The sequence below is a fragment of the Streptomyces maremycinicus genome (assembly GCF_001184025.1).
Classification (GTDB): Bacteria; Actinomycetota; Actinomycetes; order Streptomycetales; family Streptomycetaceae; genus Streptomyces; species Streptomyces maremycinicus.
Genome location: NZ_BBYG01000016.1, coordinates 228,044 through 342,643 on the forward strand (window position 1 = coordinate 228,044; position 114,600 = coordinate 342,643).

101 protein-coding genes (1 of these 101 running past the window's edge) are annotated in these 114,600 nt (G+C 71.9%); 37 read left to right on the plus strand and 64 right to left on the minus strand.

Features of this window, described 5'->3' with window-relative positions:
* Both AOQ37_RS24300 and AOQ37_RS24305 read right to left on the minus strand, forming a co-directional pair.
* A protein-coding gene (locus tag AOQ37_RS24300; RefSeq protein ID WP_062647224.1) for a GNAT family N-acetyltransferase crosses the window boundary here: on the minus strand, positions 1-301 show its 5' portion. Its footprint begins 152 nt before the window's first position; only the first 301 of its 453 coding nucleotides appear in the window; its start codon is at positions 299-301; its stop codon lies beyond the left edge, outside the window.
* Positions 302-346: 45 nt separating this feature from the next.
* Entirely contained in the window at positions 347-1,801 is a 1,455-nt protein-coding gene (locus tag AOQ37_RS24305) for an aminotransferase-like domain-containing protein (RefSeq protein WP_062646821.1), read from the minus strand.
* Here AOQ37_RS24305 and AOQ37_RS24310 point away from each other — a divergent pair.
* Both AOQ37_RS24310 and AOQ37_RS24315 read left to right on the plus strand, forming a co-directional pair.
* Positions 1,800-2,810 carry a DMT family transporter gene (locus AOQ37_RS24310; protein WP_062646823.1) on the plus strand — a complete coding sequence of 337 codons (1,011 nt, stop codon included), beginning with the start codon at positions 1,800-1,802 and terminating at the stop codon, positions 2,808-2,810. The genes AOQ37_RS24305 and AOQ37_RS24310 overlap by 2 nt on opposite strands.
* A 44-nt stretch (positions 2,811-2,854) precedes the next feature.
* Positions 2,855-3,055 carry a DUF1918 domain-containing protein gene (locus tag AOQ37_RS24315; protein ID WP_062646825.1) on the plus strand — a complete coding sequence of 67 codons (201 nt, stop codon included), beginning with the start codon at positions 2,855-2,857 and terminating at the stop codon, positions 3,053-3,055.
* A gap of 1 nt (position 3,056) precedes the next feature.
* Here AOQ37_RS24315 and AOQ37_RS24320 read toward each other — a convergent pair whose 3' ends face one another.
* Complete coding sequence (locus tag AOQ37_RS24320; protein WP_062646827.1) at positions 3,057-4,277, minus strand: glycoside hydrolase family 10-like protein; 1,221 nt, start codon at positions 4,275-4,277, stop codon at positions 3,057-3,059.
* 183 nt (positions 4,278-4,460) lie between these two features.
* On the opposite strand from AOQ37_RS24320, the gene AOQ37_RS24325 reads away from it, so the two are divergent.
* Together AOQ37_RS24325 and AOQ37_RS24330 are read left to right on the plus strand one after the other, a co-directional pair.
* Positions 4,461-5,333 carry a 3-hydroxybutyryl-CoA dehydrogenase gene (locus AOQ37_RS24325; RefSeq protein WP_078890331.1) on the plus strand — a complete coding sequence of 291 codons (873 nt, stop codon included), beginning with the start codon at positions 4,461-4,463 and terminating at the stop codon, positions 5,331-5,333.
* 184 nt (positions 5,334-5,517) lie between these two features.
* On the plus strand, positions 5,518-5,775 hold the full coding sequence (locus AOQ37_RS24330) for a hypothetical protein (RefSeq protein WP_062646829.1): 258 nt from the start codon (positions 5,518-5,520) through the stop codon (positions 5,773-5,775).
* Positions 5,776-5,793: 18 nt separating this feature from the next.
* Here AOQ37_RS24330 and AOQ37_RS24335 read toward each other — a convergent pair whose 3' ends face one another.
* The 10 genes from AOQ37_RS24335 to infC all read right to left on the minus strand — a co-directional run bounded on the left by AOQ37_RS24335 (position 5,794) and on the right by infC (position 16,944).
* Positions 5,794-6,330: an NUDIX hydrolase gene (locus AOQ37_RS24335; protein WP_078890332.1), complete on the minus strand. Its 537-nt coding sequence runs from the start codon at positions 6,328-6,330 to the stop codon at positions 5,794-5,796.
* Positions 6,331-6,496: 166 nt separating this feature from the next.
* Entirely contained in the window at positions 6,497-7,837 is a 1,341-nt protein-coding gene (locus AOQ37_RS24340; protein ID WP_062646833.1) for an NsdA family TPR-like regulatory protein, read from the minus strand.
* Positions 7,838-8,230: 393 nt separating this feature from the next.
* Positions 8,231-9,271 (minus strand): PP2C family protein-serine/threonine phosphatase, encoded by a 1,041-nt coding sequence (locus tag AOQ37_RS24345; RefSeq protein WP_062646834.1) that lies wholly within the window; start codon positions 9,269-9,271, stop codon positions 8,231-8,233.
* A 144-nt stretch (positions 9,272-9,415) separates the two neighbouring features.
* The gene (pheT, locus tag AOQ37_RS24350) at positions 9,416-11,938 is read right to left on the minus strand and encodes a phenylalanine--tRNA ligase subunit beta (protein WP_062646836.1); all 2,523 of its coding nucleotides are present in this window, start codon (positions 11,936-11,938) and stop codon (positions 9,416-9,418) included.
* The gene (gene pheS / locus AOQ37_RS24355) at positions 11,938-13,059 is read right to left on the minus strand and encodes a phenylalanine--tRNA ligase subunit alpha (RefSeq protein WP_062646838.1); all 1,122 of its coding nucleotides are present in this window, start codon (positions 13,057-13,059) and stop codon (positions 11,938-11,940) included. The genes pheT and pheS overlap by 1 nt, the downstream gene beginning before the upstream one ends.
* Positions 13,060-13,210: 151 nt before the next feature.
* Positions 13,211-14,350 carry a sensor histidine kinase gene (locus AOQ37_RS24360; RefSeq protein WP_062646839.1) on the minus strand — a complete coding sequence of 380 codons (1,140 nt, stop codon included), beginning with the start codon at positions 14,348-14,350 and terminating at the stop codon, positions 13,211-13,213.
* A gap of 53 nt (positions 14,351-14,403) precedes the next feature.
* Positions 14,404-15,264, minus strand: a complete 861-nt coding sequence (locus AOQ37_RS24365) for a TrmH family RNA methyltransferase (RefSeq protein ID WP_062646841.1) — start codon at positions 15,262-15,264, stop codon at positions 14,404-14,406.
* Positions 15,265-15,467: 203 nt separating this feature from the next.
* A complete protein-coding gene (rplT, locus tag AOQ37_RS24370; protein WP_020132316.1) occupies positions 15,468-15,851 on the minus strand; it encodes a 50S ribosomal protein L20 in 384 nt (127 codons plus the stop codon).
* Positions 15,852-15,949: 98 nt separating this feature from the next.
* Positions 15,950-16,144 carry a 50S ribosomal protein L35 gene (gene rpmI, locus AOQ37_RS24375; protein WP_003977225.1) on the minus strand — a complete coding sequence of 65 codons (195 nt, stop codon included), beginning with the start codon at positions 16,142-16,144 and terminating at the stop codon, positions 15,950-15,952.
* Between the two features lie 107 nt (positions 16,145-16,251).
* Positions 16,252-16,944: a translation initiation factor IF-3 gene (gene infC / locus AOQ37_RS24380; RefSeq protein ID WP_078890353.1), complete on the minus strand. Its 693-nt coding sequence runs from the start codon at positions 16,942-16,944 to the stop codon at positions 16,252-16,254.
* 394 nt (positions 16,945-17,338) lie between these two features.
* Here infC and AOQ37_RS24385 point away from each other — a divergent pair, with 394 nt between their 5' ends.
* Positions 17,339-17,716, plus strand: a complete 378-nt coding sequence (locus AOQ37_RS24385) for a DUF1844 domain-containing protein (RefSeq protein WP_062646845.1) — start codon at positions 17,339-17,341, stop codon at positions 17,714-17,716.
* 41 nt (positions 17,717-17,757) lie between these two features.
* Here AOQ37_RS24385 and AOQ37_RS24390 read toward each other — a convergent pair whose 3' ends face one another.
* Positions 17,758-18,489 (minus strand): SseB family protein, encoded by a 732-nt coding sequence (locus AOQ37_RS24390; protein WP_062646847.1) that lies wholly within the window; start codon positions 18,487-18,489, stop codon positions 17,758-17,760.
* A 151-nt stretch (positions 18,490-18,640) separates the two neighbouring features.
* Between AOQ37_RS24390 and AOQ37_RS24395 the strand changes: the two genes are divergently transcribed.
* Entirely contained in the window at positions 18,641-19,675 is a 1,035-nt protein-coding gene (locus AOQ37_RS24395; RefSeq protein ID WP_062646850.1) for a serine hydrolase, read from the plus strand.
* Positions 19,676-19,755: 80 nt separating this feature from the next.
* Here the strand turns inward: AOQ37_RS24395 and mycP are convergent, their stop codons facing one another.
* Together mycP and AOQ37_RS41465 are read right to left on the minus strand one after the other, a co-directional pair.
* Positions 19,756-20,949 (minus strand): type VII secretion-associated serine protease mycosin, encoded by a 1,194-nt coding sequence (gene mycP, locus AOQ37_RS24400; protein WP_062646852.1) that lies wholly within the window; start codon positions 20,947-20,949, stop codon positions 19,756-19,758.
* On the minus strand, positions 20,946-23,087 hold the full coding sequence (locus AOQ37_RS41465) for a hypothetical protein (protein ID WP_234436992.1): 2,142 nt from the start codon (positions 23,085-23,087) through the stop codon (positions 20,946-20,948). Before AOQ37_RS41465 ends, mycP begins: the two co-directional genes overlap by 4 nt.
* A 282-nt stretch (positions 23,088-23,369) precedes the next feature.
* Here AOQ37_RS41465 and AOQ37_RS24410 point away from each other — a divergent pair, with 282 nt between their 5' ends.
* Positions 23,370-24,572 carry an amino acid deaminase/aldolase gene (locus AOQ37_RS24410; protein ID WP_062646854.1) on the plus strand — a complete coding sequence of 401 codons (1,203 nt, stop codon included), beginning with the start codon at positions 23,370-23,372 and terminating at the stop codon, positions 24,570-24,572.
* 19 nt (positions 24,573-24,591) lie between these two features.
* Here AOQ37_RS24410 and AOQ37_RS24415 read toward each other — a convergent pair whose 3' ends face one another.
* The 3 genes from AOQ37_RS24415 to AOQ37_RS24425 all read right to left on the minus strand — a co-directional run bounded on the left by AOQ37_RS24415 (position 24,592) and on the right by AOQ37_RS24425 (position 28,257).
* Positions 24,592-25,383 (minus strand): 3-oxoacyl-ACP reductase, encoded by a 792-nt coding sequence (locus AOQ37_RS24415; RefSeq protein WP_062646856.1) that lies wholly within the window; start codon positions 25,381-25,383, stop codon positions 24,592-24,594.
* Positions 25,380-26,747, minus strand: coding sequence for an aldehyde dehydrogenase family protein (locus AOQ37_RS24420; RefSeq protein ID WP_062647229.1), 1,368 nt, complete (start codon positions 26,745-26,747; stop codon positions 25,380-25,382). The genes AOQ37_RS24415 and AOQ37_RS24420 overlap by 4 nt, the downstream gene beginning before the upstream one ends.
* A gap of 145 nt (positions 26,748-26,892) precedes the next feature.
* Positions 26,893-28,257 (minus strand): glutamine synthetase family protein, encoded by a 1,365-nt coding sequence (locus AOQ37_RS24425; protein ID WP_062646858.1) that lies wholly within the window; start codon positions 28,255-28,257, stop codon positions 26,893-26,895.
* A gap of 105 nt (positions 28,258-28,362) precedes the next feature.
* Between AOQ37_RS24425 and AOQ37_RS24430 the strand changes: the two genes are divergently transcribed.
* Together AOQ37_RS24430 and AOQ37_RS24435 are read left to right on the plus strand one after the other, a co-directional pair.
* Positions 28,363-29,100 carry a FadR/GntR family transcriptional regulator gene (locus tag AOQ37_RS24430; protein ID WP_062646860.1) on the plus strand — a complete coding sequence of 246 codons (738 nt, stop codon included), beginning with the start codon at positions 28,363-28,365 and terminating at the stop codon, positions 29,098-29,100.
* 52 nt (positions 29,101-29,152) lie between these two features.
* On the plus strand, positions 29,153-29,860 hold the full coding sequence (locus tag AOQ37_RS24435; RefSeq protein ID WP_062646862.1) for a gamma-glutamyl-gamma-aminobutyrate hydrolase family protein: 708 nt from the start codon (positions 29,153-29,155) through the stop codon (positions 29,858-29,860).
* Positions 29,861-30,136: 276 nt separating this feature from the next.
* Here the strand turns inward: AOQ37_RS24435 and AOQ37_RS24440 are convergent, their stop codons facing one another.
* Positions 30,137-31,066 (minus strand): LysR family transcriptional regulator, encoded by a 930-nt coding sequence (locus AOQ37_RS24440; protein ID WP_062646864.1) that lies wholly within the window; start codon positions 31,064-31,066, stop codon positions 30,137-30,139.
* Positions 31,067-31,136: 70 nt separating this feature from the next.
* Between AOQ37_RS24440 and AOQ37_RS24445 the strand changes: the two genes are divergently transcribed.
* Complete coding sequence (locus tag AOQ37_RS24445) at positions 31,137-32,303, plus strand: TDT family transporter (protein WP_062646866.1); 1,167 nt, start codon at positions 31,137-31,139, stop codon at positions 32,301-32,303.
* Here the strand turns inward: AOQ37_RS24445 and AOQ37_RS24450 are convergent.
* The 4 genes from AOQ37_RS24450 to AOQ37_RS24465 form a co-directional block, all read right to left on the minus strand.
* Positions 32,215-32,934 carry a helical backbone metal receptor gene (locus AOQ37_RS24450; RefSeq protein ID WP_062646868.1) on the minus strand — a complete coding sequence of 240 codons (720 nt, stop codon included), beginning with the start codon at positions 32,932-32,934 and terminating at the stop codon, positions 32,215-32,217. The genes AOQ37_RS24445 and AOQ37_RS24450 overlap by 89 nt on opposite strands.
* On the minus strand, positions 32,934-33,506 hold the full coding sequence (locus tag AOQ37_RS24455) for a helix-turn-helix domain-containing protein (RefSeq protein ID WP_062646870.1): 573 nt from the start codon (positions 33,504-33,506) through the stop codon (positions 32,934-32,936). Before AOQ37_RS24455 ends, AOQ37_RS24450 begins: the two co-directional genes overlap by 1 nt.
* Before the next feature lie 492 nt (positions 33,507-33,998).
* Positions 33,999-35,795: an ABC transporter permease/substrate binding protein gene (locus AOQ37_RS24460; protein ID WP_062646872.1), complete on the minus strand. Its 1,797-nt coding sequence runs from the start codon at positions 35,793-35,795 to the stop codon at positions 33,999-34,001.
* Positions 35,788-36,873 carry a quaternary amine ABC transporter ATP-binding protein gene (locus AOQ37_RS24465; RefSeq protein ID WP_062646874.1) on the minus strand — a complete coding sequence of 362 codons (1,086 nt, stop codon included), beginning with the start codon at positions 36,871-36,873 and terminating at the stop codon, positions 35,788-35,790. Before AOQ37_RS24465 ends, AOQ37_RS24460 begins: the two co-directional genes overlap by 8 nt.
* A 207-nt stretch (positions 36,874-37,080) precedes the next feature.
* Between AOQ37_RS24465 and AOQ37_RS24470 the strand changes: the two genes are divergently transcribed.
* Together AOQ37_RS24470 and AOQ37_RS24475 are read left to right on the plus strand one after the other, a co-directional pair.
* Positions 37,081-38,019 carry a 5'-3' exonuclease gene (locus AOQ37_RS24470; protein WP_234437001.1) on the plus strand — a complete coding sequence of 313 codons (939 nt, stop codon included), beginning with the start codon at positions 37,081-37,083 and terminating at the stop codon, positions 38,017-38,019.
* Between the two features lie 161 nt (positions 38,020-38,180).
* Positions 38,181-39,026, plus strand: coding sequence for a siderophore-interacting protein (locus AOQ37_RS24475; RefSeq protein ID WP_062646884.1), 846 nt, complete (start codon positions 38,181-38,183; stop codon positions 39,024-39,026).
* A 70-nt stretch (positions 39,027-39,096) separates the two neighbouring features.
* On the opposite strand, the gene AOQ37_RS24480 is transcribed toward AOQ37_RS24475, so the two are convergent.
* The 3 genes from AOQ37_RS24480 to AOQ37_RS24490 all read right to left on the minus strand — a co-directional run bounded on the left by AOQ37_RS24480 (position 39,097) and on the right by AOQ37_RS24490 (position 41,689).
* Positions 39,097-39,873 (minus strand): ABC transporter permease, encoded by a 777-nt coding sequence (locus tag AOQ37_RS24480; RefSeq protein ID WP_062646886.1) that lies wholly within the window; start codon positions 39,871-39,873, stop codon positions 39,097-39,099.
* Complete coding sequence (locus tag AOQ37_RS24485) at positions 39,870-40,901, minus strand: ATP-binding cassette domain-containing protein (protein ID WP_062646887.1); 1,032 nt, start codon at positions 40,899-40,901, stop codon at positions 39,870-39,872. Before AOQ37_RS24485 ends, AOQ37_RS24480 begins: the two co-directional genes overlap by 4 nt.
* A gap of 164 nt (positions 40,902-41,065) precedes the next feature.
* A complete protein-coding gene (locus AOQ37_RS24490) occupies positions 41,066-41,689 on the minus strand; it encodes a PadR family transcriptional regulator (protein ID WP_062647231.1) in 624 nt (207 codons plus the stop codon).
* Positions 41,690-42,014: 325 nt separating this feature from the next.
* On the opposite strand from AOQ37_RS24490, the gene AOQ37_RS24495 reads away from it, so the two are divergent.
* A complete protein-coding gene (locus AOQ37_RS24495; RefSeq protein WP_062646889.1) occupies positions 42,015-43,571 on the plus strand; it encodes an amino acid permease in 1,557 nt (518 codons plus the stop codon).
* Positions 43,572-43,639: 68 nt separating this feature from the next.
* Here the strand turns inward: AOQ37_RS24495 and AOQ37_RS24500 are convergent, their stop codons facing one another.
* Complete coding sequence (locus tag AOQ37_RS24500; protein WP_062646891.1) at positions 43,640-44,221, minus strand: GNAT family N-acetyltransferase; 582 nt, start codon at positions 44,219-44,221, stop codon at positions 43,640-43,642.
* Between the two features lie 65 nt (positions 44,222-44,286).
* Between AOQ37_RS24500 and AOQ37_RS24505 the strand changes: the two genes are divergently transcribed.
* Positions 44,287-45,258, plus strand: coding sequence for an RluA family pseudouridine synthase (locus AOQ37_RS24505; protein WP_062646893.1), 972 nt, complete (start codon positions 44,287-44,289; stop codon positions 45,256-45,258).
* On the opposite strand, the gene AOQ37_RS24510 is transcribed toward AOQ37_RS24505, so the two are convergent.
* The 6 genes from AOQ37_RS24510 to AOQ37_RS24535 all read right to left on the minus strand — a co-directional run bounded on the left by AOQ37_RS24510 (position 45,252) and on the right by AOQ37_RS24535 (position 50,854).
* Positions 45,252-46,772, minus strand: a complete 1,521-nt coding sequence (locus AOQ37_RS24510; RefSeq protein ID WP_062646895.1) for a cytochrome P450 — start codon at positions 46,770-46,772, stop codon at positions 45,252-45,254. The genes AOQ37_RS24505 and AOQ37_RS24510 overlap by 7 nt on opposite strands.
* Before the next feature lie 113 nt (positions 46,773-46,885).
* Positions 46,886-47,506 (minus strand): GTP-binding protein, encoded by a 621-nt coding sequence (locus AOQ37_RS24515; RefSeq protein ID WP_020128348.1) that lies wholly within the window; start codon positions 47,504-47,506, stop codon positions 46,886-46,888.
* Positions 47,487-47,918, minus strand: coding sequence for a DUF742 domain-containing protein (locus AOQ37_RS24520; protein WP_062646897.1), 432 nt, complete (start codon positions 47,916-47,918; stop codon positions 47,487-47,489). Before AOQ37_RS24520 ends, AOQ37_RS24515 begins: the two co-directional genes overlap by 20 nt.
* The gene (locus AOQ37_RS24525) at positions 47,915-48,322 is read right to left on the minus strand and encodes a roadblock/LC7 domain-containing protein (RefSeq protein WP_062646899.1); all 408 of its coding nucleotides are present in this window, start codon (positions 48,320-48,322) and stop codon (positions 47,915-47,917) included. The genes AOQ37_RS24520 and AOQ37_RS24525 overlap by 4 nt, the downstream gene beginning before the upstream one ends.
* Positions 48,319-49,947, minus strand: a complete 1,629-nt coding sequence (locus tag AOQ37_RS24530; RefSeq protein ID WP_234436993.1) for a sensor histidine kinase — start codon at positions 49,945-49,947, stop codon at positions 48,319-48,321. The genes AOQ37_RS24525 and AOQ37_RS24530 overlap by 4 nt, the downstream gene beginning before the upstream one ends.
* 280 nt (positions 49,948-50,227) lie before the next feature.
* Positions 50,228-50,854, minus strand: coding sequence for a TetR/AcrR family transcriptional regulator (locus AOQ37_RS24535; RefSeq protein WP_062646905.1), 627 nt, complete (start codon positions 50,852-50,854; stop codon positions 50,228-50,230).
* Positions 50,855-51,038: 184 nt separating this feature from the next.
* Here AOQ37_RS24535 and AOQ37_RS24540 point away from each other — a divergent pair, with 184 nt between their 5' ends.
* The 4 genes from AOQ37_RS24540 to atzF are packed head-to-tail and all read left to right on the plus strand — an operon-like array spanning position 51,039 to position 57,731.
* Complete coding sequence (locus tag AOQ37_RS24540; protein ID WP_062646908.1) at positions 51,039-51,866, plus strand: urea amidolyase associated protein UAAP1; 828 nt, start codon at positions 51,039-51,041, stop codon at positions 51,864-51,866.
* The gene (locus AOQ37_RS24545) at positions 51,863-52,507 is read left to right on the plus strand and encodes an urea amidolyase associated protein UAAP2 (RefSeq protein ID WP_062646910.1); all 645 of its coding nucleotides are present in this window, start codon (positions 51,863-51,865) and stop codon (positions 52,505-52,507) included. Before AOQ37_RS24540 ends, AOQ37_RS24545 begins: the two co-directional genes overlap by 4 nt.
* Positions 52,504-56,016, plus strand: coding sequence for a 5-oxoprolinase/urea amidolyase family protein (locus AOQ37_RS24550; RefSeq protein ID WP_062646912.1), 3,513 nt, complete (start codon positions 52,504-52,506; stop codon positions 56,014-56,016). Before AOQ37_RS24545 ends, AOQ37_RS24550 begins: the two co-directional genes overlap by 4 nt.
* A gap of 59 nt (positions 56,017-56,075) precedes the next feature.
* On the plus strand, positions 56,076-57,731 hold the full coding sequence (gene atzF, locus AOQ37_RS24555; RefSeq protein ID WP_062646914.1) for an allophanate hydrolase: 1,656 nt from the start codon (positions 56,076-56,078) through the stop codon (positions 57,729-57,731).
* Positions 57,732-57,785: 54 nt separating this feature from the next.
* On the opposite strand, the gene AOQ37_RS24560 is transcribed toward atzF, so the two are convergent.
* From AOQ37_RS24560 to AOQ37_RS24615, 12 genes are all read right to left on the minus strand, one after another.
* A complete protein-coding gene (locus tag AOQ37_RS24560) occupies positions 57,786-60,644 on the minus strand; it encodes a DEAD/DEAH box helicase (RefSeq protein ID WP_062646916.1) in 2,859 nt (952 codons plus the stop codon).
* A gap of 63 nt (positions 60,645-60,707) precedes the next feature.
* Positions 60,708-61,598, minus strand: a complete 891-nt coding sequence (locus AOQ37_RS24565) for a diacylglycerol kinase (protein ID WP_062646918.1) — start codon at positions 61,596-61,598, stop codon at positions 60,708-60,710.
* Between the two features lie 31 nt (positions 61,599-61,629).
* A complete protein-coding gene (gene tatC, locus AOQ37_RS24570) occupies positions 61,630-62,589 on the minus strand; it encodes a twin-arginine translocase subunit TatC (protein WP_078890334.1) in 960 nt (319 codons plus the stop codon).
* Positions 62,590-62,636: 47 nt separating this feature from the next.
* Entirely contained in the window at positions 62,637-62,924 is a 288-nt protein-coding gene (gene tatA / locus AOQ37_RS24575; RefSeq protein WP_062646921.1) for a Sec-independent protein translocase subunit TatA, read from the minus strand.
* Between the two features lie 283 nt (positions 62,925-63,207).
* Positions 63,208-63,402: a hypothetical protein gene (locus tag AOQ37_RS24580; RefSeq protein WP_062646922.1), complete on the minus strand. Its 195-nt coding sequence runs from the start codon at positions 63,400-63,402 to the stop codon at positions 63,208-63,210.
* A 20-nt stretch (positions 63,403-63,422) separates the two neighbouring features.
* The gene (locus AOQ37_RS24585) at positions 63,423-63,713 is read right to left on the minus strand and encodes a hypothetical protein (protein ID WP_062646924.1); all 291 of its coding nucleotides are present in this window, start codon (positions 63,711-63,713) and stop codon (positions 63,423-63,425) included.
* Complete coding sequence (locus AOQ37_RS24590) at positions 63,710-64,789, minus strand: helix-turn-helix transcriptional regulator (RefSeq protein ID WP_062646926.1); 1,080 nt, start codon at positions 64,787-64,789, stop codon at positions 63,710-63,712. Before AOQ37_RS24590 ends, AOQ37_RS24585 begins: the two co-directional genes overlap by 4 nt.
* 18 nt (positions 64,790-64,807) lie before the next feature.
* Complete coding sequence (locus AOQ37_RS24595; protein ID WP_062646928.1) at positions 64,808-65,785, minus strand: helix-turn-helix transcriptional regulator; 978 nt, start codon at positions 65,783-65,785, stop codon at positions 64,808-64,810.
* Between the two features lie 130 nt (positions 65,786-65,915).
* Positions 65,916-66,287: an FKBP-type peptidyl-prolyl cis-trans isomerase gene (locus AOQ37_RS24600; RefSeq protein ID WP_062646930.1), complete on the minus strand. Its 372-nt coding sequence runs from the start codon at positions 66,285-66,287 to the stop codon at positions 65,916-65,918.
* Positions 66,288-66,349: 62 nt separating this feature from the next.
* Complete coding sequence (locus AOQ37_RS24605) at positions 66,350-67,345, minus strand: FKBP-type peptidyl-prolyl cis-trans isomerase (RefSeq protein WP_062646932.1); 996 nt, start codon at positions 67,343-67,345, stop codon at positions 66,350-66,352.
* Positions 67,346-67,480: 135 nt separating this feature from the next.
* Positions 67,481-68,842, minus strand: coding sequence for a Pup--protein ligase (pafA, locus tag AOQ37_RS24610; RefSeq protein WP_057607036.1), 1,362 nt, complete (start codon positions 68,840-68,842; stop codon positions 67,481-67,483).
* Between the two features lie 9 nt (positions 68,843-68,851).
* On the minus strand, positions 68,852-70,102 hold the full coding sequence (locus AOQ37_RS24615; RefSeq protein ID WP_062646934.1) for an MFS transporter: 1,251 nt from the start codon (positions 70,100-70,102) through the stop codon (positions 68,852-68,854).
* Between the two features lie 120 nt (positions 70,103-70,222).
* On the opposite strand from AOQ37_RS24615, the gene AOQ37_RS24620 reads away from it, so the two are divergent.
* Positions 70,223-71,239, plus strand: coding sequence for a LacI family DNA-binding transcriptional regulator (locus AOQ37_RS24620; RefSeq protein ID WP_062646936.1), 1,017 nt, complete (start codon positions 70,223-70,225; stop codon positions 71,237-71,239).
* Between the two features lie 69 nt (positions 71,240-71,308).
* Here AOQ37_RS24620 and prcA read toward each other — a convergent pair whose 3' ends face one another.
* The 6 genes from prcA to arc form a co-directional block, all read right to left on the minus strand.
* A complete protein-coding gene (gene prcA / locus AOQ37_RS24625) occupies positions 71,309-72,046 on the minus strand; it encodes a proteasome subunit alpha (RefSeq protein ID WP_062646938.1) in 738 nt (245 codons plus the stop codon).
* Positions 72,047-72,108: 62 nt separating this feature from the next.
* Complete coding sequence (gene prcB, locus AOQ37_RS24630) at positions 72,109-72,954, minus strand: proteasome subunit beta (protein WP_062646940.1); 846 nt, start codon at positions 72,952-72,954, stop codon at positions 72,109-72,111.
* Positions 72,906-73,490 (minus strand): endonuclease VII domain-containing protein, encoded by a 585-nt coding sequence (locus AOQ37_RS38980; protein WP_078890335.1) that lies wholly within the window; start codon positions 73,488-73,490, stop codon positions 72,906-72,908. Before AOQ37_RS38980 ends, prcB begins: the two co-directional genes overlap by 49 nt.
* 8 nt (positions 73,491-73,498) lie before the next feature.
* A complete protein-coding gene (locus tag AOQ37_RS24635; RefSeq protein WP_062646942.1) occupies positions 73,499-73,717 on the minus strand; it encodes a ubiquitin-like protein Pup in 219 nt (72 codons plus the stop codon).
* A 188-nt stretch (positions 73,718-73,905) separates the two neighbouring features.
* Positions 73,906-75,417, minus strand: coding sequence for a depupylase/deamidase Dop (gene dop, locus AOQ37_RS24640; RefSeq protein WP_374701539.1), 1,512 nt, complete (start codon positions 75,415-75,417; stop codon positions 73,906-73,908).
* Positions 75,418-75,650: 233 nt separating this feature from the next.
* Positions 75,651-77,417, minus strand: a complete 1,767-nt coding sequence (gene arc / locus AOQ37_RS24645) for a proteasome ATPase (RefSeq protein ID WP_062646946.1) — start codon at positions 77,415-77,417, stop codon at positions 75,651-75,653.
* Between the two features lie 243 nt (positions 77,418-77,660).
* Here arc and AOQ37_RS24650 point away from each other — a divergent pair, with 243 nt between their 5' ends.
* Positions 77,661-77,966, plus strand: a complete 306-nt coding sequence (locus AOQ37_RS24650) for a ferredoxin (RefSeq protein WP_062646947.1) — start codon at positions 77,661-77,663, stop codon at positions 77,964-77,966.
* A 71-nt stretch (positions 77,967-78,037) separates the two neighbouring features.
* On the opposite strand, the gene AOQ37_RS24655 is transcribed toward AOQ37_RS24650, so the two are convergent.
* From AOQ37_RS24655 to AOQ37_RS24665, 3 genes are all read right to left on the minus strand, one after another.
* Positions 78,038-78,613, minus strand: coding sequence for a hypothetical protein (locus AOQ37_RS24655; protein WP_062646949.1), 576 nt, complete (start codon positions 78,611-78,613; stop codon positions 78,038-78,040).
* Positions 78,614-78,873: 260 nt separating this feature from the next.
* Positions 78,874-79,776 carry a tRNA (adenine-N1)-methyltransferase gene (locus AOQ37_RS24660; RefSeq protein WP_046261810.1) on the minus strand — a complete coding sequence of 301 codons (903 nt, stop codon included), beginning with the start codon at positions 79,774-79,776 and terminating at the stop codon, positions 78,874-78,876.
* A gap of 52 nt (positions 79,777-79,828) precedes the next feature.
* Positions 79,829-81,472 (minus strand): site-2 protease family protein, encoded by a 1,644-nt coding sequence (locus AOQ37_RS24665; RefSeq protein ID WP_062646951.1) that lies wholly within the window; start codon positions 81,470-81,472, stop codon positions 79,829-79,831.
* 185 nt (positions 81,473-81,657) lie between these two features.
* On the opposite strand from AOQ37_RS24665, the gene AOQ37_RS24670 reads away from it, so the two are divergent.
* Complete coding sequence (locus AOQ37_RS24670; RefSeq protein ID WP_062646952.1) at positions 81,658-82,719, plus strand: RecB family exonuclease; 1,062 nt, start codon at positions 81,658-81,660, stop codon at positions 82,717-82,719.
* Between the two features lie 14 nt (positions 82,720-82,733).
* The gene (locus AOQ37_RS24675) at positions 82,734-83,405 is read left to right on the plus strand and encodes a response regulator (protein WP_020128315.1); all 672 of its coding nucleotides are present in this window, start codon (positions 82,734-82,736) and stop codon (positions 83,403-83,405) included.
* Between the two features lie 98 nt (positions 83,406-83,503).
* Here the strand turns inward: AOQ37_RS24675 and AOQ37_RS24680 are convergent, their stop codons facing one another.
* The 4 genes from AOQ37_RS24680 to metH all read right to left on the minus strand — a co-directional run bounded on the left by AOQ37_RS24680 (position 83,504) and on the right by metH (position 91,569).
* Positions 83,504-85,087 (minus strand): ABC transporter substrate-binding protein, encoded by a 1,584-nt coding sequence (locus AOQ37_RS24680; protein WP_062646954.1) that lies wholly within the window; start codon positions 85,085-85,087, stop codon positions 83,504-83,506.
* Positions 85,088-85,152: 65 nt separating this feature from the next.
* Complete coding sequence (locus AOQ37_RS24685) at positions 85,153-86,760, minus strand: ABC transporter substrate-binding protein (RefSeq protein ID WP_062646956.1); 1,608 nt, start codon at positions 86,758-86,760, stop codon at positions 85,153-85,155.
* Positions 86,761-87,239: 479 nt separating this feature from the next.
* Positions 87,240-87,938, minus strand: a complete 699-nt coding sequence (locus tag AOQ37_RS24690; protein ID WP_062646958.1) for an HAD family hydrolase — start codon at positions 87,936-87,938, stop codon at positions 87,240-87,242.
* 112 nt (positions 87,939-88,050) lie between these two features.
* Positions 88,051-91,569: a methionine synthase gene (gene metH / locus AOQ37_RS24695; protein ID WP_062646960.1), complete on the minus strand. Its 3,519-nt coding sequence runs from the start codon at positions 91,567-91,569 to the stop codon at positions 88,051-88,053.
* 362 nt (positions 91,570-91,931) lie between these two features.
* On the opposite strand from metH, the gene AOQ37_RS24700 reads away from it, so the two are divergent.
* The 5 genes from AOQ37_RS24700 (at position 91,932) to AOQ37_RS38120 (ending at position 97,847) form a co-directional block, all read left to right on the plus strand.
* Positions 91,932-92,696 carry an IclR family transcriptional regulator gene (locus AOQ37_RS24700; protein ID WP_057602149.1) on the plus strand — a complete coding sequence of 255 codons (765 nt, stop codon included), beginning with the start codon at positions 91,932-91,934 and terminating at the stop codon, positions 92,694-92,696.
* Between the two features lie 485 nt (positions 92,697-93,181).
* A complete protein-coding gene (locus AOQ37_RS24705; protein ID WP_062646961.1) occupies positions 93,182-93,976 on the plus strand; it encodes an MIP/aquaporin family protein in 795 nt (264 codons plus the stop codon).
* A 74-nt stretch (positions 93,977-94,050) separates the two neighbouring features.
* On the plus strand, positions 94,051-95,589 hold the full coding sequence (gene glpK, locus AOQ37_RS24710; protein ID WP_062646963.1) for a glycerol kinase GlpK: 1,539 nt from the start codon (positions 94,051-94,053) through the stop codon (positions 95,587-95,589).
* Between the two features lie 9 nt (positions 95,590-95,598).
* Positions 95,599-97,215 (plus strand): glycerol-3-phosphate dehydrogenase/oxidase, encoded by a 1,617-nt coding sequence (locus AOQ37_RS24715; protein WP_062646965.1) that lies wholly within the window; start codon positions 95,599-95,601, stop codon positions 97,213-97,215.
* Positions 97,216-97,679: 464 nt separating this feature from the next.
* Entirely contained in the window at positions 97,680-97,847 is a 168-nt protein-coding gene (locus AOQ37_RS38120) for a hypothetical protein (RefSeq protein WP_199825082.1), read from the plus strand.
* Between the two features lie 22 nt (positions 97,848-97,869).
* On the opposite strand, the gene mtnK is transcribed toward AOQ37_RS38120, so the two are convergent.
* The 4 genes from mtnK to AOQ37_RS24740 form a co-directional block, all read right to left on the minus strand.
* Entirely contained in the window at positions 97,870-99,057 is a 1,188-nt protein-coding gene (gene mtnK, locus AOQ37_RS24725) for an S-methyl-5-thioribose kinase (protein WP_062646967.1), read from the minus strand.
* Between the two features lie 14 nt (positions 99,058-99,071).
* On the minus strand, positions 99,072-100,118 hold the full coding sequence (locus AOQ37_RS24730) for an ABC transporter permease (RefSeq protein WP_062646968.1): 1,047 nt from the start codon (positions 100,116-100,118) through the stop codon (positions 99,072-99,074).
* Between the two features lie 67 nt (positions 100,119-100,185).
* Positions 100,186-101,739 carry a sugar ABC transporter ATP-binding protein gene (locus tag AOQ37_RS24735; protein ID WP_062646970.1) on the minus strand — a complete coding sequence of 518 codons (1,554 nt, stop codon included), beginning with the start codon at positions 101,737-101,739 and terminating at the stop codon, positions 100,186-100,188.
* Positions 101,726-102,823, minus strand: coding sequence for a substrate-binding domain-containing protein (locus AOQ37_RS24740; protein WP_062646972.1), 1,098 nt, complete (start codon positions 102,821-102,823; stop codon positions 101,726-101,728). The genes AOQ37_RS24735 and AOQ37_RS24740 overlap by 14 nt, the downstream gene beginning before the upstream one ends.
* Before the next feature lie 553 nt (positions 102,824-103,376).
* Between AOQ37_RS24740 and AOQ37_RS24745 the strand changes: the two genes are divergently transcribed.
* Genes AOQ37_RS24745 through mtnB form a run of 3 tightly spaced genes read left to right on the plus strand, consistent with a single transcriptional unit; the run spans position 103,377 to position 105,312 of the window.
* Positions 103,377-103,976, plus strand: a complete 600-nt coding sequence (locus AOQ37_RS24745; RefSeq protein ID WP_062646974.1) for a 1,2-dihydroxy-3-keto-5-methylthiopentene dioxygenase — start codon at positions 103,377-103,379, stop codon at positions 103,974-103,976.
* Positions 103,973-104,707 (plus strand): acireductone synthase, encoded by a 735-nt coding sequence (gene mtnC, locus AOQ37_RS24750; protein WP_078890337.1) that lies wholly within the window; start codon positions 103,973-103,975, stop codon positions 104,705-104,707. Before AOQ37_RS24745 ends, mtnC begins: the two co-directional genes overlap by 4 nt.
* Positions 104,704-105,312, plus strand: a complete 609-nt coding sequence (gene mtnB / locus AOQ37_RS24755) for a methylthioribulose 1-phosphate dehydratase (RefSeq protein WP_062646976.1) — start codon at positions 104,704-104,706, stop codon at positions 105,310-105,312. Before mtnC ends, mtnB begins: the two co-directional genes overlap by 4 nt.
* Before the next feature lie 305 nt (positions 105,313-105,617).
* On the opposite strand, the gene mtnA is transcribed toward mtnB, so the two are convergent.
* Positions 105,618-106,649 carry an S-methyl-5-thioribose-1-phosphate isomerase gene (gene mtnA, locus AOQ37_RS24760; protein WP_062646977.1) on the minus strand — a complete coding sequence of 344 codons (1,032 nt, stop codon included), beginning with the start codon at positions 106,647-106,649 and terminating at the stop codon, positions 105,618-105,620.
* 380 nt (positions 106,650-107,029) lie between these two features.
* Here mtnA and AOQ37_RS24765 point away from each other — a divergent pair, with 380 nt between their 5' ends.
* From AOQ37_RS24765 to AOQ37_RS24795, 7 genes are all read left to right on the plus strand, one after another.
* Complete coding sequence (locus tag AOQ37_RS24765) at positions 107,030-108,085, plus strand: BMP family ABC transporter substrate-binding protein (protein WP_062646979.1); 1,056 nt, start codon at positions 107,030-107,032, stop codon at positions 108,083-108,085.
* Positions 108,066-109,616, plus strand: coding sequence for an ABC transporter ATP-binding protein (locus AOQ37_RS24770; protein ID WP_062646983.1), 1,551 nt, complete (start codon positions 108,066-108,068; stop codon positions 109,614-109,616). Before AOQ37_RS24765 ends, AOQ37_RS24770 begins: the two co-directional genes overlap by 20 nt.
* A 96-nt stretch (positions 109,617-109,712) precedes the next feature.
* The gene (locus tag AOQ37_RS24775) at positions 109,713-110,765 is read left to right on the plus strand and encodes an ABC transporter permease (protein WP_062646985.1); all 1,053 of its coding nucleotides are present in this window, start codon (positions 109,713-109,715) and stop codon (positions 110,763-110,765) included.
* A complete protein-coding gene (locus AOQ37_RS24780) occupies positions 110,765-111,631 on the plus strand; it encodes an ABC transporter permease (RefSeq protein WP_078890338.1) in 867 nt (288 codons plus the stop codon). Before AOQ37_RS24775 ends, AOQ37_RS24780 begins: the two co-directional genes overlap by 1 nt.
* Complete coding sequence (locus AOQ37_RS24785; RefSeq protein ID WP_062646987.1) at positions 111,628-112,386, plus strand: nucleoside phosphorylase; 759 nt, start codon at positions 111,628-111,630, stop codon at positions 112,384-112,386. Before AOQ37_RS24780 ends, AOQ37_RS24785 begins: the two co-directional genes overlap by 4 nt.
* Positions 112,383-113,678: an amidohydrolase gene (locus AOQ37_RS24790; RefSeq protein WP_062646988.1), complete on the plus strand. Its 1,296-nt coding sequence runs from the start codon at positions 112,383-112,385 to the stop codon at positions 113,676-113,678. The genes AOQ37_RS24785 and AOQ37_RS24790 overlap by 4 nt, the downstream gene beginning before the upstream one ends.
* A 138-nt stretch (positions 113,679-113,816) precedes the next feature.
* Complete coding sequence (locus AOQ37_RS24795; RefSeq protein ID WP_062646990.1) at positions 113,817-114,488, plus strand: FadR/GntR family transcriptional regulator; 672 nt, start codon at positions 113,817-113,819, stop codon at positions 114,486-114,488.
* Positions 114,489-114,600: the final 112 nt, after the last annotated feature.

A 114,600-nucleotide genomic window follows, 5' to 3' on the forward strand; every position in this document is an offset into this window, starting at 1 on the left:
CGGCGACGAGAGCCGTCCCGAGACCCTTGCCGCGCGCCGCCCGGTCCACGTAGACGTCGCACAGCCACGCGAACTCGGCGAGGTCGGTCACCACCCGCGCGTAGGCGACCTGCTCCCCCGACGCGGTGTCGTAGACGCCGAAGTTCAGCGAACCGGCGATCGCCTTCTCCTGCCGCTCCCGCTCGCGCCCGAGGGCCCAGTAGGCGTCCGTGGACAGCCAGTGGTGCACGCGGTCGACGTCGATGCGGGCGGAGTCGGCGGAGATCTCGTAGCCCTCGGCGAGAGGTGGAACGGCGTTCATGGCATCCGTGACAGTCATGGCCGGATCCTCACAGGGCGGCGATCGTCATGTCGAACCTTTTCCGGCGAAGACCTCGTCGCACGCCGCCCGCAGCCGCCGTACCCCCTCCGTGATCTCAGCTGTCCCGGCGACGGCCGCGAAGCTCAACCGCACGTGGGCGGCCGGTGGTTCGGCGCTGAAGTAGGGGCGGCCGGGGGTGAGCGCGACGCCCGCGCGCAGGGCGGCGGCCGTGAACGCGGCCTCGTCGCCGCCGTCGGGCAGCCGCAGCCACAGGTGGTAACCGCCGGACGGGACGTGCGGGAGGGTCAGTTCGGGCAGCGTCACCCGCAGCGCGGCGGTCATCGCCTCCCGTCGAGCCCTCAACTCGGCGGCGATGGACCGCAGATGGCGGGGCCAGGCGGGCGAGCCGACGAGTTCGAGGGCCGCCTCCTGGAGCGGGCGGGGCACGAAGAAGGTGTCGACGACCTGGATGGCGCGCAGCCGCTCCAGGACCGGGCCGCGGGCGGCCAGCGCGCTGACCCGGAAGCTCGGTGAGGTCGCCTTGGTCAGCGAGCCGACGTGCACGACGACACCGTCGGGGTCGTCGGCGGCGAGCGGGCGCGGCAGTTGCCCGGCGTCCTCGTGCGCGAGCCGCCGCACGAAGTCGTCCTCGACGACGAACGCGCCCGCCTCCCGTGCGATGCGCAGCACCTGCGCGCGCCGGTCCGGGGCGAGGACGGCGCCGGTCGGGTTCTGGAACAGCGGCTGGCAGACGAAGACCCGGGCGCCGGTCGCCCTGAACGCGTCGGCGAGCAGCCCGGGCCTGACCCCGTCCGGGTCGACCGGGACCGGTACGGGGCGCAGTCCCGCCGCCCTGGCGATCGCGAGCATGCCCGGGTAGGTGGGCGACTCCACGAGCACCGGCGCCCCGGGCGGGGCGAGGGCGCGCAGGGCGGTGGTGAGTGAGGTCTGGCCCCCCGCGCTGACCAGCACCTCGGCCGCGGTCACGGAGCCTCCGATGGTCCGCGCGAACCACTCGCGCAGCTCCGGCAGGCCCTCCATGGGCGGCCGTCCCCAGGCGCCCGGCCGACGCCCGGCCCGGGCCAGGGCCGCGGCCATCGCCCGCTCCGGCTGGAGCGAGGGATGCAGATAGCCGCCGTTGAACTCGATCACGCCGGGTGGCGGGGCGGCCAGCGACACGGTGACGCCGGAGGCGTCCACCGAGCGCGGGACGAGATCGGCGGCGCCGTCCGCGCTCAGCGTGACCTCCTGCCAGGAGGTGTCTCCCGCGGGAGCGTTCACCGCGCGCGCCGGACGGGCCCGGAAGGCGCCCGCGCCGGGCCGGGTGACCACCAGCCCCTCGGCGGCCAGCTGCGCCAGGGCCCGCGAGACGGTCACCGGGCTCACCCTGAACCGTTCGACCAGGGCCCTGCTCGACGGAAGCTTTCCACCAGGAGAGTAGCGGTCGAGCTCACCTCGCAGCCGTTCCACCAGTTCACCCACACTGCTACGCTCGTGCATGAGGACACAGAGTAGCGCTACCGAGAGCCCCGCGATAGCGGTCAGCACCCCGGCCGGGCCCCCGAGCGGCACCCGGGACCACCCGCCCGCCGACGCCCCCGCGAGCGCATCCGCCGACGCCCCCGCCGGCCCGTCCGCCGGCGGCCCGCAGGCGAGCGGCCTCGGCACGGTCCTGGCCGGGCTCGGTGTCGTCGCCTTCTCCCTGACGTTCCCCGCGACCGCCTGGGGACTGGAGGGGTTCGGTCCCTGGTCGCTGGTCGCCGTGCGCAGCGTCCTGGCCGCGCTGATCGCGGGCGGATGCCTGCTGGCCCTCCGCGTGCCGCTGCCCGCCCGGCGGCACACCGCCGGACTCGCCGTCGTGGCCGCCGGGGTCGTCGTCGGCTTCCCGCTGCTCACCACGCTCGCGCTGCGGACGTCCACCACCGCGCACGCCGCCGTCGTCGTCGGCCTGCTGCCGCTGACGACCGCGTCGCTGTCCGCCCTGCGGATCGGGACCCGCCCCTCCCGCACCTTCTGGGCTGCCGCGCTGGCCGGTGCCGCCGCGGTGGTCGCCTTCACCGTGCAGCAGAGCGGCGGGGCCCTGACCACCGCCGATCTGTATCTGTTCGGGGCGCTGCTGGTGTGCGCGGCCGGCTACACCGAGGGCGGACGGCTGGCCCGGGTCATGCCGGGCTGGCAGGTGATCGGCTGGGCGCTGGTGTTCTGCCTGCCGCTCACGGTGCCCGGCGCCGCGCTCGCCCTGGCCCGGGAGCCCGTCCACCTGACCGCGCACGGCGTGGCGGGGCTGCTGTGGGTCGCGGCGGGCTCGCAGTTCCTCGGCCTGGTCGTCTGGTACCGGGGTATGGCGCTCATCGGCGTTCCGAAGGCCAGCCAGTTGCAGTTGGGCCAACCCCTGCTCACACTGGTGTGGTCGGTGCTGCTGCTGGGCGAGCACCTCACGCCCGCCGCTCCGCTGACGGCCGCCGCCGTACTCGTCTGCATCGCCGTCACGCAGCGGGCGCGCGGCTAGGGCACGGCAGACGTACCGCGGCACCCGGTGAGGAGGCCCAGCAGATGCGCGCAACCAAGGGCGACCAGTTCGTCCAGCACGGCAGGGTGGTCGGCCAGCACGACAAGGTCGGCGAGATCGTCGAGGTCATGGGCCGGGAAGGAAACCCCCCGTACCGCGTCCGCTTCACGGACGGGCACGAGGGCGTGTGCTCGCCCGGTCCCGACACCGAGATCCGGCACAGGACGACCGAGGAACGACGGTAGATCAGCGCGGGGGCTTCGCCGGCAGCCGGTAGTGGTCGGCGACCACCCGCGCCATCGCCCCGATCCGGTCCGTCCGCACGTCCTTGGCGGCGAAGAAGACATGACCGCGGACCTGGGGGTGCGCGGCGGCCAGCTCGAGGTGGTCCGACAGTTCGGCCGGGTCCTGCCAGGCCGCGGGCTGGGCCGGGTCACCCGCCCGGTACAGGGCCTCGCCGAGGTACAGGCGGGTGCGGCTGCCCTTCGCCACCTCCGCCCACCAGGGCACGAGCTTGGCGTAGTCGGCGACCGACAGCCCGATGTTCCAGTACAGCTGCGGGACGACGTAGTCGATCCAGCCCTCCCGCACCCACTTCCGGGTGTCCGCGTGGATGTCGTCGTACGACTGGAGCGCCCGGGTGTCCGAGCCGCGCGAGTCGGTGGAGGCGTTGCGCCACACACCGAAGGGGCTGATCCCGAACTGGGTGCCGGGCCGCACCGCCTTGATCCGGGCGGCCGTCTCCAGCACCAGCTTGTCGACGTTGTCGCGCCGCCAGGCCGCCCGGCTGGAGAAGGCTCCGCCGTAGGTGTCGTACGCGTCCTCGTCGTCGAAGGTCTGCCCGGCCACCGGATACGGATAGAAGTAGTCGTCGAAGTGCACGGCGTCCACGGGGTACCTCTTCACCGCGTCGAGGATCGCGTCCTGCACGAAGGCGCGGACCTCGGGCAGGCCCGGGTTGTAGTAGAGCTTCCCGCCGAACGGGATCACCCACCGAGGATGCCTGCGGGCGGGGTGGGAGGCGACGAGCCTCGTGGGGTCGTCATGGGTCGCGACCCGGTAGGGGTTGAACCAGGCGTGCAGCTCCAGTCCGCGCGCGTGCGCCTCGGTGACGGCCGTGCCCAGCGGGTCCCACCCCGGCGACCTGCCCTGGGTGCCGGTCAGGACCTGCGACCAGGGCTCGTACGGGGAGGGCCACAGCGCGTCGGCCGTGGGCCGCACCTGGAAGATCACCGTGTTGAGCCGCCTGCTCACCGCCAGGTCGAGCATGGCGATCAGTTCGGCGCGCTGCGCCGCGGCGGTCAGGCCGGAGCGGGACGGCCAGTCACGGTTGGAGACGGTCGCCAGCCACATCCCCCGCATCTCGGTGGCCGCCCGCGGTTCCCTCGCGGGAGCGGCCGCCGCGCCCGTCGTGGTGAACGCCGACAGCGCTGCCAGCGCGAACGCCCGCCGGGTCAGTCGCCCCATCGCACACATCCCCACACACTCTGCGGATCCGCTCGGTCACGGATCGTTTCGCGCTCCAGCATGCCTCCACCCCGACGATCGATCATCGATACTTGCTAGTAACGTGCACGATCGGAGCAGGGCGCCCGAAAACCCGGGAGACCTGCCCCGGCCATCTGAGTCAGCGCGGCGAAAGGGACTGATGTGACGGGCACCCCAGCGGGAGATCTCTCACGCGTCGGAGTGGTGGGCTGCGGCCAGATGGGAGCGGGCATCGCGGAGGTCTGCGCCCGCGCCGGCCTCGACGTCAAGGTCGCCGAGACCACCGGCGAGGCCCTGGAGATCGGCCGGACCCGGCTGTTGAACTCCCTGGCCAAGGCCGCCGAGCGCGGCAAGATCTCCGAGGAGGAGCGGGACGACACCCTCGCCCGCCTCAGCTTCACCACCGACCTCGGCGAGTTCGCCGACCGGGACCTGGTCGTCGAGGCCGTGGTCGAGAACGAGCAGGTCAAGACCGAGATCTTCCAGGTCCTCGACCAGGTGGTGACCCGGCCGGACGCGATCCTCGCCTCCAACACCTCCTCCATCCCGCTGGTGAAGCTGGCGGTCTCCACCTCGCGGCCCGACCACGTCGTCGGCATCCACTTCTTCAACCCGGCCCCGGTGCAGCAGCTCGTCGAGCTGATCCCGGCGCTCACCACCTCCGAGGGCACGCTCAGCCGGGCCCAGCTGTTCGCCGAGAAGGTGCTGGGCAAGCACGCGATCCGCGCCCAGGACCGGTCCGGCTTCGTCGTCAACGCGCTGCTGATCCCCTACCTGCTCTCCGCGATCCGGATGTTCGAGACGGGCATCGCCAGCCGCGAGGACATCGACAACGGCATGGAGATGGGCTGCGCCCACCCGATGGGTCCGCTGAAGCTGTCCGACCTGATCGGCCTGGACACCGTCGCCTCGGTGGCGCAGAGCATGTACGACGAGTACAAGGAGCCGCTGTACGCCGCTCCCCCGCTGCTCCAGCGCATGGTGGACGCGGGCCGGCTGGGCCGCAAGACCGGTTCGGGCTTCTACGCGTACTGATCACCCACCGTGTTCCCCCACGGGCCCGGCGCTCCTCGGAGTGCCGGGCCCGCGGCATTCACACGCCGTGTGCGCCACGGGTCCGCATATGCCGCGCGCACACTCTCCCCACCGGCCCGCCCGGCGGGTTCACTCGTCATGCGCATGCAAGGGATGTGAGAAGACCACGGAAAGGAGCGGACACGTGACCGCCGACCCCGAGCATCCCGTCGTTCATGGAGAACTCGCGGAGTTACGTCGCCGGCTCGATGTGGCCTACGCCCGCGTCGAGGGCGGACTGGCCCTGCTGTCCCACCGCACCGAGGAGACCGCCAAGGAACTGGACGAGCTGAACTCCCGCATGGTCTCGCTGGAACACGCGCGCTGGCCGCTGCCCTCGCTCGCGGCGCTCACGGCCCTGGGGGCACTGGTCGCGACGGTCTGGCAGGCCCTGGCCCACTGAACCCCGGCCGGTCCACGGCTACCCCTCGCCGAGCCTGAGGTGGTGCAGCAGCATCAGCGCGGCCGCCATGTTGGCGGCCGGGACCTCCCCCCGGGCGACGAGGTCGGGAACGACCTTGAGGGGGACCCACTCCCGGCGGTCCGACTCGAAGTCGTCCACCGGGTGCCCCAGGTACTCGCCGTGGTCCGACCAGTAGATGTGATGGACGGCGTCGGTGAGCCCGTTGGACGGTTCCACGCTCATCAGGTGGCGCAGCGGTCCCGGCCGCCAGCCGGTCTCCTCCTCGAGCTCCCTGGCGGCCGCGCGGGCGATGTCCTCGCCGTCCTCCACCACTCCCGCCGCGAGCTCCCATCCCCAGCTGTCGGTGATGAAGCGGTGGCGCCACAGCAGGAGCACCTCGTTGGCCCGGTTCACGACCGTCGCCACCGCGACCGGCCTCAGCCGTATGAGGAAGTGGTCGAGATGCCGGCCGTCCGGCAGCTCCACGTCCGCCAGGTTGACGCTGAACCAGCGGTTTTCATACACAGTTTGTTCGTTCTGTTTCGTCCACTGCACGGTTCTGCCACCTTCCGTCGAGTGAGTGGCAATATCGCAGCAGGAACTGTGCAGCGTCGGCGTCGCGGACGGGGTCCGGCGCCTGTGGAGGTGTCGTGTCGGTATCGGTGGCGGTACCGCTGTCGGGGGTGTCGGTACCGGTGTCGGACACCCCGCCGTGTCCCGCCTAGAGCGGTACGCGCAGTGCCCCGTCGATGAGTTCGGCCGCCTCGGCCGTGCCCGCGCAGTCGCTGCGCACCAGGTGTTCGCGTACCGCCCGGAGTCTGTCGCGCACCCGCTGGGACTCCATCCCCCGGGCCTGTTCGGCCATCTGCACCGCGGTGACCACCGCCTTGTCGGTGTTGCCCTGGCGCAGTTCGATCGTGCTGAGCATGGCGAGCCGGTGCACCCGGCCCCGGTCGTGCGCCGGGGTGTCGACGGCGGCCGCGGCATGCTCGGCCGCGGCGGTGAGGTCGCCGAGGCTGAGCAGCGCCTCCGCCACCTGGACGTTGACCAGGCCCGGTTGGACATAGCCGGTCTCGTCGGGCTCGTGTCCGCGCCGGATGTGATCGGCGGCGGTCTCGGCACGCCGGATGCAGGACAGGGCACTCGTACCGTCGCCGAGGTGCGCGTACGCCTTGGCCTGCATCGCGTACAGGTCGGAGGCGAGGGCGGGCGTGATGTGCCGGCCCGCCGCCCGCAGCGCGGCCTCCGCGAAGGCCACCGCCTGCCGGTACTCCCGCATGTACAGCGACTGGTTGACGAGGAGGGCGATGACATACGCCCCGAGTCCCCGGTCCCCACTGGCCTTTGCCAGGCGCAGCGCCTGGTGGAAGTAACGCTGGGCCAGGCCGTGCGCGTCCGCGTCGTACGCGCAGATCCCGGCGACGGCGACCAATCCGCCGGTGGCACGGTGCAGTTGACGGCCCGTCTCGTCGGTGTAGCCGCCGCGCAGCAGGGGCGCCGTCTCCGCGTTGAGGAAGCCGACGATACGGCTGCGGGTCGCGATGCCGCCCGCCTTGCGGTACATCTGCTCGTAGTGGGCGCGGGCGGCCCGCAGCATCTCGATGTCGGCCGGGGTGACCCGGTGCCGGCCGCCCCGGGAGACGTCGACGTCCTCCGGCGGGTTCTCCCACTCCCACACCGGCATCACGGCCGGCGTGCCGGTGACGGCGGGCGCCCCCAGCAGGTGCGGGCGCTGCTGCTCGTCGGAGCGCCACAGGGCGGTGGCCCGCTCGACGAAACCGGAGAGCGAGGTGCCGTGCGGGCCTGCCGGTTCGCCCGGCACGCCGAGGCCGATGTCGTCGAGGGTGACCGGCCGGTGCAGCCGCCCGGCGAGCACCTCGCAGATCAGGTCGGGCACCTGGCCGCGCGGCCGCTGGCCCTTCAGCCACCGTGCCACCGCCGTGTGCTCGTACCGCAGCGCGAGTCCGCGGGCCCGGCCGGCCTGGTTGACGTGGGCGGCGAGGCCCGCGTGCGAGACGCCCGCCTCGTCCAGGATCGCGTCGAGCAGAGTGTTGGGCTGCATGGGTGCCCCCCGGTACCTCGGTGCCGTCAGAGTAGTGGCTCCGTCCTCACACGGGGTGTGAACGGAGTACGCGCATTCGCAGGGTGCGCGCACTGTCGCGGAGCGTCTCCGGTCGGTTGACTGGAATGCCTCGCAAGAGGTTCGCCGGGCCGTCGGCTCCCCCCTCAAACAGCGACGGCCCGGCGGTGCGGCGCGCGCCGCCGGGCGGGGTCGGGTCCGGGACCCCGGCCCAGGGGGTGTCTGACGCACGGGCGCGGGTGGAGGAGCGGCGTCCGGTGCGTGCGATCGCAAGGCGCCGGAGCGCCCTCGTGGCGGAGCCACGTGGGTGTTTCGGCAACGCGGCGAGCGTGCGTGCCAGGCGTCGCGACGCGGCGGGCATGTGTCAGACACCCCCTAGCGGCCCGTCGTCGGCTGCGGGTGCGTCGTGGCCGGCCGTACGGTGCCGCGTGCCCCCGGCGGGCCGGACCCGCGGTCGTTCTCCAGCACCAGCAGGGCGATGTCGTCCGTGGGTCTGCCGGCCGTGTGACGCACCAGTGCGGCCAGGACCGTGCGCAGGATCTGCTGGGGTGAGACGGGACGGTCGTGCGCCGCCTCGGTGAGCGACTCCGGCAGCGAGAAGAACCGGCCCCGGGTGTCCCGCGCGTCCTCGGCGCCGTCCGTGAACAGCACCACGGACTCACCCCTGAGCAAGTGACCGCAAGGCACGGGCGAGAGGTCGACCGGCAGCGGGAACGGTCCCAGCGGAGGCAGCGGATCCGCCCGCGCCAGCGGCCGCACGCCCGCGCCGCCCAGCAGATACGGCCACGGATGCCCGCAGTTCAGGACGTACAGCTCGCCGTCCTCGCGGATCTCGAGCACCAGCACGGTGACGAACTCCTCCGCCACCGTGGCGTCGGGGGTGTCCCGGGCCCTCTCGCACAGATGCCGGTGAAGGGCACGCTCCAGGCGGCGCAGTACCCGGCCGAGGTCGGGCTCGTCATGGGCGGCCTCGCGGAAACTGCCGAGCAGGGCGGCGACGGTACCCAGCGCGGGAAGCCCGTGCCCGCGGACGTCGCCCATCACGACCCGCACGCCGTGCTCGGTGGCGATCACCTCGTACAGGTCGCCGCCCACGCTCGCGCCGCGGTCCGCGGAGAGCTGGGCGGCGGCCGCGTTCAGCCCCTCGACGCGGGACGGCGGCGGCCGCAGCAGCACGCTCTGCGCGGCCCCGGCGACCCGCCGCGCCTGCTTCAGCTCACGCACCAGGGCCTGCCGCATATGGAGTACCAGCCCGGTGCCGACGGCGAAGAAGACGGCACTGGTGACGATCCGGGCCGGGAGCGCGTCCTGGCGGGCCAGCGGACAGAACAGCTTGTAGGTGATCGCCAGTGCGCCCCAGGCCGTGGGCAGCCCCGGCGCGAGGACCCGGCGCAGCGGCCGTCTGATGCCGAACATGTCGTTGGTCCCCCGTCCAGGCCCCGACAACGCAGATCGGACCGGCCCCGAAAGGCCGGTCCGATTCTGTCGAGGTCATGGCCCGTACCTACGGGTTCACCTCTGTTGTCACCCGGATGAGTGAAGTGACCCGGGGTGCCGGCATCAGGCCCGCAACACCGCTCCCGTCCGCTCACCCGCCAGGGCGACCGCCGCGTCCCGAGCCGCCGACGCCTCGTCGACGGTCAGCGTCCGGTCGTCCGCGCGGAAACGCAGCGCGTACGCGAGCGACTTGCGTCCCTCACCGAGCTGATCGGCGTTCTCGTACACGTCGAACAGCCGGATTCCCTCCAGCAGTGGACCGGCGCCCTCGCGCAGCGCGGCCTCCACCTCGGCGTGCGGGACGAACCTGTCGACGACGAGGGCGACGTCCTGCGTGGCCACCGGGAACACCGAGATGCTCGGCGCCTGGGGCGTGTCGTCCCCGACCTGCTCCAGGACGTCCAGGTCCAGCTCCATCGCGGAGGTCCGCGAGGGCAGCCCCAGCGCCTTCAGCACCCGCGGGTGCAGCTCACCGGCGTGGCCCACGACGCGCTCGGCACCGTCGACGACGACCAGCAGTTCGGCGCACCGGCCCGGGTGCCACGGCCCGTACTGCCCGGCGCGGACGATCAGTTCGGCCCCGGCCTCACGGGCGACGGCGCGCGCCGCCTCGACGGCGTCGGCCCAGTCCGCCGGACGGCCCTTGCCCCACCAGCCGGCCTGCTCGCGGGCGCCCGCGAGGGCGACGGCGACATGGCGCGGCTGCGCGGGCAGCACGGCGTCCAGCGCCGCGAGTTCCTCGTCGGTGGGACGGCGGTCGACGGGCAGATGCCCGGCCACGCGCTGCTCCTCCTGCGGGAGGAACACCAGCCCGGTCTCGAAGAGCGCCAAGTCGTGCGAGCCCCTGCCGTCGTTGCGGCGCAGGGCGGCCAGCAGGCCCGGCAGCAGCGACGTGCGGAGCGCGGGCTCCTCGTCGTTGAGCGGGTTCGTCAGCCGGACGACACGGCGGGCCGGGTCGTCGGCGTCCAGGCCGAGCTGGTCGAAGACGTGCTCGCTGACGAACGGGTAGTTCGGCGCCTCGACATAGCCGGAGCCGGCCAGGGCACGGCCGACGCGGCGGTGCAGGCGCTGGCGGTGGGTGAGACCGCGGCCGGAGGGCGGCTTGGGCAGCGTGGAGGGCAGGTTCTCGTAGCCCTCCAGCCGGATGACCTCCTCCGCCAGGTCGTTGGCCTCGGCGAGGTCGGGCCGCCAGGACGGGACGGTGACGATCAGCTCGTCCTGCCCGTACACGTCGCAGCCGATCTCCTGGAGACGGCGGACGACGCTCTCCCGGCCGTACTCCACGCCCGCGACCCTGTCCGGGTGGTTCGCCGGGACGCTGATCGTGTGCGGGGCGGACGGCGCGATGATCTCCGTGACGCCCGCGTCGGCCGTGCCGCCCGCGAGCAGGACCAGCAGGTCGACCGTGCGCTGCGCGGCGGCCGCCGCGGCCTGCGGGTCGACACCGCGCTCGAAGCGCCGGGACGCCTCGGAGGACAGCTTGTGCCGGCGGGCCGTACGCGCGATGGACACCGCGTCGAAGTGGGCGGCCTCGATGACCACGTCGGTCGTCGAGGCGCCGCCGTTCTCGGCGGCGTCGTGATCGGCGATCTCCGTGTCGGCGCCGCCCATGACACCGGCGAGGCCGATGGGACCGCGGTCGTCGGTGATCACCAGGTCCTCGGCGTGCAGCTCGCGGGTCACGCCGTCGAGGGTGACGATCCGCTCGCCCTCCCCGGCCCGGCGCACGCCGATGGTGCCCTGGACCAGCGAACGGTCGTAGGCGTGCAGCGGCTGGCCGATCTCCATCATCACGTAGTTGGTGATGTCGACGGCGAGCGAGATCGGGCGCATGCCGACCTTCTGGAGCCGGCGCTTCAGCCAGATCGGGGAGCGCGCCTCGGGGCTCAGACCGGTGACGGTGCGGGCGGTGAAGCGGTCGCAGCCCATCGGCTCGGAGACCTGCACCGGGTAGCCGAAGGCGTTCGGCGCCGGTACGTCGATCAGGGCCGGGTCGCGCAGCGGCAGACCGTAGGCGATGGCGGCCTCGCGGGCGACACCCCGGATGGACAGGCAGTCGCCGCGGTTGGCGGTGACGGCGATGTCCAGGACCTCGTCGACCAGCTCGAGCAGCTCAATGGCGTCCTTGCCGACCTCGGTCTCCGGCGGCAGCACGATGATGCCGTGGCTGCCGTCGTCGCCCATGCCCAGCTCGTCGCCGGAGCAGATCATGCCGTGGGAGGTCTTGCCGTACGTCTTGCGCGCGGCGATCGCGAAGTTGCCGGGCAGGACGGCGCCCGGGAGGACCACGACGACCTTGTCGCCGACGGCGAAGTTGCGGGCGCCGCAGACGATCTCCTGGGGCTCACCGGTGCCGTTGGCGGTGCCGACGTCGACGGTGCAGAAGCGGATCGGCTTCTTGAAGCCCTCGAGCTCCTCGATGGTGAGCACCTGGCCCACGACGAGGGGACCCTTGAGGTCGGCGCCGAGGGGCTCGACGGTCTCGACCTCGAGGCCCGCCGAGACGAGCTTGGCCTGCACGTCACGGCCGGTCTCGGTGGCCGGCAGGTCGACGTACTCCCGCAGCCAGGAAAGCGGGACCCGCATCAGATCTCCATCCCGAACGGCCGGGTGAACCGGACGTCACCCTCGACCATGTCTCGCATGTCTTCGACGTTGTGGCGGAACATCAGCATCCGCTCGATCCCGAACCCGAAGGCGAACCCGCTGTACTTCTCCGGGTCGACGCCGCAGGCGGCCAGCACCTTGGGGTTGACCATGCCGCAGCCGCCCAGCTCGATCCAGCCCTCGCTGGAGCAGGTGCGGCAGGGGCGGTCGGGGTTGCCGACGGACTCGCCGCGGCAGACGTAGCACACCATGTCCATCTCGGCGGACGGCTCGGTGAACGGGAAGAAGTTCGGCCGCAGCCGGGTCTTCATTCCCTCGCCGAACAGCGACTGGACCATGTGGTCCAGGGTGCCCTTGAGGTCGGCCATGGTCAGGCCCTCGTCCACGGCGAGCAGCTCGACCTGGTGGAAGACCGGGGTGTGCGTCGCGTCCAGCTCGTCGGTGCGGTACACGCGGCCGGGGCAGATGACGTACACCGGCAGGTCACGGCCGAGCAGCGAGCGGATCTGCACCGGCGAGGTGTGCGTGCGCAGCACGACACCGGACTCGGTGCCGCCCTGCGGGCCCTGCACGAAGAACGTGTCGGCCTCGCCGCGGGCCGGGTGGTCCGGACCGATGTTGAGCGCGTCGAAGTTGAACCACTCGGCCTCGACCTCCGGGCCCTCGGCGACCTCGTAGCCCATGGCCACGAAGACGTCCTCGATGCGCTCCGACAGTGTGGTGAGCGGGTGGCGGGCGCCGGCCGGCTCGCGGTCGTACGGCAGTGTGACGTCCACCGCCTCCTCGACCAGCACCCGCTGGTCGCGCTCGGCCTCGAGCTCCTCCTGGCGGGCGGCGAGGGCCTTGTTCACGGCGCCTCGGGCCTGGCCGACCAGCTTGCCGGCGGCCGCCTTGGCGTGCGGCGGCAGGGCGCCGATCTCGCGGTTGGCCAGGGCCAGCGGGGAGGTGCCGCCGGTGTGCGCGACCTTGGCCTCCTGGAGCGCGTCGAGCGAGTCCGCGGCGGCGAAGGCGGCGAGCGCCTCGTCCCGCATGCGCTCGATCTCTTCCGGTTTCAAGGCCTCGACCTCTACCGGGTCGTACGACTTATTCGGTGCCGACATCTCTTCCCGTGCTTCCGATTGGCTGGCTGAAGGTCCCCGTCACCGACTCACGCTGAGGTCAGAGGGCCGTCCATGGGACACAAAGGTGCCAAAGGCCGAGTCTAACGGGGTGGAGGTATACGGATGCGCCCGCGGGCTGCCCGGCCGGTTCTCAGGTGAGATACGCCGGGGCGCTCACGGGCAACGTAAATCGGAACCGGGCGCCGCCGCCGGGGGCGCGGCCGACCGTGATGACTCCGCCGTGGGCTTCGACGATGCCCTTGACGATGTACAGCCCGAGGCCCGTGCCGCCGCGCTTGCTGCCCCGCCAGAAGCGGGTGAAGACGCGGTTCATGGACTCCTCCGGGATGCCTGCGCCCTCGTCGCTCACGGTGACCGACGTACCGGTGTCCTCCCCTTCGCGGGGGGACGCCGAGGGCGTGACATCGATGGTGACGGTTCCCTCGCCGTGGCGCACCGCATTTTCCAGGAGGTTGCTGAGCACCTGGTCGACCTTGTCGGGGTCGGCCCACAGGGCGGGCAGCGGCTGTTCGAGGCGCAGCAGGAACCGGTCGGCGGGCTGGCCCGCGGCGACGTAGGCCTGGATGTGCCGTCCCACGGCCGCGCCTATGTCGACGGGCTGGCGGCGCAGCTCCAGCCGCCCGGAGTCGATGCGCGAGATGTCGAGCAGCTCGGCGATGAGGCGGGTGACCCGGTCCGCGTCGGCGTCGACGGTCTCCAGCATCAGCCGCTTCTGGTCGTCGGTGAACCGCGACCACTTGGCGAGCAGGGTGGCGGTGAAGCCCTTGACCGAGGTGAGGGGGGAGCGCAGCTCATGGGCGACGGTGGCGATCAGCTCGGCGTGGCTGCGTTCGGTACGGCGGCGGGCCTCGGTGTCGCGGATCGAGACGACGACCCGGCGGACCGGTCCGGTGGGCTCGGCGCGGACGTACCGCACCGTGACGAGCACCTCGCGACCGCCCGGCAGCAGGAGGTTGCGCTCGGGCTGTCCGACCCGGATGGCGAGACCGCCGTAGGGGTCGGTCAGCTGCCACCAGCGGCGGCCTTCGAGGTCCTCCAGCGGCAGCGCCTTCTCCAGCCGCCGGCCGAGGGCGTCCGCGGCGGAGACGGCGGTGATGCGCTGGGCGGCGGCGTTGAAGCAGACGACGTGTCCGTGTTCGTCGGCGACCACGAGCCCGTCGGGCAGGTCGTCGGGATCGATGCCGAGACCGGCGAGGTCACCGGCCGGCCGGGGTGCGGAGGCATCGGGACCGGCCTGCGCATCCCGTGTACCGCTCATGCCGACGCTCATTCCCCGTACCCCACCTCTCAGACGACTGAGGGGCCCCCGAGCTGGTCACCCTACTAGCTCTCGGTGACGGAGCGGCACCCTCCGGAGGCGCGCTGTGCACGGGCCGATGCGTAGAGACATACGGCGGCGGCGGTCGCGAGGTTCAGACTCTCGGCCTTCCCGTGGATCGGAACCCGCACGACGGCGTCCGCGAGGTCCCGGGTCTCCTCGGGGAGCCCCCAGGCCTCGTTGCCGAACACCCAGGCCGTGGGCCCGCCCATCGTCCGCCGGTCCAGCTCGTCGTCGAGGTCGTCGTCCCCCGCGCCGTCGGCGGCGAGGATCCGCACCCCGGCGTCCTTCAGCCCGGCCACGGCCTGTTCGACGGGGACCCCGACGGCCACGGGGAGATGGAAGAGGGAGCCCACGGAGGCGCGGACGGCCTTGGGGTTGTAGAGGTCGACGGAGGCGTCGGTCAGGACGACGGCGTCGGCGCCCGCGGCGTCCGCGCAGCGCAGGACGGTGCCGGCGTTGCCGGGGTCGCGCACATGGGCCAGTACGGCGACCAGCCTCGGCCGGGCGGCGAGGATCCGCGCGAAGGGCGTGTCCAGGAACCGGCAGATCCCGACGAGGCCCTGCGGGGTGACGGTGGTGGAGACGTCCTCGATGACCTGCTCGTCGGCGAGGTGCACCCGGGCGCCGACGGCGCGGGCCTCGCCGATGATGTCCGCGTACCGCTCCGCCGCCTCGACGGTGGCGAACAGCTCCACCAGGGTCGCCTCGCCGCCTGACCGGTGCGCGGCCGCCTCCCGCACGGCCTGCGGCCCCTCCGCGAGGAACAGCCGCTCCTTGCCCCGGAAGTTCCGCCGAGCGAGCCGCCGAGCGGCGGAGACGCGGGGGGACCGCGGGGAGATCGGCTCAGGACTGGCGGAGGACATGGTGTTCACCTTCGGTATCAGTGCGACCGGCTTGGCGGCGAGGGCGACCGCGGCCCCTGGGGGCGCGGGGAACTGCGCGACCGGCCACCGACGGCCCGGCCCGTACCCCGACGACGGCCGAACCGGGACGGGCAGAAGCGAAGGACCCGCAGGCGGCGAGCCTGCGGGTCCTCAAGTCACGTCGGCTCGAAGCCGGCGCGGCGTCACGCAGCCTTGGGCGCGTTCACGTCCGCCGGGAGGGCCTTCTGCGCGACCTCGACCAGCGCGGCGAACGCGGTGGCGTCGTTCACGGCCAGCTCGGCCAGGATCTTGCGGTCCACCTCGATGTTGGCGGCGTTCAGACCCTGGATGAAGCGGTTGTACGTGATGCCGTTGGCGCGGGCCGCGGCGTTGATGCGCTGGATCCACAGCCGACGGAAGTCGCCCTTGCGCTTCTTGCGGTCGTTGTAGTTGTAGACCAGCGAGTGGGTGACCTGCTCCTTGGCCTTGCGGTACAGGCGCGAACGCTGACCGCGGTAGCCGGAGGCCGCCTCGAGGATCGCCCGGCGCTTCTTGTGGGCGTTGACTGCCCGCTTGACGCGTGCCACTTGTTTAACTCCTTGTAGCGGGGCCGTGGTTGGACTCACACGACCCGGAATCGATTGGGTCCCGGTCTGAGATCAGGCGCGTGTGCACGCGCCCGACGTCACTTGCCGAGAAGCTTCTTGATCTTCGCGGCGTCGCCCGGGGCCATCTCGGCGTTGCCGGTGAGGCGACGCGTCACGCGGGACGACTTGTGCTCGAGCAGGTGGCGCTTGCCGGCGCGCTCACGGAGCACCTTGCCGGAGCCGGTGATCTTGAAGCGCTTGCTGGCACCGCTGTGCGACTTGTTCTTCGGCATAGCGCCGTTCTCTCCTCGTCGGTGGCGTTCCGGTGCCCGGTCGTGAAACCGGGCACGGTGGAACGTCTCTTGTATCGGTTATGTCCTCGGGACTCGCGTCCCGCGGATCACGCCTCGGCGGGAGCCTCGGCAGGGGCCTCGACGTCAGCCTCGGCGGCGACGACATCGGCGTCACCCTCGGCGTTGACGGCGTCGGCGTCCGCGGCGTTCTGCGAGCGACCCGGGTTGGCCTTCGCCTCGGCCTTGCGGGCCTCCTGCGCCTGACGGGCCTCGGCCATCGCCTCGGTCTTCTTCTTGTGCGGACCGAGAACCATGATCATGTTTCGGCCGTCCTGCTTCGGGTTCGACTCGATGAACCCGAGGTCCTGGACGTCCTCCGCGAGACGCTGGAGCAGTCGGTAGCCCAGCTCGGGCCGGGACTGCTCACGACCGCGGAACATGATCGTGATCTTGACCTTGTCGCCCTGCTTGAGGAACCGAACGACGTGACCCTTCTTGGTGTCATAGTCGTGCGGGTCGATCTTCGGCCGGAGCTTCATCTCCTTGATGACCGTGTGCGCCTGGTTCTTGCGCGCCTCACGGGCCTTCATGGCCGACTCGTACTTGAACTTCCCGTAGTCCATGAGCTTGCAGACCGGCGGACGGGCGTTCGCCGCGACCTCGACCAGGTCCAGGTCGTACTCCTGGGCAAGCTCCAGTGCCTTGGCCAGGGGGACGATGCCCACCTGCTCGCCACTGGGACCGACAAGTCGCACCTCTGGAACGCGAATCCGGTCGTTGATGCGGGGCTCGGCGCTGATGGATCCTCCTTGGTAGCACCACGCGGCGGTCTGGCGGACGGCCGCGTAACGTCTTTTTTCGTTAGACCTATAACCACGCCGAAGCACAAAAAATGCCCCGAACGATCACATGCGGGGCTCCAAGCACTACCGGAGCACCGCCGCGTGAACGCGGGGCGCACTACGGGCGACTCCATCGTCCGTACGGAACGATGGTGGCCGCCTGACCGGGGTGACCCGCCGTCCGTGAGGACAGTCGGGTGGGAGTTCGGAGCCTCCACTTGTGGGCCGGATCCGCCTGCCGAGGGGCACGCGTGTCCGACCGGTCGTTACACGAGATTAGCAGCCCGCGCCAGGAACGGCCAATCGAGCCTCGGTACGAGGACCGGTCCGGCCTGCGCCTATCGTGTGGGGCATGAGTGACTCCTCCCCCGCCGGCTCCGCCGAGACCCCCGGCAACCCCGACTTCGACGAGATGACCCGCGACATCGCCGAGGTCCCCGCCGTCGAGGTGATCGTGACGGTCGCCGTCAACCTGATGAGCGCCGCCGCCGTGAAGCTGGGGCTCACCGAGGAGGGCGACAAGTACAAGGACCTCGACGAGGCCCGCAAGCTGATCCACGCCCTCGCCGGCCTGCTGGACGGGAGCGCGACCGAGATCAGCTCCTTCCACGCGGCGCCGCTGCGGGACGGTCTGAAGTCGCTCCAGCTGGCGTTCCGCGAGGCGTCCCTCGTCCCGGACGAGCCGGGCCAGGGCCCGGGCGAGAAGTACACGGGCCCGATCTACGGCTGATCCCGCTCCCCCGTCGGGCCGGCGTCAGCCGCCGGTCCGGTTCAGCTCTTCACGTACAGGGGCTCGCCCGGAGGCGCCGTCCCGGCCGGCAGCAGTGCCAGGTCGAGGCCGCGCACCAGGCGGGCCCTCAGTGTTTCGTCGGCGGCGAGCCGTCCGGCGACCGCCCGGGCGGCCTCGGCGGGGACGGCGGCCGGGTCGAGGACGAGGGCCAGGGTGCCGTCCGCCCGTCCCGGCCCGAGGTGGGCGCTGAGGACCGACGGTTCGGCGGCCACCGCGGCCCGCACCGCCGCCCGCACGGCCGGGTCGGCCAGCGGGTCGGCCGAGGTACGACCCTCGGCGAGCGCCAGCAGCGCCGGTCCGCTCAGTTCGAAGGCCACGGGTCCCGCCAGGTCGAGGACGACCGTGTCCGCCTTCTCATGGGCGGCGGCCCGAAGCGCCTGGTGCAGGGGTACGGCGACCGGGCGGGCCTCGGGGTCCCAGCGGGCGAGGGAGTCCGTGGAGGTGAAGGCGGGCAGCGCGGTGCGGGCGCCGGCCTTCAGCGTGGGCACGGCCATGTCGCTGGTCTTCTCGCGGCGCAGTCCGTTCTCGTCCTCCTCCACCTCGCCGAGCACGGCCACCACGGGCACGAGGAGCCGGGCGTCCTTCAGGGCCGCCAGGACCGGGCCCACGGCGGTGCGGTCCTCGGCCCAGGCGGCGAGCGCGGCGCTCAGCCGGGGGTCGGCCGAGCCGTCGTCGTCGGAGAAGCCGGAGTCGGGAATGTTCTTGTTCGCCACGGTCGTCGACCCTATCGGGGGGATGCTGCTGGGCTTGTGCGGGGCCCGAAACACCGCGGTGACGTCTTTCACCGGATTCTCAGACATCCCTGACGTGCCTCTAACCTCCGTCTAACGGCGCGCACAGTCGCCGCGCCCAGCATCGTCGCTCATGGAGTCCTCCGGAGCACGACGCAGCCGCCGCGCTCACCCCACCCGGCGCCGGCCGCTCCTGCACAGCGCGCTCGCCGTGGTCGCCGTCCTCGGCGCGACGGCGGCCGGGACCGTGTACGTGAAGGCACAGGCGCACTCGGGAGCGGGCGCCGTATCGTCGTCCTCCGCGACGCCGTCGGCGTCGGCGCCGGCCTCCGGGTCCGGGTCAGGGAGCGGAGAGGTGTCGGTGGAGACGGTCGCGGCGCCCGAGAAGGACCACGACGCGCTGCTGGCGTCGGCGATGAGGTCGGTGACCGTGCCGGGGGACGCGGCCGTGTCCGTGGCCGTGCTCGACCTCGACTCCGGCGCGGACGCCACGTACGGCGAGAACGCCTTCGACACGGCGAGCATCGTCAAGGTGGACATCCTGGCGACGCTGCTGCTCCAGGCCCAGGACGCGGACCGGCGTCTCACGGCCGCCGAGAAGACGTACGCCACCGCGATGATCGAGAACAGCGACAACGACTCGGCTTCGGCGCTGTGGCGGATCATCGGCAAGGCGCAGGGGCTCGACGCCGCCAACGAGCGGTTCGGGCTGACGGGCACCACCGGCGGCGACGACATGCTGTGGGGCCTGACGCAGACCACCGCCGCCGATCAGCTCACCCTGCTCCGGCAGGTCTTCGGGGACGCGTCGGAGCTGAGCGAGGCCTCGCGGACGTATCTGCGAGGCCTGATGGGGCAGATCGCCGCCGACCAGCGCTGGGGCGTCTCGGCGGCGGCCGACGGGTCCTCGTGGGCGCTGAAGAACGGCTGGCTCGCGCGCAGCACGACCGGGCTGTGGGACGTCAACAGCATCGGCCGGGTGACCGTCGGCGGCCACGACTGTCTGGTGGCCGTGCTGTCGAACGGCAACGCCACGCAGGCGGCCGGGATCTCGCTGGTCGAGCGGGTGGCACGGACGGCGGTGTCGGCCCTGCGGGACGACGGCGCGTCGGCATCCGCGTCGGTGTCGGCGTCCGGCTCGGCGTCCGCATCGCCCTCCGCCTCCTAGGCGGACAGGCCCAACAGGCCCAACGGGTTCGACAAGCCCGACAGGCTGAACAAGCCGAACATGCCGGACGGGCCCACCAGCTAGAACGCCTCGTAGGCCTCGGGCTGCTCCCGCTCGCGGCGGCCGCGCCACAGGACGACCGCCGTCACCAGCAGCACCCCGCCGGCCCCGCCCGCGAGCAGACCCGCCCAGCCCGCCGGGTCGTCGTCCGCCTTCGGCTTGTCCGGACCGGAGCCGAAGTACCGCTCACCGTAGGCCGCCGATCGCAGCCCCTCCGGCTGGAGCCCGGCGGCGGCCTTGATCGCGGCGGCCGGGTCGATGAAACCGTAGCCGCGGGAGTCGTCGCGGCCCCCGGTGGGGGCGTTGCGGGCGGTGTCCTCCAGGAGCTTCTTGATCTGGGCCGGGGTGAGGCCCGGGTGGGCGCCCTTGATGAGGGCCACGGCCCCCGAGACGAAGGCGGAGGCCGCGCTGGTCCCCCACCCCTCGTAGTACTTGTGGTCCGGGTCGGCGATCACGACGTCGACGCCGGGCGCGCTGACCGTGGCGTACCAGCGGCGGGTGGAGAAGGAGGCGCGGGTGCCGTAGCGGTCGACGGCGGTCGCGGCGATGACGCCCGGATAGGCGGCCGGGTAGGAGATGTGGTCGCCCTTCTCGCCGCCGTTGCCGGCCGAGGCGACCACGACGGATCCCTTGTCCAGCGCGTACTGGACGGCCTCGTCCTCGGCGGGCTCGGGGTGGGCGGAGGCGGAGTCGTCGCCGAGCGAGAGGTTGATGACGTCGGCACCCTGGTCGGCGGCCCAGCGGATGCCCTCGGCGAGGGCGTTGCCGCGGGTGTTGCGGGCCTTGGTGCGCTGCGGGTCGCCGTCCTCCAGGATGACCCGGACGGGCAGGATCTTCGCCTCGGGGGCGACGCCGAGCACGCCGTCGCCGTTGCCGCTGCCATGGCCGTGACCGGCGATGATGCCGGCCATCGCGGTGCCGTGGCGGGCCCACGCGCGGTCGCCGGGACCGGCTCCGAAGCCGACCATGTCCTTGCCGGTGAGCACGTTGCCGGTGAGGTCGGGGTGGTCGGCCTCGACACCGGTGTCCAGGACGGCGACGGTGATGCCCGCGCCCTTCGTGGTCTGCCAGGCCTCCTGGGTGTGCAGGGCCTCCAGCGCCCACTGCTTGGCGCGGATGCCGTCGGCGTAGGCGGTGGAGGGCGGCACGAGGGCGACGGTGGCGGCGAGCAGACAGCACAGGATCCCGGCCCTGCGGGTCGTACGGGTGCTCATGAGGGCTGCTCCGAGGACGTGACGGCGGTCTTGCGCAGGCCGCGCTCGACGCGGTCGGCGAGGCCCTGCGCCTCGTTGCCGAGGCCGGCCTGGGCGGGGGCCGTGGTGGCGCCCGCCGCGGTGGCCGCCGCGGCCGGCTGCGGGGTGTCCACCACGCGGCCGTCGGCCCAGCCGGAGACGGAGTAGACGACGACCGGCGCGTCGGTGAGGACGGACACCGTCCACGCGGCGCGCTGCTTGTCGCCGAAGGCGGCGGCGACGGTGCCCTTCGCGGCGTACGGCCGGGGCATGAGATCGGTCCGCTCCGCCAGCTTCTCCCTGGTGAAGCGGGTGTCGAGCGATCGCATGGCGGCCTCGTCGGCCGTGGTGAACAGCAGTCCCACGGTGGTCACGTAGCTCTGGGTGGCGTCGGTGTAGGTGGCCCGCAGGAGCCGCTCGCAGCCGACCGGCGCGAGCACCTTGAGCAGCAGCGGGTCGAGGGCGCCTGCGCAGTCGCCGTCCGGGGCGACGGCGATCCGTGTCCAGGTGCGGTCGGCGCCACCGGGACCGGCGCCCTGGCCGTCGACCGTCGGCGGGAACAGCCGGTCGACCGGCACGTTGTGCCACAGGCCGCCGGCGGTGGCGTAGGCGCTGTGCTCGGCGGCGTCCGCCGAGTCTCCGACCAGCCAACTGCCCGTGACCGCACCGCCGATGAGTCCCATACCGAGGACGACACAGGCGGCGGCCGCGGCCACGCGTCCGCGGCGACCGAAGAGGCGGAGCGTGTCCCGGTACCCCTCGGGGCGCGCGAACGTCACCACGGGCCGGGTGGAGCCGAGGGTGCCGCCCGGGGTCATGGGGGCGCTCCAGGAGAGCGACGGGTCGGGACCGCTCGCCGCGCCCTCGGTCCGCTGCGGGTTCTCCGGTACGGGAGGCGCGGCGGGGACGGGCGGTACGGCGAACCCGGGCTGCCGTACGGTCGCGCCGGGGCTCCAGGCGGGTCCGTCGTCGACGACGGACCGGGACTCCCCGCGCGGACCGCCCCCGGCGCCGTCCGGCTCCGTCTCCCGTCGGCTCCGGCCGGGCGCGGGCACCCAGCCACGGGGCAACGGCGACCAGCCACGCTCGGACCCGGGCGCGTCCACCGGGCCGGCGGGACGGGAGGGCGGCGACGGGACGTCGGGGCGGGAGGGCGGTGGCGGCGCGACGGGGCGGGTGCCCGCACCGGTGCGCGCGCCCGCACCGGCGGAGAAGAAGCCGTCGGCGGCAGGCCGCTCGTCAGCCGCGTCGGCACCGTACGCACCCGGACCCGCGGGACGGGAGCCCTCCGGGTCGGCGGGGCGAGCGCCGGCCGGGCCCGTGGGGCGGGTGCTCTCGGGGCCCGCGGAACGGGGAGCGGCCGCACCTGTGGGAGGGGGGTTCTCGGGGGCGAAGGCGCCGGTGGTGCGGGGCGCGGGCGGGGCCGGAGGCGGCGTGGTGCCACCCGGGGCCGTGGGGCGAGAGGGCTCCGCGGCGGCGGGGCGGGGGGCCGGCCCGGTGGGACGGGGGGCGCGGCGGAAGTCGTGGGGCGGTGCGGGACGGGGGGCCGGACGCTCCTCGGCTCGCGCGGGCGTGCCGGTGTCCTCGCCACGGGGGGACCGGGCGGGGCGGGCGGGCTGCGGCGGGATGTCGGGGAAGCGGGCCGACGCGGGCGGCGGGGGCGGGGTCATGGCGTCCGAGTGCTGGGCCCGCGGGCCGCCGAAGCGGGGGGCGGTGCGGGAAAGGGGGGAACCCGGGTCCGGGGCGGGAGAGCCGTCCCCGGCCGTTCCCGGGTCGCGGGAGGCCGTCCGCGCTCCGGCCGCTCCGGCGGAACCGGTGGGACGCCCGACCCGCGGCTCGGCCGCGCCGGAAGTCATCTCACGCGCGTCCCGCCGATCGGGCCGCGACGGCTGCGCGCCGGGGGTCGCCCGGTGCGCGGGTTCGCGCTCCGGGGGCTCCGCGGGGGCCTGGCGGGTGCTCGCGCCGTACGTCGGGTCCGCCGGGTCCGTCGGCTTCGGGTCCACGGGGTCCGCCGGGGGCCGGGACGGGCGGGGCGGGGTCGCCGGGCGGGGCGGGACGGCGGGCTGCGGCGGCACGTCCGGGCGCGGGGGGACCGAGGCGCGGCGTGCTTCCGTGCTCATGCACCCCCCGTTTCCTCGTCCCCGGGCCGTCGTTCTGGTACGCGGGCGGACGGTCTCGTGCCCGGGCGGGCCCGGCGCGGACGTGGCAGTCCGCTCTGGGCACGCATACCCATACGGACGAACCGGCATCCCGGCACGGTTGCCCGGCCGGAGCCGTCCTCCGTGCGTGCGCGTCACTCTACGGCCAGTCGCCGGGCGAACGGGAACCAGTCCACGAGGCCCGGGGCTTCTGCCCGGAACGTCCCCCTACCCTGCGGTAATCCCGTCTGGCAGGCTTCGTTCATGACTGCGCGCGCCGCCGACCGGGCCCGTTACGACCGGGCCACCGCCCATCTCGACGCCCCCCTCGCCCTCGTGGACCTGGACGCCTTCGACGCGAACGCCGAGGATCTGGTCCGCCGGGCCGGCGGCAAGCCGATCCGTGTCGCCAGCAAATCCGTACGCTGCCGGACGCTCCTGGAACGCGTCCTGGCGAAGGACGGCTTCGCCGGCATCATGTCGTTCACCCTCGCCGAGTCCCTGTGGCTGGCCCGGTCCGGATTCGAGGACATCCTCCTCGCCTACCCGTCCGCCGACCGCACCGCCTTCGCCGAGCTGGCCGCCGACCCCAAGCTGGCCGCGGCCGTCACCGTCATGGTCGACGACGTCTCCCAGCTCGACCTCATCGACGGCGCGCGCGGCGAAGGGCGTGAAGTCATCCGGGTCTGCCTGGAGTTGGACACCGCGCTGAAGCTGTTCGGCGGCCGGGTCCGGGTCGGCGCCCTGCGCTCGCCGCTGCACTCCCCCGCCCAGGTCGCCGACGTGGCGAGGGCGATCGCCCGGCGGCCCGGTTTCAGACTCGTGGGGATCATGGCCTACGAGGGGCACATCGCCGGGGTCGGCGACGCGGTCGCCGGGCGGCCGTTCCGGTCCCGGGCCATCCGCCTGATGCAGGCCACCGCCCGGCGCGAGCTCGCCGAGCGTCGCGCCGCGGTGGTGCGTGCCGTACGGGCCGTCGTACCGGATCTGGAGTACGTCAACGGCGGCGGCACCGGCAGTGTGCAGCACACCGCGGCCGAGGACGCGGTCACCGAGATCGCGGCCGGCTCGGGACTGTACGTGCCGCGTCTGTTCGACAACTACACGTCCTTCAGCGGCCGTCCGGCGGCCCTGTTCGCCCAGCCCGTCGTCCGGCGTCCGGGGGTGGGGATCGTGACCGTGCTCGGGGGCGGGTATCCCGCGTCCGGTGCCGCCGGGCCCGACCGGCTGCCCGTGCCGTATCTGCCGGAGGGGCTGCGCTACGACCCCCAGGAGGGCCCGGGCGAGGTGCAGACGCCGCTGCTCGGCTCCCCGGCCGACGATCTGCTGATCGGCGACAAGGTGTGGTTCCGGCACGCGAAGGCCGGTGAGCTGTGCGAGCGGTTCGACGTGCTGCACCTCGTCGAGGGGGACGCGGTGACGGCGACCGTGCCGACCTACCGGGGTGAGGGGCGGACCTTCCTCTAGCGGCGGGCCGCGGGGCGTCCTAGAGCGGGGTCACGTAGGCCCCGGAGATACCGCCGTCCACCAGGAAGTCGGAGGCGTTGACGAAGGAGGAGTCGTCGCTGGCCAGGAAGGCGACGGCGGCGGCGATCTCCACGGCCTCGGCGAACCGGCCGACGGGGATGTGGACCAGCCGGCGGGCGGCGCGCTCCGGGTCCGTGGCGAACAGCTCCTGGAGCAGCGGGGTGTTGACGGGCCCCGGGCAGAGGGCGTTCACGCGGATGCCCTCGCGGGCGAACTGCACGCCCAGCTCGCGGGACATGGCGAGGACCCCGCCCTTGGACGCGGTGTACGAGATCTGCGAGGTGGCCGCTCCCATCCGGGCCACGAAGGACGCCGTGTTGATGATGGAGCCCCGGCGCTGGCGCCGCATGTAGGGGATCGCGGCCTTGCAGCAGAGGTAGACGGAGGTCAGGTTGACCTCCTGGACGCGTTTCCAGGCCTCGAGGCCGGTCTCCAGGATGGAGTCGTCGTCGGGCGGCGAGATCCCGGCGTTGTTGAAGGCGATGTCGACGCTGCCGTAGGTGTCGTAGGCCGTCCTGAACAGCGCCTCGACCTGCTCGGGGTCGGTGACGTCGACCCGCACGAAGGTGCCGCCGACCTCCTCGGCGGCCGCCTTGCCGCGGGCCTCGTCGACGTCGCCGCAGACGACGTGCGCGCCCTCGGAGGCGAGCCGGCGCGCGGTGGCGAGGCCGATGCCGCTGCCGGCCCCGGTGATGACGGCGGTGCGGCCGACCAGCCGGCGGCAGATGATCTCGTCAGGCGATGCGGTCACTGTGCGGGGCCCTCCGTGCTGATGAAGACGTTCTTGGTTTCGGTGAAGGCGGTCAGGGCGTCCGGGCCCAGCTCGCGCCCGACGCCGGACTGCTTGTAGCCGCCGAAGGGGGTCCAGTAGCGGACGCTGGAGTGGGAGTTGACGGACAGGTTGCCGGCGCGCACGGCCTGCGCGACACGCAGCGCGCGGCCGACGTCCCGGGTCCAGACGGAGCCGGAGAGTCCGTAGGGGGTGTCGTCGGCGAGCCGGATGGCGTCCGCCTCATCGGTGAAGGGCAGCAGGACGGCGACGGGGCCGAAGATCTCCTCGCGGGCCGCGGGCGAGTCGGGCGCGCAGCCGGTGAGGACGGTCGGCGGGAACCAGAAGCCGGGTCCTTCGGGAGCGGTGCCGCGCAGCGCCCGGGCGTCGTCCGGCACGAACGACCGTACGCGGTCGACCTGTTGACGGGAGATCAGCGGACCCATCCGGGTCTTCTCGTCGGCCGGGTCGCCGACCGTCACGGCGGCCAGTTCCCGCGCCAGGTGGTCGGCCACCTCGTCGTAGACCGATTCCTGGACGAGGACGCGGGTGCGGGCGCAGCAGTCCTGGCCGGAGTTGTCGAGGAAGGAGAACGGGTCGGCCGCGGCCTTGAGATCGGCGTCCGCGAAGACGATGTTGGGGCTCTTGCCGCCGAGTTCCAGGGTGACCGGCTTGACCTGACGGGCGCAGCGTTCCATGACCTCGCGGCCGGTGCGGGTGGAGCCCGTGAACACGATCTTCGCCACGCCCGGGTGGTCGACGAGCGCGCGGCCGGCGACGGCTCCATGGCCGGGCAGTACCTGGAAGAGGTGCTCCGGCAGGCCCGCCTCCAGGGCCAGTTCGGCCAGGCGCAGGGCGGTGAGCGGGGTGGTCTCGGCGGGCTTGAGGACGACGGCGTTGCCCGCCGCGAGGGCGGGGAAGGAACCCCAGGCGGCGATGGGCATCGGGAAGTTCCAGGGGGCGATCACCCCGACCACGCCGAGCGGTTCCCGGAAGGTGACGTTCCAGCCGCCCGGTACGGGGATCTGGCTGCCCAGGAGCCGTTCGACACCGCCGGCCGCGTACAGGAGCAGGTCGCGGGCGTTGCCGGCCTCCCAGCGGGCGTTGCCCAGGAGGTGACCGGCCTCGCGGACCTCCAGGAGCGCCAGTTCCTCGACCTGCGTGTCGACGACGTCGGCGAAACGGCGCAGCAGCCGGGCCCGGTCGGCCGGGGCGGCGGCCGCCCAGGCGCGTTGGGCGGCACTCGCGCGGGCGACCGCCCGGTCCACGTCGGCCGCGTCGGCGGCCGGGACGGTGGCGACGACCTCCTCGGTGGCCGGGTTGAGAACGATCAGCTCGTGCGACAGCGGCTCCGGATCCGGCCGCGACGGCGGCCGCGGATCGGGCGAGGGGGGACCGGACGGGGAGGGACCGGACACGGAGGGTCCTTTCACGGGCGGGTGCACGGCGGGTGCGCGGGCGGGTGCGCGGGCGGGTGCGCGGGCGGGTGCGTCACAGACGTTCGAAGGAGCGGCGCAGCTCCCAGTCGGTGACCGCCGCGTCGAAGGCCGCCAGCTCGACGCGTGCCATGTTGCGGTAGTGCGCGACGACCTCCTCGCCGAACGCGGCCAGCGCGATCGGGCTGTCCGCCCAGAGCTCGGCGGCCTCGCGCAGGGTGGTCGGAACGTGGGCGTACTCGGCCGCGTAGGCGTTGCCGGGGCAGGCCTCGGGCAGCTCCAGTTTCTGTTCGATGCCGTACAGACCGGCCGCGACCAGGCCGGCGACCGCGAGGTGCGGGTTGACGTCACCGCCGGGGAGCCGGTTCTCGAAGCGCATCGAGCGGCCGTGGCCGACGACGCGGAGGGAACAGGTGCGGTTGTCGTAGCCCCAGGCGACGGCGGTCGGGGCGAAGGAGCCCGGCTGGAACCGCTTGTAGGAGTTGATGTTCGGGGCGTAGAGGAGGGAGAAGTCGCGCAGCGCGGCGAGCTGTCCGGCGAGGAAGTGCCGCATGACGTCGGACATGCCCCCTTCCCCGTCGCCGGCCATGACGTTGGTGCCGTCGGCGTCGGTGAGCGAGAGGTGGATGTGGCAGGAGTTGCCCTCGCGCTCGTTGTACTTGGCCATGAAGGTCAGCGAGACGCCCTCCTGGGCGGCGATCTCCTTGGCGCCGGTCTTGTAGATCGCGTGCTGGTCGCAGGTGACCAGGGCTTCGTCGTAGCGGAAGGCGATCTCGTGCTGGCCGGGGTTGCACTCGCCCTTGGCGGACTCGACGGTGAGTCCGGCGCCGGCCATCTCGTTGCGGATGCGGCGCAGCAGCGGCTCGACCCGGCCGGTGCCGAGCACCGAGTAGTCGACGTTGTACTGGTTGACCGGGGTGAGGCCGCGGTAGTTCGCGTCCCAGGCGGCCTCGTAGCTGTCCTTGAAGACGATGAACTCCAGCTCGGTGCCGACCTGGGCGGTGAAGCCGTGCCCGGCGAGGCGCTCCAGCTGGCGGCGCAGGATCTGGCGCGGGGCGGCGACCACGGGCGAGCCGTCGTTCCAGGCCAGGTCGGCGATGAGCAGGGCGGTTCCGACGTTCCACGGCACGCGGCGCAGGGTCGTCAGGTCGGGGCGCATGGCGAAGTCGCCGTAGCCGCGGTCCCAGGAGGACATGGTGTACCCGTCGACGGTGTTCATCTCCGTGTCGACGGCGAGGAGGTAGTTGCAGCCTTCGGTGCCGTGCTGGAGCACCTCGTCGAGGAAGAATCCGGCGGCGAACCGCTTGCCCTGGAGACGGCCCTGCATGTCGGGGAAGGCCAGGACGACAGTGTCGATCTCACCGCTCGCGACGTGGGCGTGCAGCTCCTCGACGCTGAGCGGGGGTGTGCGGTCTGCCACGGGAAGGTCCTCCTTCGGCTTTCCCGGCTCCCTCGTCTTCTTCGGGCGGGCCGGGAGCCATAAGGTATTGCCGAGAACCATTGCTTGGGAAGGGGGCGCGGCGGGATGCCGGTGGACGCTGACGGCGGACCGGACGACGACCGGCTGACGCCGGTGCTGCGTCCGGTGCGGGCCGGGAACGGCTTCGAGGAGGCGCTGGAGCAGATCCTCCAGGTGGTACGGCTGGGTCTGGTGCCGGGGGGCGAACGGCTGCCGGCCGAGCGGGACCTGGCGGAGCGGCTCGGGATCAGCCGGGTGACGCTGCGCGAGGTGCTGAAGGTCCTCCAGGAGCAGGGGCTGGTCGAGTCCCGCCGGGGCCGCTACGGCGGGACCTTCGTGCTCCCGCGCACGGACATCGGCGGCGAGGTCGAGCTGCGGCGGCGGATCGCCGAGGTGGACGTCGAGGACGTGCTGCGCTTCCGCGAGGTGCTGGAGGTGGGTGCGGCGGGCCTGTGCGCGACCCACGGGCTGACGGGCGAACAGGCGGAGCGCCTGCGCGAGGCGCTGGCCCGCACGGCGGACGCGCCGCTGGCCGACTACCGCCGACGGGACACGATGCTCCACCTCACCCTGGCCGAGCTGTGCGGCTCGCCCTCGCTGACCGCGCGGTACGCGGCGGTCCGGGCCACGGTGAACGATCTGCTCGACTGCATCCCGCTCCTCGTCCGCAACCTGGAGCACTCGCAGCGCCAGCACCTCGCGCTGGTGGAGGCGGTGCTGGACGGGGACGCGGACGGGGCGCGGGAGATGATGCGGGAGCACTGCGCGGGGACGGCGGCCCTGCTCAGGGGCTTCCTCGCGTGACATGCTGCACGAAATGGTATGACTGCGATCCATTGCGGGAGCGGGAGGACACATGGCAGAGGGCGCACGGCCGCTGATCGGCGTCAGCACCTATCTGGAGTCCGCGACGCGCTGGGGTGTGTGGGCGCTGGACGCCGTGCTGCTGCCCGTCGGGTACCCGCGGCTGGTGCAGCGGGCCGGCGGGCTGGCCGTGATGCTCCCGCCGGACGCTCCCGAGCACGCGGCGGCGGCCGTGGCACGCCTCGACGGTCTGGTGATCGCGGGCGGCCCCGACGTCGAACCGGTCCGCTACGGCGCCGAGCGGGACCCGCGTACCGGTCCGCCGGCCCGGGAGCGGGACACCTGGGAGCTGGCCCTGATCGAGGCGGCGCTGGCGGCGGATCTCCCGCTGCTCGGCATCTGCCGGGGCATGCAACTGCTGAACGTCGCGCTCGGCGGCACCCTGACCCAGCACATCGAGGGGCACGCCGAGGTCGTCGGCGTCTTCGGCACGCACCCGGTCAAACCGGTCCCCGGCACGCGGTACGCGGCGGCCGTCGAGGAGGAGACCTCCGTTCCGGCCTACCACCACCAGGCCGTGGACCGTCTCGGCAGCGGCCTGATCCCGTCGGCGCACGCGGCGGACGGCACCGTGGAGGCGGTGGAACTGCCGTCGGCCGCCTGGGTACTGGGCGTCCAGTGGCACCCGGAGATGGACGAGGACGTCCGGGTCGTGCGCGCCCTGGTGGAGGCGGCCGGACTCGGCCCGTCCGGCGCTTGAGGACGAGGCCGTCCAGGCCGAAGGGGGTCCGGGCCGAAGGGGGTCCGGGCCGAAGGGGGTCCGGGCCGGAGGGGGGTCCGGGCCGGAGGGGGCTCCGGGCCGGAGGGGGCTCCGGGCCGGAGGGGGGTCCGGGCCGAAGGGGGCTCCGGGCCGAAGGGGGCTCCGGGCCGAAGGGGGCTCCGGGCCGAAGGGGGGTCCGGGGGCACAGCCCCCGGGGGACGGGGAGGGAAGGGACGGCGGGGCGGCAGCGGTGGCAGCGGTGGCAGCGGCGGCAACCTACCCGCGCGTCAGTGACAACAGCTCCCGGGCCGGCCCCGCGGGCCGATGCCCGGTCGGCCACACCGCCCGCAGGTCCCGCGCCAGCGCGACCCCGTCCACCGGCACCTCCACGAGCCGCCGCAGCCCCAGCTCCTCACCGACCGCCAGCTCGCTCAGCACCGCGGGCCCCGCGCCGCTGACCGCCGCCGCCTTGACCGCCGTCGTCGAGGACAGCTCGATCAACGGCCGGGCCAGCCCGCCCAGCGCCGTGTCCAGCACCTGCCGCGTCCCCGAGCCCTTCTCGCGCAGGATGAGCGGCGTCGAGGCCAGCTCCGCCGCGGGCAGGGGCCGCCGCCGGCGCGCCCAGGGGTGGGCGGGAGCGACGACGACGATCAGCCGGTCGTGGGCTATCACGGCCGAGTCGAGGCCGGGCGGCACCGTGAGGCCCTCCACGAAGCCGAGGTCCGCCTCCCCGGCGAGCAGCCGCTCGGCGACGGCCGCCGAGTTGCCGGCGAGCAGCGACACCGCGGTGTCCGGCCGCCCGGCACGCAGCGCGAGCAGCCAGCCGGGCAGCAGGTACTCGGCGATCGTCATGCTCGCCGCCACCCGCAGCCGTGAGTCACGGCGGACCCGCAGCGCCTGCGCCCCCGCGTCGAACGCCCGTGCCGCCTCGACGACCCGCCCCGCCCAGTCCGTCACCAGCGCGCCGGCGTCCGTGAGCCGGGAGCCGCGCGGCGACCGGTCCACCAGGGCCACGCCCAGCTGGCGTTCCATGGAACGGATCCGGCTGCTCGCGGCCGGCTGGGTGATGCCGAGCTCCCGCGCGGCCGCGCCCAGGCTGCCCAGCCGTGCCACCGCCAGCAGCAGTTCCAGCGCGCCCAGGTCCGGGACGCGGTGCGCGATCGATCCGTGCGCGGTGTCCGCGGGCTGTTCCTCGACGCTCCCCATAAGCCCAGCTTATGCCCCCATAGAGGCATCCTCCCTGGTCGCGGACGGACGGCCGGGCGACCGTGGAGTCATGGTCACCGCCGCCCAGCCTCTGTACGCCCTCCCCCGTGCGCGAGCCGGCGCCGTCCGTCACCTCGGACCGAACTGGTACGCCACGGTCATGGGGACCGCGATCCTCGCCACGGGGGGAGCCGCGCTCCCCGTCCACCCGCCGGGGCTGCGGCCGCTCCTCACCGTCTGCTGGGCCCTTTCCGTCGTCCTGCTGACGGCCCTGCTCGGCGCCCGTGCCCTGCACTGGCGCCATCACCGCGACCAGGCCCGTGCCCATCTGCTGGATCCGGGGGCCGCGCCGTTCTACGGCTGTCTCGCGATGGCGCTGCTCGCGGTCGGCGGCGGCGCCCTCACCGTCGGCCGGGACCTGATCGGGGTCCGGGCCGCGGTCGCGCTCGACGCCGTGCTGTTCGGCGTCGGGACGGCCGTCGCCCTGACGGCCGCCGTCGCCGTCCCGTATCTGATGGCCGTCCGTCACCGGGTGCGGGCGTCCGAGGCCACGCCCGTGTGGCTGCTGCCGCTGGTCGCGCCCATGGTGTCCGCCGCGCTCGGGCCGGCGCTGGTGCCGTATCTGCCGGCCGGGCAGCCGCGGCAGACGCTGCTCCTGGCGTGCTTCACGCTGTTCGGACTGAGCCTGCTCGCCACGCTCGCCATGCTGCCGCTCGTGTTCGCGCGGCTGCTGACCGGCGGGCCGCTGCCCCTGTCCCTCACCCCGACCCTGTTCCTCGTCCTCGGCCCGCTAGGGCAGTCCACCACCGCCGTCGGGAAGTTCGCGGAGGTCGCTCCGGGGGTCCTGCCCGGCCCGGACAGCCGCGGTCTCGCCGTGCTCGCCGTGCTGTACGGGGTGCCCGTCATGGGGTTCGCGCTGCTCTGGCTGTGCCTGGCCACCGCGCACGTGGTGCGGGCCCGCCGGCTCGGGATGGGCTTCGCGATGACCTGGTGGGCGTTCACCTTCCCGGTCGGCACCTGTGTGACGGGGGCGGCGGCACTGGCCCGGCACACCGGGCTGGTCGCCTACGACGTGCTCGCCTGCGCGCTGTACGCCGTCCTCCTCACCGCCTGGGGCGTGGCAGCCGCGCACACCGTCCGCGGGCTGCTCAGCGGTGAGCTGCTCGCAGCGCCTCGCCCAGCACCCGCGGCGCCTCGGCGAGCGACGGGCCGTACCACGTCAGGTGCCGTCCGCTGAGCAGCGCGCAGGGCAGACCGGGGAAGGCCTCCGGGCCGTCGTCGGCGGTGAAGCGGTAGGGCTCGTCCGGCAGCACCACCAGGTCCGGCGTGGCGGCGAGCAGTTCCCCGACCGGGATCCGCGGATAGCGTTCGGGGTGCCCGGCGTACAGCTGGTCGACGCCGAGGCGGGCCAGCACGTCCCCGGCGAAGGTGTCGCGGCCCAGAACCATCCACGGGCGGCGCCAGACCGGTACCACGGCCGTCCGGCGGCGGGCGGGCGCCGGCGGCGCCGCCCACGCCTCCTCCGCCGCGTCGAGCCAGTGCGGCCGCGCGGGCGCCCCGCACGCCCGGAGCACCCGCGCCAGCTCGGCGAAGGCCTGCGGGACGTCCCGGACCTTCGTCACCAGGACCTCGACACCGGCCGCGCGCAGGGCGGCCAGGTCCGGTTCCCGGTTCTCCTCCTCGTTGGCGATCACCAGGTCGGGGGCGAGCGCGACGATGTCGTCGCCCCGGGGGTTCTTGGTCCCGCCGATCCGGGTGACGTCGAGGTCCGCCGGGTGATCGCACCAGTCGGTGGCGCCGACCAGGGCGCCGGGCACAGAGGTGGCGACCGCCTCCGTGAGCGACGGCACCAGCGAGACGATCCGCACTACCGCTTCCGGCCCCGGTCCCGTACCGCCTCGATGTGCTCCGCCACGGCGACCACGACCACCCGGGTGTCCGGCACGGTCGCCCGCCAGCGGTGGCGGACCCCGCCGGTGAGGTACAGGGTGTCGCCGCGGCCCAGGCGGTAGGCGCGGCCCTCCGCCTCGATCTCCACGGCACCGTCGGCCACGAACATCAGCTGGTCGTTGCGGTACTGGAATTCACGGCCGGCCTCGTGGTCGCCGGTGAACTCCGAGGCGTGCATCTGGTGGTGGCCGCGGACCAGGGAACGGGAACGCGGCTCCGGCCCGGGCTCGCTCACCTCGGCGCGCACGACGTCCACGCTGCACGCGGGGTCGGCGGCGGCGAGGAGCTCGACGGCCGTGGTGCGCAGGGCGTCGGCGACCTTCTCCAGGGAGCTGGTGCTGGGCCGCGCGCGCTCGTTCTCGATCTGGCTGAGGAACGGGACCGACAGACCGCTGCGCTCGGCCACGACGGCGAGGGTGAGCTCCAGGGACCGGCGCCGGCGCCGCACGGCCGCGCCCACCCGCAGGGGCTGTTCTTTGTGGTCGCCCATCGCTTCGGCTCCCTCCTTAGCTCGTCGCTGCCATGACGTCCTCCACGCCCTCTGAGGAGTTGTCTGCACCCTACGCATGTTCGGCAAACCGTTTCATGCGCCCGTCACATCGAGGACACCTGGCGTAACAGCGGACCTCACAGTTCGCGCCAGCCGATCGGCCCCCGGACGCCCCGGGTACGGACCAGCACCCCGGTTCTCCGGTTCAATGCGCGAACGGCCACGCATGTTCCCGCTCGTCCCCGGCTTCCGCAAGACCTCGGCTCGGGCATGGGCATGGCTCTCCGTACTTGGCCGGATCCTTACCGTGGCGGAGGCGGCGGGGAGCCGGACGACGCGCCCGGGAACGCCGGTGAACGGCGGGCGGGCCGGGCTGGGAACGGACGCGGACGACACGAGGGGCGGGCTCCGACACGGCCCGGAAGGCCTTGCGTCGGTGCCCGCCCCTCGTCAGGCGGTCACGGTGCTGTCAGGTCACCGGGCCGCCCGGCTTTACTGCCCCGAATCGGCGACCGGTACCCACTTCTCGACCAGAGCTGGATTCTCCTTCAGCCAGCTCCGGACCGCTTGCTGCTCCTTGCCCTTGCCGGCCTTCTGGATCCGCGCCTCCAGACCGGTGAGCTGGGCCTCGGTCATCCGGAAGTCCTTCAGCCACTTGCCGATCTCGGGGTTGTCGGCGGCGAAGCCCTTGCGGGCGACGGTGTGCACACCGTCTCCATTGCCCCAGGCGCCCTCGGGGTCGTCGAGCTTCTTCAGGTCGTAGTCGCTGTACGCCCAGTGCGGCGACCAGAGCGTGACGACGATCGGCTTCTTCGCGGCGTAGGCGCGCTTGAGTTCGGCGAGCATCGCGGGAGTGGATCCGTCGACGACGGTGTAGGCGCCGTCGAGGCCGTACTCCCCGAGGACCTTGTCCTTGAGCAGGCCCATCATCCCGGCGCTGGGCTCGATGCCGGTGATCTTGCCGTCGAACTCGGCGGCGTGGCTCTTCAGGTCCGCAAGGGAACCGACGTCCTTCACGTACGAGGGGACGGCGAGCTCCAGGGAGGTGGGGCCGTACCAGGAGCCGAGATCGTCGAGCTCGTCGCCGTACTTCTTCCAGTACTCGTCGTGCGTGGTGGGCAGCCAGGCGTCGGTCTGGAAGTCGATCTGCCCGGTGGCGACGCCGGTGTACAGGGGGCCGGCGGCGTACTGGGTGGTGGTGACGTCGAAGCCGCGCTCCTCCAGGAGTTCCTTCCAGAGGTAGGTGGAGGCGATGCCCTCGTCCCACGGGATGTAGCCGATCTTGACCTCCTTGCCCTTGCCGATGTCCGAGGCGGAGGCCTCGGCGGTACCGGAGGAGGGGCCGAAGACGTTCGTGCCGCCCGCGACCAGGGCGAGCACGACCACGCCGACCACGGCCACGGCCGGGCGCGGACGGTACGTCCACACGGTGCCGCGGGCCTTCGCGGCGGCGCGGCGGCCGAGCGGGGAGATCCGGGTGCCGAGGGCGCCGGTCATCCGGTCCAGGTAGATGGCGAGGACCACGATGGCGAGGCCCGCCTCGAAGCCGAGCCCGATGTCGAGCTGGCCGATGGCCTCGTTGACGGCGCCGCCGAGGCCGCCGGTGCCGACCATGCCGGCGATGACGACCATCGACAGGCCCAGCATGATGACCTGGTTGACGCCCGCCATGATCGTCGGCAGGGCGAGCGGAAGCTGCACGCGCAGCAGGGTGTCACGGGGCGTCGTGCCGAACGCCTCGGCGGCCTCGACGAGTTCGGCGTCGACCTGGCGGATGCCGAGTTCGGTCATCCGGACGCCCGGCGCGAGCGCGAAGATCAGGGTGGCGACGACGCCCGCGGGGACGCCCATGCCGAAGAACAGGATGGCCGGGATCAGCAGGACCATCGACGGCATCGTCTGGAGCAGGTCCAGGACCGGGCGCAGGGTGGCGCCGACGGCCTTGGAGCGGGCGGCCCAGATGCCCAGCGGGAGGGAGACCACCAGGGCGATCACCGTGGCCACGAGCACCAGGGAGAGCGTCGACATCGCCTCGTCCCACAGGGCGAGGGAGTCGATCAGGGCGAACCCGGCGAAGGCCAGGACCCCCGCGACGAGACCGCGCAGCCACCAGGCGAGCACGGCGAGGATGCCCGCGAGGAGCAGCGGCTCGGGGGCGGTGAGGACGGCGTCGAGACCGTCGTACATGCCCTCGACGACCGTCTTGATCGCGTCGAAGAGCCAGGACATGTGGGTGACGAGCCAGTCGACGCCGGAGTCGACCCGATCGCCGAGGTGGAGCCTAGGCACGGGCCGTCACCTTCTTCCCGCCGTCGCGCGGACTGTCGCAGGCCGTCGCCCCGCCCCGCTCGTCGCCGAGGAAGCCGACGAGGCGCTGTCCGGGGACGACGCCGACGAGTTCCCGTTTCCCGTCGAGGACGGCGACCGGGTGGGTCAGGCGGGCGCTGAGCGCGCACAGGGCGGTGAACGGGGTGTCGGGGGTGGCGGTCTCGCAGCCGCAGTCGGCCTCGTCGCCGCGCACGACGGTGTCCATGACGGCGGAGGCGGTCAGCACGCGCGAGCGGTCGACGTCCTGGATGAAGGAGGCGACGTAGTCGTTCGCGGGGCGGAGCAGGATGTCCTGTGCCGTGCCGGTCTGCACGATGCGGCCGTCGCGCATGACGGCGATCCGGTCACCCAGGCGCATGGCCTCGTTGAGGTCGTGGGTGATGAAGACGATGGTCTTCTTCAGCGTCTGCTGGAGCGTGAGGAGCTGGTCCTGCATGTCGCGGCGGATCAGGGGGTCCAGCGCGCTGAAGGACTCGTCCATCAGGAGCAGGTCGGCGTCGGTGGCGAGGGCGCGGGCCAGGCCGACGCGCTGCTGCATGCCGCCGGACAGCTCGTCCGGCCAGGACTTCTCCCAGCCGGCCAGACCGCACAGGCGCAGCGCCTCGGCGGCGCGCTCCTCGCGTTCGCGGCGGGGGACCCCCTGGACGGCGAGGCCGTAGGCGGCGTTGTCGAGGACGCTGCGGTGCGGGAAGAGCGCGAAGTGCTGGAAGACCATGCTGATCTTGTTCGCGCGGACCTCGCGCAGGTCGCGGTCGGCGAGGGCGGTGAGGTCCTGGCCGTCGAAGAGGACGCGCCCGGCGGTCGGCTCCAGCAGGCCGTTGAGCATCCGCAGCAGGGTGGACTTGCCCGAGCCGGACAGGCCCATCACGACGAAGATCTCGCCCGGTTCCACCGTGAAGGAGGCGTCGATGACGGCGGCCGTGGTGCCGTCGGCGCGCAGCTCCTCCCGGTCGGCTCCCTCCCGGAGCCGCTCGACTGCCTGCTGCGGTCGTCTGCCGAACACCTTGTGCAGGTGTTCGGCCTCAAGCCTGGAGGACACGCGTACCTCTCGTCGGGAACAGGAATCGGAGCACTCGGCGACAGCAAACAGTTGAAAACGCAACCGGGTATCACTCCGAGGCCGCCCCTGCCCAGGTCCGATGGGGGCAAACGGACGAGTGGTTCAGTTCACAGCGGGTCCCGCCAGAGGTTCACTCCTGCCACGGGAGTGAATTCACGCCGGAGGCCGGGGCCGTCGTGCGGCATGATGCGAGGCGTGACCGGACGACTGATGCTCCTCGACACCGCCTCGCTCTACTTCCGCGCCTACTTCGGCGTCCCGGACTCCGTGAAGGCACCGGACGGCACTCCGGTCAACGCCGTGCGCGGGCTGCTGGACTTCATCGACCGGCTGGTGAAGGACCACCGCCCGGACGAGCTGGTCGCGTGCATGGACGCCGACTGGCGCCCTCAGTGGCGCGTCGACCTCATCCCCTCCTACAAGGCGCACCGCGTCGCCGAGGAGCGCGAGGCGGGGCCGGACGAGGAGGAGGTGCCCGACACGCTCGCGCCGCAGGTGCCGATCATCGAGGCGGTCCTGGACGCGCTCGGCATCGCGCGGGTGGGCGTCGCGGGCTACGAGGCGGACGACGTGATCGGCACGTTCACCGGGCGGGCGAAGGGCCCGGTGGACATCGTCACCGGCGACCGCGACCTCTACCAGCTGGTGGACGACGCGCGCGGGGTCCGCGTGCTGTACCCGCTGAAGGGCGTCGGCACGCTCCAGCTCACCGACGAGGCGTGGCTGCGCGGGAAGTACGGCGTCGACGGGAGCGGCTACGCGGATCTGGCGCTGCTGCGCGGCGACCCGAGCGACGGCCTGCCGGGCGTGCCGGGCATCGGCGAGAAGACCGCGGCCAAGCTGCTGGCCGAGTTCGGCGACCTGGCCGGGATCGTGGCGGCGGTCGACGACCCGAAGGCGAAACTGACGCCGTCGCAGCGGCTGCGCCTGGACGAGGCGCGGCCGTACCTCGCCGTCGCGCCGAAGGTGGTCCAGGTCGCCGGCGATGTGCCGCTGCCGGACGTGGACACCGCCCTGCCGCACGCGCCGCGGGACGGAGCGACACTGGAGGCACTGGCGGGTCGCTGGGGGCTCGGCGGATCGCTCCAGCGGCTGCTGACGACGCTGGGCGCGCCACCCGCGTAACCATTGATCCCGTGTCGGGGACTGACAATCGTGGAACCCGGGGGTCATCCTCGGCATGAGATCCGGATGAGAGATCGGCAGACCTCTCGAACGGGCGGGCATCACCGGGGGGAGAGATGCTAACTTAGGTAAACCTAACCATACCCACATGGGAGGCCGTCATGGCAGAACGTCCGGCACGGAAGCCGCGGAAGCCTCATTCCGCGCAGGTCGTCCGCACCGAACGGCTCACCCCCCATATGCAGCGTGTCGTCCTCGGCGGCGAGGGCCTGGCCGAGTTCACCGCCGGCACCTGCACCGACCACTACGTCAAACTGCTCTTCGGCCCCGAGGGCGTGACCTACCCCGAGCCCTTCGACCTGGAGCGCATCAGGGCCGAGTTCCCCCGTGAGCAGTGGCCCGTCACCCGCACGTACACCGTGCGCAACTGGGACGCCGAACTGCGCGAACTGACCCTGGACTTCGTGGTCCACGGCGACGAGGGCCTGGCCGGGCCGTGGGCCGCGCGAGTCCAGCCGGGCGAGACCGTCCGCTTCATGGGCCCCGGCGGCGCCTACGCCCCCGACACCGACGCCGACTGGCATCTGCTGGCCGGTGACGAGAGCGCTCTGCCGGCCATCGCGGCCGCCCTGGAATCGCTGCCCGCCGGCAGCGTCGCCCACGCCTTCGTCGAGGTGTCGGGCCCCGAGGAGGAGCAGAAGGTCGACTCCGACGTGGAGGTCGTCTGGCTGCACCGCGGCGACCGCCCGGTCGGCGAGTTGCTCGTCGAGGCCGTACGGACGCTGGAGTTCCCCGAGGGCCGGCTGCACGCCTTCGTGCACGGCGAGGCCGCCTGCGTGAAGGAACTGCGCAAACTGCTGCGCGTCGAGCTCCAGATCCCGCGCGAGGACCTCTCGATCTCCGGTTACTGGCGCCTCGGCCACAACGAGGACGGCTGGCAGGCCTCCAAGCGGGACTGGAACGCACGGGTGGAAGCGGAGCAGGAGGGCGCGGCACCGGCCGCGTGACCCGACGGAAGCGGCCCGCACTCTGACGCGGGCCGCCCCTGCGCCCCCTCGGGGACGCGTCCGCCTGCGCCTACACGGACCGCTGGTACGACCGGAACGTCCTGATCGAGAGCCATACGGCCGCCGTCGCGAGCGCGAGGAGCGCCCCGCCGCGCAGGAGCACCGCCCCCGGGTCGGGATCGGCGGACAAGGCCGAACGTCCCGCGACCATCGCCCAGTCCAGCGGGTTGAAGCGGGCCACCTGCCGTATCCAGCCCGGCATCCGGTCCGGTGCCATGAAGGCGCTGGAGAGGAAGGTCAGCGGCAGCAGCAGGAACGTGTTGACGCCGATGATCGACTCCCGCTCCCGGACCAGCATGCCCAGGGCGTTGGACAGCGCCCCGAAGACCGTGCCCAGCAGCACCGAGGCGACGACCAGGACGACGACGCCCACGATCCCGCCCGGGTACTCCGCGCCGCCCGCCAGGCCCAGCAGCACGATGACCGCCGACTGGAGCGCGGTGACGATGCCGTTGTGGACGACATTGCCGTTCATCAGCGCGGCCCGGCTGGCCGGGGTGGTCAGGAAGCGGTCGAGGGTGCCGCGCTGGATCTCCTCCAACGTGCCCATGCCCGCCCACAGGTTGGAGCCGAGCGCGCTTATCACGACCACGCCGGGGACCAGGTAGTCGAGGTAGGAGGCCGTACCGAAGCCGCCCAGCGCCACGACGTTCTTGAAGAGGCTGCCGAACAGGAACAGCCAGATCACCGGCTGGATCAGCGTGATCACGGCGTACGCGGGCTGGCGGGCGAACACCATCAGCTGGCGTTGCGTCATGTACCAGGTCTGGACGATCGCGCTGCTCATCGCGCACCCCCGGCGAGGGTGAGGGCATCGGCGGCGGCCCCGCTCCCGGCCTCGGCCTCGGCCTCGGCGTATCGACGGCCCGTGTACCGCAGGTAGACGTCGTCGAGGGAGGGGCGGGCGACGGTCGCGGCGGCGACGGCCACCCCGACCCGCTCCAGGGCGCCGAGCAGCGCGGGTACCGCGGCCGCTCCGTCCTCCGCGCGGACACTGACCCGCGGCCCGTCGCACACCACCTCGTGGACGCCCGGCAGCTCGCCCAGGGCGCCCTCCAGCAGCGCCCGGCCGCCCTCGCCCGGCGCGGTGCGCAGCTCCACGTGCACGGCGTCGCCGCGCAGTTCGCCCTTGAGGGAGTCGGGCGTGCCCGTGACGACGATCCGGCCCCGGTCGACGATGGCGACCCGCTCGGCGAGCCGGTCGGCCTCCTCCAGGTAGTGCGTGGTGAGCAGGACGGTCAGCCCCTCCTCGCCGGCCAGCCGGCCGATCTCGTCCCACATCGCGCTGCGGGCCTGCGGGTCCAGGCCGGTGGTGGGCTCGTCGAGGAAGAGCACCTCGGGCCGGTGCACCAGGCCCAGGGCGACGTCGAGCCGGCGCCGCATGCCGCCGGAGTAGGCCTTGACCGGGCGCCGGGCGGCCTCGGTGAGCGCGAAGCGGTCGAGCAGTTCGTCGACGCGCCGGTCGAGTGCGGCGCCCCGCAGGCCGTGGAGCCTGCCCTGGAGGCGGAGGTTGTCGCGACCGGTGGCGACCGGGTCGGTGCCGGAGTTCTGGGCGACCACGCCGATCGCCCGGCGCACCCGGTCCGGGTGACGCAGCACGTCGTGCCCGGCGACGAGCGCCGACCCGGAGTCGGGACGGGCGAGGGTGGTGAGGATCTTGACGGTGGTGGACTTGCCGGCGCCGTTGGGGCCGAGCAGCCCGAAGACGGTGCCGGGTTCGACGGTGATCTCGAGGCCGTTCAGGGCGGTGACGCCACCGGGGTAGGTCTTGACGAGTCGACGCGCCTCGACCGCGGGCGCGCGGGTGTTGCTCATGACGGTGCTCCTTCGTGAGCGGACAGGACTGCTGATCCGCGTGAAGAGCACCGGGCTATCCTGGGTGTGCCGCACCTCGATGGCCCGGAACCGCCTCACCGCGGATTCCGTTCGGGGTTGGGGACCCCGGCGGAGCTGCTGCAACAGCCCTGCCGGGGTCGTTCTCAAGACGTGAATTCCGTGGGCAACTCCCCCGTCTCGTGGATGCGCCGCCAGTCCTCGACGCCGGGCAGTGAGCCCTTCCTGATCTCCTCGAGGAATCCGCCGACCCACTCGGCCTGCGCCTCGACCATGTGCAGGTGGTACTCGACCTCGACGAGGAAGAGCCTCGGCAGCGTCTCGTAGAGCTTGTCGAGGGCCCCCCGGCCACTGGCCACCTCGACCTCCAGCGAGCTGAGCCGGGTCTCCAGCAGGCGCACCACCTCGTCCGGAGGCAGCGCCGCCATCAGCGAGAGCGCCGTCTCGAAGATCGGGTACTCCTTCGCGGGGATGGCGATCAGGTCGGACAGCCACTCGGCCATCTCCTCACGCCCGGCCTCGGTGAGCCCGTAGACCGTGCGCTCGGGACGGTTGCCCTGGCGCTCCACGCCGGTCACCTCGACGAAGCCGTACTTCTCGAGGTTCTGCACGACGGTGTAGAGCGAGCCGTAGTTCGTCTTCGTGCTGGTGTCCTTGCCCTGGCTGCGCAGGGTCTGGGCGATCTCGTACGGATGCATCGGCTTCTGCCAGAGCGTCGTCATCACGGCGAGCGCCAGCGGGTTGCTGAGCTTGCGGCGCTTCCTCGCCATGACGACCACCTCACCTCACGACCGGCGGTTCACCGCCGGCAGACGCACCACCGAACAGACGCGGCACCGGCCGACGCCCGCCGCCAGAGGTACTGACGGCACGTGCGCGCGAGGAACCCGCTGCCGAATATCCGTAGCCGAACATATCGCGAGTCGGCGAGCCGCCGCAAGGGACGCGATGTAACGCGATCGAGTGAGGTGAGGGAGGACGTGAGGACTTGGGCCCGCACCGGACACGGCGGCGTGACGCGCACGAAACAGCGCGTCCCTAATTTCTGTCGCCCGACAGGAATTACGTCCCTCTGGGCCCAAGGCAGGTTCCGCCGTGACGACAACGACCCCTTCCGACGTACGCCCCGACCCGCCGCACTCCCCCGACCCGGGCGACGGCTCCCTCGCCGAGTTCGGCTACCGCCAGGAGCTGCACCGCAGCCTGGGCCGGTACGCCTCGTTCGCCGCCGGGTTCTCCTTCATCTCCGTCCTGACGACCGTCTTCCAGTTCTTCGCCTTCGGGTACGCCTTCGGCGGCCCGGTCTTCTTCTGGGCCTGGCCGGTCGTGCTGGCCGGTCAGCTGCTGGTCGCCGCGTGCTTCGCGGAGCTGGCGGCCCGCTACCCGATCTCGGGGGCGATCTACCAGTGGTCGTCACGGCTGTCGACGCCCTCGTTCGGCTGGTTCGCCGGCTGGATCATGGTGATCGGGCAGATCGTCGTGGTGGCCGCGGCCGCGCTGGCGCTCCAGATGGTGCTGCCGGCGATCTGGTCGGGCTTCCAGCTGATCGGCACCGACCCGGCACCCACCTCGCCCGACGGCGCGGCCAACGCGGCGCTGCTCGGCATGCTCCTGCTGGCGCTGACCACGTTCGTGAACCTCGTTGACAACCGCGTGATGTCCGTGGTCAACCGGGTCGGGGTGACGGCCGAGATCATCGGCGCGGTCCTCATCGTGGTGCTGCTGCTCACCCACTCCGAGCGCACCCCGAGCATCACCTTCCACACCGAAGGCGCCGCGCAGAGCGGCCTGTTCGGAGCGCTGCTGGTCGGCTCGTTCACGGCCGCGTACGTGATGATCGGGTTCGACAGCGCGGGCGAGATGAGCGAGGAGACCCACCAGCCGCGCCGGACCGCGCCCCGCACGATCCTCACCGCGCTCGGCGCGGCCGGTCTGCTGGGCGGGCTGATCGTGCTGGGCGGACTGCTCGCCGCCCCCAGCCTGACCGACGGGCGGCTCGGCGTCGACGGCCTCAGCTACGTCCTCACCAGCAGCCTGGGCGACGGGGTCGGCAAGGTGCTGCTGGCGGACGTGGTGGTCGCGATCGCGGTGGCGACGCTCGCCATCCAGACGGCGGCCTGCCGGATGCTGTTCTCCATGGCCCGCGACGGGCAACTGCCGTTCTCCGGCCGCCTCGCGCGCGTGAACCCCCGCACCGGCATGCCGAGCGCCCCGGCGCTGGTGGTCGGCGTCCTCGCGGCGGCGCTGCTGCTGCTCGACTTCGCCTCGCCGGACGCCTTCCTGGCCATCGGCACGACCTGCATCGTGATGCTGTACCTGGCGTACGCGATGGTCACCGGCCCGCTGCTGGTGCGCCGGCTGCGCGGCCGGTTCTCCTCGGCCGGCACGGACGAGACGGGCGCCCGCCTGTTCTCCCTGGGCCGCTGGGGAGTCCCGGTGAACGCCCTCGCGTTGGTCTACGGCCTGCTGATGACGGTCAACCTGGCCTGGCCGCGCGCGGCGGTGTACGACCCGGCGGGCGGCCACTGGTACTTCCGGTGGTTCACCGTGCTGTTCCTCGCCGCGACGCTCGTGGTCGGCGTGGCCTTCCGGACCTACCGCAGGCGGGCACCGGTCCCGGCGGCGCCCGTACCGGAGACGGCGACCGCGTAGACCCGGAGGCCGACGGGCGGGACGGAGGCCGACGGGCGGGGCGGAGAGGCGTGCACCCTCGGGGTGTCTCAGTCGCCCTGGACGCGCGCGTGGAGGTGCATGTCGTGCCAGCCGTCCTGGTGGAGGGTGGCGCTGCGCCGGGTGCCCTCCAGGAGGAAGCCCGCCTTCTCGGCGACCCGGCAGGAGGCCTCGTTGGCGGTGGCGTGCATCAACTCCAGGCGGTGCAGGCCGATCTCGTCGAGCGCCCAGCTTGTCAGCGCGGTCGTGGCCCGGGGCGCGACTCCCCGGCCACGGGCCGCCCGGGTCGTCCAGTACGCGACCTCGGCGACCCCCTCGGCGAGCACGATGGCGCGCAGCGCCACCCGCCCGAGCAGTGCGCCGGTGTGCTCGTCGACGACGGCCCACTGGGCGTTCCGCTCCCGCGCCCAGTCCTTGCGCCAGTCCTCGATCCAGCCGGCGACCTCCTCCTCGGAGTCGGCGGCCCTGATGTGCCACTGGTGCAGGGCGGGGTCCTGGAAGGCGGCGTACACGGCGGGGACGTCCTCGGCCCGCCAGGGGCGCAGCAGCAGTCCGTCGCCGCTGCGGAGCTCGGGCTGCGCGGCTCCCGAGAGGGTTCCGGCGGACAGGACGGGATCGGCGGTGAAGGGCATGGGCCGCATCCTGCCAACGGCCCGCGGCCCGGCCAACGGATTTTCCGCCCTTAGGCTTGACCCCGATGAGACGCCGTACGCCGCCCCCGCCCTCCCCGCTCCCGCAGCGCGACGGGATCGACCCGGTGCGGGTGCGGCTGCCCGGTGCGGGCGCCTGGGCGGGCGTGCGGGAGTACCTGGTGGAGCGGCTGGGCACGGCGCGGGCCGGGATCGTCGACGGCATGCTGGCGGCCGGGCTCGTGGTCGGCGCCGACGGGCGGCCGGTGGCGCCGGACGCGGCCTACGTGCCGGGGATGTTCGTCTGGTACCACCGCGAGCTGCCGCCCGAGGTGCCCGTGCCGTTCCCGCTGGAGATCGTGCACCGCGACGAGCACATCGTCGTCGTCGACAAGCCGCACTTCCTGGCCACGACCCCGCGCGGCAGCCATGTCACCGAGAGCGCGCTGGCCCGGCTGCGGCGGGAGCTGGACCTCCCCGCGCTCGGCGCCGCGCACCGGCTCGACCGGCTCACCGCCGGGCTCGTGCTGTTCACCGTGCGTCCCGAGGAGCGCGGCGCGTACCAGTCCCTGTTCCGCGACCGCCTGGTGCGCAAGGTGTACGAGGCCGTCGCGCCGTACGACCCCGGGCTCGCCCTGCCCCGGACCGTGCGCAGCCGGATCGTCAAGGAACGCGGGGTGCTGGCCGCCTACGAGGTGGCGGGCGAGCCGAACGCCGTGAGCCGGGTCGAACTCGTCGAGCACGGGGCGCGGGGGCTCGGCCGGTACCGGCTGCTGCCCGCCACCGGGCAGACCCATCAGCTGCGGGTCCATATGAACACCCTGGGCGTGCCCATCCTCGGCGATCCGCTCTACCCCGAGGTGGCCGCCCCCGTGGCGGCCGGTGACTTCCGGCGCCCGCTTCAGCTGCTGGCGCGGGAGCTGGAGTTCACCGATCCGGTCACGGGGACGGAGCACCGGCTGCGCAGCGGTCGGGTGCTCGAGGCCTGGACGTCGTACGAGGGCTGGGCCGCCGTGCCGCCGGCGGGGGCCGCTCAGTAGCCGCGCCACCAGGACAGGAAGCGCCGCCAGGCGCTGGGCCCGCGGACCGGCGCCGTCGGCTGCGGGGCGGGCGGCGCGGGGGCGGTGGCGGCCACCGGCTCGGGGGCGGTCGCGGCCGACGGCGCGGGAGCGGGAGCGCTGGTCGGCCCGGGCGCGGGCCGCGGCTGCGTGCTCACCGGCCGTGTCAGGCGCTGCGGCGGGATCGGGGCGTGGCTCGGCTTGTGCTTGACGTCCTGCTGGTCCTTCGGCTCGAACCGGACCGGCAGCTCCACCAGGTGGCGCGAGGCGATCGACATAGTCCATCGCAACTCGTCCTCTTCGCAGTCGAGTTGCACGTCCGGCAGCCGCATCAGCAGCGCGTCGACGCCGACGTCGGCGATGGCGCGGCCGATGTCCTGACCGGGGCACTCGTGCGGACCGCTGCCGAAGGCGAGGTGGGAGCGGTTGCCCTGCATGTGGGCGGAGAGGTCGGGCCGCACCTTGGGGTCCACGTTGCCGGGCGCCGGCGCGAAGAAGAGGCCGTCGCCCCGGCGGATGCGCTGACCGCCCAACTCCGTGTCCTGCTTGGCGAAGTAGCCGAAGATGGTGCTGAACGGGGGTTCGTCCCACAGGGACTGCTCGACCGCCTCCGCCACCGTCATCTGGCCGCCGTTGAGCTGGGCGAGGAAGCGGGGGTCGGTGAGGACCATGCGCAGCGCGTTGGACAGCAGGTTGACGGTCGCCTCGTAGGCGGCGAAGAGCACCAGGCGCAGATGCTCCCTGACCTCGTCGTCGGTGAGTCCCGCCGGGTGGCCGATGAGGTGGCTGGTGAAGTCGTCCTCGGGCTCGGCGCGGCGGCGGGTGGTGAGCCGGGCGAGCGCTCCCACGACGTACTCGTGGCTGGCGACCGCGGTCTCGCTGCCCTTGAGGGCGTCCCGGGCGGCGTGCACCATCTTGTCGTTGTACTCGTCGGGCATGCCGAGGACATGGCACATCACGGCCATCGGCAGGTGCTCGGCGAAGTCGCCGACCAGGTCGGCCCGGCCCTCCTCGCAGAAGCGGTTGACCAGCCGCTGGCTGGAGCGGTTGATGTAGCGGCGCACGCTGCGGTCGTCGATGGTCGCCATGGCGGCGGTGACCGCGCCCCGCAGCCGCTTGTGCTCGTCGCCCTCGGCGTGCGCGCAGATGGGCTGCCAGGCGATGTGCGGCATGAGCGGGTGGTCGGGCCTGACCTTGCCGTCCAGCATCTGCGACCAGGTGCGGGTGTCCTTGGTGAACTGCGAGGGGGTCCGCACCATGCGCAGGTTCTCGGCGTGTCCGAGGACCATCCACATCGGCAGGTCGTCGTGGAGCAGGACCGGCGCCACGGGGCCGTGTTCCTCGCGCAGTCGCTCGTAGAGTTCGTTCAGGTCCTCCGCGCCGGGGCCGTAGAGACGGGCCAGTCCGCCGGGGCCCCGGCCGTGCGCGGGGCAGGCGGGCGGCGGGTCCAGGGCGAGGTCGTGCGGGCCGTTCGCGGTGGGGTGTTCGGGAGTCACAGGGGGTCGCTCCGAAACTGTGCTGGATCCGGTGTGTGGGGAGGTGATCGTGCGGGTGGGAAGTGGCCGTGCGGGTGAGGTGGTTCCGTGCGGGTCGGACGAGGCCGCGCGCGTCAGGTGAGGCTCCGGGTCAGGGCCAGGGAGTGCAGGAAGCGCATGAGGGTCATCAGGACGTCGCGGCTGGAGGCGCGGCGGCGGACGTCGCACTCCACGATCGGGATCTCGGGCGGCAGGTCGAGGGCCGCGCGCAGGTCGTCGATGGGGTAACGGGGCCCGTCGGGGAAGGTGTTGACGGCGACGACGAACGGCACGCCGCCCTCCTCGAGCCGGCCCATGACCTCGAAACTGACCTCGAGGCGGCGGGTGTCGACCAGGACGACGGCGCCGAGCGCTCCCTCGAACAGCCCGTTCCACAGGAACCAGAAGCGTTCCTGGCCGGGCGTGCCGAAGAGGTAGAGCACGACCTGCTCGGTGATCCGGATCCGGCCGAAGTCCATGGCCACGGTGGTGGCGGTCTTGGTCTCGGAGCCGTAGTTGTCGTCGACCCCGATGCCCGCCTGGGTCATGGTCTCCTCGGTGGTCAGCGGCCTGATCTCGCTGACGGAGCCGACCATGGTGGTCTTGCCGACGCCGAAGCCGCCCACGATGACGATCTTCGCCGCGGCCGTCGTGGTGTGCGGCAGATGGTCCTCGGCCCGTGGGCCGGGGATCGTGTCAGAGCCGTTGAAGTCCATGCATCACCGCTTCGAGAAGGGAACGGTCGGGGAGCTGCTGCCGGACGATGGGGGCGCGTGCCTGGACGAGTTCGGCCGCCAGCATCTCGGTGAGCAGCACCGTCACGACGCTGAAGGGCAGGCCGAGATAGGCCGAGATCTCGGCCACCGACAGCGGGGCGGCGCACATCCGCAGCACCGCCGTCTGCTCCGGGGTGGCCGACGAGGGCGGTTCGGCACGCGCCACGACTAAGGTGACGAGGTCGACGGGTGCGCGCTCACCGTCCGCGCCCGTGATGATGTACAGCCGTTCGGGGTTCTTGCCCTCCCCCTCCGCGCCGTCCTTCGCGTCCTGCGGGGGCGGTGGGGGCGGTAGGGGCGGTGGGGGCGGTTGCGGCAGGGGTTGTCGCCGACGGCGTTGCGGAGGCGTCATACGCTCTGCCCGTTGCGCCGGGGCGGACTGGTCAGATGGGCGCCGATCCGGACCACGAGGTCGCGCATCATCCCGCTCATCCGGCTGGCCTCGCAGCGCACGTCGGCGAGGACGGCCAGATAGGCGTTGGCGCCGGCCGACATCATGTAGAAGTAGCCGCCGCTCAGGTCGATGACGACCATGTCCATCTCGCCGGTGCTCGAGTGGATCTCCTGGCCGACCGCGGCGGCCAGGCTCTGGAGGCCCGCGCAGGCGGCGGCGACCCGGTCGGCGGCGTCGGGGTCACCGGCGTAGCGGGCGATGCGCAGTCCGTCGGCGGACAGGACCACGATCATCTCGATGCCCGGAACCCCGTCGTACAGCTCCTTGAGCAGCCAGTCGAAGTTTTGGCGCTGCTGGATCACGTGAGGTCCCCTTCATCGTCGGCCTCGGGCTCGGCCTTGTCTTCGATCAGGTGCAGGTATGCGGTGGGATTACGGGTGAAGTCGGTGGGATGCACGCCGGGCGGGGCCGCTTTGACCAGCCCCTCCCAGAAGGCCTCGAAGGCAAGGCCCGGTTCCCGCTTCTTCTGGGGTTCCGGCTCGGGCTCCGGCCGGCGCTGTGCGAACGGGTCGGGCTTGCCCAGCCGTTCGGCCTCCTGGGCGGCGTACGCCTCGGCGTAGCGCTGGGTGATCGGGATCGTGGCCTTGCTGCGCCGCTGCGGCAGCCCCTGGTCGGTCCACTCGGTGACCTCGGGCACCTCGTCGTCGGTCAGGGAGACTCCCGCCGGGATACGCGCGTTGGTGGGGCGGCGCTTCTTGGGCGGGCGCTTGGGCCCCTCGCCGATCTGGCTCAGGTCGATCTGCGGTACGGCGGTGGCTCCGATGCCGTGCGCGAAGCCCGGGGCGGGGTCGGAGGTCTGCATCTCGCTCGGCACGATGAGGACGGCCCGGACGCCGCCGTAGGCCGAGGTGCGCAGCGAGACCTGGAGGTTGAACGAGGTGCACAGGCGGCCGACGACCGCGAGACCCAGGCGCGGGGTGCCGCCGACGTCCTGGATGTCGACGCCCGCCATGGCCTGTTCCAGCATGCGTTCGGCCTTGGCGCGGGCTTCTTCGCTGAGGCTGACGCCGGCGTCCTCGATCTCGATGGCGATGCCGGTCTGCACCTCGACGGCGTTGACGTGCACCTTGCTCTGCGGGGGCGAGTAGCGGGTGGCGTTGTCCAGGAGTTCCGCGAGCGCGTGGATGAGCGGCTCGACGGACAGGCCGCGGATGTTGACCTTGGCGATGGAGTCGAGCTGGATGCGGCGGTACTCCAGGATGCGGGACATGGCGCCGCGCAGCACGCTGTACAGCGGGACCGGCTGGGGCCAGTTGCGGCCGGGCCGGCCGCCGCCGAGCACACCGATGGAGTCGGCGAGGCGGCCGATCAGCGAGGTGCCGTGGTCGATGCGCAGCAGGTCGTCGAAGACCTCGGGGTTGCGGCCGTGGTCCTCCTCCATCTCCCGCAGTTCCGCGGACTGCTGGTGGACGATGGCCTGCACCCGGCGGGCGATGCTGACGAAGGAGCGCTGGGCCGAGTCGCGCAGGGACTCCTCGTGGTCGACGATGTCGAGGATCTTCCGGATCACGGCGCGCTGCGCGTCGTCGAGATCCCGGAAGTCGGGATCACCCTCGCTGAGGTCGCGCATCACCTCCCTGGGGGAATTTCCGGCGCGCAGCCATGCCACGGCCTCGGGCACGAACTCCTGGGCGAGGCGCCGGTTCTCCTCCGCGTGGCCGGCCACCCGGCGTTCCAGGTACGCGACGCGCTGGTCCCGCTCCGCGCGCAGCTCCCGCAGGCGCCGCCCACGGCGCACACACTCGGCTCCCGCCGCGGTCACCAGGAGGGTGGCGACGGCTCCGCAGACGCCGACGGCGAGCCGGGCCTGCGGCGCCACCAGGGCGACGGCGGCTCCGGTCACCGCGGCCATCAGTATCGCCGGCAGCAACAGCACGCGCGCATAGGGAAGTTCTCGGCGACCGGGTGGGGACTGAACACTCACCATGTGGGCACCCTCTGTAGGGATCTGTCGGCATCTTCGGGAAATTTTGGGAACAAGCGCACGATTACGCCTCAACTCGGTGCGCCGCGGGCGAGCTTAGTCCGACCGGATCATCGCCGTGTCATATTCGGCAACCGCCTGAAACCACTTCCGTACGTGGAGTAACCTCATCCCATTTGCACGTTCGGCATTCGGTCGAACACACAAAGTGACGGCGTACGGGTGTGCGGAACAGTTCACCGGGACGGATGAGACGAGCGGCCGCGTGCGGCTCGGGCGGTGTTCAGCTCCCCGCGATACGCAGTGCCGCGTCGGCGGTGGCGCGGGCGAATTCCGAGACGGAACGCTCCGGATCCGAGCGGTGCACCAGGATGACACCCTCGATGAGGCCGAAGACCAGGTCGGTACGGAGATCCAGCGCGCTCTTCGCCAGCACGCCGCCCGCCGCCGTGGCGGCGATCAACTGGCGGTAGGCGTCCTTGAGTTCGGCGCGCACGGCGTGGAAACCGGCGAACCGCTCGGAGCGCACCTCGGGCAGCAGGTAGAGCCCGCCCAGGTTGTGCGGACCGCCGCACAGCAGCTCGACGTCGGTGCGGCACAGCTCCCACAGCCGGTCCTCGGCCGTCCGCGCGTCGTCCGCGAGCAGTTCACGGGCACAGGTCAGCGAGGGGGTGACCGTCGACTCCAGCAGCGCGGCGAGCAGTTCCTCCTTGCCGGAGACGTAGTGGTACATGGAGGCCTGGCGCATGCCCGCGCGTTCGGCGACGGCCCGGGTGGTGGTGGCGGCGTAGCCGCGCGTGGTGAACAACTCCGCCGCGGCCACGAGCAGTTCGGCGCGCGGCGCGAGCCCGCTGTCCGGGCGCTGCGCGGCCCGCGGGCGGCCCACTCGACGTCCGCTGCTCGTCCCCATGCGTTCGATCCTCGCACACGGCCCCGGACGGCGATCTTCGCGCGACCCGGCGGGGAGGCCCCGGTGAGGAGTCGGTAACCGACCCGCAACCCGAGGGCAACGGCGGCGACCCGACCCGGACCTAATTTCTGTCGGGCGACAGAAATACCGCGACAGCGACGGAACCGAGCTGCGGAGGTCCGCCATGGCGGCGACAGCGACCACATACGGAGCACGCGCCCACGCCCGGGCACAGGAGGGCGCCCGCGCCGAGGCCATGCCGGTCGTCCCGGCCCGGGACTGGCAGGACCCGCCCTGCGAGGCGGGCCACCTGGTGTGGGCCGAGACGGTCGCGGGCGGCAACTACACCCACCGGGTCCTGGCGCGCGGCACCGAGCTGCGCCTGGCCGACCGGCACGGCGACGCCTGCGCCCACCTGCTGCTCCATGTGGACGGCCGGCCCTGGGAGCGGCTGAACGTCGCCGACACGGTCAAGGTCCAGTGGAACGCCTACCTCGGCGAGGGCGTGCTGCTCCTGTCGGACCAGGGCCGCGTCCTCGCCTCGGTGATCGCCGACACCTCGGGCCGTCACGACGCGCTGTGCGGCACCTCCACCCTCGTCCGCAACACCGGGCGCTACGGCGACGGGAGCCCGCAGTCCGCCTCCCCGGCCGGCCGGGAGCTGTTCAAACTGGCCGCCGCCAAGAACGGCCTGGAACCCCGCGACCTGCCGCCCTCGCTCTCCTTCTTCCAGGGCGTGGAGGTCCGCGACGACGGCCGCCTCGACTTCACCGGCTCGGCCGGTCCGGGCGGCAGCGTCACCCTGCGCGCCGAACAGGACGTGACGGTACTGATCGTCAACGTGCCGCACCCGGCCGACCCCCGCCCGGAGTACGTCAGCACCCCGCTGGAGGTCCTCGCCTGGCGGGCCGCGCCGACCCGCCCGGGCGACCCGCTGTGGGACGCCACACCCGAGGGCCGCCGCGCCTTCCTCAACACCGCCGAATTCCTCACCGCGAGGGGGCTCGCATGAGCACGAAGACCGTGGTGGAGGCCCGCGCCTCCTGGTCGTCGATCGTCCGCGAGGGCGAGACGCTGACCATCACCGACCTGCACGGCAACCAGGCCGTCGACTTCCTCGTGTACGACGCCCACGACACGTCCGTGCGCTACAGCGCGCCGGACACGATCCACGCCCAGGGCGGCATCTTCCTCACCACGGGCAGTGTGCTGCTCTCCAACGAGCACACCGCGCTGATGACGGTGACCTCCGACGCCGTGGGCCGCCACGACACCGTCGGCGGCGCCTGCTCGAAGGAGTCCAACACCCTGCGCTACGGCCACCACACCTACGCGCAGCACGCCTGTGTGGACAACTTCCTCGCCGAAGGAGCCCGGCACGGTCTCGGCAAGCGGGACCTGGTCTCCAACATCAACTGGTACATGAACGTGCCCGTCGAGAAGGACGGCACCCTCGGCATCGTCGACGGACTCTCCGCGCCGGGCCTCTCGCTCACCCTGCGCGCCGAACGGGACGTCCTCGTCCTGGTCTCCAACTGCCCCCAGATCAACAACCCCTGCAACGGTTTCGAGCCGACCGCGGTGGAGATGACCGTCGACGCGACGGACGCGACGGACGCGACGGACGCGACGGACGAGGCGGGCGCCGCATGACCTTCGACACGCTGCTGGTCGCCAACCGGGGCGAGATCGCCGTCCGCGTCATCCGCACGGCCCGCGAACTCGGCCTGCGCACGGTCGCGGTGTACTCCGACCCGGACCGCTCGGCACCCCACGTCCGGCTCGCCGACGAGGCCGTACGGCTCGGTCCGGCCCCCGCCAAGGAGTCGTACCTCGACGCCGACCTGGTCCTGGCCGCGGCCAAGGACACCGGAGCGGGCGCGATCCACCCGGGCTACGGCTTCCTCTCCGAGGACGCGGCCTTCGCGCGCCGCTGCGCCGACGCCGGGATCGTCTTCGTCGGTCCGACGCCCGAGCAGCTCGAGCTGTTCGGCGCCAAGCACACCGCGCGGGCGGCCGCGGAGGCCGCCGGTGTGCCACTGGCCCCCGGCACCGGACTCCTGGCGGACCTGCCCGAGGCCCTGGAGCGGGCCCGGCTCGTCGGCTATCCGGTCATGCTCAAGGCCACCGGCGGTGGCGGCGGGATCGGCATGTCGGCCTGCCGCTCGGCCGCCGAGCTCACCGAGGCCTGGGAGCGCGTCCAGCGGGTCGCCGCCGCCTCCTTCTCCTCCGCCGGCGTCTTCCTGGAACGCCTCGTGGAGCACGCCCGCCATGTCGAGGTGCAGGTCTTCGGCGACGGCGCGGGAAAGGTCGTCGTCCTCGGCGACCGGGACTGCTCCCTCCAGCGCCGCAACCAGAAGGTCGTGGAAGAGGCCCCGGCGCCCGGTCTGCCCGCGCACATCCGGGAGCGGCTCGCCGCGAGCGCACGCGACCTGTGCGCCTCGGTCGGCTACCGGTCCGCGGGCACCGTCGAGTTCGTCTACGACGCGGCCCGCGAGGAGGCGTACTTCCTGGAGGTCAACACCCGTCTCCAGGTGGAACATCCGGTCACCGAGGAGATCTACGGCGTCGACCTGGTCGCCTGGATGCTGCGCCTGGCGCGCGGTGAGCGGGACGTCGTGCGCGACCCGGGCCCGCCCCGCGGCCACGCCGTGGAGGCACGGCTGTACGCGGAGGACCCCCGCCGCGACCACCGGCCCGGCGCCGGCCTGCTGACCCGGGTCGAGTTCCCCCCGGGCGTGCGCGTCGACGGCTGGGTGGAGACGGGCACCGAGGTGACGACGTCGTACGACCCGATGCTCGCGAAGGTGATCGCCCACGGCCCGGACCGGGCGCAGGCGCTGCGCCGCCTGGACGAGGCGCTGGCCAGGACCCGCGTCGACGGCATCGAGACGAACCTCGGACTGGTCCGGGCGGCGCTGGCGGACCCCCGCTTCGTGACGGCGGCCCACTCGACGGCGACCCTCGCCACCGTCACCGATCCGACCCCCCGCGTCGAGGTGGTGTCCGGCGGCACCCTCACCACCGTGCAGGACTGGCCCGGCCGCACCGGCCACTGGCAGGTCGGCGTCCCGCCGTCCGGCCCGATGGACGACCGCTCGTTCCGCCTCGGCAACCGCGCGCTCGGCAACCCCGAGGGGGCCCCGGGCCTGGAGTGCACCCTCCAGGGCCCGGCGCTGCGCTTCACCCACGCCACCACGGTGTGTGTCACGGGCGCGCCGGCCCCGGTCACCGTGGACGGCACGGCGGTCGCGCGGTGGGAGCCGGTGACCGTGCCGGCCGGGGCCCTGCTGGAGATCGGCACGCCCGCCGAGCACGGCCTGCGGACGTACGTCCTGTTCGCGGGCGGTCTGGACGTCCCCGCGTTCCTGGGCAGCGCGAGCACGTTCACGCTGGGCCGGTTCGGCGGCCACGGCGGGCGGGCGCTGCGCACGGGGGACGTCCTGCACGGCGGGACGGTCGCCGAGGGCACCGCCGTGCCCGTCGCCGACCGGCCGGAGTTCACCCCGGTCTGGCACCTCGGCGCGGTCGAGGGCCCGCACGCGGCGCCGGAGTTCTTCACCGAGGACGACATCCGCGACTTCTACGCCGCCGAGTGGAAGGTCCACTTCAACTCGGCCCGCACCGGGGTGCGGCTGGTCGGGCCCAAGCCGCGCTGGGCCCGCACCGACGGCGGCGAGGCCGGCCTGCACCCGTCCAACATCCACGACACCCCCTACTCCGTCGGCGCCGTCGACTACACCGGCGACATGCCGGTGCTGCTCGGCCCGGACGGCCCCTCCCTCGGCGGGTTCGTGTGCCCGGCGACGGTGCTCAGCTCCGAGCGCTGGAAGCTGGGCCAGCTGCGCCCCGGCGACACGGTCCGCTTCGCGCCGGTCGACGTGCACGGCGCGCCGCGCCCCGAGATCGTCGACGGGGGTGTGCTGGCCCGGGACGGCGACGTGGCCTACCGGCGCAGCGGCGACGACAACCTGCTGGTGGAGTTCGGGCCGCTCCAGCTGGACCTGGCGCTGCGCATGCGGGTCCACGCGCTGATGGAGGCGGTGGCCGCGGCGGACCTGGCCGGCGTCACCGACCTCACGCCGGGCATCCGCTCGCTCCAGATCAGGACCGACCCCGGCCGCCTCCCCCAGGGTGAACTCCTCGCGGTGGTGCGGGAGATGACGGCCGCCCTGCCGCCCTCGGACGAGCTGGTCGTCCCCTCCCGTACCGTGCACCTCCCGCTGTCCTGGGACGACCCGGCGACCCGCGAGGCCATCGCCCGCTACATGGCGGGGGTCCGTGACGACGCCCCCTGGTGCCCCTGGAACATCGAGTTCATCCGCCGGGTCAACGGCCTGGACACCGTGGCGGACGTCTACGACACGGTGTTCGCCGCGGAGTACCTGGTCCTGGGGCTGGGAGACGTCTATCTGGGCGCCCCGGTCGCCACCCCGCTCGACCCGCGCCACCGGCTGGTGACGACCAAGTACAACCCCGCGCGCACCTGGACGGCCGAGAACTCGGTGGGCATCGGCGGCGCGTACCTCTGCGTCTACGGCATGGAGGGCCCGGGCGGTTACCAGTTCGTGGGCCGGACCACCCAGGTGTGGTCGCCCTGGCAGCAGCGCGGCGCCTTCGAACCGGGCTCGCCCTGGCTGCTGCGCTTCTTCGACCGGATCCGCTGGTATCCGGTCGGCGCGGACGAACTCCTCGACCTGCGGGCCGACATCATCTCGGGCCGTTTCGTGCCGCGCGTCGAGGAGGGCACCTTCTCGCTCGCCGGCTACCGGGCCTTCCTCACCGAACACGCCGACTCCATAGCGGAGTTCAGGAGCCGCCAGCAGACCGCGTTCGCGTCGGAGCGCGATGCCTGGGAGGCGGCCGGCGAGTTCGCGCGGGCGGCGGCCGCGGAGGCGCCGGCCGCTCCGGCGGCCGAGGTGGCGGTACCGCCGGGCGGGCGTCTGGTCGAGGCCGAGTTCGCCGCCTCCGTCTGGCAGCTGAACGTGTCGCCGGGCGACGCGGTGACGGCGGGGCAGCCGCTGCTCGCCCTGGAGGCGATGAAGATGGAGTCCAGGGTGCACGCGCCGGTCGACGGCGTGGTGGCACAGGTCCTGGCCCGGCCCGGTGACCAGGTCGAGGCGGGGACGGCACTGCTCGTCCTGGCCCCGGCCGCGGGCTGAGCGGTCCGTCCGCCCCGACACCGTGCGCCGTTCGACCCGACACCATGCAAGGAGCACGCATGTCCACGACCGTGTCCCGCGTCCGCGCCGCCTACGCCCGCATCGAGGCCACGGACCGGCCGGAGATCTGGATCGACCTCCGGCCGCGCGCGGAGGTCGAGGCGGAGGCCCGCACGCTCGACGAACGGCTGGCGCGCGGTGAGCGCCTCCCGCTCGCCGGCCGGCTGCTCGCCGTCAAGGGCAACATCGACGTGGCCGGACTGCCCACCACCGCGGGCTGCCCGGCGTACGCCTACCGGCCCGCCGCCGACGCCCCGGCCGTCGCGCGGCTCAGGGCGGCCGGCGCGCTGGTGCTGGGCACCACCAACCTGGACCAGTTCGCGACCGGCCTGGTGGGCACCCGCTCCCCGTACGGCGCGGTGCGCGGCGCCGTCGACCCGGCGCGGGTGAGCGGCGGCTCCAGCTCCGGTTCGGCCGTCGCCGTGGCCCTCGGCATCGCCGACCTCGCCCTGGGCACGGACACGGCCGGTTCGGGGCGGGTACCGGCCGCCTTCAACGGCATCGTCGGCCTCAAGCCCACCCGCGGACTGGTCCCCACGCAGGGCGTCGTCCCGGCCTGTGCCTCGATCGACTGTGTGACGGTGTTCGCCCGCACGCTTCCCGAGGCCGAGCGGGCCCTGGCCCACATGGCGTCACCGGCCGGCCGCGCCCTCCCCTCGCTCCCCGTGCGCCGCCCCGGACCCTGGCGGGTCGCGGTCCCGGCCCGCGACCGGCTGGGCGAGCTGGACCCGGGCTGGGCGGCGGCCTACGAGGCCGCGGTGCGGCGGCTCGCGGCGGCCGGGGCCGAGATCCGCGGTATCGACCTCACCCCGTTCACCGAGGCCGCCGCGATGCTGTACGAGGGGGCGTTCGTCGCCGAGCGCTACACGGCCGTGGGTGCTTTTGTCGACAAGTTGACCGCGGAGGGCGGAGCGGGTCTGGACCCGACGGTCGCCGGCATCATCACCCGGGCCCGGGACGTCCCGGCCCACCGGCTCTGCGCGGACACCGAACGCCTGGCGGTCCTGCGCGCCCACGCCCTGGCCGAACTGGCCGACTCGGACGCCCTGTTGCTGCCCACCGCTCCCGGTCACCCGACGCTCGCCGAGGTGGCCGCCGACCCGCTGGGCGCCAACGCCCGGCTGGGCCGCTTCACCAACTCCACCAACCTCTTCGACCTGGCGGCGGTGGCCGTCCCGGCCGGCGAGGTGAACGGCCTGCCCTTCGGCGTGATGCTGGTCGGCCCGGCCTTCACGGACGACCGGCTGGCCCGGATCGCGGACCTGCTGCGCCCCGAGGTGTACCTGACGGTGGCGGGCGCCCATCTGACGGGCGAGCCGCTGAATCCCCAACTCCTGTCCCTGGGCGCGGTGCTGGACCGTACGACCACGACGTCCCCGGTCTACCGGCTGCACGCGCTGCGCACCGACCCGCCCAAGCCGGGCCTCGTGCACGTGGGAGAGGACGGCGCCGCCCTCGAGGTGGAGGTCTGGCGGCTGCCCGCGGAGGGTCTCGGCCGACTGCTCGCCGCGCTCCCCCGCCCGATGGTCCTGGGCAGCGTCGAACTCGCCGACGGCGACAGCACCCCCGGCTTCCTGTGCGAACCGGCAGCCCTCACCGACGCCGAGGACATCACGGCGTACGGCGGCTGGCGGGCGTACCTCGGCCGGCGATGAGGTGAGCCGCCGGGGGCGCGAGCGGTCGGAGACCGCCGCGCCCGGCGGACGGCCTCACCCCACCGAGGAGTAGGCCACGACCCCCCGCAGCAGCTCGTCGACCGCCTTGCGGGCGTTCCTCGCCACCGTCGAGCCCCCGGTGGAGGCGGGAGCCGCCGCCGCGATCTGCCCCAGCACGTCGATGACCTGCTTGCACCAGCGCACGAAGTCGCCCGCGGGCATCTCCGCCTCGCGCAGCACCTCGTCGAGCCCCTTCCCGGACGCCCACATGTAGGCCGACCAGGCGAAGCCGAGATCGGGCTCGCGCTGCCCGACGCCCTCGGTCTGGCTGATCCGGAAGTCCTCCTCCAGGGCGTCCAGCCGGCCCCAGATGCGCACCATCTCGCCGAGCGCGGCCTTCGCCTTGCCCGAGGGCAGCTTCGGCGCCATGGCGTCGTCCCCGGCCCGCGACTCGTAGACCAGCGCCGAGACGCAGGCGGCGAGTTCGGCGGGGGCCAGCCCCTCCCAGACACCCGCGCGCAGGCATTCGCTCGCGAGCAGATCGAGCTCGCCGTAGAGCCGGGCGAGCCGCTTGCCGTGCTCGGTGACCTCGTTGCCCCGGAGATAGTCGAGCTCGGTCAGCAGCGCCACGATCCGGTCGAACGTACGGGCGATCGTGTTGGTGCGTCCCTCGATCCGACGCTCCAGCTGCGAGGTGTCCCGCAGCAGCCGGTGGTAGCGCTCGGCCCAGCGGGCGTGGTCCTCACGGTCGGAGCAGCCGTGGCAGGGGTGCGCGCGGATCGCGGTGCGCAGCCGGGCGATCTCGCGGTCGTCGGCGGCCTGAGCGCGCTGCTTGCGGCCCCGCTCCGGCACGATGTGCCCGGCCTTGGTGCGCAGCGCCGAGGCGAGATCGCGGCGGGACTGCGGCGAGCGCGGGTTGAACGACTTCGGGATCCGCATCCGGTCCAGCGCCTCGACGGGCACCGGGAAGTCCATCGAGGCCAGTCGCTTGACCTGCCGTTCGGCGGTGAGGACCAGCGGGCGCGGCCCGTCGTGCTGCTCGAAGCCGCGGTGTCCGTTGGCCCGGCCGGCGGGCAGGCCCGGGTCGAGCACCAGCGCCAGCCCGGCGTACTTGCCGGTGGGCACGTGGATGACGTCCCCCGGCTTGAGCCGCTCCAGGGCGACGGCGGCCTCGGTGCGCCGCTGGTTCGCGCCCTGCTTGGCCAGTTCGGTCTCGCGGTCCTTGAGGTCACGGCGCAGCCGCGCGTACTCGTCGAAGTCACCGAGGTGGCAGGTCATGGAGGCCTTGTAGCCCTCCAGCCCCTCCTCGTTGCGCTGCACCTGCCGGGAGATCCCGACCACCGACCGGTCCGCCTGGAACTGGGCGAACGACGTCTCCAGCAGCTCGCGCGAACGGTGCCGCCCGAACTGCTCGACCAGGTTGACCGCCATGTTGTACGACGGCTTGAAGCTGGAGCGCAGCGGGTAGGTGCGGGTGCCCGCGAGGCCGGCGAGGTGCTCCGGGCTCATCGCGCGCTGCCACAGCACGACGGCGTGTCCCTCGACGTCGATGCCCCGTCGGCCCGCGCGGCCGGTGAGCTGGGTGTACTCACCGGGAGTGATGTCGGCGTGCTGCTCGCCGTTCCACTTGACGAGCTTCTCCAGCACCACCGAGCGGGCGGGCATGTTGATGCCGAGGGCGAGCGTCTCGGTGGCGAAGACGGCCTTGACCAGGCCGCGCACGAACAGTTCCTCGACGACCTCCTTGAAGGTCGGCAGCATGCCCGCGTGGTGGGCGGCGATACCGCGCTCCAGGCCCTCCAGCCACTCGTAGTAGCCGAGGACGTGCAGGTCCTCGTGGGGGATGGCGGCGGTGCGCTCCTCGACCAGGGCGCGGACCTCGGCGCGCGCGTCCTCGTCGTTCAGCCGCAGGCCGGCGTACAGGCACTGCTGGACGGCGGCCTCGCAGGCGGCACGGCTGAAGATGAAGGTGATGGCGGGCAGCAGCCCGGCGGCGTCGAGCCGCTCGATGACCTCGGGACGGCCGGGTGTCCACACCCGCGACCGCTGCCTGCGCTCCCGCTCGCGGTCGGCCTCGCGCATGTTGCGGCCGCGCCTGCGGTCCTGGTACGAGGGGCGGCTCGCCTCCATGCGGGCCAGCCGCGTGAGGTCGGGGTTGACCGCTCTGCGCTGGCCCTCGCCCTCCTCGAACAGGTCGTACATCCGCCGCCCGGCGAGCACGTGCTGGAACAGCGGAACGGGCCGGTGCTCGGAGACGATCACCTCGGTGTCGCCGCGCACGGTGTCGAGCCAGTCGCCGAACTCCTCGGCGTTGGACACGGTCGCCGACAGCGAGACCAGGGTGACCGACTCGGGAAGGTGGATGATCACCTCTTCCCACACGGCGCCCCGGAAGCGGTCGGAGAGGTAGTGCACCTCGTCCATGACCACGTACCCGAGGCCGAGGAGGGTCTGCGAGCCGGCGTACAGCATGTTCCGCAGCACCTCGGTGGTCATCACGACCACCGGGGCGTCGGAGTTGACGCTGTTGTCGCCGGTGAGCAGGCCCACCTTGTCGCTGCCGTAGCGCCGGCACAGGTCGGAGTACTTCTGGTTCGACAGCGCCTTGATGGGCGTCGTGTAGAAGCACTTCTTGCCCTGCTGGAGCGCGAGGTGGACGGCGAACTCGCCCACGATCGTCTTGCCCGAGCCCGTGGGGGCGGCCACCAGGACGCCCTTGCCCGCCTCGAGTGCCTGGCAGGCCTCGATCTGGAAGGGGTCGAGACCGAAGTCGTACATCTCGCGGAAGGACGCGAGCGCGGTGGCCTGCTCGACAGCGCGCTTACGTGCTGCCGCGTACCGCTCGGCCGGTGAGAGATCCTCTGTCATCGTGCTTTCGAGCGTACCGGGCCGCACTGACAACAGGACGATCATTATCCGGATCCGGCGCCGGCAAACCTCCGTACGCCCAGCTCACGGGCGCACGGGCGGCCCGTCTCAGGCGCCGATGACCCGCACCGCGCCCCGCACGCACCACGCGGTGAGCGGAAGGTCCCCGAGCCGCTCCCCGTCCGCGTATCCCGAGACGCCCGCCGCGGCGATCTCGACCTTCGCGGCCCGCAGCACGGTGACCTTCGGATGGTCGGTGTGCGTCCCCCGGTACACCTTCGGGAACACCCGCAGCAGCGTCGCGCGGCCGCAGTCCCCGACGACCGTGACGTCGAACAGCCCGTCGGTGAGGTCGGCGCCGGGGCATATCCGCATACCGCCGCCGTAGGAGGATCCGTTGCCGACGGCGACGAGCGTGGCCTCGACGTCCCGGACGGCTCCGCCGTCGAGGGTGATCCGGTACGGGAACGGCCGGAACGCGGCCAGTTCGGCCAGGATCGCGAGGTCGTACCGGGCGCGTCCGGTGGGCCATCGCATGCGGTTGCCCCGGTCGTTGACGCGGGAGTCGAAGCCGGAGGCGAGGACGGTGCCGAACCAGCGGTCGCCCACCCGGCCGAGGTCGATGTCGCGGATCCGGGCGCCCTTGAGGTCGTCGGCCACCAGCCGGGCCGCGGCGGCCGGATCGCGCACGGGCAGGCCGAGGGCGCGGGCGAAGTCGTTGCCGGTACCGGCGGCGACGACGCCCAGCGGGGTGCGGGTGCCGGCGACCGCCTGGAGCGCGAGGTGGGTCAGTCCGTCCCCGCCGACGGCGATCAGGGCCCCGGTGCCGGCGGCGACGGCGGCACGCGCGCGGGCGAGGGCGTCCCCGGCGTCCGTGCCGAGGACGGTGTGCACGGTGTAGCCGGCCGCGCGCAACGCGGAAGCGGCCGGCCGCGCCGCGTGGGCGCCCCGGCCGCGGCCCGCCGCGGGATTGACGAAGAGAGTGATCTCGCTGGTCACGACGATGACCTTAAGAGCTCTCCGGCGGGTCTCAGGTCACGTCGTCATAACCGTTGACGCGCTCCGTGGTCGACTGCTCCGGCAGCGCGCGGTGCGCGGTCACGGGTTCGACCTCGCCGATGTCCTCGGGGCTGAGGTCCAGCTCGGAGGCCTCGTCGTCGGCCGGCCCCAGGGCGTCGCGGCGGCGCCTGCGGCGGTCGTTCAGCAGGGAGAAGGCGGTCGCGCCGAAGTACAGGATCCAGATCGGTCCGGCGAGCGCCAGCATCGAGATGGGGTCGGTGCTGGGGGTGGCGACGGCGGCGAACACCGTGATGCCGATGATCATGGCGCGCCACCAGCCGAGCATGCGCCTGCCCGTGACCATGCCGGTGAGGTTGAGGAAGACCAGCAGCAGCGGCAGCTCGAAGGAGAGGCCGAAGACGACGACCATGCGCGTGACGAGCTGGAGCAGGTCGTCCAGCGGCAGGAGGTTGCTGACGCCGCCCGGCGTGAAGTCGATCAGCACCTTGGCGGTGGTCGGCAGCACGGCGTAGGCGAAGTAGCCGCCGCCCAGGAAGAGCGGGGCGCCCAGGCCGACGAACGCGTACGCGTACTTGCGCTCGTGGTTGTGCAGACCGGGGGCGATGAAGGCCCACAGCTGGTAGAGCCAGACCGGCGAGGCGAAGACGACACCGGCCATCAGGGAGACCTGGAGGGCCAGCGTGAACGGCGCGAGCAGACCGTTGATCGTGATGCTCGCGCACTTGTTGGTGGCGTCGCCCGAGTTGAGCTGGCCCGCGATCTCCTCGAAAGTCTTCCCGCAGCCGACCGAGTCGAGGATCGGCTTGGTGAGGAAGTTGATGATGTCGTTGTAGAAGAAGGCGGCTACGACCGTCACGAGGACGATGGCCAGCATCGCCTTCGCGAGCCGGTTGCGGAGCTCACGAAGGTGATCCGCGAGGGGCATCCGCCCCTCGGGGTCCTTCTCCTGTTTGCGGGCAGGCTTCAGCAACCCACGTTCCCATCTCGTGCGGCGGGCCGGAGGTCACCGGCCCTGCGTCAGCGCTTGGTCGTGTCCGTCGGCTCGGTGACCGGACGGGAACTCGTCACGTCGCCGGGAGAAGCCTGGATGGTGCGCTGAGCCGGGGGCTGCTCGCCGTCGTTGGGCGGGCCGGCGGGGGTGGCCGTGCTGCTGCCGTCTTCCTTCATCGCCTTCGCCTCGCTCTTGAGGATGCGAGCGGACTTGCCGAGCGAGCGCGCCATGTCGGGAAGCTTCTTGGCGCCGAACAGCAGGATGACGACGACGAGGATGAGAATGATCTCGGGGGCGCCGAGCCTTCCGAACATAAGTCTTTACCTTCTCACCGAGGCTGCGGGGGCGGGTTGCCGTCCGATCGGTCGGACAGCTGTCCGAACGGTCGTGTTGACAGCGATCGTAACGCTCAGGGGTAAACGTGAGGCAATCCCCGTGCGTACTCCCGGTCAGCGGTCCGGGCCTCGTTCTCCGAGCCGCGACCAGCAGCGTACCTGCCCGCCCCGCCGGGGCGGGAGGGCGAAGTGGCGCAAAACGCTTTCACCCCGGGACTCACAGGACGCGCACAGCGCCACCCGGGGGCCGCCACAGCGACCGTCACAGAGTGTCCACAGCCCGTGCCGCGCTCGCGGCGGCGCGTTCCAGATCCTGCGCCGCCCGGTCGATCCGGCGCGCGGACTCCGCGACCTGCCGTCCCAGACGCCGCGCCTCGGTGAAGACCCGTACGGCGAACACCGCGAGGACGGCGAGACCTGCGAAACCCATGGCAACCGCGAACATCGGCCAGAACATGGGGGCGAGCCTAGACCGTCCTAGGGGGTGTGCAGCCGCAGGGTCCTGACCCCGCCGCCGGTGAGCAGTTCGACGATCCGCTCACCGGCCGGCTTGCGCACGGCCGCCCCGCAGTCGGGACACGTGAAGGAGTAGAAGGTGGTCCGGCTGGACGCGCCGATCGCCAGCCGCAGGGCACTCGCGGCCAGCTCGAAGGCACCCCGGCAGTCGGGACACCCGGCCCGGAAGCGGACCGGACCCGCACTGCGCATCCCGGCGAACGCGGAGGCCACCGAGATGCCCCGCACGCCCGACGCCGTCGACTCGCTCACAGCCCCTGCTCCCGCCCCTCGAACCGACCCTCGCCGCGCTGTCCCGGCTGCTCGCCCGGCTCCGCGTGCGACCCCCCGGCCACGCCCGGCGCCTCGATCACGTCGTACGCCGCCAGCGCCTCACGGGCGGCCCGGCGGGCACTGTCGGCGAGCTCCGGAGGCGAGACGATCCGGCCGTCACGGCCGAGCCGCAGCGCCAGCCGCCTGAGCGAGGCGGGTTCGGGCGTGCGCAGAGTGATACGCAGCCCGCCGTCGGAAAGCTCATCGGCACTGTCGTGCGGGTAGTACTCGGCGACCCAGCGGCCGCCCGGACCGACCTCGACGACGACCTCCGGGTCCTCGGCGGCCGGCTGGACAAGCCCCTCCGACAGATCCCGCAGCTCGATCTCGGGCGGCGCGGACGGCTCGTCGAGGATCTTGATCTCGGCGACCCGGTCCAGCCGGAAGGTGCGGCGCGCCTCCGAGCGGCGGCACCAGGCCTCCACGTACGTGTGCCCGACGCTGACCAGCCGGATGGGATCGATCTCACGCTCGGTGACCTGGTCACGGGCGGGCGAGTAGTAACGGATCCACAGCCGGCGCCGCTCGGAGATCGCCCGGTCGACATCGGCGAAGACCCCGCCCTCCGACTCGAACGTCACCGACAGCCGCGCGCTCGCGCCCGCCGCCTCACCGGCCGAGGCCTCCACCTTGGCGGTCGCCCGCAGCAGCGCCTGCCGGTCGCCCTCCCGCAGACCGGGCAGCGTGGACACCGCCCGCGCCGCGACCAGCAGCGCGGTCGCCTCGTCGGCGGCCAGCCGCAGCGGCTCGGCGGCCTCCGCGCCGAGCGCGGCCGGGTTGTGCCACCAGATGCGCTCACCGTCGGTGTCGATGTCGAGGAGATCGCCGCCGCGGAAGCTGGTGCCGCACATGGGCAGCACGTCGAGGTCCGAGACCAGCTCGTCCTCGGTGATCCCGAACGCGCGCGCCACGTCCTCGATCCGCGCGCCGGGGCGCTCCCTGAGATAGGTCACCAGGGAGAGCATCCGCCGCGTCTGGTCGATGGCGTTCGTCGGCCTGACCGGTTTGCCTGCCACTGTCTTGCTCGCTCCCCCTCAGCCCTTGGCCACGGCACGCAGCCGGTCCACGACGTCCGCACGCAGCTCGGCGGGTTCGAGGACCACCACGTCCGGCCCGAACTCCACCAGCCAGGCGTCCAGACCGTGCCCGTACGGAATCTCCAACTCGTCCCAGCCGTCGCCGAGTTCCCGCACCGCCGTGGCCTTCGCCCGCAACGGGTATCCGGCGTCCGTCCGCAGCCTGATCCGCGCGCTGCGGTCGGCCGTCTCCCCCGCCCAGCTCGCGACCGTCTCACGGACGGTGACCACATCGGGCACCGGCACGGTGAAACCCGTCCCGCGCGAACGCACCCTGCCGGTGATCCGCGACAGCCGGAAGACCCGCTCGGCACCCCGGTCGCGGTCATGGCCGGCCAGGTACCAGTGCCCGCGCCAGCACTCCAGCGCCCACGGCTCCACATGCCGGGGCTCCGGGCGCGCGGCGGTCGCCTTGCGGTAGTCGAACATGACCGGCCGACGGTCGCGGCAGGCCAGCATCAGCGGCTCGAACGCGGCCTCGTGCACGGGGATCCGGGGCTCCAGGGCGCCATGGGCCTCGTACGGGTCGACGTCCTCGGGCAGCCCCGCGGCGCGCAGCTTCTGGAGAGCGCCGCTCGCGGCACCCGCAAGCCGCGCCTGCTGCCACACCTTGGCGGCCAGACCCAGCGCGGCGGCCTCCTCGGCGTCGAGGGTGATCGGCGGCAGACGGTTGCTGTCGCGGCGGGCCAGATAGCCGATCTCGCCGTCCAGGCTCTCCACGGTCTCGATGACCAGGCCGAGCTCACGAAGATCGTCCTTGTCCCGCTCGAACATCCGGTTGAAGGAGTCGTCCGACCCCGCCGCGCCGCCGCCCGACCGGAAGGTCTCGACATACGCCTCGATGGAGTCGCGCAGCTCACGCTTGCTGAGCGGCCGGCGCGTCCCGAGCAGACACAGCGCCAGGTTCATCAGCCGCTCGGCCTTGGCAATGGCCATCGACGCCCTTCGCCTCCCCTATGGTGCTTACCATCGACGACCGTACCGTCCCGCGGTGCCGGGACAAAAGCCGAGGGTCCATGCCCGGGCGGGCATGGACCCCAGGTGATCAACACCGGTCGTACGACGGTCAGACCTCGAGCAGGTCCACGACGAAGATCAGCGTCTCGCCGGGCTTGATCGCCGGAGTGGGGCTCTGGTTGCCGTAGGCGAGGTGGGCCGGGATGGTCAGCTGGCGACGGCCGCCGACCTTCATGCCCTGCACGCCCTGGTCCCAGCCCTTGATGACGCGTCCGCCACCGAGCGGGAAGCGGAACGGCGTTCCGCGGTTCCAGCTGGCGTCGAACTCCTCACCGGTGCTGAAGGCGACACCGACGTAGTGGACGCTGACGTTGTGGCCGGCCTGCGCGACCTCGCCGTCACCCTCCCAGATGTCCTTGATCTCGAGGTCCGCCGGGGGTTCGCCGCCGGGGAAGTCGATCTCGGGCTTGTCAATGCTCACGTCACTGGCTCCTGCATGTCTCACGGAAAGGCAACACGGACAGTCTTACACCTTCGCCGGCCTCAGACCTTGGCGATGATGTCCACCGAGAACACCATCGTGGAGTCCTTCTCGATGCCGCTGCCGCTCGGCGGGCTGTCGCCGTACCCCAGCGACGGCGGAACGACGATGACCACCCGGCTGCCCACCTTCTTCCCCGTCAGCCCCTGCGCCCAGCCCTTGACGACCTGCTGGAGCGAGAACGAGGTCAGCGAACTGCGGCTGTACGAGGAGTCGAACTCCTTGCCCGTGTCCCAGACGACGCCCTTGTACTGCACCAGCACGGTGTCGTCCGCCGCGAGCTTCGGGCCGTCCCCCTCGATCACGTAGTTCGACACCAGCTTGGTCGGCGGGTCCGACTCGGGGATCTCGATCGAGGGCGCCTTGCCGTCGGTGTTCGTCCCCACCTTCGGCACCGCCGCGTCGTCCTGCGGCACGTCCTTGCCCTTGGCCGAGCTCTTCGCGTTGAACGTGTCCTGGATGTCGAAGACGAACACCAGCGTGTCGGTGCCCTTGATGCCCGTGTCGGCGTCGCCGTCCTTGCCGAAGGCCCAGGTCGGCGGCACCGAGAAGAGCACCCGGCTGCCGGTCTTCTTGCCCGTCAGCGCATAACGCCAGCCGTCGATGGTGCCACCCTGCGCGAGCTGCGTGAACAGCGGCTTCTTGGTGTCGTAGGTGTTCAGCAGGACCTTCGCGCTGTCCCAGATCTGGCCGAGACAGTTGGCCTGGATGTAGTCGTTCTCCGCGACGGTCTTGCCGCTGCCCGCGATCACCGTCTTCACCGCCAGCTGGTCCGACGGCTCACCGGTGCCCTTGGCGACCGTGGGCTTCTCGTCGAACTTCACCCCGGCCGTGATGGCCGGCAGCGGACCGTCGACGATCTTCGGTGGCGGCGTGGCCCCGGCGGAGGACGACGCGCTGTCGCTCGCCTTGCTCGAGTCGGACTTGTCGTCGCCGCACGCGGCGAGAGTGACCAGTCCCGCGGGTACGGCGGCAAGGATGAGTGAGCGTCGGCGCACGATGAAGCCTCGTAATCGGTCGATCTTCTGATGGCGTGCGCGCTACCTTAGCGACCATTGTCGACGTGCGAAGGGCGCCGTACGGGAACGTACGGCGCCCGTGTCGCGTTCCGCACCGCGTGCGGAACCCGTCACTCACATTCCGGCGATCAGTTTCTCCACCCGGTCGTCCACCGACCGGAACGGGTCCTTGCACAACACGGTTCGCTGTGCCTGGTCGTTGAGCTTCAGGTGGACCCAGTCCACCGTGAAGTCCCGGCGCTGTTCCTGCGCACGGCGGATGAAGTCACCGCGCAACCGCGCCCTGGTGGTCTGCGGCGGCACCGACTTGCCCTCGAAGATCTTCAAGTCGTTGCAGATCCGCGCGGCTTGGCCCTTTCGCTCCAGCAGGTAGTACAGACCACGACGACGGTGGATGTCGTGATAAGCGAGGTCTATCTGCGCCACCCGCGGATGCGACATGGTCATGTTGTGCTTGGCCCGGTACCGCTCGATGAGCTTGTACTTCATCACCCAGTCGATCTCGGTGCCGATCCGGTCGAGGTCCTCCGCCTCGATCGCGTCCAGCGTGCGGCCCCACAGCTCCAGGACCTGGTCGACGGTGCCGGTCCGCACACCCCGGCGCTCGACGAAGTCCACGGCCTTCTCGTAGTACTCCCGCTGCACCTCCAGCGCGGAGGCCTCCCGGCCGCTGGCCAGGCGCACCTTGCGCCGGCCCGTGATGTCGTGACTGACCTCACGGATCGCCCGGATCGGGTTCTCCAGCGTCAGGTCCCGCATCACCGTGCCCGCCTCGATCATGCGCAGCACCAGGTCGGTCGCGCCGACCTTCAGCAGCATGGTCGTCTCGGACATGTTGGAGTCACCGACGATGACATGCAGACGGCGGTAACGCTCGGCGTCCGCGTGCGGCTCGTCGCGCGTGTTGATGATGGGCCGCGAGCGCGTCGTCGCGGAGGAGACGCCCTCCCAGATGTGCTCGGCCCGCTGACTGACGCAGTAGACCGCCCCGCGGGGCGTCTGAAGCACCTTGCCCGCGCCGCACAGCAGCTGGCGGGTCACCAGGAACGGGATCAGGATGTCCGCGAGCCGGGAGAACTCCCCGTGCCGGGCCACCAGGTAGTTTTCGTGGCAACCATAAGAGTTGCCCGCCGAGTCCGTGTTGTTCTTGAAGAGGTAGACGTCGCCCGCGATTCCTTCCTCGTGCAGGCGTCGTTCCGCGTCCACCAGGAGTCCTTCGAGAATGCGCTCGCCGGCCTTGTCGTGGGTGACCAGCTCGGTCACGTTGTCACATTCCGGTGTCGCGTATTCCGGATGCGATCCCACGTCGAGATAGAGGCGGGCGCCGTTTCGCAGAAAGACATTGCTGCTTCGGCCCCATGACACGACACGGCGGAAGAGGTACCGCGCCACCTCGTCGGGAGACAGCCGGCGCTGTCCCCTGAACGTACATGTGACGCCGTACTCGTTCTCCAGCCCGAAAATGCGGCGGTCCATGAGTGAACATTACGCCCGATCCCCTGAACTGAAACGGGGTTCGGCAGCACGGTTTGGATCATTTTCCGATGAAGCCGCAACCACCCCACCGCGGGCGGGAACTGCCAGTACCCGCCCTGTGGCCAGCAAAACCACCAGCGACACGCCACCCGCCACAGCCGGCACCGCGAACCCCCACTGCGCACCACCGGCCTCGACGACCGGACCCGCCAGGCCCGTTCCCACCGACGCGCCGACCGTGAACGTCGTCACCAGCCAGGAGAACGCCTCCGTCACCGTCCCGCGCGGCGCGTGCCGGTCCACGATGACGAACGCACACGCGATGGCAGGCGCCAGGAACACACCCGCCAGCGCCGTCAGCGCCACCGCGCCCGGCATCAGCGTCAGCGGCAGATAACACACCGCCAGAAGCGCCACCAGCACCCGCAGTCGCCGCTCCGGCGCCCCCGCCCACCGCCGCGCCCCGTACACCACACCACCGACCAGCGCGCCCAGCCCCAGCGCCGCCATCAGCCAGCCGTACACCGCGTCACCGCCGTGGTCGTCGGCGTACGGCACGGACGCCACCGTGATGGAACCCAGCGCGACACCGACGAACAGGAACGCGCCCAGCAGGGCCAGCAGACCGGGCGAACGCAGCGCGCCCAGCCAGTGCGCCTCGCGCGGGGCCGAGCGCCACGCGCGCGAGGGCGGCGACACGACCACCGACAGCGCGCCCAGCACCCCGACCGCGTTCAGCGCCAGCAGGGCCCCCTGCGCCGACCACACCGACACGCACAGGGTCACCAGCAGCGGCCCGACGGTGAACATCACCTCCTGCGCCACCGCGTCCATCGCGTAGGCCGTGTGCACCTGCTCCTCCCGGCGCAGCACCCCCGGCCACAGCGCCCGCAGACCGCCCTCCAGCGGAGGCGTGAACAGCCCGGCCGCCGCCACCGCCGCATGGGCGAGCGGCAGCGGGTCCGTGCCCACGAAGGCGAAGACCGCCATGGCGAGCGCCGAGACGAGCGCCGCGGGCAACTGCACCCGCGGCTGTCCGTGCACGTCGACCAGCCGGCCCAGCAGCGGCTGCCCGACGGCGTTGGCCACGCCGTACACGGCCGCCAGCGCACCCGCGAGGCTGTACGTGCCGCCCTCCGCCCGCACGAACAGCACGATCGCGATGGCGGCCGTGGCGTTGGGCAGCCGGCCCACGAGCGTGCCCGTCAGCAGCCGGGCGGCGTGCTTCGCCCTGAGGATCTCGAGGTATCCCGCGGCCAATGTCCCGCCTCCGTCGGCTCGCCCGAGGCAGGCGACCACCTCGAGGTTTTACGTATAACGTCTCTTGTCATACGTACCATGTGCGCTGTTCGCCAGTCCAGAAGAAGGAGCAGGCCCACGGTGGCACGAGGTAGCACGCGCCCGACGAGCCGTGACGTCGCCCAGGCCGCGGGAGTCTCCCAGGCCGCCGTCTCCCTCGTCCTCGGCGACAAATGGCGCGGCCGCGTCTCCCAGACCACCGCCGAACGCGTCCGCGAGGCCGCCCGCGAACTCGGCTACCGGCCCAACCTCGCCGCCCGCAACCTCCGCCTCGGCCGCACCCGCACCGTCCTGCTCGTCGTCCCCGCCCTCACCACCGAGTTCTTCGCCGGCGTCTACACCGGAGCGGCACGCGTCGCCGCCGAACACGGCTTCGGCGTCGTCCTCTACCCCTCCCCCGAGGGCGTCGGACCCGCCCGCGACCCCTTCGCCTCCGCCCAGGCCGCCCTCGACGGCGTCCTCGCCTCCTCCATGGCCGCCGACGCGCTCACCGCCATCCGCGGCGACCAGCTCCCCCTCGTCATGCTCGACAGCGACCCCACCGGAAGCCTCGGCGCCGCCACCGTCAACCTCGACATCGCCGACGGCGTCCGCCAGGTCGCCGACCACCTCCTGCACCTCGGCCACCGCCACTTCCTGCACCTCGCGGCCGACATCCCCTCCTGGACCTTCCGGGTACGCGCCCGCGAACTCGCCACCCGCCTCGCCACCACCCCCGGCACCTCACTGCGCACCGCCCCCGCCCCGATCTCCATCGACGGCGCCCGCACCGCCGCCGAAGCGGCACTCAGCGCCCCGGGACCCCGCCCCACCGCCGTCGTCTGCGACGACGACAAACTCGCCGCAGGCGTCTACAAGGCCCTGCGCCGCCTCGGCCTGCGCGTCCCCGACGACGTGTCCGTCACCGGCCTCGACGACCTCGCCCTGGCCACCGCCCTCGACCCCGAACTGACGACCGTCCGACTGGACGCCGAACAATTCGGCGAACGAGGCATGCAAGCCCTCCTTGCCGTCCTGGAGAGCCGCACACCCGACGCCGGGGACATCCCCGTCGAACTCGTCGTACGGGCCTCCACGGCACCACCGAACGCCTCCTGAGACGCCCCGCGCCCCGGCCGAATCATCGACCGGGGCGCACAAGGGACCCGAACCCAAGGGACCCGAACCTCACTCGTCGTCGGAGCTCTCCGCCTCCGTCGCCGCGCCGTCCGTCTCCAGCAACCGGCCCAGCTGACGGCCCACGATCCGCTTGAACTTGCGCGACTGCGGCCGCGTGCGGTCCAGCACCGCCACCTCCAGACGCTCGGCCGGAATCTCCCGCTCCGTACCGTTGGTGTCACGCGACAGCGCCTGCACGGCCAGCTTCAACGCCTCCGCCAGACTCATGCCCTCCTGATGACGCTGATCCAGGTAACTGCTGATCTGCTCGGCGTTGCCACCGACCGCCACCGAACCGTGCTCGTCCACGATCGAACCGTCGTGCGGCAACCGGTAGATCTGATCCCCGTCCGGCGTGGCACCGACCTCCGCCACCACCAGCTCCACCTCATAGGGCTTCTCACCCGCCGAGGAGAAGATCGTGCCCAGCGTCTGGGCATACACGTTGGCCAGACCACGAGCGGTCACGTCGTCCCGGTCATAGGTGTAACCACGCAGATCGGCGTACCGGACACCACCGATCCGCAGGTTCTCGTACTCGTTGTACTTACCGGCGGCCGCGAAACCGATCCGGTCATAGATCTCGCTGAACTTGTGCAGCGCACGGGACGGATTCTCACCGACGAACACGATGCCATCGGCGTACTGGATCACAACGAGGCTGCGGCCGCGCGCGATGCCCTTACGGGCGTACTCGGCACGGTCGGCCATCGCCTGCTGGGGTGAGACATAGAACGGCGTCGACACCGGCTATCCGTCCCTTTCTGTCGAAGTCACTGGATCACCTGGGATGAGAACGGGGCCGCCGACTACAGCAGAGCGGCCCGCGGGCCGTCCGGCTGCTCCAGGCGACGCGCCAGGATCGAACGGGCGATCTCCGACGACTCCTCGTCGGTCAGCCGACGGAAACCGTCCTCGGTGATCACGGTGACGATGGGGTAGATCCGGCGCGCGACATCGGGACCACCGGTCGCCGAATCGTCGTCCGCCGCGTCATAGAGGGCCTGGACCACGAGCGTCGTGGCCTCCTCCTCCGACAGACCGTCGTGGAAGAGCTTCTTCATCGCCCCGCGCGCGAAGATCGAACCCGAGCCGGTGGCGGCGTAGTGGTGCTCCTCGGAACGACCACCCGTCACGTCGTACGAGAAGATCCGGCCCCGGTCCCGGTCCACGTCGAACCCGGCGAACAGCGGCACCACCGCCAGACCCTGCATGGCCATGCCCAAATTGGAGCGGATCATGGTCGACAGCCGGTTCGCCTTGCCCTCGAGCGAGAGCTGCGCCCCTTCGACCTTCTCGAAGTGCTCCAGCTCCAGCTGGAACAGCTTCACCATCTCGACGGCCAGACCGGCCGTGCCGGCGATACCGACGGCCGAGTACTCATCGGCCGGGAAGACCTTCTCGATGTCCCGCTGCGCGATGACGTTGCCCATCGTGGCGCGGCGGTCACCGGCGAGCACGACACCGCCGGGGAACGTCACGGCGACGATCGTCGTGCCGTGCGGGGCCTCGATCACACCCTGCGTCGGGGGCAGCTGCCGCTTTCCGGGCAGCAGCTCCGGCTGGTGGTCGGAGAGAAAGTCCATGAAGGACGAGGACCCGGGCGTCAGGAAGGCAGCCGGTAGACGCCCGGTGCTACGAGTGTTGGCTTCCACGCGATTCCTTCCACGTAAGCAGCAGCCCGCCGTATGGCGTCGGGCCGATCCTTGAACTGCCCCAGTGCGGCATTGCAGCTGAAGCACAGTACGCCTCGGACCCTACCCGTCTGATGGCAGTGATCCACATGCTCGGCGGGAGCAGCAAGACAGATACAGCAGATGCCCTTCTGCTCCGCAACCATCGCGTCCAACTCGGCCGGACTCAGGCCGTACTTGCGCTGGAAATAGCTGATCCGGTTCCGCTCCGCACGGCACGCGCGACAGTAGCTCGCCCACCCGTCCGACGAGGACCTGTTGCGCTCCCACTCGGAGTGAGGCTTGGCCGTTGCGCACTGAGGGCACCGCTTGTGCCCTCGAGGCACCGGCACCTTCACACGCACGGCCCGACCCTGAGCCTCCCGTCGACGCCGGTAGTACGCCGCGGCGCATTCGCGACAGTTCACCTGAAGGCCGTCAGGCCTGGACCTGTTGCTCGCGAATGCGCCGACCGAGAGGATCTTCTGGCAGGCGGAGCACTTCTTTGAAGCGTTCACGGATGTGACTACTGTCCACCCTTTTGAACGAAGGACCTCACGAAGTCCTCGGCGTTCTCCTCAAGGACATCGTCAATTTCGTCAAGAACCGAGTCCACGTCGTCGCTCAGCTTCTCCTGGCGCTCCTTGAGGTCTTCCGATGCCTGCGCCTCGGGCGCCTGCTCCTCGACCTCCTCCGTGGAGCGCGTCGCCTTCTGCTGGCCGCCGCCGGTGTCCTTGGTCGCCATAACCCTCACCCCGCTCTTTCGCCCGACATGGTCGACAGGTCGGCATTCCTGCCGATCGGTGATGATCAGACCCTACAAGCCCGGTCCGACATCGGCCCCGCAGTTGCCACAACGTACGGGGGCCACCTCGATGATTCCCGGACGGGAGGGTTTCCACCCCGCCCGGGAGGTTGCGTCCCGGCGGCCGCTCAGCCGCCCGAGAGGACCTTGACCAGGTCTTCTGCCGTGCGACAGCGGTCCAGGAGCGCCTTGACGTGATTTCGCGTTCCGCGAAGAGGTTCGAGGGTTGGGACGCGCTGGAGCGAGTCCCGGCCCGGCAGATCGAAGATCACCGAGTCCCAGGAGGCGGCGGCGACGTCGTCGGCGTACTGCTCCAGGCAGCGGCCGCGGAAGTACGCGCGGGTGTCCTCCGGGGGCTTCGTGACGGCCCGCTCGACCTCGTGCTCGTCCAGCAGGCGCTTCATGCGGCCCCGGGCCGCGAGACGGTTGTAGAGGCCCTTGTCGGCCCGTACGTCGGCGTACTGGAGGTCGACGAGGTGGAGGCGCGCGGCGTCCCAGTCGAGGCTGTCACGGCGCCGGTAGCCCTCCATCAGCTCGCGCTTGGCGACCCAGTCCAGTTCGCCGGCGAGGCTCATGGGATCGTTCTCCAGGCGGTTCAGGGTGTCCTCCCAGCGGGCGAGGACGTCCTTCGTCTGGTCGTCGGCGTCCGAGCCGAAGCGCTCCTCGACGTATTTGCGCGACAGCTCGAAGTACTCCATCTGGAGCTGGACGGCGGTGAGCGTGCGGCCGCTGCGCAGGGTGACCAGGCGCTTCAGGGTCGGGTCGTGGGAGACCTGGTGCAGGGTGCGCACGGGCTGGTCGACCGCGAGGTCCACGGCGATGAAGCCGTCCTCGATCATCGACAGGACCAGGGCCGTGGTGCCGAGTTTCAGGTAGGTCGAGATCTCGGAGAGGTTCGCGTCGCCGATGATCACGTGGAGGCGGCGGTATTTCTCCGCGTCGGCGTGCGGCTCGTCGCGGGTGTTGATGATCGGGCGTTTGAGCGTGGTCTCCAGGCCGACCTCGACCTCGAAGTAGTCGGCGCGCTGGCTGAGCTGGAAGCCGTGCTCGTGGCCGTCCTGGCCGATGCCGACGCGGCCGGCGCCGGTGACGACCTGGCGCGAGACGAAGAAGGGCGTGAGGTGGCGCACGATGTCCGAGAAGGCGGTCTCCCGCTTCATCAGGTAGTTCTCGTGCGTGCCGTAGGAGGCGCCTTTGTTGTCGGTGTTGTTCTTGTAGAGGTGGATGGGCTGCGCGCCGGGCAGGGCCGCGGCGCGTTCGGCGGCCTCGGCCATGATCCGTTCGCCGGCCTTGTCCCAGAGGACGGCGTCGCGGGGGTTGGTGACCTCGGGGGCGCTGTATTCGGGGTGGGCGTGGTCGACGTAGAGGCGTGCGCCGTTGGTGAGGATGACGTTGGCGAGGCCGATGTCCTCGTCGGTGAGCTGGCTGGAGTCGGCGACCTCGCGGGCGAGGTCGAAGCCACGCGCGTCCCGCAGCGGGTTCTCCTCCTCGAAGTCCCAGCGGGCCCGGCGGGCCCTGTGCATCGCCGCCGCGTAGGCGTTGACGATCTGGGACGAGGTGAGCATGGCATTGGCGTTGGGGTGGCCGGGGACGGAGATGCCGTACTCCGTCTCGATGCCCATTACTCGCCGTACGGTCATGCGGCCCTCCTTGCCCGGCGGCACCCTCGGTCGTGGGCGCCGCTCAGATACCGGTGGTGCTCCGGCGCGTGTGCGGTGCCCGTCCCCGCACTGCGCGACCCGGCGGTACGGAAGAGCCTAGAACGCCTCCGCGCTGGTGGGGAGATCATTTGCGTCATTGCCTTGCTCCAGCCGTGGCCCGAAAAGCAGTCGGCTGCGGGTACCCGTGGTGGGCACCCGCAGCCGCCCTGTTCTTACAGGTACTGTCCGGTGTTCGCCACCGTGTCGATGGAGCGTCCGGTGTCGGCGCCCTGCTTTCCGGTGATGAGGGTACGGATGTAAACGATCCGTTCGCCCTTCTTTCCGGAGATCCGGGCCCAGTCGTCGGGGTTGGTGGTGTTGGGCAGGTCCTCGTTCTCCTTGAACTCGTCCACGCAGGCCTGGAGGAGGTGGGAGACGCGGAGGCCCTTCTGGTTGTGGTCGAGGAAGTCCTTGATGGCCATTTTCTTGGCGCGGCCGACGATGTTCTCGATCATCGCGCCGGAGTTGAAGTCCTTGAAGTAGAGGACTTCCTTGTCGCCGTTGGCGTAGGTGACTTCCAGGAAGCGGTTCTCCTCGGATTCGGCGTACATGTGTTCCACGGCCGTCTGGATCATGCTCTGGACGGTGGTGGTCCTGTCGCCGCCGTGTTCGCCGACGTCCTCGGAGTGCAGGGGGAGGCGTTCGGTGAGGTACTTCTGGAAGATGTCCTTGGCCGCTTCGGCGTCCGGGCGCTCGATCTTGATCTTCACGTCGAGGCGGCCGGGGCGCAGGATGGCGGGGTCGATCATGTCCTCGCGGTTGGAGGCGCCGATGACGACCACGTTCTGGAGGCCCTCGACGCCGTCGATCTCGGCGAGGAGCTGGGGAACGATGGTGTTCTCCACGTCCGAGCTCACGCCGGAGCCGCGGGTGCGGAAGAGGGATTCCATCTCGTCGAAGAAGACGATGACGGGGGTGCCCTCGGAGGCCTTCTCCCGTGCGCGCTGGAAGACGAGGCGGATCTGCCGCTCGGTCTCACCGACGTACTTGTTGAGGAGTTCGGGGCCCTTGATGTTGAGGAAGAAGCTCTTGCCGGTGGCCTGTCCGGTGACCTCGGCGACCTTTTTGGCCAGTGAGTTCGCGACGGCCTTGGCGATGAGCGTCTTGCCGCATCCGGGGGGCCCGTAGAGCAGGACGCCCTTGGGCGGGCGCAGCTCGTGCTCCTTGAAGAGGTCCGGGTAGAGGTACGGGAGCTCGACGGCGTCGCGGATCATCTCGATCTGTCCGCCGAGGCCGCCGATCTGCTCGTAGCCGATGTCGGGGACCTCTTCGAGGACGAGTTCCTCGACCTCGCTCTTGGGCACGACCTCGTAGACGTAGCCGGAGCGGGGTTCGAGCAGGAGGGCGTCGCCGGGGCGGATGACGACGTCGAGGAGTGGTTCGGCGAGCCGGACCACCCTTTCCTCGTCGGTGTGGCCCTGGACGAGGGCGCGTACGCCGTCCTCGAGGATCTCCTTGAGGGTGACGATGTCGCCGACGCTCTCGTACTCCATGGCCTCGACCACGTTGAGCGCTTCGTTGAGCATGACTTCCTGGCCGCGTCGGAGCTCTTCGAGCTCGACGCTGGGGCTGACGTTCACGCGGAGTTTGCGGCCTCCGGTGAAGATGTCGGCGGTGCCGTCCTCGTTCGCCGTGAGGAAGACACCGAAGCCGGCCGGCGGCTGTGCGAGCCGGTCGACTTCTTCCTTGAGGGCCACGATCTGGTCGCGGGCCTCACGGAGTGTGTTCGCGAGTCGCTCGTTCTGGGCGGACACGCCGGCCAGGTTTGTTTGCAGTTCGACGATCCGCTCTTCGAGAATCCTCGTGTGCCGCGGAGAGTCGGCGAGCTTGCGTCGCAGGACGGCGATCTCCTGCTCAAGGTAGGCAATCTGCCCGGACGGGTCGTCGGACCCTCGTCCCGGGCGGATGCCGCGGTTCATGTCGTCGTCGTGGGCTGCCACGGTCCTCACCTCCTCCAAGGGGAGCTGGACGCTTCCAGACCCTACCTGGGTGGGTGTCGATTGAAACCCCTAGATCACAAAGACTGTCGGGGTGTGTCCGATCTTCACCCTTGCGCTCTCCCTCACGCCAGGGGAATACCCACCGAACACGCTCCGGAAGCCGCCGAGGGTAGGGTCGAAGTGTTCAACACCCGTCAGAGCCTGCATGGTTCCCCGGCGGCTCGACAGTAAACGGCAGGAGATATGGGCGTGCAGCAGGAAGCCGGTGTCGGCGGCGAGGAGCTGGAGGTCTGGATCGACCAGGATCTCTGTACCGGCGACGGGATCTGCGCCCAGTACGCGCCCGAGGTGTTCGAGCTGGACATCGACGGTCTGGCGTACGTCAAGAGCGCCGACGACGAGCTGCTCCAGGCCAAGGGGGCCACGGTCCCGGTGCCGTTGCCGCTGTTGACGGACGTGGTGGATTCGGCGCGGGAGTGTCCGGGCGACTGTATTCATGTGCGACGCGTTTCGGACAGCGTCGAGGTGTACGGTCCGGACGCGGAGTGAGTTCCCGCGTGCGGACCGTGACGCCTGTCTGATTTCTCACAGTTCCGGTGGCCGGATCAGGGGCGGCCGGATCAGACGCTGTGGGCGCCCGCGGGTGTCGAGCGGACGAATCGGTCGTCCTTCCACTGCCACTTGGCGCTGTCCTTCACGTCGGGGCAGCAACTGGGTACGTCGGCGGTGGAGTAGCCGAGGAGTGTGGCGAGGACGGCTCTGTCGGTGACGGAGAGGCTCGTGACGGTGTTGCGGGCCTTGGGGTCGACGAGGGTGGCGACCACGCGCGCGTGGGTGCTGTCGGCGCCCTGGGTGAGGACGTAGACGGCGTCGGGCGGGGTTCCCATGGGGGCGTCGCAGTGGACCACGGCGACGGTTTCGGGGACGCCGTCGCCGTCGAGGTCGCCTTCGGCCTTCTTGACCACGAGGGCCTGCACGGGGCCGCATTCGAGGGGGAAGGCGACGTCGGTGGTGGCGGGGGCCGCGGCGGTGGCGGTGGGTTCGGCGTCGGGGCCCGCGGCCTGGGCGGCGGTGGCGGGTCCGGGCTGGAGGAGTGAGGAGAGGGCGACGACGCCGGCGAGGGCGGTGGCGGTCGCGACCCAGTGGATCGGCCTGGTGTGGGTGTGTGCCAGTTCCGGGAGGGCGGATTGCTGCACTGGCAGGGTCTCCTGTGGTGGCTGTGCCGGTGGGGCCGGTGGATTGGCCAGCATCGTGCCACACGTCACAGGGTGGGGGAACGGCGGGGTACGGGATATCGGACGCGGATACCGGAGGTCGGGCCGCCGGGCTTCGAGCGGCGTCGGCCGGTGCCGCGGGGTGGCCGGGGGCTGCAACGACAAGGCGCCGTGGCCGAGTTCCGGGTCGGTCCGGAACTCGGCCACGGCGCCTGTTCGTTGGGCGCTGTGCCGGTGCGGCGTCAGCGGCCGCTGCCTCCGTCGGCGTTGGGGCCGGTGTAGTCCTCGCCGTAGGCGCCCTTGGCGGGGCGGCGGCGGCGCATGGGCGGCTCGACGCCGTCGGCGAGGCGGCGGGCGGTGAGCAGGAAGCCGGTGTGGCCGATCATCCGGTGGTCCGGGCGGACGGCGAGGCCCTCCACGTGCCAGTTGCGGATCATCGATTCCCAGGAGGTGGGCTCGTTGAAGGAGCCGATCTCGCGGATGGACTCGACGGTGCGGGCGAGCTGGGTGGTGGTGGCCACGTAGCAGCACAGGATGCCGCCGGGGACGAGGGCCTTGGAGACGGCCTCGAGGCACTCCCAGGGGGCGAGCATGTCGAGGATGACGCGGTCGACGTCGGTGTCGGACAGGTTGTCCTGGAGGTCGCCGACGGTGAGCTGCCAGGCGGGGTGGGGGCCGCCGAAGTAGCGCTCCACGTTCTGCTGGGCGATCTCGGCGAAGTCCTCGCGGCGCTCGTAGCTGTGCAGCATGCCCTGGTCGCCGATGGCGCGCAGCAGGAAGCTGCTGAGCGAGCCGGAGCCGACGCCGGCTTCGACGACGCGGGCGCCGGGGAAGATGTCGGCGAAGGCGAGGATCTGCCCCGCGTCCTTCGGGTAGACGACGGCTGCCCCGCGGGGCATGGACAGGACGTAGTCGGGGAGCAGGGGGCGCAGCGCGAGGTAGGCGACGTTCCCGGTGGTGCGGACAACGCTGCCCTCGGGAGCACCGATCAGTTCGTCGTGCGGGAAGGAACCCTTGTGGGTGTGGAAGTTCTTCCCGGCCTCGAGCGTGAACGTGTAGTGGCGGCCCTTGGGGTCGGTCAGCTGAACCTGGTCCCCGACCTTGAAGGGCCCGCGCCTGCGGGCGGCACCGGTCGGTTCGGACATGTGAACAGCCTACCGGGGTTTGCCGTGGCCGCCGACCACGGGGACGGCGGGGCTAGGAGGGCCTGGCCATGGCCTTGACGAAGGCGCGCTCGACGTCGGCCGCGGACAGGACTCCGAAGATCTCGCCGGTCTCCTCGACCACGAGGTATTCGGTGGCGGGGGTGGCGCGCAGGACGTCGAGGAGGTCCTCGCCCGCCAGCTCGGCGGAGACCCGCATGCCGTCGGTGAGGTCCTGGGCGAGCCCGCTGACGGCGACCCAGGGGCGGCGGTGTTCGGGGACGCCGACGATGGCGGCCTCGCGGACGAGGGAGAGCGGTTCGCCGTGGGCGTCGACGACGACGAGGGCGCGGGCGCCGGCGTCGTTGGCGCGGCGCAGGGCCTCGGAGAGGGGGGTGTGGGTCTCGACGGGGACGGCGCGCCGGGTGAGGGTGCGGGCGCGGAGTTCGGGGAGGTGTTCGCGCAGGCGGGCCATGCGCAGGCTGTTGCCCGCGCCGGTCCAGATGATCGCGGCGAGGATGGCCGCGAGGAGGGCGTCGGTGACGGTGTCCATGCCGACGCTGTCCTCGGCGCTGGAGCCGAGGGCGCCGGACTGGGTGAGCAGGGGCAGGCCGACGAGGACGGAGACGGCGAGGGCGCGGCCGACCCAGGCGGCGGCGATGGTGCCGTTCATGGGCTTGCCGGTGAGCTTCCAGACGACGGCGCGGAGCATGCGGCCGCCGTCGAGCGGGAGGCCGGGCAGCAGGTTGAAGATCGCCACGATGAGGTTGGAGATCATCAGTCCGGCCAGCAGGACGCCCGGGACGGTGCCGGGTTCCACGGGCTGCATGGCGAGGTAGAAGAGGCCGGCGAGGACGAGGGAGAGCAGCGGGCCGACGAAGGCGAGCCAGAACTCCCGGCCGGGGGTCTCGGCCTCCTTCTCGATCTCGGAGACGCCGCCGAAGAACTGGAGCTGGATGCGGCGGACCGGGAGTTTGAAGCGGAGGGCCGCGATGGTGTGCGCGAGTTCGTGGATGAGCACGGAGGCGTAGAAGGCGACCGCGAAGAAGAGGGAGACGAGGTAGCGCAGGGCGCCGAGTTCGGGGAGGACGCGGTCGAGCTGGTTGCCGAAGACCCAGGTGATGAGCGCGGCGACGAGGAACCAGCTGGGTGCGACATAGACGGGGACGCCGAAGGGGCGGCCCATGAGGAGGCCGCCGCGCGGCTGCTCCGGGGGGCGCTGGGGCGGGGGGCCCTTGGGCAGGATCGGTGCGGGCGCGGGGGTGGAGGCGGGAGCGGCGGCGGGAGCCGCGGGCTGCCCGGCGCCGGCCCCGGTGCCGGGTTCCGCGCCGGGCTCGGTGCCGGGCTCGGCGTTGCCGGGCGCCGCGCCCGTCTCGGTGCCGGGCTCGGCGTTGCCGGGCGTGGGCTCGCTCTTGCCGTGCCCGTGCGCGTCGGCCGTGCGGGGGTCGTCACCGTGGGCCGGGGGCTCCTGGGGAGCGTGCCCGTCGTCGGCGGGTGCGGCCGCGGCGGGCGCGGCTTCGGTCGGCGCCGGTGGCTCGGAGGTGGCCGGCGCGGGGTGCGTGTCGGGCGTGGCCGGGCCGGGGGTGCCGGGGTCCGGGGTCTGCGCGAGGTCGGTGGCCGGGGTCGCAGGTGTCGCGGGCTGCTCGGCCGACTGTTCGCTGTCCGGCCGCGGCCGCCCGGTCCCGCCGCTTTCCACCACGGTGTCCCCTCGTCGAAGCGTCTCCCGCTCGTGCAGGGCGGGAGGGTCTCGGACCGATGGTATGCGGCGGTCGTGACGTGTTCCGCCCCGGCACCCCCCGTGTTTCCCCGGTCGTCGCGGTGTCCGGGACGGGGCGGGGTGCGCGGGCTGGGTGACTGTCGGTGGTGGGCCGTAAGGTCTGGGGCATGGAGAGCAGCAGCGAGGACGTCGTCCGGGTGGACGGCGGCGGTGGCGCGGGGGATCCGGCGCGTCCGGAGACGGGGACCCCGGAGGCGGTCGTCGTGGGGACGGTCGTCGCGGAGACTGATGCCCCGGGGGCGGCCGTCGCGGAGGCCGTCGTGGCGGGGGCTGCCGCCCCGGAGGGGGTGGCGAAGGCCGTCACCGCCAAGGCGCCCGCCTCGCTCTCCCCCTCGCGGGCCGGTGACTTCATGCAGTGCCCGCTGCTGTACCGGTTCCGGGTGATCGACCGGCTGCCGGAGAAGCCCAGCCCGGCGGCCACGAAGGGCACCTTGGTGCACGCGGTCCTCGAGCGGCTGTTCGACGCTCCGGCGGCGGAGCGGACTGCTCCGCGGGCCAAGTCGCTGATCCCGGGTCAGTGGGACCGGCTGCGGGAGGCCCGGCCGGAGGTCGTGGAGCTGTTCGCCGACGATCCGGAGGGCGAGCGGCTGGCCGGCTGGCTGGTGGAGGCGGAGCGGCTGGTCGAGCGCTGGTTCACGCTGGAGGACCCGACGCGGCTGGAGCCCGCCGAGCGGGAGTTGTTCGTCGAGGCGGAGCTGGATTCGGGGCTGCGGCTGCGCGGGATCATCGACCGGGTCGATGTCGCGCCCACCGGCGAGGTGCGGATCGTCGACTACAAGACGGGCAAGGCGCCCCGGCCGGAGTACGCCGAGGGCGCGCTGTTCCAGATGAAGTTCTACGCCCTGGTCGTGTGGCGGCTGAAGAACGTCGTCCCCCGGCGGCTTCAGCTGGTGTACCTGGGCAGTGGTGACGTGCTGACGTACGACCCGGTCCTGGCCGATCTGGAGCGCGTCGAGCGCAAGTTGCTGGCGCTGTGGGAAGCCATCCGGCTGGCGACGGAGACGGGTGAGTGGCGGCCCCGGCCGACGAAGCTGTGCGGCTGGTGCGACCACCAGGCGCACTGCCCGGAGTTCGGCGGCACTCCCCCGCCGTATCCGCTTCCTGTGACGCTGCCGGTGAGGGCAGCGGAATCCGGGGGCGGGGCGCAGGGCAGAATGGGGCCGGGCTAAAGAAGGAGACATACGTGGCCATCCGCGTCCTACTGGTCGATGACCAGCCGCTGCTGCGTACCGGCTTCCGGATGATCCTGGAGGCCGAGCAGGACCTCGCGGTCGTCGGCGAGGCCGGGGACGGCCTCCAGGCTCTCGACCAGGTGCGGGCGCTTCAGCCCGATGTGGTGCTCATGGACATCCGCATGCCGCGGATGGACGGGGTGGAGGCGACCCGCCAGATCACCGGTCCTGGGCGGGACGGGCCGGCCAAGGTGCTGGTCCTGACCACCTTCGACCTCGACGAGTACGTGGTGGAAGCGCTGCGGGCCGGGGCGAGCGGGTTCCTGCTGAAGGACGCGCCCGCCAATGAACTGGTCCAGGCGATCCGGGTGGTGGCCTCGGGTGAGGCGATGCTGGCGCCGAGCATCACGCGTCGGCTGCTCGACAAGTACGCCACGCATCTGCCTTCCGGCGACGAGCCGGTGCCGGACACGCTGCACACGCTCACCGACCGTGAGGTGGAGGTGCTGAAGCTGGTCGCGCGGGGGCTGTCGAACGCCGAGATCGCCGCCGACCTCTTCGTCAGCGAGACCACCGTGAAGACGCATGTGGGTCATGTGCTGAACAAGCTCGGGTTGCGCGACCGGGTGCAGGCCGCGGTGTACGCGTACGAGAGCGGTCTGGTGCGTCCCGGCGCGCAGTAGCAGCAGGTGCAGCAACAGCGGTAACGGGCGGACAGTCGTACGCGGGAAGGCGCTCCCCATGGCCGGGGGGCGCCTTCTCGCGTGTGGCTGCCGGGTCGTCAGCTCTTGCTGAGTTCCCAGAAGCGGAAGACCGTGGAGGCGTCCAGGCAGCTCTCCAGGCCGTAGACGTTCTCGCCGGCGACCGCGTACTGCTTGGCCTGCCACAGGGGCAGGACGGGCACCCGCTCGGCGACGATGTCCTGGAGTTCGGCGTAGTCCGCGTCGGTGGCGGTGCGGTCCCTCTGCGCGGCGGTGCGCGGGACGAGGGTCCCGGTGATGGTGCTGTCGGCGAAGTTGTTGTTCAGCACGTTGCCCTTGCCGAAGAAGGGCGAGGTGAAGTTGTCGGCGTCCGGGTAGTCGGGGACCCAGCCCTTGACGTAGACGCCGTACTTGCCGGCGGCGATGTCCTTCTCGTACCGGCCGTAGGCGACGGACCTGACGTCGGCGTCGAACAGGCCGCTGGCGTTCAGCTGGGCGGCGATGGCCTTCAGTTCCTGGTCGGTGGCCGGGCCGTAGCGGCTCGGGGTGGACCAGAGGGTGAGCTTCACCTTGTCGGTGATGTCCTCTTCGGCGAGGGCGGCGGCGGCCGCGGCGCGGGAGGGGCGGGCGCCGTAGCGGTCGAAGAAGGCGGTGTTGTGGCCCGCGACACCGGCCGGGACGATCGAGTAGAGGGGGTCGGCGGTGCCCTCGTAGACGTCCTTGATCAGGGCTTCGCGGTCGATGAGATGGGCGATGGCGCGGCGGACGCCGAGCTTTCCGGCGACCGGGTCGTCCATGTTGAAGACGAGGTGCTGGACCTCGGCGCTGCTGCCCTCGACGACCTCGGCGCCGCCGTCGGCGGTGCTCCGCTGGATGTCGGAGATGTCGGCGGCGGTCAGGCCCCGGTAGGCGATGTCGATCTCGTGCGCGAGGAGGGCCTGTTCGAGGTCCTTCTGGTCGCCGCCGAAGAACTTCAGGGTGACGCCGGTGTTCTGGGCGGTGTCGGCGCTGCCCCGGTAGGTGTCGTTGACGGAGAAGACGGCTTCGTCGTCGCCGAAGGAGTCCAGCTTGTAGGGGCCGGAGCCGACGGCCGCGCCGTCCTCGCGCAGGCCGTCGGCGTCGTACTCCGCGTGGTCGACGATGGAGCCGGCGCCCGAGGCGATCTTGCTGGGGAAGGTGGCGTCGGGGACCTTGAGGCGGAAGACGACCGTCCTGGCGTCGGGTGTCTCGACCTTGTCGAGCATGGGGAACATGATGGCCGGGCCGGCGGCGTCGTCGATCCTCAGCATGCGGTCGAAGGAGAACTTGACGTCCTCGGAGGTGAGCGCGTCGCCGTTGCTGAACTTCAGGCCGTCCTTCAGGGTGCAGCGGTAGACCTGGGTCCGCGTGTCGGTGAAGGAGCACTCGCGGGCGGCGTCCGGTTCGGGTTCCGTGCCGCCCTCGGGGAAGCTCAGCAGTGACTGGAAGACGTTGTTGAACAACAGCCAGGAGCCCGGGTCGTAGCCGGAGGCGGGGTCGGTGGCGAGGACGTCGTCGGACATCCCGAGGACCACCGAGGAGGAGTCGGACGCGGAGCCCCCGCTCTGGGTGCCGCAGCCGGTCAACAGGCCGGTGGCCAGTCCCGCCACGATCGGCAGGACTGGCCACGGGTTACGCATGTTCACGAAAAGCCTTTGTCGTTGTTTCTGTGCACACCGGGGCCGCTGTCCCGGGCCCCGGAGGGGGTGTGTCAGTTGCTCACGCCGTGGCCGAGCTCCCACAGCTGAAGCGTCGCGGAGGAGTTCAGCACGTAGGCGGTGCCGGTGACGTCGTTGTTCGCGGCCACGTACTGCTTGCCCTGCCACAGCGGCAGGACCGGGACGTCGCGGGCGACGATGTCCTGGATCTCGGTCAGGTTCTTGGCGGCGCTGAGGCGGTCGGCCTCGCGGCGGGAGGCCGGGATCAGGTCGTCGATGATCTTCGCGTTGGAGTACGGGGACTTGAGGAAGTTGTCCTTGTCGAGGAACGGGGCGACGAAGTTGTCGGCGTCGGGGAAGTCGGGGAACCAGCCCATGCCGTAGACCGCGTACTCGCCCTTGCGCTCGGCGGGGACGAAGGCGTCCCAGGCGGTGCCCTTGATGCTGACGTCGAACAGGCCGCTGTCGTTGAGCTGCTTCTGGAGCACCTCGAACTCCTGCTTGGTGGCCGGGCCGTAGTGGTCGGTCGTGTAGTTCAGCGTCAGCTTCACCGGGGTGGTGATGTCCGAGTCCTCCAACAGCGCCTTGGCCTTGGCGACGCTCGGGTCGCCGTAGGTGTTGAAGAACGAGTTGGAGTGCGCGGTGAGCGTGGCCGGGACCAGCGAGTAGAGGGGCTCGGCCTGGGAGCCGTACACCTCGGAGACGAGCTCGCTGCGGTTGATGATCTGGGCCATCGCCTGGCGCACGGCCTTGGACTTGACCGCCGGGTCGGTGGTGTCGAAGGCCAGGTAGCGGATCTCGAGGCCGTTCAGTTCGACGAGGCTGGTGTCGCTGGTCGCGGAGGCCTCGGAGAGCTTCTTGATCTGCTCCGGCGACATGGAGCGGGTCATCAGGTCGATGTCGCCCTTTTCGAGGGCGGTGCCCATGTCGTCGGCGTTGTCGTACGAGACCATGTCGACCTGGTCGTTGTTCACCGTCAGAGTCCCCTTGTAGTTGGGGTTCTTGGTGAACACGGCCTTGGTCATCTCGTCGCCGTCGGTCTCGGCCTTGAGGGTGTAGGGGCCCGAGCCGTCGATCGAGAAGCCGTCGCGCAGCTTGTCCTTCTCGTAGTCGTCGGGGTTGACGATGCCGGCGACCGGAGTCGACAACTTGAAGGGGAAAGTGGCGTCGGCGGTCTTGAGGTGGAAGATGACTTCGTTGTCACCCTGCGTCTCGATGGTGTCGATCGTGGACAGCAGGGCGAAGACGCCGGAGTCGGCCTTGATGGCGCGGGCGCGCTCGATGGAGAACTTGACGTCCTCGGCGGTGACCGCGTCGCCGTTCGCGAACTTGAGGCCGCTGCGCAGCTTGCAGGCGTAGCGCTCGTTGCCGGTGTCGGTGAAGCCGCAGCTCTGGGCCGCCTCGGGGACGGGCTCGCCCTCACCCTTGGGCTGGATCATCAGGGTCTGCACGGTCTGGCGCAGGATGTTCCAGGTGCCGACGTCGTAGGAGTACGCCGGGTCGAGGGGGGCCGGGGCGTCCTTGGTGACGGTGAACCGGTCGGTGGTGCCCATGACGATGGTGTCCCCACTGCCGCTACCACCGTCGGACCCGCCGCAGGCGGCGAGTACGGGCGCGAGCAGACTGACCACGGCCGGCAGCACCAAAGTCTTGCGGTTCATGCTCGAGTTTCTCCAGAGCTGTCGAGTCCGTGTACCCGGCATGCAGGGGTGTCGCGGCGGATCACGGGGGTTGGGGCGAGGTTCTCGCGATGAGATTAGTCCGCACCGGCACGAGGGTTCGCAATCACCGGAGTTGAAACTCCATCACGCTGTGAAACCGGTTGTGGACGCACTGAACAGCCGTCACCGGAAGGATTCGTACAGCCGCCCATCAATCGGGACACAAAGACACGTCGACGGGCCCTGCGCCCTGGCGTCATGCACACGGAGAGTCAACTGTCGACCCCCGGACAGGTGGGGAACGTCACACGCCGTACAGGGTTCGGGTGGGGTGGAATTCGGCCGCCGCCGGGAGCGTGCCGAAGATCGGAATTCCACCGCGCGCACACCCGCCGAATTCCCGGCTATCGGCGGTGCACGCTGGGTGAACGCCTATCGCATTTCCGTCATCGGCCGATCACCGATGATCGTGGTGCCGATCATCGGAGCGGCACGAGGTCGCGCAGGAACGCCAGGTCGACCTGTTCGAGCGACGGAACGACGGTGCGTCCGCGGGACGGCGCGATCGGTGCCACGGAGGGCACCGCGACGACGTGACAGCCCGCCGCCTCGGCCGAGGCGACGCCGGTCGCGGTGTCCTCGATGACGGCGCACCGGGTGGGGTCCACGCCGAGGCCGGCGGCCGCGAGCAGATAGGGGTCGGGGTAGGGCTTGGTCCGCTGCACCTCGTCACCGGCCACGCTGAGGCGGAAGTTCTCGGCGCCGAGCGAGGCGATGACGCGGTCGATGATGCGCCGGTGGGAGGCGGAGACGAGGGCCGTGGGCACCTGGTGCTCGGCCAGCTCGGCGAGCAGCCGGGCGGCACCCGGCATCAGGGGCAGGGCGCGGGTGATGCGGTCCTCGAACCCCTCGTTGAGCAGGACGGTGAGTGCGGCGAGGTCGATGTCCGCCCCGGTCGCCTCGATCAGGAACCCGGCGCTGCGGCTCATCGGGCCGCCGACCACGACATGGCGCCACGAGTCGTCGAGGGTGTGGCCCAGGCCGGCGAAGATCTCGACCTCGACGTCCCACCAGAAGCCCTCGGTGTCCACCAGGGTGCCGTCCATGTCGAGCAGCACGGCCTCCAGGGCGGAGCCCTCGGCCGTACGGGTTACTGGCGCGGGAACCGTACTGGTCATCCACATACCTCCTTGAGGGACGAGCAGGCCGGTTCCCGCTGGGGGAACCGGCCTTCAGTGGACCGACAAGTGTACGACTTGTCCGATCAGTGTGCTCGGTGGCGCGCCCGTGTCACCGTGCGTTGAAGTACTTGGCCTCGGGGTGGTGGATCACGATGGCGTCCGTGGACTGCTCGGGGTGGAGCTGGAACTCCTCCGAGAGGTGGACGCCGATCCGCTCGGGCCGGAGCATCTCGGCGATCTTGGCGCGGTCCTCCAGGTCGGGGCAGGCGCCGTAGCCGAGGGAGAAGCGGGCGCCCCGGTACTTCAGGGCGAACATGTCCTCGACGTCGGCCGGGTCCTCGCCGGCGAAGCCGAGTTCGGCGCGCACGCGGGCGTGCCAGTACTCGGCGAGGGCTTCGGCGAGCTGGACGGACAGGCCGTGCAGTTCGAGGTAGTCGCGGTAGGAGTTCGACTCGAAGAGCCTCGCGGTCTCCTCGCCGATGCGGGAGCCGACGGTGACGATCTGGAAGCCGACGACGTCCGTCTCCCCCGACTCCTCCGGGCGGAAGAAGTCGGCCAGGCACAGGCGGCGGCCGCGGCTCTGGCGGGGGAAGGTGAAGCGGGTGCGCTCGTTGCCCTGCTCGTCCAGGATGATCAGGTCGTCGTCCTTGGACACACAGGGGAAGTAGCCGTAGACGACGGCCGCCTCGAGGAGGTTGTCGGTCTGGAGCTTGTCCAGCAGGCCGCGCAGGCGGGGCCTGCCCTCGGTCTCGACGAGTTCCTCGTAGGTCGGTCCGTCGCCGGTGCGGGCCTGCTTCAGGCCCCACTGGCCCTTGAAGAGGGCGCCTTCGTCGAGCCAGGAGGCGTACTCCTTGAGCTGGATGCCCTTGATGACGCGGGTGCCCTCGAACGGCGGCTTCGGGACCGGGTTGTCGGTGGCGACGTCGGAGCGGACGTGGCCCTCCTGCGGGCGCTCCTCGGTCTCGACGACGGTGGTGCTCGGGCGGACCCGGCGTTGCTTCAGCTCCGGCAGCACGGCCCCCGGCACTCCGCGCTTGACGCCGATCAGGGCGTCCATCAGGCGCAGGCCCTCGAAGGCGTCCCGGGCGTAGCGGACCTCGCCCTGGTAGATCTCGTGCAGGTCCTGTTCGACGTAGGCCCTGGTCAGGGCGGCGCCGCCGAGGATGACGGGGTAGTCGGCGGCCATCTTGCGCTGGTTGAGCTCCTCCAGGTTCTCCTTCATGATCACCGTGGACTTGACCAGCAGGCCGGACATGCCGATGACGTCGGCGCGGTGTTCCTGGGCGGCTTCGAGGATCGCGGAGACCGGCTGCTTGATGCCGAGGTTGACGACGTTGTAGCCGTTGTTGGACAGGATGATGTCGACGAGGTTCTTGCCGATGTCGTGGACGTCGCCGCGCACGGTGGCCAGCACGATGGTGCCCTTGCCCTCGTCGTCCGACTTCTCCATGTGCGGTTCGAGGTAGGCGACCGCGGTCTTCATGACCTCGGCGGACTGGAGCACGAACGGCAGCTGCATCTGGCCGGAACCGAACAGTTCGCCGACGACCTTCATGCCGTCCAGGAGCGTGTCGTTGACGATGTCGAGGGCGGGGCGGGTCTCGAGGGCCTCGGCGAGGTCGGCGTCCAGGCCGTTCTTCTCGCCGTCGATGATCCGGCGCTTGAGGCGCTCGTCCAGCGGCAGGGCGGCCAGTTCCTCGGCCTTGCCGGCCTTGAGGGACTTGGTGGTGGCGCCCTCGAACAGCGCCATCAGCTTCTGGAGGGGGTCGTAGCCCTCGGCGCGGCGGTCGTGGATCAGGTCGAGGGCGGTCTGCACCTCCTCCTCGCTGAACCGGGCGATGGGCAGGATCTTCGACGCGTGGACGATCGCCGAGTCCAGGCCCGCCTTGACGCACTCGTCGAGGAAGACCGAGTTGAGCAGGATGCGCGCGGCCGGGTTCAGGCCGAAGGAGATGTTCGACAGGCCGAGGGTGGTCTGTACGTCGGGGCGGCGGCGCTTGAGTTCGCGGATCGCCTCGATGGTGGCGATGCCGTCCTTGCGGGACTCCTCCTGGCCGGTGCAGATGGTGAAGGTCAGGGTGTCGATGAGGATGTCCGACTCCTGGATGCCCCAGTTCGTCGTCAGGTCGTCGATGAGCCGCTCGGCGATGGCGACCTTCGTCTCGACGGTCCGGGCCTGGCCCTCCTCGTCGATGGTCAGCGCGATCAGCGCGGCGCCGTGCTCCCGGGCCAGCGCGGTGACCTTGGCGAAGCGGGACTCGGGGCCGTCGCCGTCCTCGTAGTTCACGGAGTTGATGACCGCACGGCCGCCCAGCCGCTCCAGGCCCGCCCGGATGACCGGGACCTCGGTCGAGTCCAGGACGATCGGCAGTGTGGATGCGGTGGCGAAGCGGCCGGCCAGTTCGTCCATGTCGGCGACGCCGTCGCGGCCGACGTAGTCGACGCAGAGGTCGAGCATGTGCGCGCCCTCGCGGATCTGGTCGCGGGCCATCTCCACACAGTCGTCCCAGCGGCCGTCCAGCATGGCCTCGCGGAACTTCTTGGAGCCGTTGGCGTTCGTGCGCTCACCGATCGCCATGTACGCGGTGTCCTGGCGGAACGGCACGGTCTGGTACAGCGAGGCGGCGCCGGGCTCGGGCCGCGGGTGCCGTTCGGTGGGCGAGGTCCCCCGGACCCGCTCCACGAGCTGCCGCAGGTGTTCGGGCGTCGTACCGCAGCAGCCGCCGACCAGGTTCAGCCCGTAGTCGGTCACGAAGGTCTCCTGGGCGTCGGCCAGACCTTCGGCGTCGAGCGGGAAGTGGGCGCCGTCCTTGGTGAGGATCGGCAGACCGGCGTTGGGCATGCACAGCAGCGGGGTGCGGGAGTGGCGGGCCAGGTAGCGCAGGTGCTCGCTCATCTCGGCCGGGCCCGTCGAGCAGTTCAAGCCGATCATGTCGATGCCGAGGGGCTCGAGCGCGGTCAGGGCCGCGCCGATCTCGGAGCCGAGCAGCATGGTGCCGGTCGTCTCGAACGCCATCGAGACCAGCAGGGGCACCTCGACGCCGGTGGCCTCCATGGCGCGCCGGGCGCCGAGGATCGACGACTTCGTCTGGAGCAGGTCCTGCGTGGTCTCCACGATCAGGGCGTCGGCGCCGCCGGCCAGCAGGCCCTCGGCGTTGGCCTGGAATCCGTCGCGCAGGGTGCCGTAGGCGATGTGGCCGAGGGTGGGCAGCTTGGTGCCGGGGCCGATCGAGCCCAGTACCCAGCGGGTGCGTCCGTCGCGGGCGGCGAAGGCGTCGGCGGTCTCCCGGGCGATACGGGCGCCCGCCTCGGACAGTTCGAACACGCGCTCGGCGATGTCGTACTCGGCCATGGCCGAGTGGTTTGCTCCGAACGTGTTGGTCTCCACGCAGTCCACGCCCGCGTCGAAGTACTCCTCGTGCACCGAACGGACGATGTCCGGCCGGGTGATGTTGAGGATCTCGTTGCAGCCCTCGAGGTTCTCGAAGTCCTCGAGGGTGGGCTCCTGGGCCTGGAGCATGGTGCCCATGGCTCCGTCGGCCACCACCACACGGGTGGCCAGGGCCTCTCGGAGCGCGGACACACGGGTCCGGCTGTCGGCGGAAGGGGTCGGCGGCACAGAGGCCATGAAAGGGCTCCCTCAGATGCGACGGCTGTCGGCTTTGCGTCACCTCAGGATGCGGGCAGGAAGGCTTCCCGAGACGAGCGCACGCCGTCAGGGTAGCCGGGACGGAGGCCTTATGGTCAGGGGCGTCCACGGGACGGACGGGCGTGGCGGCCTTTCACAGGGCCGTCACGAGCCGGGCTGGAGCGGGGCACGAGCGGAACACGAGCAGGCGAAGGCCGCGTCGCTCCGTGGAGACGAACGGCGTAACACGTATCGACCGAACATTAGCGAGAGGTCGACATGGACCGGTAGTGTTCGACATTGCCGAACGACGGCAGTTGATGCCGTGCGTGGACGGTCCAGGGGACGGAGGCAGGACGGCGATGGCACGGAACATCCAGTCGGTCGAACGTGCGGCCGCGATGCTGCGGCTGCTCGCCGGCGGCGAGCGGCGCCTGGGCCTGTCGGACATCGCCTCGTCCACAGGTCTGGCCAAGGCCACCGCCCACGGCATCCTGCGCACCCTCCAGCAGGAGGGCTTCGTCGAGCAGGACGACGCCTCCGGGCGGTACCAGCTGGGCGCGGAGCTGCTGCGCCTGGGCACCACCTACCTGGACGTGCACGAGCTGCGCGCACGCGCCCTGGTGTGGACGGACGACCTGGCCCGGTCCAGCGGCGAGAGCGTGCACCTGGGGGTGCTGCACCAGCAGGGCGTGCTGATCGTGCACCACGTCTTCCGGCCCGACGACAGCCGGCAGGTGCTGGAGATCGGGGCCATGCAGCCGCTGCACTCCACGGCCCTGGGCAAGGTGCTGTCGGCGTACGACCCGGTCGCGCACAGCGAGGTCCTGGAGGCCGAGCGCAAGCCGTTCACGGACCGCACGGTGTGTGAGACGGAGGCTTTCGAGCGGGTCCTCGACCTGACCCGCGCGCGCGGGTACGCGGCCGACGTCGAGGAGACCTGGGAGGGCGTCGCCTCCATCGCCGCCCCCATCCACGACCGGCGGCGCATGCCGGTGGGCGCGGTCGGCATCACCGGCGCGGTGGAGCGACTGGGACGGGACGGCGAGGTGCGTCCGGAGCTGATCGCCGCGGTACGGGACTGCGCCCGCGCGGTCTCGCGCGATCTGGGCGCCGGGCGCTTCTGAGCGACCCGCGGCCCGGCCCCTCGCGCGGCCCGGCCCGGCGGCCCGCCGCGCGACCGCAGTCGCCGCCCCTGCCGCTCCCCCTGCCGCTCCCCCTGCCCCTGCCCCTGCCGCTCCCCCTGCCCCTGCCCCTGCCGCCGGGAAACACCTGAGAGCAGGCCGGAACGTCCGTGACGTTCCGGCCTTCGTCGATGCCCGGATACCGCCCCGAAGTGGTCAAAAAGGGCGAGAGCGTGCGCACCGTGGCGAAGATCGATAACTCATGGCGATCAATAACGATCGCACTTTCGATAACAACACTCTTGACGCACACGTAACGCCGGAGCAAGACTCCCGTCCATCGGTCGACATTGTCGAACACCTAACGGCAATACGCGCTAGAGTGTGACAACGCCAAAGGCCGGCATCGCTCTCACCCCCGAGGGCGCTCGAACCCCCGGCGGGACCCGGGGTTCGGCTTCCCTGGACGAAGGACAAAGGAGTCGCGGGTGTCCAGCTCCGACATCTTCATCGGCGAGACCATCGGTACCGCCATACTCATCCTGCTCGGCGGTGGCGTCTGCGCCGCCGTCACGCTGAAGGCCTCCAAGGCCCGTAACGCCGGCTGGCTCGCCATCACCTTCGGGTGGGGTTTCGCCGTTCTGACGGCTGTCTACACCTCGGCGCCCCTGTCGGGCGCCCATCTCAACCCTGCGGTCACCCTCGCGCTCGCCATCAAGGACGACGACTGGAGCAACGTCCCGGTCTACTGGGCCGGGCAGCTGCTCGGTGCCGCGATCGGCGCCGCTCTGGTCTGGATCGCCTACTACGGCCAGTTCCACGCGCACCTCACCGACAAGGAGATCGTCGGCGAGCCGGAGGCGGAGGCCGCGAAGGCCAAGTCGGTCGAGGCGCGGGAACCGGCCGCCGGCCCGGTCCTGGGCGTCTTCTCCACCGGCCCCGAGGTCCGGGTCGTCTGGCAGAACCTCGCCACGGAGATCATCGGCACCATCGTGCTCGTCCTCGCCGTGCTCACGCAGGGCCTGAACGACAAGGGCAACGGCCTCGGCAACCTGGGCGCACTGATCACCGCGCTGGTGGTCGTCTCGATCGGTCTGTCCCTCGGCGGCCCGACCGGTTACGCGATCAACCCGGCCCGTGACCTCGGTCCGCGCATCGTGCACGCCCTCCTGCCCCTGCCCAACAAGGGCGGCTCCGACTGGAGCTACGCCTGGATCCCGGTGGTCGGTCCGCTGATCGGCGGCGCGATCGCTGCGGGTATCTACAACGTCGCTTTTGCTTAAGAGCACCAGCCGCACCGCGTAGTAAGCAGCGCCGTACAGACAGCCCCCTCACCACGGAAACCCAGGAGTACACCGTGACCGACGCGCACACCGCCGGCCCCTTCATCGCCGCCATCGACCAGGGCACCACCTCCTCGCGCTGCATCGTGTTCGACCGGGACGGCCGCATCGTCTCCGTCGACCAGAAGGAGCACGAGCAGATCTTCCCCAAGCCGGGCTGGGTGGAGCACAACGCCACCGAGATCTGGACCAATGTCGAGGAGGTCGTCGCCTCCGCCGTCGCGAAGGCCGGCATCACCCGCGACGACATCAAGGCCATCGGCATCACCAACCAGCGTGAGACCACGCTGCTGTGGGACAAGAACACCGGTGAGCCCGTCCACAACGCCATCGTCTGGCAGGACACCCGCACCGACGCGCTCTGCAAGGAACTCGGCCGCAACGTCGGCCAGGACCGCTTCCGCCGCGAGACCGGCCTGCCGCTGGCCTCGTACTTCGCCGGCCCCAAGGCCCGCTGGCTGCTCGACAACGTCGAGGGCCTGCGGGAGCGCGCCGAGGCCGGCGACATCCTCTTCGGCACCATGGACAGCTGGGTCATCTGGAACCTGACGGGCGGTGTGAACGGCGGCCGGCACGTCACCGACGTCACCAACGCCTCCCGCACCATGCTGATGAACCTGCACACCATGGAGTGGGACGAGAAGATCGCCGAGTCCATCGGCGTCCCGCTCGCGATGCTCCCGGAGATCCGCTCCTCCGCCGAGGTGTACGGCGAGATCACCGGCGGCAAGCTGGGCGACCTGCTCGGCGGCATCCCGGTCGCCTCCGCGCTCGGCGACCAGCAGGCGGCCCTGTTCGGCCAGACCTGTTTCGCGGAGGGCGAGGCCAAGTCCACCTACGGCACCGGCACCTTCCTGCTGATGAACACCGGTGAGAAGCCGGTCAACTCCTACAACGGCCTGCTCACCACGGTCGGTTACCGCATCGGCGACCAGAAGGCGGTCTACGCCCTCGAAGGGTCGATCGCCGTCACCGGTTCGCTGGTGCAGTGGATGCGCGACCAGATGGGCCTGATCTCCACCGCCGCCGAGATCGAGACCCTCGCGCTCTCGGTCGAGGACAACGGCGGCGCCTACTTCGTGCCGGCCTTCTCCGGTCTGTTCGCCCCGTACTGGCGCTCCGACGCCCGCGGTGTGATCGCCGGCCTCACCCGGTACGTCACCAAGGCGCACCTCGCGCGCGCCGTCCTGGAGGCCACGGCCTGGCAGACCCGTGAGATCACCGACGCCATGACGAAGGACTCCGGCGTCGAACTCGCGGCGATCAAGGTCGACGGCGGCATGACCTCCAACAACCTGCTGATGCAGACGCTCTCGGACTTCGTGGACGCCCCCGTGGTGCGCCCGATGGTCGCCGAGACCACCTGCCTCGGCGCCGCCTACGCCGCCGGCCTCGCCGTCGGTTTCTGGACCAGCACCGACGATCTGCGCGCCAACTGGCGCCGGGCCGCCGAGTGGACCCCCCGCATGGACGCGGAGACCCGCGACCGTGAGTACAAGAGCTGGCTCAAGGCCGTCGAGCGGACCATGGGCTGGCTCGAGGACGAGGAGTAAGAACCCCACATGACCAGTCAGACCACCCTGAAGTCCGTGCCTGCCCTGGGGACGCACCCGGCGTCCGGCTCGAACCCGAGCCGCGCCGAGACCCGGGAGCAGCTCTCCAAGGCGTCGTTCGACCTTCTCGTCATCGGCGGCGGCATCCTGGGCATCTCCACCGCCTGGCACGCCGCGCAGTCCGGGCTCAGGGTGGCTCTGGTCGACGCCGGTGACTTCGCCGGCGCCACCTCCTCCGCCTCCTCCAAGCTCCTCCACGGCGGTCTGCGCTACCTCCAGACCGGCGCGGTGAAGCTGGTGGCGGAGAACCACTTCGAGCGCCGTGCGGTCTCCCGTCAGGTGGCTCCCCACCTGGCGAACCCGCTCACGTTCTACCTCCCCGTGTACAAGGGCGGGCCGCACGGCGCGGCGAAGCTCGGGGCGGGCGTCTTCGCCTACTCCGCGCTGTCGGCGTTCGGCGACGGCGTCGGTCACCTCCTGTCCCCGGCCAAGGCCGCGCAGGACGTGCCGGAGCTGCGCACCGACAACCTCAAGGCCGTCGCGGTGTACGGCGACGACCAGATGAACGACGCGCGCATGGCGCTGATGACGGTCCGCGCGGCCGTCGAGGCGGGCGCCGTCGTCCTCAACCACGCCGAGGTCTCGGGGCTGCGCTTCACCAGGGGCCGGGTCACGGGCGCCGAGCTGCGCGACCGGATCTCCGGTGACGAGTTCGGGGTGAGCGCCCGGCTGGTGCTCAACGCGACCGGTCCGTGGGTCGACCACCTGCGCAGGATGGAGGACCCGAACGCGGCCCCGTCCATCCGGCTGTCCAAGGGCGCCCACCTGGTCCTGAAGCGCACCGCGCCCTGGAAGGCCGCGCTCGCGACCCCGATCGACAAGTACCGCATCACCTTCGCCCTCCCCTGGGAGGACATGCTGCTGCTCGGCACCACCGACGAGGAGTTCGAGGGCGACCCGGCGGACGTCGCGGTCACCGAGAAGGACACCGCCCAGATACTCGACGAGGCCGCGTTCTCCATCCGCGACCAGCAGCTGGACCGGGACCTGATCACGTACGCCTTCGCGGGTCTGCGGGTGCTGCCGGGCGGTCCCGGCGACACGGCGAAGGCCAAGCGCGAGACGGTGGTGACCGAGGGCAGGGGCGGCATGCTGTCCGTCGCCGGCGGGAAGTGGACGACCTTCCGGCACATCGGCCGTACGGTCATGCAGAAGCTGGAGGCGCTGCCCGGCCATCCGCTGGGCGACGACTTCGAGCCGATCTCCTCGCTGCCGAAGAAGCTGCCGCTGCCCGGCGTCGCCAACCCGCGTGCGGTCGCCCACCGACTGCTGGTCGACAACCCGGCGCCCGGCCCCCGTATGGCGGCCGACACCGCCAGGCACCTGGCCACCCACTACGGCTCGCTGGCCTTCGACATCGCACGGCTGGCCAACGAGGACCCCGAGCTGGGCCGGCGCGTCCACCCGGACGCTCCCGAGATCTGGGCGCAGGTCGTCTACGCCCGCGACAACGAGTGGGCGGAGACGGCGGACGACGTGCTGCGCCGCCGTACGACGCTGACGATCCGCGGTCTCGCCACGGACGACGTGCGCGCGGGGGTGCAGGACCTGCTCGACAAGAAGTAGGTCCGGGTCACCCGTGACAGGACCCTTCGGAAGATCCTCCGCCGGCCCGCCGCCCTGACCGGGGCCGGTGTCGGGGACGGCCCCTCCGTACCGGGGCCGGAACAGGAAGGGGCGGCTCCACCCCTATGGAGCCGCCCCTTCCGCATGCCCGCGGACGGCCCGTCCGCGGTGGGCGGGTATGCCGTCCACGCATGCCGACGGCCCTTGCTCGCACCGCGCCATGTGCTGCCACACGCTCCCCGATCACCTCCGCGCGCTTCTCCGTACGTATGACGAACAGCGCGTTCCCCGCCGCTCCACCCGGCTACAACGGGTCACTTCGGCACGGTCACACAGCGGCGGAGCGCGGCCGGGGGCGGTCATATGCGGAGTGGATGGCACACGGCCCAGGTCCGGCCACGGCTGGACGTTTCACCGTTTCCCGGGCGTGGCCGGCGCTGACGGGGCGGATGCCGTGGCGGCTGATGACGTTCCTCGACGACGCCCATCGCCGGGGTGTGCTGCGGCAGTCGGGGGCCTACTACGAGTTCCGGCATGTGCGGCTGCTGGCGCATCTCGCGCGGGACGGCCCTGCCCGGGTGGGGCGCCCGCGCGCCCCGCTGTCGATGCCGGGCGCCTCCATGGACGTGTGAGCCCTGGACGGCGCCCGGTTCCCTACGCGGGGCCGCCCCGGCCGGGCGACTCCACGCGTGCGCGTACCGCGTGGGCGTCCGTCAGTTCCTCGCGGCGCACGATCAGTTCGCGTCCGAGGAGCAGTGCGCGCCGGGACGCCGGTACCGGGTCCGGGAGGGTCGTCAGGTCGGTCAGGTGGGCGAAGCCGATGATGCGGCGGACGATCTCCGTGCCCGCGTAGCCGATGGAGTCGGTCCACACGCGGCGCAGGAAGCGGTCGAGATAGGCGTCGTCGAAGAAGGTGTCGACACGGGTCGGCCACAGCCGGCGGAACTCGGCCTCGAACGCCTCCCAGGACAGACGGAGCTGGTCGGCGTGGTCGGACAGCGTGCCCAGGGCGCGCGCCCGTTCCTCGGAGACCAGCACGTTCGCCCAGTACAGGCCGAGGTCGTAGCCGACGGGGCCGACGAAGGAGAACTCGGGGTCGAAGACCCGCACGACCGGGGTGCCCGCCCGCCTGCCGACCATCACGCTGCCGGTGTGCAGATCGCCGTGGAGAAGTGCCTGGGCGCTGGTCATGAAGGTGTGGCGGAGGTCGGCGACCTCGGTGCGCAGCCGGGTGTCGGCGCGGAAGGCGGTGGCCAGGTCGTCGAGGCCGGGGTGCCAGTGGTTGTGCTCGTGCTCGACATACGGCTCGGACAGCACGACGTCCTCGGTGATCTTGCACAGCTCCGGGCTGACGGAGGCCGCGATCAGTGCCTTGCGTTCGGCGGACGGCATGCCGAAGTCGCTGGTGGCGAAGGCGAACTGGGCGACGAACTCGCCGATGCGCGCCGAGGTGTGCGGGCCGTAGGCCGCGCCCTCGTTGAGCAGGGTGCGCAGCACCTCGAGGTCGGACATGTCCTCCATGACGAGGGCGTAGTTCTCGGGGTCGTAGCCGTGGACCACCGGGATCTTGTCGGGGGCGACCCCGGCGAGCTGCTGGTAGGCGCGTGCCTCGGCGTCGGCGCGGTCGGGGTTCATCGGCCAGGAGGGGCCGGCGACGCGGACCCAGGGCAGGGCCTGCTTGACGGCGAGGCTGCGGGTGCCGTCGGCGGAGGAGGCCAGGAACACCCGGTTCATGTTGCCGTCCGACACCTCCCGGACCCGGATGTCGGCGGGGTCCTCCCAGTGGCCCCGCTCGCGCAGGTAGGCGGGGATGTCGTCGGTCTCCAGGATGCGGTAGCCCATGGTCGTGAACTCCCTTATGCGGTGCGGCGCTTGGACAGGGTGAAGCTGAAGACCAGGGCGAGGATCAGTACCGCGCCCTCGACGACGTCCTGCGTGTAGTACGGCAGCCCCTTGATGGTCAGGCCGGTGGTGATGATGCCGATGAGCACCGCGCCCAGCGCCGTGCCCCACACGTTCGGACGGCCGCGGCCCAGGACGGAGGTGCCGACGAGGGCCACCGCCACCGCCTCCAGCAGCTGGGAGGTGCCGGCCGACACATCGCCCTGGCCGATCCTGGACGCCAGGATGAGCCCGCCCACCGAGGCGAGGACGCCGGAGATGACGTAGGCCAGGGCGCGGTAGGCGCCGACCCGGATGCCGGCCAGCCGAGAGGCCTCGGGGTTGGCGCCGATGGCGTACAGGACGCGGCCCCAGCGGGTGCGGGCGAGGAAGACCCAGGCGGCGATCGTCAGCCCACCGAAGATCAGTACGGAGACCGGGACGCCGAGGACCGTGCCCCGGTCGATCTTCAGGAAGCCGTCGGTGAACTTGCCCGGCGCGGTCGATCCGTCGGACATCGTCATGCCCGGAGTGATCGACTGGCCGTCGACGAGGATCAGCTTGCTGCCCTGGATGACGAACATCGTGCCGAGGGTGGCGAGCATGTCGGGGATCTTCAGTACGACGATCAGCAGGGCGTTGAGCAGTCCGGCGACCGCGCCCGCCACCAGGACCGCGAGGATCGCGACCGTGCCGACCTGGTTGTGGACGACCATCGTCTGGGCGGCGACGGAGACGCCGAGACCGGCGACGGCACCGACGGACATGTCCATTCCGCCGACGGCCATGGTGAGAGTGACGCCGAGACCGAGGATCGCGGCGACGGAGACGTACCGCAGGGTGTCGAGCAGGGTGGCCGACTCACGGAAGGAGCCCTCGCTCAGCGCGAAGTACAGGAACAGCGCGACCGTCACGAAGATGAAGCCGTACTTGATCACGGCGTTCTGGACGCGCACCGCGGTGGACGTGGCCGGCCCGATCGCCGCCTTGGTGGGGACCTCGGTGCTCTGGGTGGTGGTCATGAGGGTGCTTCCGCTTCCTGGGCCTTCGTGGGGGCTGGTTCCTGGGCCTTCGTGGGGCCGGCCGGCGTCAGACGGACGCCGAGATGGTCTGGATCACTCGGTCGCGCTCCGCGTCCTCGCCGTACGCGTCGAGATGCACCTCGCCGGCCGCGAGGACGACGACCCGGTCGGCGACCTCCAGGACCTCGTCGACGTCGGCGGACAGGACGAGGACGGCCGCGCCCTCCGCGGCGAGGGCGCGGGCCCGGCGGCCGATGTCGCGCCGGGCGCCGATGTCCACGCCTCGGAACGGCTCGTCCAGGATGAGGACACGCGGGGTGTGGGCGAGCCAGCGGCCGACGACGACCTTCTGCTGGTTGCCGCCGGACAGTTCCTCGACGGTGCTGTGCTCGTCGCGGGTGACGACACCGAGTGCGTCGATCGTCTCGCGGCCGAGGGCGTCCTCCTTCGGCCGGTTCATCAAACCGGCCCGGGAGAAGGACTTCAGGAACGGCAGCGAGATGTTCCGCGCCACCGACCAGCCGGGCACCAGGGCGTCGGCGTGCCGGTCCTCGGGGACGAGGTGGACGCCGGCCCGGATGGCGTCGGAGGGCCGGCGGGGCGCGTAGGCCCTGCCGTCCAGTTCGACGGCGCCGGCGGCGAAGGGCTCCGCGCCGAACAGCCCGCGGGCCAGCTCGGTCTTGCCCGCGCCCAGCAGACCCACCACGCCGGTGACCTCCCCGGCGCGCAGGTCGAGGTCGAGGGGGGCGCGGCCTTCGAAGAGGCGCACGCCGCGCAGCGACAGGGCGACCTCCCCCGGGTCCCCCTCCCTCACGGGCCGGGCGGTGGTCACCTCCTGGGACTGCCGGGCCGGCCCGAGTCGCAGCATCGCGCGCAGCGCCGCGTCCCAGTCGAAGGGCCTGGCCTGGTCCTCGGTGAGGTGACCGTCGCGCAGGACGACCAGCCGGTCGGCGAGGGCGTCGATCTCGCCGAGCCGGTGGGAGACGTAGAGCACGGCGATGCCGTCCTCGCGCATCCGCTCGATGAGCGAGAACAGCCGCTGCGCCTCGGCGGCGGAGAGCGCCGAGGTCGGCTCGTCGAGGACGAGCAGGCGCGGGCGGGTCGCCAGCGCGCGGGCCAGGATGAGCAACTGCCGGTCGGAGATGCCGAGTTCGCCGACGTCTTGGCGGAGCACGGCGTCGCTCCAGGCCAGGCCGAGGCCGGCCTGGATCTCCCGGGCCCGGGCGAGCGTGGTGCGTCCGCTCAGGAACGGGTTGCCGCGCTGCTGCGCGAGCTCCTCGAAGACCAGGTTCTCGGCGACCGTGAGGCCGGGCACGATGCCCTCGCCGATCCGCTGGTGCACCGTCTGGATGCCCAGCTGACGGGCGGCCAGCGGCGAGGCGAGGGCGACCGGGGTGCCGTCGACGCGCACCTCTCCGCCGTGGTCCGTGTGGACGCCCGAGAGGATCTTGATCAGCGTGGACTTGCCGGCGCCGTTCGCGCCGAGCAGCGCGACCACGCTGCCCGGTGCGATGTCCAGCGTCACGGAGGCGAGCACCGTCTTGCCCCCGAAGGCCATGCTGACGTCGGTGAGACCGACCGCCGGGACCGCGGGCGGGGCACCGGACTCAGTGGGCGACATTCGAGATCCAGTCGGCGGTGGAGACCTGCGACAGGTTCAGCGCGGGCAGCGCCTCGCGCAGCTGGTCCATGTTCGTGATCTTCTTCTCGCGCAGGAAGTCCTGCGTGATGGCGACGGCCGGGAACTCGACGGAGGTCTTGTTCAGCTGACCGGCCAGCTCCAGCGCCGTGGTGCGCACGACGGCCGCGCCGACGGCGGACGGGTCGGTGCCGGCCGTGGCGACCCACGGGCTGTCGGCGGCGGTCATCTGCTGGATGTCGGCGTTGGAGACGTCGGCGCCGAAGACCTTCACCTTGTCCTGGAGCTTCTTGTTCTGCACGGCGAGCACGGTGCCCTTGGCGAGCTCGTCGTAGGGCGCGAAGACGCCGGCCACGTCGGAGTGCTGGGTGAGCGCGGCGGAGACGAGGGGAACGTTGTCGGTGGCCGTGGAGTCGGTGACCTTGCCGACCTTGAACTGCTGCTTCCAGGCCTGGGCGGCGACCGTGGACTTCCAGACGGAGTCGCGCTTGTCGAGGGCGGCGTAACCGGCCACGTTGACGTAGCCGACCTCGGCGTCCCTGCCGACCTCCTTCGCCATCACGTCGAGGACCGCCTGGGCCATGCTCGCGTCGTCCTGCTTGGTGGAGACGACGCCCTTGGTGGCGGTCTCGACGTCGTAGACGACGACCTTGATGCCCTTCTTCACGGCCTTGTCGATCTCGGGCTGGATGGTCGCCGGGAAGCCGTGGTCGATGATGATCGCCTTGGCCCCGGAGTTGATCGCCGAGGAAAGGTCGGTGGCCTGCTTGGCGTTGTCGGCCTGGGCGTCGTACACGGTCAGGTCGATACCGAGCGCCTTGGCCTGGGCCTTCGCTCCGTTGCCCCACTGCTCGAAGTAGTCGCCGGCGCCGCTCTGCCGGACCAGGGCCACCTTGACCGCGCCCGCGCCGAAGGGGGCGGGCTTCTTGCCGGTGGCGGCGGCGGCCGGGGCGGCGGCGTTGCCGGTGTCCTTGGACGCGTCGGTGGACTGCGCGCAGCCGGAGAGGACCAGGGCGGAGACGGAGGCCAGCGAGAGCGCGGCGAACGGCAGACGGACACGGGACATGAGGGGCTCCAGGTGCAGGGTGACGCGGAGGGATGGGGCGAGGGGAGGCGAAGCGGGGGTGCGTGAGCCCGGAGCGAAGGACGGGAACGGGTCACCGTGCGCGGCGGGGCGCGCCCCGGGAACGGGGGCGCGGCGGAGCTCCGGGAGGGGTCAGCGACAGCTGGCCGTGGTCGACCGGAGCAAGTCCACGTACAGCCGCCGCACGAGCAGCAGCGTCTTCATACGGAGATCATGGGAACGATTTCAGCCACCCGTCAAAGGAATGGACGCCGGATCTCAATATCCGAGACAACGATTACGTCACAGGCTGTGCCGGTACCGTCGGGAGTTACCATCACGGAACCGGCATCCGACCCGGCACGGTGAGGCCCCGATGACGTCATATCGCGCGAACGCGCCGCGCATGCCCCGCATGCGGCGCTGTCCCGGCGCGCCGTGTCGCGGCTGAGTGACCGTCCCCGCCGCCCGCCTCTCCCCCCGCTTCCCCCCGTCTCCCCCCGTCCGATCCGTCTCGGTATCCGGACATCCCTTTCAGAATCCTGGAGTTGCTTCCATGACGCTGCTGACGACCTGGTCCGAGTCCGGCCCGGAGACCCTGGTCCGCCGTACCTCCGACCCCGCCGAGATCGCCGCGGCCCTCCAGCCGCTGGGCGTGCGCTACGAACAGTGGCCGGTCCGCGCGGACGTGCCGTTCGACGCCGACAGCGAGACGGTGTTCGCGGCCTACGGCCCCGAGATCGAGAAGCTGAACGCCCAGGAGGGCTTCACCACCGTCGACGTCCTCGGCCTGCACCCCAGCGACGACCCGGAGTTCCCGGCGAAGGCGAAGGCGGCCCGCGAGAAGTTCCTCCAGGAGCACACCCACGACGACGATGACGAGGTCCGCTTCTTCGTCTCCGGCTCCGGCATCTTCTACCTCCATGTGAACGGCGAGGTGCACGCCGTCCTCTGCGAGAAGGGCGACCTGCTGGGCGTGCCGCGCGGCACCACCCACTGGTTCGACATGGGCACGAAGCCCTCCTTCACCGCGATCCGCTTCTTCCACGAGGAGGACGGCTGGATCGGCAGCTTCACCGGCTCCACCATCGCCGGCCGCTTCCCGGACTACGACACGATCGCGGCCGGGCACGCGGCCGACCGGGCCGCCGCGTGAGCGTGCCGGGTCTGACGTACGACGTGGACGCCGTGGTGCTCGACATCGAGGGCACCACGAGCGCCACGGGCTTCGTGGTGGACGTGCTGTACCCGTACTCGCGCGCCCGCTTCGCCGAGCTGCTCACCGAACGGGCCGGGGAGCCCGCGGTGGCCCGGGCGATGGCGCAGGTGCGGGAGCTGACGGGCGAGCCGGACGCCGACGCCGCCGCGATCGAGAAGACGCTGAACGCGTGGCTCGACGAGGACCGCAAGGCGACCCCGCTGAAAAGCCTCCAGGGCGTCATCTGGTCCGAGGGCTTCGCGCGCGGCGACCTCGTCTCGCACTTCTACGACGACGTCGTGCCGCGGCTGCGCGCCTGGCACGCGGCGGGGCTGCGGCTGTACGTCTACTCGTCGGGATCGGTGTCCGCCCAGCGGGCGTGGTTCACCAACAGCCCGGTGGGCGACCTCACCCCGCTCGTCTCCGGTCTGTACGACACCGAGAACGCCGGTCCCAAGCAGGAGCCGGGGTCGTACCGCCGTATCGCCGCGGCGGCCGAAGCGGCGGCCGACCGGCTGCTGTTCCTCTCCGATCGCCCCGGCGAGCTGGACGCGGCCCGCGAGGCCGGCTGGCACGCGGTCGGGATCCGGCGGCCGGGCGAACCGTATTTCGAGCAGGGCGTCGGCGACCACGCGCAGGCGGGGACGTTCGACGAGATCACCGTAAGCAACTCCAGGAGCACTTCATGACCGCCGACCTCACCGCACTCGACCTCGAGGAGGCCGGGGCGGTCCTCGCCGCGGAGTCCGCCCGCTTCGCCTCCTTCGGCTGGATGCGCGGCACCTCGGGCAACCTGTCGGTGGTGCTCGGCCGCGACCCGCTGCGGCTCGCGGTCACCGCGAGCGGCCACGACAAGGGCGAACTGACGCCCGCGGACGTGGTGCTGGTGGACGGCGACGGCGCCGCGGTGCACGAGGGCAGGCCGTCCGCCGAGGCCGAGCTGCACGCGCGCGTGGCCGCGCTGACCGGTGCGGGCGCGGTCGTCCACGTGCACACGGTGGCCTCCGTGGCGCTCGGCCACCGGCACCCGGGCGGGATCGTCTTCCGGGACCTGGAGATGCTCAAGGGCGTCGGCCAGCCCGCGCACGACGTCGAGGTGACCCTGCCGGTCATCGCCAACAGCCAGGACATGAAGGTCCTCGGCGACCGCCTGGAGGCGGCCCGCGAGCCCCGGATGCCGGCGGTGGTCGTGGCCGGACACGGCCTGTACGTGTGGGGCGACAACCCGCGCCAGGCCCGCCACCACACCGAGGTCGTCGAATGGCTCCTCGAACTGGAGCTGACGCGGCGCTGACCGCGAGGAACGGGCGCCGCCCGCGAGGGGCACGGGACACACCGAGGGCCACGGTCGGCCGACCGTGGCCCTCGGTGTGTCCGGCACGGCGGGCGCACACGGCGTGGCGGCGGGTTCCGCGAGCCGGGCGCGCACCGCGTGGCGGCGGGTTCCGCGAGCCGGGCGCGCACCGCGTGGCGGCGGGTTCCGCGAGCCGGGCGCGCACCGTGGCGGTGGGTTGCGCGCGGCGGGCGCACCGCGTGGCAGGTGCGTGCGCGTTGCCGGTGGGCTCCGCGTTGCCGGTGGGCTCCGCGTCGCCGGTGGGCTCAGCGCAGCCGGTCCCCCGGCAGCTCCCCCGTGGAGACCTCCAGTACGCCCCGCTCGGTGACCAGGCCCGTCACCAGCCGGCCCGGGGTGACGTCGAAGGCCGGGTTGTGGCCGCGCGACCCGGCGGGCGCCGTCCGCACCCCGCCCCACTCCAGCACCTCGTCCTCGCCGCGGAGTTCGATGTGGATGGCGGAGCCGTCCGGTGTCGCGAGATCGACCGTGGTGGTGGGCGCCGCGACCAGGAACGGGATGCCGGCGTCGGCGCAGGCGAGGGCGATCCCCACGGTGCCGACCTTGTTGGCGGTGTCGCCGTTGGCCGCGATGCGGTCGGCGCCCACGATCGCCGCGTCGACCTCGCCGCGCAGGATGGTGCCGGCGGCGGCCCCGTCGGCCTGGACGAAGTGCGCGATGCCCTCGTGGACCAGCTCCCAGGCGGTCAGGCGGGAGCCCTGGAGCAGCGGGCGGGTCTCGTCGGCGTAGACCAGCTCGAGGCGTCCGCGCGCGTGCAGTTCACGGATGACGCCGAGGGCGGTGCCCCAGCCCGCGGTGGCCAGCGCGCCGGTGTTGCAGTGCGTCAGGATACGCAGCGGGCGGTCCGCGCCGACCCGCTCCAGCAGCCAGTCCGCGCCGAACGCGCCCATCGCGCGGTTCGCCTCGACGTCCTCGCGCTGGACCGCGGCCGCCTCGGCCAGGACCGCGTCGAGCCCCTCGTCGAAGCGGGTCATGACCCGGTCCACGCACACCATGAGGTTCACGGCGGTCGGACGGGCCTCGCGGACGCGGGCGACTGCCTTGCGCGTCTCGTCGGCCGTCCAGCCCTCGCGTTCACCCTCCAGCAGCGCGATCGCCACTCCGTAGGCGCCGGCCGCGCCGATCGCGGGGGCGCCGCGGACGACCAGCCGCCGGATCGCGTCGACCAGAGTGTCCACATCGTGGACTTCGACGGTCGCGGTGCGGTGCGGCAGGGCGGTCTGGTCGATCAGCGCGAGGCCGGTTCCGGTCCACTCGACGGCGCGCAGTTCCTCGGACATAACGGGACGCTCCTGGTGTTCCATTGGTGTTCGACACCGTACATGACCTCGAAGAACCCTTGAGGAACAGCGGGCGAACCACAGTTCGAGACACCCCGACGGATGTCCGGAAACGAGTGTTAGAGTCCAGCACCTGCATCCGCAGGGCGATACCAGCATCCCGCAGAACGAGACGAAGGGGGAACGCATGCCGCTGCTCACCAGGCGCCGCTTCCTCGACTTCGGCCGCTGCGCCGGCGACGGCTGTCGCGGCTGAGTCCGTCCCCTCGGCCCTCCCCCGCGGCCTCTGCCGCACCGAGCACCGTCGCTCAACTCACTCCGCCGTGCGCGCGCACTCCAGCATCGTGATGCGTCTCTCGGCATACCCGGAAGGTTCCCCGATGCCCCGCAGACACCGCCGCTCCGCGCAGCTCGCCGCCCTCGCGACCGGCACCGTGCTCCTCGCCACCGCCTGCAACGCGGCCGCGGAGAAGGACGACTCCGCCTCCGCCGCGACCGGCGGCAGCGGCAAGTCCTTCACGCTCGTCACCCCCGACGCCGTCGGCCAGAACGAGTTCCTGAAGCTCGCGGTGACCGGCGTCAAGAGCGCGGCGAAGCAGCACGACGGGACCCAGAAGGTCTACGAGTCCACCGACACCGCCTCCCAACAGCAGAACGTGCAGGCCGCGGTGGACGCCGAGCCGGACGTCGTCGTCCTCGTCGGCTTCGAGTTCGCCGACCTCGTGGCCCAGCAGGCCGAGAAGAACCCGGGCCAGCAGTTCCTGATCATCGACGCGTGCACCACCAAGACCTTCAAGAACGTCAGTTGCGCGGTCTTCCGCGAGCACGAGGGCGTCTACCTGGCCGGCGCCGAGGCGGGGCTGCTGAGCAAGTCCGGCAAGGTCGGCGCGGTCGACGTGCTCGACACGCCCCAGTTCCGCCGCTACAGCGACCCGTTCGCGGCCGGCGCCGAGAAGGTAGCCGCGAAGACGGAGACCTCCACCCGCTTCGTCGGCGGCCAGTCCCCCTTCGACGACTCGGCCCGCGCCAAGGAGCAGGCGAACACCCTGCTCGCCAAGGGCTACGACCAGATCATGGCGGCCGCCGCGGCCGGCAACTACGGCGTCTTCGAGGCCGCGAAGGCAAAGGGCGCGTTCGCCTACGGCGTCGACGTCAACCAGTGCGCCTCGGCGCCCGGCACGGTCGTCGACAACGTGATCAAGCGCACGGACATCGCGGTCGAGAAGGGCATCGAGACGGTGCTCGGCGGCACGACCGGCACGACCGTCTCGTACGGCCTCAAGGAGGGCGGCATCAGCCTGACCGGCCTGGAGGACGGTGTGGACACGTCGAAGTGCGTGATCGCCGACCACAAGGACGTGCTGACGAAGGTCGAGGCGCTGCGCGACCAGATCGTCTCCGGAGAGCTGAAGGTCGATGACCCCGCCGCCTCCTGAGAACTTCGCCGTCGAGCTCCGGGGGATCACCAAGCGGTTCCCCGGCACGCTCGCCAACGACGCCGTCGACCTGACCGTCCGGCACGGCGAGATCCACGCCCTGATGGGCGAGAACGGCGCGGGCAAGTCCACCCTGATGTCGGTCCTCTACGGCATGGAGCGCGCCGACGCCGGGTCGATCCGGATCGACGGGCGGGAGGTGCGCTTCACCAGCCCCTCCGACGCCATGGCCGCGGGGCTCGGCATGGTCCACCAGAGCTTCAAGCTGTTCGACTCGCTGACGGTCGCCGAGAACGTCGTCTACGCCGCCGAGCCGCGCCGCTTCGGTCTGGTGGACCGCGCCGCGGCCCGCCGCCGGGTGCGCGAACTCGCCGACGAGCACGGGCTGGCCGTCGATCCCGAAGCCCGGGTGGGCGATCTGCCGGTCGGCCTGCGCCAGCGCGTGGAGATCCTCAAGCTGTTGCACCGGGGCGCCCGGACGCTGATCCTCGACGAGCCGACGGCGGTGCTCACCCCGGCCGAGGCGGACAGCCTGTTCGGCGTGCTCAAGTCGCTGACCGCGCGGGGCCGTACGGTCGTCCTGGTCACCCACAAGCTGCGCGAGGTGCTCGAGGGCAGCGACCGGGTGACCGTGCTGCGGGACGGCCGGGTCGCCGCCCGGCTGGTCACCTCCGACACCACGGCCGACGAGATCGCCGCCGCGATGACCGGCCGCGCGGTGGAACTGGACCGCGTCCACGCACCGGGAACGCCCGGTGAGGCGGTTCTGCGGGTCACCGGGTTCAGCACCGACTCCGTCCACGATGTGGACCTCAGTGTCCACGCCGGGGAGATCGTCGGTGTCGCGGGGGTCGCGGGGAACGGCCAGAGCAAGCTGGTCGAGGCGCTGGCCGGACTGCGTCCGGTCGCCGCCGGACGGGTCACGCTCCTGGGCGCCGACATCACCCACGCCTCGGCAACCGAGCGGCGTCTGAAGGGGCTCGCGTACGTCCCCGAGGACCGGCACGCCGTCGGTACGGCCCCCGCCGCCTCGGTCGCGGACAACCTGGCGATGGGCCACCACCGCACCACCCTGTCCACCCGCGGCCTGCTGCCGCCGGCGGCCGTCCGCGCCCACGCCCGGCGGCTCGTCGAGCGCTTCGGCATCAAGGCGGCGACCACCGAGGTGCCCGCCTCCGCGCTGTCCGGCGGCAATCTCCAGAAGCTGCTCATCGGCCGCGAACTGGCCCATGAGGCACCGCTGTTGCTGGTCGAGCAGCCGACCCGGGGCGTCGACATCGGCGCCATCCAGAACATCCACGACCAGCTGATCGCCTACCGCGACGCCGGTCACGCCGTCCTCCTCGTGTCGGCCGAGCTGAGCGAGATCCGCGGCCTCGCGGACCGGGTGCTCGTCCTGTACGAGGGCCGGGTCGCGGCCTCGTACGCCAAGGAGGAGGCGGACGAGCGGACCCTGGGCCTCGCGATGGCGGGCGCCCCCGCGGAGGCCACGCACGAACACGAGCCCCCGGACACGAGTCCACGGACCTGAGCGAGCCCCCGGACACGAGCCCACGGACCTGAGCCCACAGACATGAGCACCCTGACATGAGCACCCTGACATGAGCCCTGACATGAGCGCACAGACATGACACGGATATCCGGAGCCCTGCGCTCCCCCCTCACCTTCTCCGTCCTCGCGGGCCTCGTCATCGGCGCGCTGTTCCTGCTCGGCACCGGCGCGGACCCGATCGCGGCCTACGAGGCCGTGGTGACCGGCGCGCTCGGCGCCGACGGCATCGGCTCGACCCTGACCACCGGCACCAGTGTGCTCGGTCTGGCGCTCGCGCTGGCGATCCCGCTGCGGGCCGGGCTCATCAACCTCGGCGGTGACGGGCAGATGGTGCTCGGCGGGATCACCGCGGCGGTGACCGGTCTGTACTCGCCGCTCCCCGCCCCCCTCACCGTCGTGCTGGCCCTGCTGGCCGGTATGGCTGCGGGCGCCGGATACGCCGTCCTCGCCGCCCTGTGCGAGAACCGCCTCGGGGTGCCGCTGCTGGTCAGCAGCCTGCTGCTGAGCTACCCGGCGGTGTCGCTCGCCTCCTACCTGGCGCGCTACCCGCTCAAGGAGCCGGGCTCCAGCCTGCCCCAGACCCGTGCGCTGCCGGACGGGGTGGCGCTGCCCGCGTTCGGCGACTCCACGGTCACCCTCGGGCTCGTCCTGGTCGCGATCGCCGCCGCCGCGTACTGGTTCACCGACCGGCGCACCGCCGTCGGCTACGAGATCCGCATGACGGGCCTCAACCCCCGCTTCTCCGCGTACGCGGGCGTCGAGCGCCGGGGCCTGACCCTGAGGCTGATGGCGCTCTCCGGGGGCCTCGCCGGACTCGTGGGCGCCATCGGGGTGCTGAGCTTCCCCTATCGCTTCGTGGACGGCTCGCTGACCGCTCCCGGCTACACCTGGACCGGCCTCACGGCGGCCCTGCTCGCCGCGGCGGCCCCGCTCGGCACGGTGGTCGCCGCGTTCTTCTTCGCCGTCCTCCAGGTCGGCGGACTGGCGATGGAGCGCACCACCGAGGTGCCGCGCGAACTGACCCAGGTGCTCCAGGCGATCGTGATCGTGTTCCTCGCGGCCCGGCTGCGCTTCCCCGGCCGCTGGTTCGCCTTCACCCGCCGCACGCGGGAAAGCGGGGCGGTGTGATGTTCCTCGACTCCGATCTCCTCATGTCGGCGCTGCGCGCGCTCACCCCGATCCTGCTGGCGGCCCTCGGCGGCGCCCTGTGCGAACGGGCCGGGGTCTTCAACATCGGCCTCGAGGGCATGATGCTGATGGGCTGCTTCACCTCGGTGGCGACCAGCTGGTTCACCGGCAGCCCTTGGCTGGGCGTCCTGGCGGCGGCCCTCGCGGCGGCCGCGTACTCGCTGGTCCTGGCGGTGGGCGCGGTCACCCTGCGCGGGGACGCGGTGGTCCTCGGCATCGCCATGAACCTGTTGGCCGTCGGCCTGACCAGCTTCCTGCTGCGCACGGTCTTCGGCGTGCAGGGCACCTTCGACGATCCGTCCCTGGCCGGGCTGCCGCTGATCGGTGGGTTCACCCCGCTCGCGTACCTGTCGTGGGCGGCGGTGGCGGTCGCCGCCCTGCTGCTGTCGCGGCATGTGTGGGGGCTCCGGCTGCGCGGGGTCGGCGAGGCGCCCGACGCGGCGGCCACCCTCGGGGTGAGCCCGGCCAAGTACCAGTACGGCGCGATCCTGCTGTCGGGAGTGCTGTGCGGACTCGCGGGCGCCCAGCTCGCCCTCGGAAACGTCACGTTGTTCACGGAGAACATGACGGCGGGCCGTGGTTGGATCGCTGTCGTGGCCGTCATGCTGGGCCGCGCCGCGCCCCTGGGTGTCCTGCTCGCCGCGCTGCTGTTCGGGCTCGCCGAAGCGGCCGGGTTCCGCCTCCAGGGTCTCGGCCTGCCGCAGCAGGCGACCGACGCCGCGCCCTATGTCGTCACCCTGGGCGCCCTGTTCCTCACGACGGCCCGCCGCCGTCGCCGCCCCCGTACCACCGGAGCCGTCCAATGACGCAGGATCTGCTGCCCGTCACCCGCATCCCGCGCACCGGTCTCCCGGCGCACGCCGTGGTCGTCGGCGACCCGGCCCGCGCCGCGGCCGTCGCCGCGCTGCTCGACGGCGCAGAGGAGGTCTCGTACCACCGCGAGTACCGGGTGTTCAGCGGAAGCTGGAAGGGTCTGCCGGTCGTCGTCGCCTCGCACGGGGTGGGCGCGCCGGGCGCGATCCTGCTGTTCCAGGAGCTGGCCGAGGCCGGCGTGCGCACCTTCCTGCGGTTCGGCACGGCGGGCGCCATGAAGCCGGGCATCGGCGACGGCGACCTCGTCATCGCGGAGGCGGCCGTCCGCGACGACGGCGTCACCCATCAGCTGCTGCCCCCGGAGTACCCGGCGGTGTCGGCGCCCGAGGCGGTCCTCGCCCTCCAGCGCGCGGCCCGCGAGGCCGGCGCCCCGCACCACCGGGGCCTCGTGTGGACCCGGGCCGCCTTCCAGCCGGGACTGCTCCCGCTGTTCTCCTACGACGGCGCCGGGCTCGCCGCCATCGAGATGGAGCTGTCCGCGCTGCTGGTCACGGCCTCGCTGCGCGGCCTGGTCGCGGGCGGCGTGCTGGTGATCGACGGGGCGAACGCCGACGAACTGGTCGACGAGGAGGCCACGGGCGGCTACGACCCGCACCGCGAGGTCGTCGCCGCCGGTGTCGAACGGGGAGCGGTGGTCTCGCTCGAGGCGCTGCGGCTGCTCGCCGAGGCGGAAGGGGAGCAGGCGTGAGCATCGACCTGCTGGTGCACGGCGGCGACGTCCTGACGGTGGACGACGCCGGAACCGTCGTCCCGGGCGGGGCGGTCGCGGTCCACGAGGGCGGGATCCTCGCCGTGGGACCGGCCGACGAGCTGCGCGAGCGCTACACCGCCGCGGAGGAGATCGACGCCGCCGGGTGCCTCGTCCTTCCCGGACTGATCAACACGCACACCCACCTCGCGATGACGCTGCTGCGCGGCCGCGCCGACGACGTCACCCTCCAGGGTTTCCTGGAACGGGTCCTGAAGTGGGAGGCGGAGCTGCTGGCGCCGGAGAACGTGGCGGCGGCGGTGCGGCTGGCGGTCGCCGAGAGCCTGCGGGCCGGGGTGACCTCGGCGCTGGACATGTACTGGTTCCACGAGGCGGCCGAACGGGCGGCCCGCGAGGCGGGCTGGCGGCTGCACACCGGCCCCACCTTCATGGACGTGCCCGGGCCGCCGGACGGCATCGCCTACGAGGAACGGCTCGGGTGGGCGCGGCGCGACCTCGAGGCCCGCGGGCCCGCCCGGTCCGGGCACCGGCCGGTCGTCTTCGCGCACTCGGCGTACACCCTCTCTCCCGAGCAGCTCACCGAAGTCTTCGCGCTGGCCCGGGAGTTCGGTGCGCTGGTGCACATCCACGCGGCCGAGAACGCCACCGAGGTCGCCACCGTCGAGGTGCGGCACGGGAAGCGGCCGGTGGAGCTGCTGGACTCCCTCGGGCTGCTCGGCCCGGACGTGCTGCTCGCGCACGCCGTCGACCTGACCGCGCTCGAGATCGTGGCGCTGGCCCGCACCGGCACGGCCGTCGCCCACTGTCCGGTGTCGAACCTGAAGCTGGGCTGCGGCATCGCTCCCGTGCCGCGGCTGCTGAGCGCGGGCGTGACGGTGGGCCTGGGCACGGACGGCGCCGTCAGCTCCAACTCGCTGGACCTGCTGGGTGCCGTACGGCAGGCGGCGCTGGTGCACAAGGCGGCGGGCGATCCGACGGCCGTCGGCGCCGAGCAGGCCGTACGGATGGCGACGATCGAGGGCGCGCGGGCGCTCGGGCTCGGCGAGCAGCTCGGTTCGCTGGAGGCGGGCAAGCGGGCCGACCTGGTCGTCCTGGACCTCGCGGCGCCGCATCTGCGGCCGCGCCACGACCCGTGGTCGACGCTGGCGTACGCGGCTCACCCCTCGGACGTGCGGGACACCGTCGTCGACGGGCGGGTGCTGATGCGGGACCGGGAGCTGACCACGGTCGACGAGCGGGCCGTGATCGCGGAACTGGAGGCACTGCTCTGATCTGCCCCCATAATGACCCTGAGACATCCGATGTCTGATCCGACGACATCCGGATCCGGGAATCCGGATCCGACAGGTGGATCCGGCATCCGGAGCTGATGTCCGGGTCCGTTGTCCGGGCGAACAGGGAGGCCGGTCGTGGCAGTCACCGATGAGGCGATCGAGAAGATCAAGGGCATGATCGTCTCGGGTGCGCTGCGCCCCGGGGACCGGCTGCCCAAGGAGAGCGAGCTGGCCGCCGACCTGGGGCTGTCCCGCAACTCCCTGCGGGAGGCGGTGCGCGCCCTGTCGCTGATCCGGATCCTGGACGTGCGGCAGGGCGACGGCACCTATGTCACCAGTCTCGATCCCCAACTGCTCCTCGAGGCGCTGAGTTTCGTCGTCGACTTCCACCGCGACGACACGGTCCTGGAGTTCCTGGCCGTGCGCCGCATCCTGGAGCCGGCCGCCACGGCGATGGCCGCCCTGCGCATCAGCGAGCAGCAACTGGACGCGCTCGAAGCCCAGTTGGACAAGCTCGGCGCCGATCCCTCGGTGGAGGAACTGGTCGCAGGGGACCTGGAGTTCCACCGCGGCATCGTGCAGAGCGCCGGCAACTCGGTGCTCTGCTCGCTGCTCGACGGGCTGTCCGGGCCCACCACCCGGGCCCGGATCTGGCGCGGCCTGACCCAGGAGGACGCGGTCGCCGGCACGCTGCGCGAACACCGGGCGATCCTGGCGGCCCTGCGCGACCGGGACGCGGAGGCGGCGCGGTCGTGGGCGACGGTGCACATCGCGAGCGTGGAACAGTGGCTGCGCTCGACCCTGTGAGTCGGACCGCGCTCGGCCCTGGGGGTCCGCGGCACGTCCGCCCTGTGTACCGCCTGTGTGCCGGTGCCGTGAGTCGGTTCCGGCAAGGGGTGTTCGGGGGTGGCGATCGGGG

Bases quoted from the DNA above. Each gene is read 5' to 3' on its own strand.
- AOQ37_RS24310 (WP_062646823.1), top strand. From the start codon at position 1,800: ATGAGGACACAGAGTAGCGCTACCGAGAGCCCCGCGATAGCGGTCAGC.
- AOQ37_RS24305 (WP_062646821.1), bottom strand. From the start codon at position 1,801: ATGCACGAGCGTAGCAGTGTGGGTGAACTGGTGGAACGGCTGCGAGGT.
- AOQ37_RS24315 (WP_062646825.1), top strand. From the start codon at position 2,855: ATGCGCGCAACCAAGGGCGACCAGTTCGTCCAGCACGGCAGGGTGGTC.
- AOQ37_RS24320 (WP_062646827.1), bottom strand. From the start codon at position 4,277: ATGGGGCGACTGACCCGGCGGGCGTTCGCGCTGGCAGCGCTGTCGGCG.
- AOQ37_RS24340 (WP_062646833.1), bottom strand. From the start codon at position 7,837: ATGCAGCCCAACACTCTGCTCGACGCGATCCTGGACGAGGCGGGCGTC.
- AOQ37_RS24345 (WP_062646834.1), bottom strand. From the start codon at position 9,271: ATGTTCGGCATCAGACGGCCGCTGCGCCGGGTCCTCGCGCCGGGGCTG.
- pheT (WP_062646836.1), bottom strand. From the start codon at position 11,938: ATGCGGGTCCCGCTTTCCTGGCTGCGGGAGTACGTCGACCTGCCGGCC.
- pheS (WP_062646838.1), bottom strand. From the start codon at position 13,059: ATGTCGGCACCGAATAAGTCGTACGACCCGGTAGAGGTCGAGGCCTTG.
- AOQ37_RS24360 (WP_062646839.1), bottom strand. From the start codon at position 14,350: ATGAGCGTCGGCATGAGCGGTACACGGGATGCGCAGGCCGGTCCCGAT.
- AOQ37_RS24365 (WP_062646841.1), bottom strand. From the start codon at position 15,264: ATGTCCTCCGCCAGTCCTGAGCCGATCTCCCCGCGGTCCCCCCGCGTC.
- rpmI (WP_003977225.1), bottom strand. From the start codon at position 16,144: ATGCCGAAGAACAAGTCGCACAGCGGTGCCAGCAAGCGCTTCAAGATC.
- AOQ37_RS24385 (WP_062646845.1), top strand. From the start codon at position 17,339: ATGAGTGACTCCTCCCCCGCCGGCTCCGCCGAGACCCCCGGCAACCCC.
- AOQ37_RS24395 (WP_062646850.1), top strand. From the start codon at position 18,641: ATGGAGTCCTCCGGAGCACGACGCAGCCGCCGCGCTCACCCCACCCGG.
- mycP (WP_062646852.1), bottom strand. From the start codon at position 20,949: ATGAGCACCCGTACGACCCGCAGGGCCGGGATCCTGTGCTGTCTGCTC.
- AOQ37_RS41465 (WP_234436992.1), bottom strand. From the start codon at position 23,087: ATGAGCACGGAAGCACGCCGCGCCTCGGTCCCCCCGCGCCCGGACGTG.
- AOQ37_RS24410 (WP_062646854.1), top strand. From the start codon at position 23,370: ATGACTGCGCGCGCCGCCGACCGGGCCCGTTACGACCGGGCCACCGCC.
- AOQ37_RS24430 (WP_062646860.1), top strand. From the start codon at position 28,363: ATGCCGGTGGACGCTGACGGCGGACCGGACGACGACCGGCTGACGCCG.
- AOQ37_RS24435 (WP_062646862.1), top strand. From the start codon at position 29,153: ATGGCAGAGGGCGCACGGCCGCTGATCGGCGTCAGCACCTATCTGGAG.
- AOQ37_RS24440 (WP_062646864.1), bottom strand. From the start codon at position 31,066: ATGGGGAGCGTCGAGGAACAGCCCGCGGACACCGCGCACGGATCGATC.
- AOQ37_RS24445 (WP_062646866.1), top strand. From the start codon at position 31,137: ATGGTCACCGCCGCCCAGCCTCTGTACGCCCTCCCCCGTGCGCGAGCC.
- AOQ37_RS24455 (WP_062646870.1), bottom strand. From the start codon at position 33,506: ATGGGCGACCACAAAGAACAGCCCCTGCGGGTGGGCGCGGCCGTGCGG.
- AOQ37_RS24470 (WP_234437001.1), top strand. From the start codon at position 37,081: ATGCGAGGCGTGACCGGACGACTGATGCTCCTCGACACCGCCTCGCTC.
- AOQ37_RS24475 (WP_062646884.1), top strand. From the start codon at position 38,181: ATGGCAGAACGTCCGGCACGGAAGCCGCGGAAGCCTCATTCCGCGCAG.
- AOQ37_RS24480 (WP_062646886.1), bottom strand. From the start codon at position 39,873: ATGAGCAGCGCGATCGTCCAGACCTGGTACATGACGCAACGCCAGCTG.
- AOQ37_RS24485 (WP_062646887.1), bottom strand. From the start codon at position 40,901: ATGAGCAACACCCGCGCGCCCGCGGTCGAGGCGCGTCGACTCGTCAAG.
- AOQ37_RS24490 (WP_062647231.1), bottom strand. From the start codon at position 41,689: ATGGCGAGGAAGCGCCGCAAGCTCAGCAACCCGCTGGCGCTCGCCGTG.
- AOQ37_RS24500 (WP_062646891.1), bottom strand. From the start codon at position 44,221: ATGCCCTTCACCGCCGATCCCGTCCTGTCCGCCGGAACCCTCTCGGGA.
- AOQ37_RS24505 (WP_062646893.1), top strand. From the start codon at position 44,287: ATGAGACGCCGTACGCCGCCCCCGCCCTCCCCGCTCCCGCAGCGCGAC.
- AOQ37_RS24515 (WP_020128348.1), bottom strand. From the start codon at position 47,506: ATGGACTTCAACGGCTCTGACACGATCCCCGGCCCACGGGCCGAGGAC.
- AOQ37_RS24520 (WP_062646897.1), bottom strand. From the start codon at position 47,918: ATGACGCCTCCGCAACGCCGTCGGCGACAACCCCTGCCGCAACCGCCC.
- AOQ37_RS24530 (WP_234436993.1), bottom strand. From the start codon at position 49,947: ATGGTGAGTGTTCAGTCCCCACCCGGTCGCCGAGAACTTCCCTATGCG.
- AOQ37_RS24535 (WP_062646905.1), bottom strand. From the start codon at position 50,854: ATGGGGACGAGCAGCGGACGTCGAGTGGGCCGCCCGCGGGCCGCGCAG.
- AOQ37_RS24540 (WP_062646908.1), top strand. From the start codon at position 51,039: ATGGCGGCGACAGCGACCACATACGGAGCACGCGCCCACGCCCGGGCA.
- AOQ37_RS24545 (WP_062646910.1), top strand. From the start codon at position 51,863: ATGAGCACGAAGACCGTGGTGGAGGCCCGCGCCTCCTGGTCGTCGATC.
- AOQ37_RS24550 (WP_062646912.1), top strand. From the start codon at position 52,504: ATGACCTTCGACACGCTGCTGGTCGCCAACCGGGGCGAGATCGCCGTC.
- atzF (WP_062646914.1), top strand. From the start codon at position 56,076: ATGTCCACGACCGTGTCCCGCGTCCGCGCCGCCTACGCCCGCATCGAG.
- AOQ37_RS24560 (WP_062646916.1), bottom strand. From the start codon at position 60,644: ATGATCGTCCTGTTGTCAGTGCGGCCCGGTACGCTCGAAAGCACGATG.
- tatA (WP_062646921.1), bottom strand. From the start codon at position 62,924: ATGTTCGGAAGGCTCGGCGCCCCCGAGATCATTCTCATCCTCGTCGTC.
- AOQ37_RS24580 (WP_062646922.1), bottom strand. From the start codon at position 63,402: ATGTTCTGGCCGATGTTCGCGGTTGCCATGGGTTTCGCAGGTCTCGCC.
- AOQ37_RS24595 (WP_062646928.1), bottom strand. From the start codon at position 65,785: ATGGCCATTGCCAAGGCCGAGCGGCTGATGAACCTGGCGCTGTGTCTG.
- pafA (WP_057607036.1), bottom strand. From the start codon at position 68,842: ATGGACCGCCGCATTTTCGGGCTGGAGAACGAGTACGGCGTCACATGT.
- AOQ37_RS24635 (WP_062646942.1), bottom strand. From the start codon at position 73,717: ATGGCGACCAAGGACACCGGCGGCGGCCAGCAGAAGGCGACGCGCTCC.
- dop (WP_374701539.1), bottom strand. From the start codon at position 75,417: ATGACCGTACGGCGAGTAATGGGCATCGAGACGGAGTACGGCATCTCC.
- AOQ37_RS24650 (WP_062646947.1), top strand. From the start codon at position 77,661: ATGGGCGTGCAGCAGGAAGCCGGTGTCGGCGGCGAGGAGCTGGAGGTC.
- AOQ37_RS24660 (WP_046261810.1), bottom strand. From the start codon at position 79,776: ATGTCCGAACCGACCGGTGCCGCCCGCAGGCGCGGGCCCTTCAAGGTC.
- AOQ37_RS24670 (WP_062646952.1), top strand. From the start codon at position 81,658: ATGGAGAGCAGCAGCGAGGACGTCGTCCGGGTGGACGGCGGCGGTGGC.
- AOQ37_RS24685 (WP_062646956.1), bottom strand. From the start codon at position 86,760: ATGAACCGCAAGACTTTGGTGCTGCCGGCCGTGGTCAGTCTGCTCGCG.
- AOQ37_RS24690 (WP_062646958.1), bottom strand. From the start codon at position 87,938: ATGACCAGTACGGTTCCCGCGCCAGTAACCCGTACGGCCGAGGGCTCC.
- metH (WP_062646960.1), bottom strand. From the start codon at position 91,569: ATGGCCTCTGTGCCGCCGACCCCTTCCGCCGACAGCCGGACCCGTGTG.
- AOQ37_RS24700 (WP_057602149.1), top strand. From the start codon at position 91,932: ATGGCACGGAACATCCAGTCGGTCGAACGTGCGGCCGCGATGCTGCGG.
- AOQ37_RS24715 (WP_062646965.1), top strand. From the start codon at position 95,599: ATGACCAGTCAGACCACCCTGAAGTCCGTGCCTGCCCTGGGGACGCAC.
- AOQ37_RS38120 (WP_199825082.1), top strand. From the start codon at position 97,680: ATGACGTTCCTCGACGACGCCCATCGCCGGGGTGTGCTGCGGCAGTCG.
- mtnK (WP_062646967.1), bottom strand. From the start codon at position 99,057: ATGGGCTACCGCATCCTGGAGACCGACGACATCCCCGCCTACCTGCGC.
- AOQ37_RS24730 (WP_062646968.1), bottom strand. From the start codon at position 100,118: ATGACCACCACCCAGAGCACCGAGGTCCCCACCAAGGCGGCGATCGGG.
- AOQ37_RS24735 (WP_062646970.1), bottom strand. From the start codon at position 101,739: ATGTCGCCCACTGAGTCCGGTGCCCCGCCCGCGGTCCCGGCGGTCGGT.
- AOQ37_RS24740 (WP_062646972.1), bottom strand. From the start codon at position 102,823: ATGTCCCGTGTCCGTCTGCCGTTCGCCGCGCTCTCGCTGGCCTCCGTC.
- AOQ37_RS24745 (WP_062646974.1), top strand. From the start codon at position 103,377: ATGACGCTGCTGACGACCTGGTCCGAGTCCGGCCCGGAGACCCTGGTC.
- mtnB (WP_062646976.1), top strand. From the start codon at position 104,704: ATGACCGCCGACCTCACCGCACTCGACCTCGAGGAGGCCGGGGCGGTC.
- mtnA (WP_062646977.1), bottom strand. From the start codon at position 106,649: ATGTCCGAGGAACTGCGCGCCGTCGAGTGGACCGGAACCGGCCTCGCG.
- AOQ37_RS24765 (WP_062646979.1), top strand. From the start codon at position 107,030: ATGCCCCGCAGACACCGCCGCTCCGCGCAGCTCGCCGCCCTCGCGACC.
- AOQ37_RS24770 (WP_062646983.1), top strand. From the start codon at position 108,066: ATGACCCCGCCGCCTCCTGAGAACTTCGCCGTCGAGCTCCGGGGGATC.
- AOQ37_RS24775 (WP_062646985.1), top strand. From the start codon at position 109,713: ATGACACGGATATCCGGAGCCCTGCGCTCCCCCCTCACCTTCTCCGTC.
- AOQ37_RS24780 (WP_078890338.1), top strand. From the start codon at position 110,765: ATGTTCCTCGACTCCGATCTCCTCATGTCGGCGCTGCGCGCGCTCACC.
- AOQ37_RS24785 (WP_062646987.1), top strand. From the start codon at position 111,628: ATGACGCAGGATCTGCTGCCCGTCACCCGCATCCCGCGCACCGGTCTC.